At 71.8% G+C, this 115,295-nt stretch carries 76 protein-coding genes and 1 CRISPR repeat array; of the genes, 43 read left to right on the top strand and 33 right to left on the bottom strand.

The window, feature by feature from the left end; genetic code table 11:
* The first annotated feature begins 449 nt into the window (after positions 1–449).
* The 8 genes from rimP (at position 450) to pnp (ending at position 11,154) form a co-directional block, all read left to right on the top strand.
* A complete protein-coding gene (gene rimP, locus GGD88_RS09545; RefSeq protein ID WP_343056329.1) occupies positions 450–1,037 on the top strand; it encodes a ribosome maturation factor RimP in 588 nt (195 codons plus the stop codon).
* A 104-nt stretch (positions 1,038–1,141) separates the two neighbouring features.
* Positions 1,142–2,836 carry a transcription termination factor NusA gene (gene nusA, locus GGD88_RS09540; protein WP_184434732.1) on the top strand — a complete coding sequence of 565 codons (1,695 nt, stop codon included), beginning with the start codon at positions 1,142–1,144 and terminating at the stop codon, positions 2,834–2,836.
* An 11-nt stretch (positions 2,837–2,847) separates the two neighbouring features.
* Positions 2,848–3,621, top strand: coding sequence for an RNA-binding protein (locus GGD88_RS09535; protein WP_184434703.1), 774 nt, complete (start codon positions 2,848–2,850; stop codon positions 3,619–3,621).
* A gap of 270 nt (positions 3,622–3,891) precedes the next feature.
* Complete coding sequence (gene infB, locus GGD88_RS09530; protein ID WP_184434702.1) at positions 3,892–6,519, top strand: translation initiation factor IF-2; 2,628 nt, start codon at positions 3,892–3,894, stop codon at positions 6,517–6,519.
* 115 nt (positions 6,520–6,634) lie between these two features.
* Positions 6,635–7,180 carry a 30S ribosome-binding factor RbfA gene (gene rbfA, locus GGD88_RS09525; RefSeq protein WP_184434700.1) on the top strand — a complete coding sequence of 182 codons (546 nt, stop codon included), beginning with the start codon at positions 6,635–6,637 and terminating at the stop codon, positions 7,178–7,180.
* Positions 7,170–8,159 (top strand): tRNA pseudouridine(55) synthase TruB, encoded by a 990-nt coding sequence (gene truB, locus GGD88_RS09520; protein ID WP_184434698.1) that lies wholly within the window; start codon positions 7,170–7,172, stop codon positions 8,157–8,159. The genes rbfA and truB overlap by 11 nt, the downstream gene beginning before the upstream one ends.
* Before the next feature lie 180 nt (positions 8,160–8,339).
* Positions 8,340–8,609: a 30S ribosomal protein S15 gene (gene rpsO, locus GGD88_RS09515; protein WP_184434695.1), complete on the top strand. Its 270-nt coding sequence runs from the start codon at positions 8,340–8,342 to the stop codon at positions 8,607–8,609.
* 424 nt (positions 8,610–9,033) lie between these two features.
* Positions 9,034–11,154, top strand: a complete 2,121-nt coding sequence (pnp, locus tag GGD88_RS09510; RefSeq protein WP_184434692.1) for a polyribonucleotide nucleotidyltransferase — start codon at positions 9,034–9,036, stop codon at positions 11,152–11,154.
* 302 nt (positions 11,155–11,456) lie between these two features.
* On the opposite strand, the gene GGD88_RS09505 is transcribed toward pnp, so the two are convergent.
* Positions 11,457–14,087: a YbcC family protein gene (locus GGD88_RS09505; protein ID WP_184434689.1), complete on the bottom strand. Its 2,631-nt coding sequence runs from the start codon at positions 14,085–14,087 to the stop codon at positions 11,457–11,459.
* A complete protein-coding gene (locus tag GGD88_RS09500) occupies positions 14,084–15,745 on the bottom strand; it encodes an NADH-quinone oxidoreductase subunit L (RefSeq protein WP_184434686.1) in 1,662 nt (553 codons plus the stop codon). The genes GGD88_RS09505 and GGD88_RS09500 overlap by 4 nt, the downstream gene beginning before the upstream one ends.
* A 148-nt stretch (positions 15,746–15,893) precedes the next feature.
* Between GGD88_RS09500 and GGD88_RS09495 the strand changes: the two genes are divergently transcribed.
* The gene (locus tag GGD88_RS09495) at positions 15,894–16,772 is read left to right on the top strand and encodes a LysR family transcriptional regulator (RefSeq protein ID WP_184434683.1); all 879 of its coding nucleotides are present in this window, start codon (positions 15,894–15,896) and stop codon (positions 16,770–16,772) included.
* 135 nt (positions 16,773–16,907) lie between these two features.
* Here GGD88_RS09495 and GGD88_RS09490 read toward each other — a convergent pair whose 3' ends face one another.
* Positions 16,908–17,609, bottom strand: a complete 702-nt coding sequence (locus GGD88_RS09490) for a hypothetical protein (RefSeq protein ID WP_184434680.1) — start codon at positions 17,607–17,609, stop codon at positions 16,908–16,910.
* 225 nt (positions 17,610–17,834) lie between these two features.
* On the opposite strand from GGD88_RS09490, the gene leuB reads away from it, so the two are divergent.
* From leuB to GGD88_RS09455, 7 genes are all read left to right on the top strand, one after another.
* Positions 17,835–18,929, top strand: a complete 1,095-nt coding sequence (leuB, locus tag GGD88_RS09485) for a 3-isopropylmalate dehydrogenase (protein WP_184434677.1) — start codon at positions 17,835–17,837, stop codon at positions 18,927–18,929.
* 859 nt (positions 18,930–19,788) lie between these two features.
* Positions 19,789–20,427 carry a cell wall hydrolase gene (locus GGD88_RS09480; RefSeq protein WP_184434729.1) on the top strand — a complete coding sequence of 213 codons (639 nt, stop codon included), beginning with the start codon at positions 19,789–19,791 and terminating at the stop codon, positions 20,425–20,427.
* A gap of 151 nt (positions 20,428–20,578) precedes the next feature.
* Positions 20,579–21,619, top strand: coding sequence for an aspartate-semialdehyde dehydrogenase (locus GGD88_RS09475; protein WP_184434674.1), 1,041 nt, complete (start codon positions 20,579–20,581; stop codon positions 21,617–21,619).
* Between the two features lie 104 nt (positions 21,620–21,723).
* Entirely contained in the window at positions 21,724–24,402 is a 2,679-nt protein-coding gene (gene alaS, locus GGD88_RS09470; protein WP_184434671.1) for an alanine--tRNA ligase, read from the top strand.
* 276 nt (positions 24,403–24,678) lie between these two features.
* Positions 24,679–25,050, top strand: a complete 372-nt coding sequence (locus GGD88_RS09465) for a response regulator (protein WP_184434668.1) — start codon at positions 24,679–24,681, stop codon at positions 25,048–25,050.
* A 242-nt stretch (positions 25,051–25,292) separates the two neighbouring features.
* Entirely contained in the window at positions 25,293–26,447 is a 1,155-nt protein-coding gene (locus GGD88_RS09460; protein ID WP_184434726.1) for a protein-glutamate methylesterase/protein-glutamine glutaminase, read from the top strand.
* A 4-nt stretch (positions 26,448–26,451) separates the two neighbouring features.
* Entirely contained in the window at positions 26,452–27,294 is an 843-nt protein-coding gene (locus tag GGD88_RS09455; RefSeq protein ID WP_184434664.1) for a CheR family methyltransferase, read from the top strand.
* Between the two features lie 296 nt (positions 27,295–27,590).
* Here GGD88_RS09455 and GGD88_RS09450 read toward each other — a convergent pair whose 3' ends face one another.
* From GGD88_RS09450 to GGD88_RS09440, 3 genes are read right to left on the bottom strand one after another with little or no spacing between them, the layout of a single operon-like run.
* Entirely contained in the window at positions 27,591–28,982 is a 1,392-nt protein-coding gene (locus tag GGD88_RS09450; RefSeq protein ID WP_184434661.1) for an NAD(P)(+) transhydrogenase (Re/Si-specific) subunit beta, read from the bottom strand.
* 12 nt (positions 28,983–28,994) lie between these two features.
* A complete protein-coding gene (locus tag GGD88_RS09445; RefSeq protein ID WP_184434658.1) occupies positions 28,995–29,414 on the bottom strand; it encodes an NAD(P) transhydrogenase subunit alpha part 2 in 420 nt (139 codons plus the stop codon).
* A 16-nt stretch (positions 29,415–29,430) separates the two neighbouring features.
* The gene (locus GGD88_RS09440) at positions 29,431–30,585 is read right to left on the bottom strand and encodes a Re/Si-specific NAD(P)(+) transhydrogenase subunit alpha (RefSeq protein WP_184434655.1); all 1,155 of its coding nucleotides are present in this window, start codon (positions 30,583–30,585) and stop codon (positions 29,431–29,433) included.
* Between the two features lie 27 nt (positions 30,586–30,612).
* Between GGD88_RS09440 and GGD88_RS09435 the strand changes: the two genes are divergently transcribed.
* From GGD88_RS09435 to GGD88_RS09425, 3 genes are all read left to right on the top strand, one after another.
* The gene (locus GGD88_RS09435; protein ID WP_343056328.1) at positions 30,613–31,725 is read left to right on the top strand and encodes a DUF3108 domain-containing protein; all 1,113 of its coding nucleotides are present in this window, start codon (positions 30,613–30,615) and stop codon (positions 31,723–31,725) included.
* 161 nt (positions 31,726–31,886) lie between these two features.
* Complete coding sequence (locus GGD88_RS09430; RefSeq protein WP_184434649.1) at positions 31,887–37,229, top strand: alpha-2-macroglobulin family protein; 5,343 nt, start codon at positions 31,887–31,889, stop codon at positions 37,227–37,229.
* Between the two features lie 306 nt (positions 37,230–37,535).
* A complete protein-coding gene (locus GGD88_RS09425; RefSeq protein WP_184434646.1) occupies positions 37,536–38,462 on the top strand; it encodes a prephenate dehydratase in 927 nt (308 codons plus the stop codon).
* Here GGD88_RS09425 and GGD88_RS09420 read toward each other — a convergent pair whose 3' ends face one another.
* Positions 38,463–39,074 (bottom strand): CDP-alcohol phosphatidyltransferase family protein, encoded by a 612-nt coding sequence (locus GGD88_RS09420; RefSeq protein ID WP_184434643.1) that lies wholly within the window; start codon positions 39,072–39,074, stop codon positions 38,463–38,465.
* A 123-nt stretch (positions 39,075–39,197) separates the two neighbouring features.
* On the opposite strand from GGD88_RS09420, the gene GGD88_RS09415 reads away from it, so the two are divergent.
* From GGD88_RS09415 to GGD88_RS09400, 4 genes are all read left to right on the top strand, one after another.
* Positions 39,198–40,313: a PA0069 family radical SAM protein gene (locus tag GGD88_RS09415; protein WP_221237083.1), complete on the top strand. Its 1,116-nt coding sequence runs from the start codon at positions 39,198–39,200 to the stop codon at positions 40,311–40,313.
* Between the two features lie 52 nt (positions 40,314–40,365).
* Entirely contained in the window at positions 40,366–41,751 is a 1,386-nt protein-coding gene (locus GGD88_RS09410) for a cobyrinic acid a,c-diamide synthase CobB (RefSeq protein ID WP_184434636.1), read from the top strand.
* Positions 41,748–42,320, top strand: coding sequence for a YcgN family cysteine cluster protein (locus tag GGD88_RS09405; protein ID WP_425502586.1), 573 nt, complete (start codon positions 41,748–41,750; stop codon positions 42,318–42,320). The genes GGD88_RS09410 and GGD88_RS09405 overlap by 4 nt, the downstream gene beginning before the upstream one ends.
* 89 nt (positions 42,321–42,409) lie before the next feature.
* Positions 42,410–43,123, top strand: a complete 714-nt coding sequence (locus GGD88_RS09400; RefSeq protein WP_343056327.1) for a M48 family metallopeptidase — start codon at positions 42,410–42,412, stop codon at positions 43,121–43,123.
* 12 nt (positions 43,124–43,135) lie between these two features.
* Here the strand turns inward: GGD88_RS09400 and GGD88_RS09395 are convergent, their stop codons facing one another.
* The 10 genes from GGD88_RS09395 to GGD88_RS09350 all read right to left on the bottom strand — a co-directional run bounded on the left by GGD88_RS09395 (position 43,136) and on the right by GGD88_RS09350 (position 65,958).
* Positions 43,136–44,155: a dihydroorotate dehydrogenase-like protein gene (locus GGD88_RS09395; RefSeq protein WP_184434633.1), complete on the bottom strand. Its 1,020-nt coding sequence runs from the start codon at positions 44,153–44,155 to the stop codon at positions 43,136–43,138.
* Between the two features lie 230 nt (positions 44,156–44,385).
* On the bottom strand, positions 44,386–44,622 hold the full coding sequence (locus GGD88_RS09390; RefSeq protein ID WP_184434630.1) for a hypothetical protein: 237 nt from the start codon (positions 44,620–44,622) through the stop codon (positions 44,386–44,388).
* Between the two features lie 215 nt (positions 44,623–44,837).
* Entirely contained in the window at positions 44,838–48,467 is a 3,630-nt protein-coding gene (nifJ, locus tag GGD88_RS09385) for a pyruvate:ferredoxin (flavodoxin) oxidoreductase (protein ID WP_425502585.1), read from the bottom strand.
* 205 nt (positions 48,468–48,672) lie between these two features.
* A complete protein-coding gene (locus GGD88_RS09380; protein WP_221237082.1) occupies positions 48,673–50,316 on the bottom strand; it encodes an NAD(P)-binding protein in 1,644 nt (547 codons plus the stop codon).
* A 558-nt stretch (positions 50,317–50,874) separates the two neighbouring features.
* Positions 50,875–52,938, bottom strand: a complete 2,064-nt coding sequence (locus tag GGD88_RS09375) for a methyl-accepting chemotaxis protein (RefSeq protein WP_184434627.1) — start codon at positions 52,936–52,938, stop codon at positions 50,875–50,877.
* Between the two features lie 570 nt (positions 52,939–53,508).
* Entirely contained in the window at positions 53,509–55,230 is a 1,722-nt protein-coding gene (locus GGD88_RS09370) for a methyl-accepting chemotaxis protein (protein ID WP_184434623.1), read from the bottom strand.
* Positions 55,231–55,733: 503 nt separating this feature from the next.
* Positions 55,734–57,740 carry a HAMP domain-containing methyl-accepting chemotaxis protein gene (locus tag GGD88_RS09365; RefSeq protein ID WP_184434619.1) on the bottom strand — a complete coding sequence of 669 codons (2,007 nt, stop codon included), beginning with the start codon at positions 57,738–57,740 and terminating at the stop codon, positions 55,734–55,736.
* 558 nt (positions 57,741–58,298) lie between these two features.
* A complete protein-coding gene (locus GGD88_RS09360) occupies positions 58,299–60,305 on the bottom strand; it encodes a HAMP domain-containing methyl-accepting chemotaxis protein (RefSeq protein ID WP_184434616.1) in 2,007 nt (668 codons plus the stop codon).
* A gap of 396 nt (positions 60,306–60,701) precedes the next feature.
* Positions 60,702–62,861: a methyl-accepting chemotaxis protein gene (locus tag GGD88_RS18800; RefSeq protein WP_184434613.1), complete on the bottom strand. Its 2,160-nt coding sequence runs from the start codon at positions 62,859–62,861 to the stop codon at positions 60,702–60,704.
* 1,090 nt (positions 62,862–63,951) lie between these two features.
* Positions 63,952–65,958, bottom strand: coding sequence for a methyl-accepting chemotaxis protein (locus GGD88_RS09350; RefSeq protein ID WP_184434610.1), 2,007 nt, complete (start codon positions 65,956–65,958; stop codon positions 63,952–63,954).
* 695 nt (positions 65,959–66,653) lie between these two features.
* On the opposite strand from GGD88_RS09350, the gene GGD88_RS09345 reads away from it, so the two are divergent.
* From GGD88_RS09345 to GGD88_RS09335, 3 genes are read left to right on the top strand one after another with little or no spacing between them, the layout of a single operon-like run.
* Positions 66,654–67,748 (top strand): TRAP transporter substrate-binding protein, encoded by a 1,095-nt coding sequence (locus tag GGD88_RS09345; RefSeq protein WP_184434608.1) that lies wholly within the window; start codon positions 66,654–66,656, stop codon positions 67,746–67,748.
* Positions 67,745–68,344: a TRAP transporter small permease subunit gene (locus GGD88_RS09340; protein WP_184434605.1), complete on the top strand. Its 600-nt coding sequence runs from the start codon at positions 67,745–67,747 to the stop codon at positions 68,342–68,344. The genes GGD88_RS09345 and GGD88_RS09340 overlap by 4 nt, the downstream gene beginning before the upstream one ends.
* A complete protein-coding gene (locus tag GGD88_RS09335; protein WP_184434602.1) occupies positions 68,337–69,746 on the top strand; it encodes a TRAP transporter large permease in 1,410 nt (469 codons plus the stop codon). The genes GGD88_RS09340 and GGD88_RS09335 overlap by 8 nt, the downstream gene beginning before the upstream one ends.
* 86 nt (positions 69,747–69,832) lie before the next feature.
* Here the strand turns inward: GGD88_RS09335 and GGD88_RS09330 are convergent, their stop codons facing one another.
* The 9 genes from GGD88_RS09330 to GGD88_RS09290 all read right to left on the bottom strand — a co-directional run bounded on the left by GGD88_RS09330 (position 69,833) and on the right by GGD88_RS09290 (position 78,546).
* Entirely contained in the window at positions 69,833–70,615 is a 783-nt protein-coding gene (locus tag GGD88_RS09330) for a 3-hydroxybutyrate dehydrogenase (protein WP_184434600.1), read from the bottom strand.
* A gap of 120 nt (positions 70,616–70,735) precedes the next feature.
* Positions 70,736–72,136, bottom strand: coding sequence for a 3-isopropylmalate dehydratase large subunit (gene leuC, locus GGD88_RS09325; RefSeq protein ID WP_184434596.1), 1,401 nt, complete (start codon positions 72,134–72,136; stop codon positions 70,736–70,738).
* Positions 72,137–72,241: 105 nt separating this feature from the next.
* Positions 72,242–75,046: a PAS domain-containing hybrid sensor histidine kinase/response regulator gene (locus GGD88_RS09320; protein WP_246423674.1), complete on the bottom strand. Its 2,805-nt coding sequence runs from the start codon at positions 75,044–75,046 to the stop codon at positions 72,242–72,244.
* Positions 75,015–76,079 carry a flagellar biosynthesis protein FlhB gene (gene flhB, locus GGD88_RS09315; RefSeq protein ID WP_184434593.1) on the bottom strand — a complete coding sequence of 355 codons (1,065 nt, stop codon included), beginning with the start codon at positions 76,077–76,079 and terminating at the stop codon, positions 75,015–75,017. Before flhB ends, GGD88_RS09320 begins: the two co-directional genes overlap by 32 nt.
* A gap of 36 nt (positions 76,080–76,115) precedes the next feature.
* The gene (gene fliR / locus GGD88_RS09310) at positions 76,116–76,877 is read right to left on the bottom strand and encodes a flagellar biosynthetic protein FliR (protein ID WP_184434590.1); all 762 of its coding nucleotides are present in this window, start codon (positions 76,875–76,877) and stop codon (positions 76,116–76,118) included.
* Positions 76,878–76,923: 46 nt separating this feature from the next.
* Positions 76,924–77,190 (bottom strand): flagellar biosynthesis protein FliQ, encoded by a 267-nt coding sequence (gene fliQ / locus GGD88_RS09305; protein ID WP_184434587.1) that lies wholly within the window; start codon positions 77,188–77,190, stop codon positions 76,924–76,926.
* Positions 77,191–77,304: 114 nt separating this feature from the next.
* Positions 77,305–77,631 (bottom strand): flagellar hook-basal body complex protein FliE, encoded by a 327-nt coding sequence (gene fliE / locus GGD88_RS09300; protein WP_184434584.1) that lies wholly within the window; start codon positions 77,629–77,631, stop codon positions 77,305–77,307.
* Between the two features lie 69 nt (positions 77,632–77,700).
* Entirely contained in the window at positions 77,701–78,111 is a 411-nt protein-coding gene (gene flgC, locus GGD88_RS09295; RefSeq protein WP_184434581.1) for a flagellar basal body rod protein FlgC, read from the bottom strand.
* A 24-nt stretch (positions 78,112–78,135) separates the two neighbouring features.
* Entirely contained in the window at positions 78,136–78,546 is a 411-nt protein-coding gene (locus GGD88_RS09290; RefSeq protein ID WP_184434577.1) for a flagellar basal body rod protein FlgB, read from the bottom strand.
* Positions 78,547–78,808: 262 nt separating this feature from the next.
* On the opposite strand from GGD88_RS09290, the gene GGD88_RS09285 reads away from it, so the two are divergent.
* From GGD88_RS09285 to fliP, 4 genes are read left to right on the top strand one after another with little or no spacing between them, the layout of a single operon-like run.
* Positions 78,809–79,201 (top strand): EscU/YscU/HrcU family type III secretion system export apparatus switch protein, encoded by a 393-nt coding sequence (locus GGD88_RS09285; RefSeq protein WP_184434574.1) that lies wholly within the window; start codon positions 78,809–78,811, stop codon positions 79,199–79,201.
* A complete protein-coding gene (locus GGD88_RS09280) occupies positions 79,198–79,707 on the top strand; it encodes a hypothetical protein (protein ID WP_184434571.1) in 510 nt (169 codons plus the stop codon). The genes GGD88_RS09285 and GGD88_RS09280 overlap by 4 nt, the downstream gene beginning before the upstream one ends.
* A 19-nt stretch (positions 79,708–79,726) precedes the next feature.
* Entirely contained in the window at positions 79,727–80,158 is a 432-nt protein-coding gene (locus GGD88_RS09275) for a FliO/MopB family protein (RefSeq protein ID WP_184434568.1), read from the top strand.
* Entirely contained in the window at positions 80,155–81,009 is an 855-nt protein-coding gene (gene fliP / locus GGD88_RS09270; protein WP_184434565.1) for a flagellar type III secretion system pore protein FliP, read from the top strand. The genes GGD88_RS09275 and fliP overlap by 4 nt, the downstream gene beginning before the upstream one ends.
* A gap of 15 nt (positions 81,010–81,024) precedes the next feature.
* Here the strand turns inward: fliP and GGD88_RS09265 are convergent, their stop codons facing one another.
* The 4 genes from GGD88_RS09265 to GGD88_RS09250 all read right to left on the bottom strand — a co-directional run bounded on the left by GGD88_RS09265 (position 81,025) and on the right by GGD88_RS09250 (position 88,275).
* On the bottom strand, positions 81,025–85,965 hold the full coding sequence (locus GGD88_RS09265; RefSeq protein WP_184434561.1) for a PAS domain S-box protein: 4,941 nt from the start codon (positions 85,963–85,965) through the stop codon (positions 81,025–81,027).
* 17 nt (positions 85,966–85,982) lie between these two features.
* Positions 85,983–86,393: a PilZ domain-containing protein gene (locus tag GGD88_RS09260; protein WP_184434558.1), complete on the bottom strand. Its 411-nt coding sequence runs from the start codon at positions 86,391–86,393 to the stop codon at positions 85,983–85,985.
* A gap of 131 nt (positions 86,394–86,524) precedes the next feature.
* On the bottom strand, positions 86,525–87,445 hold the full coding sequence (locus tag GGD88_RS09255) for a radical SAM protein (protein ID WP_184434556.1): 921 nt from the start codon (positions 87,443–87,445) through the stop codon (positions 86,525–86,527).
* A gap of 77 nt (positions 87,446–87,522) precedes the next feature.
* Positions 87,523–88,275: an SDR family NAD(P)-dependent oxidoreductase gene (locus GGD88_RS09250; RefSeq protein ID WP_184434554.1), complete on the bottom strand. Its 753-nt coding sequence runs from the start codon at positions 88,273–88,275 to the stop codon at positions 87,523–87,525.
* Between the two features lie 211 nt (positions 88,276–88,486).
* Between GGD88_RS09250 and GGD88_RS09245 the strand changes: the two genes are divergently transcribed.
* The 11 genes from GGD88_RS09245 (at position 88,487) to cas2 (ending at position 102,258) form a co-directional block, all read left to right on the top strand.
* On the top strand, positions 88,487–89,047 hold the full coding sequence (locus GGD88_RS09245; protein ID WP_184434552.1) for a SiaB family protein kinase: 561 nt from the start codon (positions 88,487–88,489) through the stop codon (positions 89,045–89,047).
* Between the two features lie 55 nt (positions 89,048–89,102).
* Positions 89,103–89,495 (top strand): DUF1987 domain-containing protein, encoded by a 393-nt coding sequence (locus GGD88_RS09240; RefSeq protein WP_184434550.1) that lies wholly within the window; start codon positions 89,103–89,105, stop codon positions 89,493–89,495.
* Between the two features lie 53 nt (positions 89,496–89,548).
* On the top strand, positions 89,549–90,427 hold the full coding sequence (locus GGD88_RS18795) for a GGDEF domain-containing protein (protein ID WP_343056326.1): 879 nt from the start codon (positions 89,549–89,551) through the stop codon (positions 90,425–90,427).
* A gap of 91 nt (positions 90,428–90,518) precedes the next feature.
* Positions 90,519–91,352, top strand: a complete 834-nt coding sequence (locus tag GGD88_RS09230; protein WP_184434548.1) for a transporter substrate-binding domain-containing protein — start codon at positions 90,519–90,521, stop codon at positions 91,350–91,352.
* Positions 91,353–91,359: 7 nt separating this feature from the next.
* Positions 91,360–93,066, top strand: a complete 1,707-nt coding sequence (locus tag GGD88_RS09225) for a SpoIIE family protein phosphatase (RefSeq protein WP_184434546.1) — start codon at positions 91,360–91,362, stop codon at positions 93,064–93,066.
* A 225-nt stretch (positions 93,067–93,291) separates the two neighbouring features.
* Complete coding sequence (gene cas7g, locus GGD88_RS09220; RefSeq protein WP_184434544.1) at positions 93,292–94,530, top strand: type I-G CRISPR-associated RAMP protein Csb1/Cas7g; 1,239 nt, start codon at positions 93,292–93,294, stop codon at positions 94,528–94,530.
* A 3-nt stretch (positions 94,531–94,533) separates the two neighbouring features.
* Positions 94,534–96,018, top strand: coding sequence for a type I-G CRISPR-associated protein Csb2 (csb2, locus tag GGD88_RS09215; RefSeq protein WP_184434541.1), 1,485 nt, complete (start codon positions 94,534–94,536; stop codon positions 96,016–96,018).
* Positions 96,015–98,861: a type I-G CRISPR-associated helicase/endonuclease Cas3g gene (cas3g, locus tag GGD88_RS09210; RefSeq protein WP_184434538.1), complete on the top strand. Its 2,847-nt coding sequence runs from the start codon at positions 96,015–96,017 to the stop codon at positions 98,859–98,861. Before csb2 ends, cas3g begins: the two co-directional genes overlap by 4 nt.
* The gene (locus GGD88_RS09205) at positions 98,858–99,844 is read left to right on the top strand and encodes a type I-G CRISPR-associated protein, Cas3-extension family (RefSeq protein ID WP_184434535.1); all 987 of its coding nucleotides are present in this window, start codon (positions 98,858–98,860) and stop codon (positions 99,842–99,844) included. The genes cas3g and GGD88_RS09205 overlap by 4 nt, the downstream gene beginning before the upstream one ends.
* Positions 99,845–99,856: 12 nt before the next feature.
* Positions 99,857–101,590, top strand: coding sequence for a CRISPR-associated endonuclease Cas4g/Cas1g (gene cas4g/cas1g, locus GGD88_RS09200; protein WP_184434532.1), 1,734 nt, complete (start codon positions 99,857–99,859; stop codon positions 101,588–101,590).
* 365 nt (positions 101,591–101,955) lie between these two features.
* Positions 101,956–102,258, top strand: a complete 303-nt coding sequence (cas2, locus tag GGD88_RS09195; protein WP_184434529.1) for a CRISPR-associated endonuclease Cas2 — start codon at positions 101,956–101,958, stop codon at positions 102,256–102,258.
* A gap of 237 nt (positions 102,259–102,495) precedes the next feature.
* Positions 102,496–107,451: direct repeats of the CRISPR family, unit length 36 nt; unit sequence CTTCCCGGGGCAGTAATGCCCCGGCCTCATTGAAGC.
* An 85-nt stretch (positions 107,452–107,536) separates the two neighbouring features.
* On the opposite strand, the gene metH is transcribed toward cas2, so the two are convergent.
* From metH to GGD88_RS09180, 3 genes are all read right to left on the bottom strand, one after another.
* Positions 107,537–111,058 (bottom strand): methionine synthase, encoded by a 3,522-nt coding sequence (metH, locus tag GGD88_RS09190; protein ID WP_184434526.1) that lies wholly within the window; start codon positions 111,056–111,058, stop codon positions 107,537–107,539.
* Between the two features lie 190 nt (positions 111,059–111,248).
* On the bottom strand, positions 111,249–112,133 hold the full coding sequence (gene metF, locus GGD88_RS09185) for a methylenetetrahydrofolate reductase (protein ID WP_184434707.1): 885 nt from the start codon (positions 112,131–112,133) through the stop codon (positions 111,249–111,251).
* Between the two features lie 44 nt (positions 112,134–112,177).
* Positions 112,178–113,293, bottom strand: coding sequence for an ArsR/SmtB family transcription factor (locus GGD88_RS09180; RefSeq protein WP_246423672.1), 1,116 nt, complete (start codon positions 113,291–113,293; stop codon positions 112,178–112,180).
* A 622-nt stretch (positions 113,294–113,915) separates the two neighbouring features.
* Here GGD88_RS09180 and GGD88_RS09175 point away from each other — a divergent pair.
* Both GGD88_RS09175 and GGD88_RS09170 read left to right on the top strand, forming a co-directional pair.
* On the top strand, positions 113,916–114,566 hold the full coding sequence (locus tag GGD88_RS09175; RefSeq protein WP_184434523.1) for an MlaC/ttg2D family ABC transporter substrate-binding protein: 651 nt from the start codon (positions 113,916–113,918) through the stop codon (positions 114,564–114,566).
* Positions 114,567–114,801: 235 nt separating this feature from the next.
* The gene (locus GGD88_RS09170) at positions 114,802–115,128 is read left to right on the top strand and encodes a hypothetical protein (protein ID WP_184434520.1); all 327 of its coding nucleotides are present in this window, start codon (positions 114,802–114,804) and stop codon (positions 115,126–115,128) included.
* Positions 115,129–115,295 lie beyond the last annotated feature (167 nt).

Genomic DNA, 115,295 nt, shown 5'->3' with positions numbered 1-115,295 from the left:
GCCCGGCCCGGCATCTCCATCCGTCGCAAACGCAAGCGCTGTGGTTGGACCAACGACTTCGCCAGAACCATCATCGGCCAAATGCGATAGCCCTGGATTGGCGCCCGCCGCCGCTTGTCACCGTCGGCCGAAGCTGGTATCACAACCGTCATCAATCCTCATGACGTGGTCGGATCGCGTGCAAGGCCCGATCACAGGTGGCTGGGGTGGGCTACGGCCCCCCTTTTTTTGTTATGTGGTGTTTTTGTTATGTGGTGGGTGGCCGTTGCGTGCGGCACGGCCGCCGGTCCGTCGCCGGGCCTGGACCAGCGCTTGGTGAAAGCCTGGGTGAAAGCGACCGGGGGCGAGAGCGACCGGCGGATCGCGGCACAGGCCCGGGACGGACGCGCGGGGAGGGAGACCCCCGACGGACACCCCGGACGCACCACCCTCGACGAGCGGGAGTGATCGTGACCAGGCTGATGGGCGACCAGGGGCCGCTGGCGGCGCTGGTGATTCCGACGCTGGAGGCCATGGGCTACGAGCCCGTGCGGATCCTGCTGATGGGCAAGCAGCGCAAGATCCTACAGGTCATGGCCGACCGTGGCGACGGCGCGCCGATGACGGTGGAGGACTGCGAGGCCGTGAGCCGGGCCCTGTCGGCGGTGCTCGACGTGGACGATCCGATCCGCGGCGCCTACGACCTGGAGGTCAGTTCCCCGGGCGTGGATCGGCCGCTGACCCGGCGGCACGACTTCGAACGCTTCGCCGGCCTGGAGGCCCGCCTGGAGGCGGACGTGGCGGTCGACGGCCGACGCCGCGTCAAGGGGCGGCTCAGGGGCGTGAGCGCGGACGACGAGGTGATCGTGGAGACCGCGGAGCCGGGGCCGGAGGGCCAAGCCGAGTGGCGGGTTCCGCTGGCGGCCCTGACCAAGGCCAAGCTGGTGCTGACGGATGAGCTGATCCGGCACACCATGAAGGCCGACAAGGCGGCCCGAAAGGGCGCGGCCGGGGACGGCGCCGGGAGCGGAGACGAGGCCGGCGCGCCGGAGGGCTGAGCCCGCACCGCTGGCCGACTCGGCCAGCCGGGACTTCGGCAGACAAGGTTGTGGCGTAAGGACAAGTCGGGGCACGACGGATGGAAGCGGAACGCATGGCGGGCATGACCCGGCCGGAGCTGGTGCAGGTGGCCGACACGGTCTCGCGCGACAAGGGCATCGAGCGCGAGGAGGTGTTCATCGCCATGGAACAGGCGATCCAGAAGGCGGGTCGCTCGAAGTATGGCCATGAGCACGACATCCAGGCCCTGATCGACCGGCGCACGGGCGAGATCAAGCTGGAACGCCATCTGCACGTGGTGGACGCGGTCGAGGACGAGGCCACCCAGATCACGGTCGAGCGGGCCCGGCGCAAGAAGCCCGACGCCACGGTCGGCGACGTGCTGGTGGATCCGCTGCCGCCGATCGACTTCGGCCGCATCGCCGCCCAGACCGCCAAGCAGGTGATCGTCCAGCGGGTGCGCGACGCCGAGCGCGAGCGCCAGTACGACGAGTACAAGGACCGCGTCGGCGAGATCGTCAACGGCCTGGTCAAGCGGGTCGAGTTCGGCAACGTGGTGGTCGACCTGGGCCGGGCCGAGGCGCTGCTGCGGCGCGACGAGTTGATCCCGCGCGAGCACTTCAAGACCGGCGACCGGGTGCGGGCGTATATCCACGATGTGCGCCAGGAGCCGCGCGGCCCGCAGATCTTCCTGTCGCGCACCCGGCCGGAGTTCATGGCCAAGCTGTTCGCCCAGGAGGTGCCGGAGATCTATGACGGCATCATCGAGATCAAGGCGGTGGCGCGCGATCCCGGCTCGCGCGCCAAGATCGCGGTGCTGTCCAACGACTCGGGCATCGACCCCGTGGGCGCCTGCGTCGGCATGCGCGGCTCGCGCGTTCAGGCGGTGGTCGCGGAGTTGCAGGGCGAGAAGATCGACATCATTCAATGGTCCGAGGACCCGGCCAGCTTCGTCGTCAACGCCCTGGCCCCGGCCGAGGTCAGCAAGGTGGTGCTGGACGAGGACGCCAGCCGCATCGAGGTGGTGGTGCCCGACGAGCAGCTCTCGCTCGCCATCGGCCGGCGCGGGCAGAACGTGCGGCTGGCCTCGCAGCTGTCCGGCTGGGACATCGACATCCTGACCGAGGCCGAGGAGTCGGAGCGCCGCCAGGAAGAGTTCCGCACCCGCTCGCAGGCGTTCATCGACGCGCTCGACGTGGATGACGTGATCGCCCACCTGCTGGTGACCGAGGGCTTCACCACGGTCGAGGAGGTGGCCTACGTCGAGGACTCCGAGCTGGCTTCCATCGAGGGCTTCGACGAGGGAATCGCCGAAGAGCTGAAGGACCGCGCCCAGGGCTACCTCGACGAACGCGAGCGCGCCGCCGACGAGCGCCGGCGCGACCTGGGGGTCGAGGACGAGATGACCTTCGTGCACGGCCTGACCATGCCGATGCTGGTGGCGCTGGGCGAGAACGGCATCAAGACGCTCGATGACCTGGCGGATCTGGCCAGCGACGAGTTGCGCGAGATCGTCGGCGAGGCGGCGATGGACGAGGACACCGCCAACGCCATCATCATGGCCTCGCGGGCGCACTGGTTCGAGGACGCCGACTCCGACTCCACTGCTGACGCCGAGGCCGGCGCCGAGGCCGGCGCGGCTGCGACCGCCGACTCCGGGGCGGTCGGGGAACCGGACGGTGCCCCCGACGGTGCCCCCGACGGTGCCCCCGACGGTGCCGCCGATGGTCCCCCCGACGGTGCCGCCGATGGTCCCCGCGACGGTCCCGACCACGGTCCCGCCGGGGCGGCCGGCTGAGGGCGCGACCGATGGCGGCGCCCAGCCCGGAGCGGGCGACCGGCGGTGACGCCGAGGAGGACCCCATGCCGTCCGGCCATCGTCGCTGCATCGCGACGCGCGAGGTTCGGCCCATGGCGGGCCTGCTGCGCTTCGTCGTCGACCCGGACGGACAGGTCGTGCCCGATGTGGACCGGCGTCTGCCGGGGCGTGGTTTGTGGTTGAGCCCCAGCCGCGATATGATAGAGATGGCGGCGCGTAAGCGGCTGTTCGCGCGTGCCGCACGCCGTGCGGTGACGGTTCCGCCCGATCTGGCCGACCGCGTCGAGGCTCTTCTGGTGCGCCGCGGCCTGGATCTGATCGGGCTGGCACGCCGTGCCGGGCAGGTGGTGAGCGGGTTCGAGAAGGTACGGTCCCGCCTGCGCGAGGCCTCCTCTGCCGGTCTGCCCGCGGTTCTGTTGGCCGCCCGCGACGGCGGCGACGACGGACGCGGCAAGGTGGCCGCGCTGGCGGCGGCGGTGGGACGCGCGTCCGCGAGCGGCGGCGGGACCGGTGCGGCGATGCCGATGGTCGTCGGGTTCGATGCCGCGGAGCTGGGCCGGCCGCTGGGACGGGAGCGAGTGGTGCACGGTGCCCTTGAACCGGGCCGGTTGGCACGGACCTTCCTGGAGAGCTGTGACCTCCTGGCTGGGTTCCGGCCCGGCCCCATGACTCTCTCCGCCGCCGATGTGCTGGCGGAGACGCGCCGGGATCCGCCGGACCGCCGGGGCGAGGAGTCCCGCCTGACCGGCGGGGCACAGGACTAGGACCGCCCGACGACTGACCGGACGTCAGTCGTGCGGCGGGCGGTGCGAGCGCACCGGCGCCGCGAGGTGGCGTCCGGCCCTTGCCCTGACAGGTCAGGCCAGGGGCCGGTTGGCGAATGGTGGCGCCCGCCGACGGGCGGGTGCGCCGCATCCCGGCGCCGGGGGACCGGCGTCGGCGCACCGATGCACCGGCCCGGGACACCGGGATGCCGGGAGGGCGGGACGACGGGTTCCGCGACGATGCAAGGGTATGGAGCGAAGCTGAGTCGAATGGCGGACGAGAAAGAACGCAAGGCGCCCCTGTCGCTCTCCTCACGTGGCAAGCTGGAACTCAAGCGCCCGCTGGAGAGTGGCCAAGTGCGTCAGAACTTCCCGCACGGGCGCTCCAAGGTGGTGCAGGTCGAGGTGCGCAAGAAGCGCAATGTCCACACCGCCGAGGCCGAGGCCGCGCGCCGAGGACGCGGGGGCGCCGCCGATGGCCGCCTGCGCGAGGTGGCCGAGACCCTGTCGGGCGACCTGACCTCCGAGGAGAAGGCGCACCGCCTGCGCGCGCTGCAGAATGCGCAGCAGCGCGCGGAGGAAGAGGCGCGCCGCAAGGCCGAGGAAGAGGCGCGCCGCAAGGCCGAGGAAGAGGCGCGCCGCAAGGCCGAGGAAGAAGAGGCGCGGCGCAAGGCCGAGGAAGAGGAGGCCCGGCGCAAGGCCGAGGCGGAAGAGGCCCAGCGCCAGGCCGAGGCGGCCGCCGCCGCGCCGGAGGGCGCGGCCGAGGCGACCGCGGCGGACACGGCCGCGGCGCCCGCGCCGGCCCGCGAAGGCCCCGGCAAGGCCGCGCCCGGCGGCGCCGACACGGGCGGACGCGCGCCCGCCGCGCGGCCGGCGGCCCGGCCGGCCCGGCGCACCGGCGACGCTGCCGAGGAGGCCGCCGCGCCGCGACGCGGGGCTGCCGCCCCGACTCCGCCGGCGAAGGCGCCGCCCAAGACGCCCTCGACCAAGCGGTCGGAGCCCAAGCGGCGCGGCAAACTGACCATCACGGCGGCCCTGGACGGCGACGACCGCTCCGAGCGCGGCCGGTCGATGGCGGCCATGCGCCGCGCCCAGCAGAAGGAGCGGCGCAAGCAGCAGTCCTCCGGGCCGCAGGAGCGCGTGGTGCGCGAGGTGACCGTCCCCGAGACGATCACCGTGCAGGAGCTCGCCAACCGCATGGCCGAGCGCGGCGGCAACGTCATCAAGACGCTGATGAAACTGGGTGTGATGGCGACCATCAATCAGGTCATCGACGCCGACACCGCCGAACTGGTGGTCGAGGAGTTCGGCCATAAGGCCAAGCGTGTCTCCGACGCCGACGTCGAGATCGGCCTGGTCTCCGGCCCGGACACCGAGGCCGAGATGATGTCGCGGCCGCCGGTGGTCACGGTCATGGGCCACGTCGACCACGGCAAGACGTCGCTGCTCGACGCCATGCGGTCGACCGACGTGGTCTCCGGCGAAGCCGGCGGCATCACCCAGCACATCGGCGCCTATCAGGTGCAGGTGCCGAGCGGGGACCGCATCACCTTCATCGACACCCCGGGCCACGCGGCGTTCACCGCCATGCGGGCGCGTGGCGCCGAGGTCACCGATATCGTGGTGCTGGTGGTGGCCGCCAACGACGGCATCATGCCGCAGACCATCGAGGCGATCCGGCACGCCCAGGCCGCCAAGGTGCCGATGGTGGTGGCGATCAACAAGATCGACCTGCCTGAGGCCGACCCCAACCGGGTGCGCACCGAACTGCTCCAGCACGACGTGGTGGTCGAGGAGATGGGCGGCGACGTGCAGACCGTGGAGGTCTCGGCCAAGAAGCGGATGAACCTCGACAAGCTGGTCGAAGCCATCCTGCTGCAGTCCGAGATCCTGGACCTGAAGGCCAACCCCGACCGGACCGCCGAGGGCGCGGTGGTCGAGGCCAAGATGGAACGCGGCCGCGGCTCGGTGGCCACGGTGCTGATCCAGCGCGGCACCCTGCGTGTCGGCGACACGTTCGTCTGCGGCAAGGAGTGGGGCCGCGTGCGCGCCCTGGTCAACGAGCGCGGCGAGCGCGTGGAGGAGGCCGGGCCGTCCGTTCCGGTCGAGGTGCTGGGCTTCAACGGCACGCCCGAGGCCGGCGACGACTTCATCGCGGTCGAGGACGAGGCCAAGGCCCGCGAGGTGTCCGGCTACCGCCAGCGCAAGGATCGCGAGACCCAGTTCGTCAAGTCGGCGCGCGGCTCCATGGAGCAGATGTTCGAGCGCATCCAGGCCGGCGAGGCCAAGGAGCTGCCCGTGGTCATCAAGGGCGACGTGCAGGGCTCCGTGGAGGCCCTCATCGGCACCCTGGAAAAGATGGGGACCGACGCGGTCAAGGTCCGTGTGCTGCACTCGGCTGTCGGCGGCATCAACGAGAGCGACGTCACGCTGGCCAAGGCGTCGGACGCCCTCATCATCGGCTTCAACGTGCGCGCCAACCCGCAGGCCCGCGAGATGGCGCGGCGCGACGGTGTCGAGATCCGGTACTACAGCATCATCTACAACGTCGCCGACGACGTGAAGGCGCTGCTGACCGGCATGCTGGAGCCGACCTACAAGGAAAGCCTGCTGGGCTACGCCGAGATCCGCGACGTCTTCAACATCACCAAGGTCGGCAAGGTCGCCGGCTGCATGGTGACCGAGGGCCAGGTCAAGCGCGGCGCCAAGGTCCGCCTGCTGCGCGACGATGTGGTCATCCACGAGGGCAGCCTGGGCCAGCTCAAGCGCTTCAAGGACGATGTCCGCGAGGTGCGCGAGGGCTACGAGTGCGGCATGTCGTTCGAGCACTACAACGACATTCAGGTGGGCGACGTCATCGAGTGCTTCGAGCTGGAGGAGGTGGCGGCGGCGCTGTAGGCGCCGCCCCTCCCCGCCCCCTCCCCGCTCACGCCGCCACCCGGTCGCCGCGCGGGCCACACGGTCCGCACGGTCGCGGGTCCACGAGACATGACCGCCAAGGAGTCCCGTCGCCATGAGACGCGACCCCGCCCGCAGCGCCGCCCATCTCCAGGGGCGGCCGCAGAGCCAGCGCCAGTTGCGCGTTGGCGAGGAACTGCGCCACGCCCTCGCCTGGACGCTGGAGGAAGGCAACATCCGCGATCCGGCCCTGGCCGACACGCCGGTGACCATCACCGAGGTGCGGGTCAGCCCCGACCTGCGCAACGCCACCGTGTTTTGCCTGCCGCTGGGCGGCGGCACGGATGCCGAAGCCGCCGTCCTGGAGGGCCTGCGGCGGGTCAAGCCGTTCCTGCGCCACCGGATCGCCGATCGGGTGCGCCTGCGGCATGTGCCCGATCTCAGCTTCGCCACCGACACCAGCTTCGACACCGCCGACCGCATCGAGGCCATCCTGCACAGCCCCGAGGTGGCGCGCGATGTGGTGGGCGACGGCGATGGCCATGGCCATGGCGACGCCGCCGACCGTGACGCCGCCGACCGTGACGCCGCCGACCGTGACGCCGCCGACGGGGGCGACACTCCGGACGAGACGGCGGGCGGATCCCGCGATGGCGCGTAAGCGCAAGGGGCTGCCCATCCACGGCTGGTTGGTCATCGACAAGCCGCTGGGCCTGACCTCGACCCAGGTCGTGGGCGCGGTGCGCCGCCTGACCGGCGCGGCCAAGGTGGGCCACGGCGGCACCCTCGATCCGCTGGCGACCGGCATCCTGCCGGTGGCGCTGGGCGAGGCCACCAAGACCGTCGGCCACGTCATGGACGGCCGCAAGCTCTACCGCATGGGCCTGCGTTGGGGCGAGGCGCGCGACACCGACGACGGCGAGGGCCGGGTCATCGCCACCAGCGCCGTCCGCCCCACGCTGGCGCAGGTGCGGGCCGCCGTGCCGGCGTTCACCGGCGCGGTGGAGCAGGTGCCGCCGCGGTTCTCGGCGGTCAAGGTGGCGGGCCGGCGCGCCTACGACCTGGCGCGCGCCGATCAGGACGTGGACCTCGCCGCGCGCGTGGTGCACATCGAGTCGATCGAGATCCTGACGACCGAAGCCCAGGCCGCAGCCGCCCCGGACCGGCTCGATCTGCTGGTCGCGGCCGGCAAGGGCACCTACATGCGCGCGCTGGCGCGCGACCTGGCGCGGTCGCTGGGCACGGTGGCCTACATGGATGCGCTGCGGCGCCTGTCGTGCGGCCCGTTCGACGAGTCGCACGCGATTTCCCTGGAAAAGCTGGAGGCGCTCGGGCATAGTCTCGCGCACTCCGATGCCCTGCTGTCCGTCGAGACCGCGCTGGACGACATCCCGGCGCTGGCCCTGACGGAGGCGGAGGCGCGGCGTCTCGCCCTCGGGCAGCCGGTGGCTCTGCTGCCGGTGATCCGGCGGGGCCCGTCGGCCGTGTCCGCCGCGGGCGGGGACGCCCCAGGGGACGTGGAGACCGGCGCCCGGCTGTGCGAGGCACCGGTGCTCAAGGCCATGTCCGGGGCGCGCCTGGTGGCGATGGCCCGGGTCGTGGGCGGCGAGATCCGCCCGGTCCGCGTCCTCAACCTGTAGCCCGGCGGGGGCACGCCACGGTCGTGGCGAGCCACCGCTTTTCCGTTTTCCGTGCTGTCCGACCGGAGGGCCGCGCCCTTGCGGTGGGCCGCTCGGCCTCCGATCCACTCCACACCGCCGATGCGGGGGCCCACGGGCGCACGCCGCCGCCCCCGACCTGACAGGAGCTATTGTCCCACGATGTCGATCACGCCCGAACGCAAGCAGGAGCTTATCAAGGAGTTCGCCACCAAGGACGGCGACACCGGCTCCCCCGAGGTCCAGGTGGCGATCCTGACCGAGCGCATCTCCAACCTGACCGAGCACCTGAAGGTGCACAAGAAGGACACCCACTCCCGCCGCGGCCTGCTCATGATGGTCGGCCAGCGACGGCAGCTTCTCGACTACGTCAAGCGGCGCGAGCGCGCTCGCTACGAGACGCTCATTGGCCGTCTCGGCATCCGAAAGTAGGCCGATGCGGCCCGTCCGGAGCCATGCCATGGACCGTGCCATGGCCCCGGATGCGCCACGGCAACCAGGGCGCCGTGGTCGGGAGTCCGCCGCCCGCTCCCCCGGAGCGGCCCGGCGGCGTCTCGCCACGCTGACCGCGGGATCGCGCCCCCCCGCACGTCGCGGCATCCGGGCCCGGCCCGGATACCCGCCCGCGCCCTCCCGGTCCCGTCCGTCCGGCTCCGACCGGTCGGCCCGGAGGACCGGGGGGCCGTCCCCCCCGCTTCATCGTCCGCACGAACCGCATGCCCCGGCCGGTCGCGACCGCCGGCGCCGCGGCACAATGGACCCACGGACCCGGGACCGCAGCGGCCCGCGCCGACGACGGCGCGGAGCCGGCGGGTGCGCCTGGCGGCGACGTTCACGCAAGGGAAAGACAAGTCTCATGTCCATGTTCAAGGTAACCCGCAAAGAAATCGACTGGGGCGGCCGCAAGCTGGTCCTGGAAACCGGGCGCGTCGCCAGGCAGGCCGATGGCGCCGTCATGGCCTCGCTCGGCGAGACCACGGTGCTGTGCACGGCAGTCGGCGAGAGGTCCCCGCGCCCCGGCGTCGATTTCTTCCCGCTGACGGTGAACTACCAGGAAAAGACCTTCGCCGCCGGCAAGATCCCCGGTGGGTTCTTCAAGCGCGAAGGGCGCCCGAGCGAGAAGGAAACCCTGGTCTCGCGCCTGATCGACCGGCCCATCCGGCCGCTGTTCCACAAGGCCTACCGCAACGACACCCAGGTCATCTGCACCGTGCTGTGCCATGACATGGAGAACGACCCCGACGTCGTCGCCATGATCGGGGCCTCGGCCGCGCTGACCCTGTCGGGCCTGCCCTTCCTGGGGCCGATCGGCGCCGCCCGGGTCGGCGTCCTGAACGGCAGCCTGGTGCTGAACCCGACCCTGGAGCAGATGAAGGAGTCGGCGCTCGACCTCGTGGTCGCGGGTACCGGCGACGGCGTGCTGATGGTCGAGTCCGAGGCCCAGGAGCTGTCCGAGCAGCAGATGCTCGACGCCGTCATGTTCGGCCACGAGGGCTATCAGCCGGTCATCGACGCCATCATCGACCTGGCCGAGCAGGCCGCGCGCGAGCCGCGCGAGGTGCCCCCGCCCGCGCCCGAGGCCGAGACCGTCGCCGCCCGCCTGCGCGAGATCGCGGCCGAGGGCCTGACCGCGGCCTACGCCGAGCCCGACAAGCAGCAGCGCCAGGCCAAGGTGGCCGCCGTCAAGGAGCAGGCACTGGCCGCGTTCGCCGACGACGAAGCCGCGCTGGCCCTGGCCCCCGGCGCGTTCAAGGCGCTGGAAGCCGATATCGTGCGCGGCACCATCCTGAAGACCGGCCAGCGCATCGACGGCCGCGACACCAAGACGGTGCGCCCGATCGAGATCGACGTTGGCTTCCTGCCGCGCGCCCACGGCTCGGCGCTGTTCACCCGTGGCGAGACCCAGGCGATGGTCGTGGCCACCCTGGGCACCGGCCAGGACGAGCAGATCATCGACGCGCTCGAGGGTGAGTACCGCCAGAACTTCATGCTGCATTACAACTTCCCGCCGTTCTCGGTGGGCGAGACCGGCCGCGTCGGCGCCCCGGGGCGGCGCGAGGTCGGACACGGCAAGCTGGCCTGGCGGTCGGTGCGGCCGCTGCTGCCGCCGAAGGCCGACTTCCCCTACACCATCCGCGTGGTCTCGGAGATCACCGAGTCGAACGGCTCGTCCTCGATGGCCACGGTGTGCGGCTCGTCGCTGGCGATGATGGACGCCGGCGTGCCGATGCCGCGCTCGGTCGCCGGCATCGCCATGGGCCTGATCAAGGAGGGCGACGACTTCGCCGTCCTGTCCGACATCCTGGGCGACGAGGATCACCTGGGCGACATGGACTTCAAGGTGGCCGGCACCGAGGACGGCGTGACCGCCTTGCAGATGGACATCAAGATCACGTCCATCACCAAGGAGATCATGGAGGTCGCCCTCAACCAGGCCAAGGACGGCCGCCTGCACATCCTGGGCGAAATGGGCCAGGCCCTGTCGGGCGCCCGCGCCGAGGTCTCCGGCAACGCCCCGCGCATCACCACCATCAAGGTGAACCCGTCCAAGGTGCGCGAGGTTATCGGCACCGGCGGCAAGGTGATCCGCGAGATCACCGAGACCACGCAGACCAAGATCGACATCGAGGACGACGGCACCATCAAGATCGCCGCCACCGATGCCGCCAACGCCCAGCAGGCGGTGGACTGGATCCGCGGCATCGCCGCCGACCCCGAAATGGGCGTGATCTACACCGGCAAGGTGGTCAAGGTGGTCGAGTTCGGCGCCTTCGTGAACTTCCTGGGCAGCCGCGACGGCCTGGTGCACATCTCCGAGCTGTCCAAGCAGCGGCCGCAGAAGGTCACCGACGTTGTCGCCCAGGGCGATACGGTCAAGGTCAAGGTCGTCGGCTTCGATGATCGCGGCAAGGTTAAGCTGTCCATGAAGCAGGTGGACCAGGAGACCGGCGAGGATCTGGCCCAGCCGGCCGACTGATCCGGCTCCCGGCGGAGACTCCCGGCGGAGACTGCCGTCGGGGACTCCCAGGCGCGACAGGGGGGCGAGCGTCCGGCTCGTCCCCCTGTTTTGCGAGTCGCCCCCTGCGACGTCGCGGCCGACGTCACGGCGGTAAAATGGAGTCCGCTCATTCGCCGCCGGGGACGACTCACGCACCCGGCGCCGAGTCCCGCGTCCCCTCTGAGCCGTTTGGTGGGTCAGCGGGGACGCGATCCGCCCCAACTCTTTGAGTCAGGGCAGAGTCACGTCATCGCCCCGAACCACGGCGTGAGTCGGATGGATCACGATCTGCCCGGGTCTCCGACCGACCGGCCCCGGGCGGTACCGGTCGGCGCCGGGGCGGTCGATGCGCCCGCCGCCGGGCCCCAGGCCGTGTCCCAGGTCAGGCCGCCGGCGTAGCGCCGGACCCGCCGACCCCCGTCCCCGAGCGCGTAAAGCGTCACCCACCCGTTGTCGAGCAGCGCCCGCACCCCGTCGTGGCGCGCCAGGATGGCGGCGATGGCGTCGTCCGGGGCCTCGATCCAGGCGCTCAGGCGCAACGGCTCGTGCACCAGCCGGTGGCCGTCGTGCAGCGACTGCCACGGCAGCCCGACCCGCAGGTCGCCGCCGTTGCCCTCCAGCACGCCCAGGGTGCCCACCACGTTGTGCAGGACCTTGTTGCCGCTGCCGTAAGCGCGGTTGTCCACGGTCGAGCCGTAGTACTGGAGATTGATCCAGCTCGCGACCACCAGGGGCGCGGTGAGGATCAGCTCCAGCACACCGAAGCCCTCGTCCTGGCGCCAGTCGTAGCTGTGCAGGAAGGCCCGGCCGCCCAGGTCCAGGTCCCGGGTGCGGTCGCGCGGGGCGGCAATGAAGGCGGCGTTGCCGGCCAGCCCCCATTCCGGCCGCACCTGCGCCCAGTCGCGCGCCCGCGCCCGCACCGCCGCGTGGCGGTCGACGCCGGCCCCCACACGCAGCCCAGGGGCACGCTCCGTCCGCGCCCGCTGTCCGGCCGCGCGCAGCCAGGCGCGCAGGCGGTCGAGATCGTCGGCGTGGCTGTCCGGCAGGTCGGCGACGTCGTACAGGGTGACGTCGTCGGTGGTGGTGTCGTGCAGCCCCGCCACCGCCCAGGTGTCGTCCGGCAGCGCCAGCCCGCGCGCCGCCAGCCCGGCCCGCACCGCCGGATCGTTCAGCAGCCGGGCGGCGACGCGGGCGTTGGCCTCGCCGGTGTGCCCCCCGCAGGCGCCGCAGTCCAGGCCGGCGCGGTGCGGGTTGTTGACGGTGCTGGCGCCGTGCCCGACCAGCAGCAGCAGCCGGGCGAGACCGTCCGTGCGGGTCAGCGACATGCCGCGCAGCAGGCCCTCGGCCATCTCCACGCGGGCGGCGATGTCCAGTCCGATGGCCCGCCCGCCCAGAGACCTGGGCTCCAGGTCGGGGCGCAACCGCCGCGCCGCGGCGCCGTCGAGGCCGGCGGTGCGGTCGTCCGGCGCCGGCCGGGTGGCGCCGGTGGCGTCGCCCAGCACCTTGCCGGCGAACAGCAGGCCGGCGGTCTCGACATGCACGAAGCAGGACACCGCCGCGCCCTTGAACGTGGACCACACCTTGCGCACCTGCCCATGGTCGCGCCGGGTCCGCACGGCCTCGGCGTCCTGGCCGGCGCCGGTGGTCTCGCCCACCGTCGCGGCCGGGGCCAGCAGCACCGGGCATTGGGCCCCGCCCGTCTGAGCGCCCAGGGGCACCACCTCCAGCGGCACGCCGAAGAAGCCGGCGAAGCCGATGGTCTCGACCGCGGGGGCGGCGGCTTCGAGGGCGCGGCGATAGACCTCGGAGCGGACGTCGATGCAGAACGCCGCCTGCACCGCCGGGCGGGTCGCGGTCGCGGTCTCGGCCGCGGGCGCCGCCGCCGCGGCCGTGGTCAGGCGGGCGCCCAGGCGGCGCTGGGCGGCGCGGTCGAGGGCGTCCTGGACGATGGCCTCGGGCGCCAGCGCGGCCGCCGCCGCGCCGTCGTCCGGGGCCGCCATGGCGGTCAGGGCGTCGGCCCAGGCGCGGCCGGTGTCGGGATCGGTGAACACGGTCCACAGCGCCAGGTCCCAGGCCAGGCGCACGGCCAACAGATGGTCCAGGCTGTCGTCCGTGCCGCCGCTCAGCTCGGCCTGCCAGCCCTTTTGGCGGGCGTACGCGGCCCACCCGCCGATGCTCGCGAGGGCGCGGTGCAGGTAGGGGCCGAGCGCGGCGTCGGGCAGCGCCAGCCGCGACACGGCGAGGCCCTGCGCCGCCTGGGCGTCCTCGGGCAGCGCGGCGATGGCGGCGCGCAGGCCCGCGCGGCCCAGCATGATCTCCGGCGTGCGGTCGTGCGCCGCCACCAGGCGCCAGGCGGCGAACGGCGAGCGATCGCGCCCGGGCTGCGCCCATGCGGCCTGGCCGGCGTCCCAGTGGCCGGCGGCCCAGCGGCTGACGGCCTCGACCACCACGGTGGCGGCGTCGGTGCCGTGCACGCGGTCGACGACCTCGGCCAGGGTGGTCGCGGTGGGGGCGATCTCCGGCGCCGGCCGCGCCAGCGCCACCTTGAGCGCGTCCACCGACGGCGGCGTGCCGGGCCGACCGGTCGCGGCCGCCAGGGCGGCGGTCAGGTCGGCGTCCTCGGCGCGGCCCTCCGCCAGCGCCTGGCGGTACCAGGCCCGCGGCATCAGCAGGCGGGCGCCGGTGGTGCGGGCCAGCGTGGCGGCGGTGGCGGCGAACGGGTCCTCGGCGTGGCCCAGGAACGGGTTCACGGCGACGAAGGTGCGCAGCGGCCAGACCGGGGCGACGCGGGCGGCGGCGGCGCCCGCCGCGGCCTGGAGCACGGCCGGGTCGACGGGGCGGGACGGCCGGGACGCGGCCGAGCGGGTGGACGCGGCGCTCGGGGTCGCCTCAAGGGGGCTGAGATGGGTCATGACGACGGGGCCTCCTGGCCGACAGAGAGGGGAGCGACGGGGGCGGTATCGGCGCGCGCGGGCGCGGGCGCCGGCGGCAGCGGCCACAGCCGCTGCGCGATCCGGGACGCGTGGGCGTTCAGGTACAGGCCGTTGGCGAGGTGCACCTGCACCGCCTGCCAGCGCGGATCACGGGCCAGCGCCGGCAGGCGGGTCTGCAGCAGCACGACGGCGGCGAAGGCGGCGATCACGACGGCGGCCAGCCCGGCCTCGAAGGCGCCGGCGCTCTGCTCCGGCGGCGGCAGGGTGCCGGCCAGCAGCACGGCCGCGCCGGACTGCACCGCGGCATAGGCCGCCAGCACCGCGACCGCCAGCGCGCCGGCCCGCAGCCGAACCGCCGCCGGGACCCCGGGCGCCAGCAGCGGCACCAGCAGCAGGGTGACGCCCAGGGCCAGGACGGCGATCAGCGTGAACACACCGGGCGAGGCGGTAACGGCATGGCCGAACAGGGTGGCGACCACGGCACTGGCCGCCACCGCGAGCCCGAGCGCCAGGGCGACTCGTCCCGCCGGGGCCGGGGCGGTCGCCCCCGCGGCGGCCGGCGCGACCGCGGCGCGGGCGCGGTCCACCACGCTGCCGGCGGAGAGGAAGGCGTGCGCCTTGTAGAAGGAGTGCGCGACGATGTGCAGCAGCGCGGCCGAGAAGGCGCCCAGGCCGCATTGCAGCATCATGAAGCCCATCTGGGCGATGGTGGACCAGGCCAGCGCCACCTTGATGCTGGTCTGCGTCAGCATGACCACGGCCCCGATCAGCGCCGTGGCGGCCCCGATCACGGCCAGCACCGCCATGGCGGTCGCCGACAGCGTGACCAGATCGGCCAGGCGCAGGATCAGCACCCCGCCGGCGTTGATGACGCCGGCGTGCAGCAGCGCCGAGACCGGGGTGGGGGTTTCCATCACCTCGGTCAGCCAGCCGTGCACCGGCACCTGGGCCGACTTGACCACCGCGCCGACCACCAGCAGCCCCGCGATCCAGCCGGCGGCGGCGGGGATCGTGCCCTCGGCCCGCATGGTCTCGGCGGCGGCGAACAGGTCGGCGAACGCCAGGGTGCCGAAGGTCTGCCAGGTCAGCAGCAGCGCCAGCACCAACGCGACGTCGCCCAGGCGGCTGACGATGGCCTTCTTGCGCGCCGCCAGCCGGGCCAGCGGACGGTCGCGGTAGAACACCAGGAGCTGATGCAGGGCGAGACTGGTGGCGACCCAGGCCACGACGAACTGCAGCAGGCTGCCGGACACGATCAGGGTGAGGACGGCGGCCAGCGTCAGGGCCATCCAGCGCAGAAACGTGCCCTGGCGCGGGTCGCCGTCGAGGTAGGGACCGCTGTAGCGCACCACCACCAGGCCGAGGACGGCCACCAGCAGCATCAGCACGGCGGTCAGGGTGTCGTAGTACAGGCCGGGACCGAGGCCGGCGCCGCCAAGGGCGACGCTCCAGGGGCCGCCGTGCACGGCCAGCGCCAGGGCGGCGGTGCCGGCGACACCGACGGCGGTCAGCGCGGCGATGCCGAGGGCCGCGACCATGCGGCCAGGATGGCGGTTGGCGAGGCGGTCGGGGACCAGGCCGACGACGAGCAGCGCCGCCGGGGCCAGGGCCAGCAACCAGGGTGAGAGCACATCCATGGGACCCTCCTTTCGTTCGATCCCCGAAAGGTACGTACGGTCCCGTATTCTTGAAATTTCAAAGATTGCAGCGAACCATTCTATAAAATAGAACGTATGGGCGGGCCACGGCCCGCCCCATCCGGGGTCGACCGGGGAGCGCGCCACCATGGCCAGCCTGAACTACACGCATCTGCGCGCCTTCCACGCCGTGGCCCATGCCGGCGGCCTGACCCGGGCGGCGCAACGCCTTCATGTCGCGCCCTCGGCGCTGTCGGTGCAGATCCAGGCGCTGGAGGCCCATCTCGGCCAGCGCCTGTTCGACCGCGAGGGCCGGCGCCTGGTGCTGACGGAGGCCGGCCGTATCGCCCTCGACCATGCCGACACCGCCTTCGCCGCCGGCGACGAACTGGTCGCCACCCTGCGCGACGGCGCCGTCGCCGGCCGCCGGGTGCTGCGCGTGGGCGCCATCGCCACGCTGTCGCGCAACTTTCAGCGCGACCTGTTGCGGCCGCTGCTGAACCGGCGCGATGTCGAGGTGGTGGTGCGCACCGGCACCATGGCCGACCTGCTGGCCCGTCTGGGCGCGCACGAACTGGACCTGGTGCTGTGCAACCAGCCGGTCCGGCGCGACGCCGCCACGCCCTGGCACAGCCACCTGATCCAGGAACAGCCAGTCAGCCTGGTCGGGCGACCAGACCCGGACGGCGGCCCGTTCGTGTTCCCGGACGACCTGGCCCGGGTGCCGGTGCTGCTGCCCGGGCTGGACAGCGATATGCGGGCGGCCTTCGACCGCCTGCTGGCGCTCGCCGGGGTGCGGCCCCTGATCCAGGCCGAGGTGGACGACATGGCCATGCTGCGCCTGCTGGCGCGCGAAAGCGACGGGGTGACCCTGGTCCCCCCGGTGGTGGTGGAGGACGACCTCGCCGCCGGCGTTCTGGTGGAACGCTGCCCGGTGCCCGCGATCCGCGAACGCTTCCACGCCATCACGCTGGCACGGCGGTTCCCGAATCCGCTGGTGGCGGCGGTGCTGCCGGCGGCCGGCTGACAGCCGATTGCGACAAACCGGAATCGTGGCACGACTTCGGTTGGTCGCGATAATCGGCTGTAAAATCAATAATGTAGAGCCGATTCACGTTCGAAATCGGACCGCATCTGCGGTTCCGATTTCGACCAATCGGCTCTAGGTTCCGCCGCCGCCGCCGCTGCCGTCCCCGGCCGGGACGGGGAGGCTGACGCCGGCTGACGCCAGCAGGGCGACCAGCCCGGCCCAGGCGGCTTGGGCCAGGGCCATGACCTGCGGTCCGTTCAGGGCCACCACCAACCCGAGCGTGGCGAGTTGCACCAGCAGCAGCCCCCGCACCAGCCCGCGCAGGCGGGCGACCCGGCGCTCCAGCGCCACCGGCCGCAGCTCCGTCGCGGCCTCGCCGAGGGTGCCGCGCACCCGGTCAAAGAAGCCGATCGACAGATAGGTCTCCAGGGTCTGCACCGCGCGGGTCAGGGCCTCCAGCCGCTCGCCGACCGTGGCGTCGTCCGTGGCCGCGTTCGTCTCGGCGGGGGCGTCGGGTTTCGGCGCGGCGGCCGCCAGGGCCCCGCGCAACGCCTGCATCTCCTGACGCAGCGCCTTGATGGCGGCGGCATCACCGCCCCCTTGGCCGCCCCCTTGGCCGCCCCCTTTGCCGCCCCCTTGGCCGCCACCGCCGGTCCGGCCCGCGCCGCCGGCCGGCCGTGGGGCCGCGCCCTGCGCCGGCGGGACGCCGCCCAGGTTGACGGTGACGGGGCCGGGCGCCGGGGCCGGCTGCGTGCTCACCCGCATCGGGGCGTCGGCGGGGGCCGGCGTGGTGGGATCGGGAGGCGGCGCCGTCTCGCGCGAAGAATCGCTCATGGTCCAGGCTCGGGTGTGGATCGGCGGGCGGGCCGCCGCAGGGTGGTACGGTGGCGATCATGGGTCATCGGGGCCGGCGAGGGAAGAGGCAGCACGCGGCCCGGCGTCGAGTCTGGACAACCGGTCCGGGGCCAAGCATACCGTGAGGCCGCATCCACCCCCCGCGGCGCGGCCCGGCCGGCCCGGCCGGCGCCGCCCGCGACTCGACAGGGAGACAAGACCACCATGGCCAAGCGCGTGCTGATCCTGCCCGGCGACGGCATCGGCCCCGAGGTGATGGCGCAGGTGCGCCGGCTGCTCGACCGCATCGGCGGCTTCAGCATCGACGAGGGTCTGGTGGGCGGTGCCGCCTACGACGCCCACGGCACCCCGCTGCATGACGACACCCTGGCCGAGGCCCTGAAGGCCGACGCCGTGCTGCTGGGCGCGGTCGGCGGCCCCAAGTGGGACACGCTGCCGTTCGCCGACAAGCCGGAGCGCGGCCTGCTGCGCCTGCGCAAGGACATGGACCTGTTCGCCAACCTGCGCCCGGCGCTGGTGTTCGACGCCCTGGCCGGGGCCTCGACCCTGAAGACCGACCTGGTGCGCGGCCTCGACATCATGATCGTGCGCGAGCTGACCGGCGGTGTGTACTTCGGCGAGCCGCGCGGCATCGAGGCACTGCCGAACGGCGAGCGCCGGGGCGTCAACACCCAGGTCTACACCACCTCCGAGATCGTGCGCGTGGCCCGCGTGGCCTTCGAGCTGGCCCGCAAGCGCGACCGGCGGGTGTGCTCGGTCGAGAAGGCCAACGTGATGGAAAGCGGCCTGCTGTGGCGCGAGGAGGTGCAGACCCTGCACGACGCCGACTACGCCGATGTCGCCCTGTCGCACATGTACGCCGACAACTGCGCCATGCAGCTCGTGCGCCAGCCGAAACAGTTCGACGTCATCGTCACCGACAACCTGTTCGGCGACCTGCTGTCCGACTGCGCCGCCATGCTGACCGGCTCGCTCGGCATGCTGCCGTCGGCCAGCCTGGGCGCCGAGGACGCCGACGGCCGCCGCAAGGCGCTGTACGAGCCGGTGCACGGCTCCGCCCCCGACATCGCCGGCCGGGACAAGGCCAACCCGATGGCCTGCATCCTGTCGGCCTCGATGATGCTGCGCTACTCGTTCGACCGGACCGCCGAGGCCGACCTCATCGACCGCGCCTGCCAGGAGGTGCTCAACGCCGGCATCCGCACCGGCGACATCGTCGAGCCGGGCATGACGCCGGTCGGCACCGTTGCCATGGGCGACGCCGTGCTGGCCGCGATGGATCGGCTGTCGGGCGCCTGACGGCGGATCAGGAGGGGAAAAAGGGCGGTCCGGCGCGCGCGCTCCGAGGGGGAGAGGATGGGGACGGCGCACCGGGCCGGCAAGGCTGGACGAAGGAGGCGGTCGGCCGCGATGGGCGCGCGGCCCCCCTCCGGGTGGTTGCCTGAAGTGTGAAACGGCGCGTCGAGCCCGCGCATTGCGATGGCGCAAGGAGACGAGGCTTTCGCGCGTCGGGCGGGGCGGCCCGGCGAGTCGCGCCGACCGCTCCCGAAGACTCCCGGCCCAGGCGTGTCAAGAGAAATTTTCGCGTCATACGGTGTGTCGTCGCGGCCACGTCGGCCCGGTGATCGCCCCCTGCCCCGACCCGTTTCCGGGGGTTTTGCGGCGTATTCGAGCTAACGTGGCCAGATCGGTCGGTCGCGGAACCGGCTCTCACGGCATGACTTTTTCGCGGTCATGGTGACGCCCGGGGGTGACACGGCCGTCCGGCCCCCCATGTTGCGATGCACAGCGGTTTTTGGTAGCGGACCTTGGGTCAAGGTGTTCGGTGACCTGTGCGACGCGGTCGGCGACGGGAACGGTCGGGCCGCGCTCTTGATGTTTGTGCGACGACTGTCTGTGCGACGAAGTGTCCGTGCGACGCCCGCACCGCCCCGGTAGCCGGGCGAGTCGAGACAGGATCAGGCCCGGCCGGGCGAGCGCCCGGCCCCGTGACCGCGGATCGCCGCGCCGGCCCGCCATGACCGGCCAGACCGGATGCGCGTCGGCGGCGATGGTGAATATCCGTGCGACGGCGACAGGGTCCTCAGGATCGACGGACGGTCGCCGCGACCAGTGAGGACAGCCGGTGACCAGAGTGACAAGACTGTGTGGACGCGTGATGGCCGTGGCGGCGCTGGCCGTCGGCTTGGCCCTGCCGGGCAGCCCGCCGGCCCGGGCCGACGCGCCGCACGCCGCCTTGCCCGCCGATCTGCGCGTCGACTGGACGCGCCTCGTGGTGGCGCGCGACGAGTTGATCTGCCTGGCCCTCAACGACTACTGGGAGGCGCGCGGCGAGGACACACGCGGTCGCGTGGCGGTCGCTCAGGTGGTTCTGAACCGCGCCCGCGACCCGCGCTTTCCCGACAGTATCTGCGGTGTGGTGACCGAGAACCGGTCGACCGTGCCGGGCCTGTGCCAGTTCTCGTGGTACTGCGACGGCCGCGCCGACACGCCGCACGAGAGCGACGCCTGGCGCGCCTCCGTGCTGCTCGCCAAGTCGCTGCTGACGCGCAACAACGCCATCAGCGACCTGACCGGCGGCGCCCTGTGGTACCATAACCGCGACGTCGACCCGCGCTGGAGCGGCCGGCTGGAGTTCGCGACCCGGGTCGGCGACCATTACTTCTACCGCGAGGCCGGGCCGCGCGTGCTGGAGGCGGGCACGCCGCCGCAGACCTTCGCCGACTGGACCGAGGAACAGGCCCAGGCGCCGGCGGCCGGCGACGACGACCAGGTGGCGCGCACGACCGAGCGATGAGACGCGGCCCCACCCCGGCGGTGCGCCGGGCGGGCCGACAACGGCGACGGGCGGGCCTGCCACGGGTCCGCCCGTTTGCATGGAGTTTCCGATGGGGCCGGGGCGCACAGCCGCCGGCCAGCCACTTCAAGCGCAGGGGATACGGACGACCATGGCATATCGTGAGGGCGGCTATCGCGTGGCGGTGATCGGGGCCACCGGCAACGTGGGGCGGGAACTGCTCGCCATCCTGGCCGAGCGCGGATTCCCGGCATCGGAGGTCATCGCGCTCGCCTCCGACCGGTCGGCCGGGCAGGAGGTCTCGTTCGGCGAGGACCGGACCCTGAAGGTGCAGAACCTCGAGACCTTCGACTTCACCGGCGTTGACGTCGCGCTGTCCTCGCCGGGCGCCAAGGTCTCGGCCGTGCACAGCCCGCGCGCCGCCAAGGCCGGCTGCGTGGTGATCGACAACACCTCGCACTTCCGCATGGACCCGGACGTGCCGCTGGTGGTGCCGGAGGTCAACCCGGAGGCCCTCGCCGGCTTCCGCAAGAAGGGCATCATCGCCAACCCCAACTGCTCGACCATCCAGATGGTGGTGGCGCTCAAGCCGCTGCACGACGCCTTCGGCCTGCGCCGGGTCGTGGTCTCGACCTATCAGTCCACCTCGGGCTCCGGCAAGGCGGGCATGGACGAGCTGTTCAACCAGACCCGCGGCATCTTCATGAACCAGCCCTGGCGCGACCACCAGGACAAGTTCACCAAGCAGATCGCGTTCAACGCCATTCCCCACATCGACGTCTTCATGGACGACGGCGCGACCAAGGAGGAATGGAAGATGAACGTGGAGACCCGGAAGATCCTGGATCCGACGATCAAGGTGCACGCCAACTGCGCGCGCATCCCGTCGTTCATCGGCCACGCCGAGTACGTCAACATCGAGACCGAAAAGCCGATCGACGCCGAGGCGGCCCGGGCCGCGCTGCGCGACGCCCCCGGCGTGACGGTGGTCGACTTCCGCCAGGACGAAGGCTACGTCACCCCGGCGGAATGTGCGGGCGAGGATCCGGTCTATGTCTCGCGCATCCGCGACGACGCGACGGTGGAGAACGGCCTGTCGTTCTGGTGCGTGTCCGACAATCTGCGCAAGGGCGCGGCACTCAACACCGTGCAGATCGCCGAGGTGCTATGCTGCGACTACCTGGACGCTTGACCGGTCCGAACTCGCGCCTCACCTGGACTCCAGGGCGCGCCGCGCGGTAAAAGCGCGCCGCGCCCCGGGGCTTTTCCCGCTCGGTGAACGGAACCACGCAGGCCATGCAGACCACGACCCAGATCCGCCAGAGCTTCCTCGACTTCTTCAAGCGCGAGGGCCACGAGCATGTGGCCTCCAGCCCGCTGGTGCCGCTGAACGATCCGACGCTGATGTTCACCAACGCGGGCATGGTGCAGTTCAAGAACGTGTTCACGGGGAACGAAACGCGACCCTACACGCGTGCCGTGACCTCGCAGAAGTGCGTCCGGGCCGGCGGCAAGCACAACGACCTCGACAACGTGGGCCATACCGCGCGGCATCATACGTTCTTCGAGATGCTCGGTAACTTTTCCTTCGGAGACTACTTCAAGGAAGAGGCGATCGACTTTGCCTGGCGTCTGGTCACCCGCGAATTCGGCCTCGACCCCAAACGCCTGCTGGTCACCGTGCACACCAGCGACGAGGACGCCGCCACCCTGTGGCGCAAGGTGGCGGGGCTGCCGGACGAGAAGATCCTGCGCATCCCCACCTCCGACAATTTCTGGATGATGGGCGAGACCGGCCCCTGCGGCCCGTGCTCCGAAATCTTCTACGATCACGGCGAGGACATCCCGGGCGGGCCGCCCGGCAGCCCGAACGAGGATGGCGACCGCTTCATCGAGATCTGGAACCTCGTGTTCATGCAGTTCGAGCAGCTCTCGAAGGAGGAGCGGGTCGACCTGCCGCGGCCGTCCATCGACACCGGCATGGGCCTGGAGCGCATCGCCGCCGTGTTGCAGGGCAAGCACGACAACTACGACATCGACCTGATGCGCAACCTGATCGAAGCCATCGCCGCGGCGGCGGGCACCGATCCGGACGGCCCGCACCAGGTCAGCCACCGTGTGATCGCCGACCATCTGCGCGCCTGCGGGTTCCTGATCGCGGACGGCGTGCTGCCCTCCAACGAGGGGCGCGGCTATGTGCTGCGCCGGATCATGCGGCGCGCCATGCGGCACGCCCACATGATGGGGGTGCGCGACCCGCTGATGTACAAGCTGGTGCCGGCCCTGGTGCACGAGATGGGCCATCCGTTCACCGAGCTGGAGCGCGCCCAGGCGCTGATCACCGAGACCCTGCGGCTGGAGGAGACCCGGTTCCGCCAGATGCTGGACCGCGGCCTGCGCCTGCTGGCGGACGAGACGGCGGCGCTGCCGGCCGGCGGCACCCTACCCGGCGCGGTGGCGTTCAAGCTTTATGACACCTACGGTTTCCCGGTCGACCTGACCCAGGATGCGTTGCGCGGGCAGGGACTCGGGCTCGACATGGCCGGGTTCGAGGCCGCCATGGAGCGCCAGCGCGCCGAGGCCCGCAAGGCCTGGGCCGGCTCCGGCGACGCCGCCACCGAGAAGGTGTGGTTCGACCTGCGCGATCGTCTCGGCGGCTCCGACTTCCTGGGCTATGCCACCGAAAGCGCCGAGGGCCAGATCCAGGCCATCGTGGTGGACGGAACGCCGGTCGACGCCGCCACCCCCGGCACCGAGGTCGCCGTGATCGCCAACCAGTCGCCGTTCTATGGCGAATCCGGCGGCCAGATGGGCGACACCGGGGTCATCGTGGTGCCCGAGAAAGGGCGCGTGCGGGTGCGCGACACCCAGAAGAAGCTGGGCGATCTGATCGTGCACCGGGGCACGGTGGAGGACGGTCCCATCGCCGTGGGCGACGAAGCCCGCTTCGACGTCGACGGCTCGCGCCGCTCGGCGCTGCGGGCGCACCATTCCGCCACCCACCTGCTGCACGAGGCGTTGCGCCGGGTGCTGGGCGATCACGTCACGCAGAAGGGCTCGCTGGTGGCGCCGGACCGGCTGCGGTTCGACATCAGCCACCCCAAGCCGCTGACCGCCGAGGAGATCGCCCGCGTCGAGGCCATCGTGAACAGCCAGATCCGGGCCAACGAGGCCGTGACCACCCGTCTGATGGAGCCGGAGGCGGCGATCGAGGCCGGCGCGATGGCCCTGTTCGGCGAGAAGTACGGCGACGAGGTGCGCGTGGTCTCGATGGGCGCGGCCGAGTCCGCTGGCGGGGCGGGCGGCGGCCGGCCGGTGTTCTCGGTCGAGCTGTGCGGCGGCACCCACGTCGGCCGCACCGGCGACATCGGGCTGCTCAAGATCATCGGCGAGAGCGCGGTGTCGGCCGGCGTGCGCCGGATCGAGGCCATGGTGGGCGACGCCGCGCTCGCGTACCTGTCCGAGCGCGAGGCCCTGCTGATCCAGGCCGCCGAGTCCCTGCGCACCGCGCCCGCCGAGGTGCCGGGCCGCGTCGTCAGCCTGCTGGAGGAGCGCCGCCGGCTGGAGAAGGAGCTGGCGGACGCGCGCAAGAAGCTGGCCCTGGGCGGCGGCGCCGGCGGCGGCGAGGCCACGGCGGCGGCCAAGGCGGTCAACGGCGTTTCCTTCGCCGGGCGCCTGCTGGCGGACGTGCCGCCCAAGGACCTCAAGGGGATGGCGGACGAGATCAAGGCGCAGATCGGCTCCGGCGTGGTGGCCCTGGTCAACACCGCCGACGGCAAGGTCTCGCTGGTGGTCGGCGTCACCGACGACCTCAAGGGCACCCATGATGCCGTTGCCCTGGTGCGCGCCGGCGCCGCCGCCGTGGGCGGCAAGGGCGGCGGCGGGCGCCCCGACATGGCGCAGGCGGGCGGCCCCGATGCCGCCCGCGCCGGCGAGGCGCTGGCGGCCATCGAGGCGGCGCTGCGTGCCGGCTAGCGCGGATCCGCGACCGGCGGACCGTCCGGACCGCCTGTGACCCGCGATCGGGGTCACGGGTGGGGCGTGACTCCGTCCTGACTGTGGGAGGACCGGCCCGGCGACGGTCCGGCCGACCGCCATCCTTGACGGGCCTGTCGAATTGCCGTTTAAAACAGGTCGATGGTTCACCGGCGCGGCTCTGCACGCCAAGGTGGTGGCGCGACCGTGTCCGCCCCGGGAAGTGCCGACCGGGCGTGACGGCTGCACGCGGATCCTGGGAAACGAAGGTTCGTCATGAAATCTTGCCTGATCGTGGACGATTCCAAAGTCATCCGCATGGTGGCCAAGAAGATCCTCCAGGAGCTGAGCTTCGAGACCGAGGAGGCGGCCGACGGTCAACGCGCGCTCGACCTGTGCAAAGACCACCTGCCCACCGCCGTCCTGCTGGACTGGAACATGCCGGTCATGAACGGCATCGAATTCTTGCGCGCTCTGCGGGCTCTGCCCGGCGGCAATGCGCCCGTGGTTGTGTTCTGCACCACCGAGAACGACATTGAGCACATCCAGGAGGCCATCGAGGCCGGCGCGAACGAGTACATCATGAAGCCGTTCGACAGCGAGATCCTTCAGGCGAAGTTCGCGCAGGTCGGGCTGATCACCGGATAGCGGCGGCCGTCGCCGCGCCATGGCCCCGCGCGCGCCCGGCGGGGTCACCGTCCGCAGGGCCTGGAGCCAGGGACGCGCCCCCCGTGAGCCATCCCGGCCAGCCGATGCGGCGCGCCGGGTGCCGGGTCGCGGGGCTCCCGTCCCATCACGATGTCTGCCAGGGGTTACGCTTTTTGTCATCGCCAACGTTCAGGGGCACCGCACGCGGCACCGGAGAGACCGGCGAGGGTCCCGTGCGAGTCATGGTCGTCGACGATTCGGCGGTGGTGCGGGGCCTCGAGACGCGCATTCTGGATGGCGATCCGCAGATCACGGTGGTCGCCTCGGTCGGCAACGGGCAACTGGCCGTGCAGGCGTTGGACCGGCACGACATCGAGGTCGTTGTCCTGGACATCGAGATGCCGGTGCTGGACGGGTTGTCGGCGCTGCCGAAGCTGCTGGAGCGCGACCCGACCGTGAAGATCATCATGGCCTCGACCCTGACCCTGCGCAACGCGGAGATCAGCCTCCAGGCGCTGGAGGCCGGGGCGGCGGACTACGTGCCCAAGCCGACGGCCTCGCGCGAGATCTCCGGCGAGGGCGACTTCAAGCGCGACCTGCTGGCCAAGGTCAAGGTCCTCGGCCAGGCGCGGCGCCGCGAACTGCGCCAGCGCGGCGGGGCGCCGGCCCCGTCCACAGCCCCCTCTGCGGCCCCGTCTGCGGCCCCGTCTGCGGCCACGGGGCGACGCACGCGGCCCGGCCCGGCCGAACGTCCGGCGCCGGCGGCCCGGCCGCCGGTCCCGGTCACGCTGCGCCCGGCGCCGGCGGTGCAGGAGGGCGTCGATGTCATCGCCATCGGCAGTTCCACCGGCGGGCCGCAGGCCCTGTTCACGGTACTCGGCGGCCTGAAGGCCGCCGGCGGCGTGCGCCAACCCATCCTCATCACCCAGCACATGCCGGCCACCTTCACCACCATCCTCGCCGGGCACCTGACCCGCGCCGCCGGCCTGGAGGCGCGCGAGGCCGTCGACGGCGAGGTGATCCAGGAGGGGCGGGTCTATGTCGCGCCTGGCGATTACCACATGATCGTGGAGTCGCGCGGGGCGCAACGGGTGCTGCGCCTGACCAAGGATCCGCCGGAAAATTACTGCCGTCCGGCCGTGGATCCTCTGTTCCGCAGCGTGGCGCGGGTCTATGGTCGTCGGGCGTTGGCCGTGGTACTGACTGGCATGGGGTCGGATGGGGCCAAGGGGGGCGCCGTGATCGTCGCAGCGGGCGGCACCGTGATTGCGCAGGACGAAGCCACCAGCGTCGTCTGGGGCATGCCGGGGGCGACGGCCCAGGCGGGCCTGTGCACGGCGGTGCTGCCGATCGGGGACATCGGGCCCTACATCTCAAGACTGGCGAGCAAGCGCTGAGACGATGAAACCGGATGATTTCGACTATGTCTCCAAGCTCCTCAAGGAGCGGTCCGGTCTGGTCCTGACCAAGGACAAGGCCTACCTCCTCGAAAGCCGGTTGATGCCGCTGGCCCGCAAGCGGGGGCTGAAGGGCCTCGACGAGCTGATGGCCGTGCTGCGCAAGCGCGACGCCGCCGTCGAGAAGGCCATCGTCGAGGCGATGACCACCAACGAATCGTTCTTCTTTCGCGACAACAAGCCGTTCGACCAGTTCCGCAGCGTCGTGCTGCCGAACCTTCTGAAGGCGCGCGCCAACAAGCGCAGCTTCCGAATCTGGTGCGCCGCCTGTTCGTCGGGGCAGGAGCCCTATTCGCTCGCCATGATCCTGAAGGAAGAGGCGGCGCGCTTGAACGGCTGGCGGTTCGAGATCGTCGGCACCGACATCTCCTCGGAGGTGCTCAAGAAAGCGCGGGCGGGCGCCTACAGCCAGTTCGAGGTGCAGCGGGGCATGCCCATGACCCTGCTGGTCAAGTACTTCAAGAAGAAGGACGAGAACTGGGTGATCGACCCGGCCATTCAGGCCATGGTCCAGTTCAAGGAATGGAACCTGCTGGGTGATCTGCGTCCCCTCGGCCAGTTCGACGTCGTGTTCTGCCGCAACGTGCTGATCTATTTCGACCAGCCGACCAAGGGCAAGGTGCTGCACGGCATCTCCCAGGTCCTGTCCGACGACGGCGTGCTGTATCTCGGCGGCGCCGAGACCGTGCTGGGCATCTCCGAGCACTTCAAGCCGGTGCCGAGCCAACGCGGCATCTACGCCGTCACGCGCAACAGCGGCCTGTCCCTCGGGGCGCCGCCGGCCTGACCGCGGTCGGACGTGCCGGGCGCGTCGCGCGTGCCGGACGTGCCGGGCGAGCGCCGTGGTCCCCGCCGGCCGCGTGAGCCGGCCGACCCTTCCCCACCATCGGCTGTATTGATTTTGGAGCAGATTCACGCGCCAAAATGGGACCGCGGCGCGAGTCCATTTTGGCGCGATCTGCTCTCGACTCGCCTGTCGCGCGACACCGGGGCCACGCCGACCGACTCCCCCCGAAAAGGAAAGCGGGGCGGCCCCGCTCGGGACCGCCCCGCCGTCGCATCCGGCGATGTGTGCGGGCCGCCCTATTCCAGCGCCTGCACGATTTCCTCGGTCATCTTCTTGGCGTCGCCGAACAGCATCATGGTGTTGTCCTTGAAGAACAGCGGGTTCTCCACGCCGGCATAGCCGGAGGCCATGGAGCGCTTCACGAACAGCACCGTCTTGGCGTTCTCCACGTCCAGGATCGGCATGCCGTAGATCGGGCTCGACGGGTCGGTCTTGGCCGACGGGTTGGTGACGTCGTTGGCGCCGATCACGTAGGCCACGTCGGCCGTGGTGAAATCGTTGTTGATGTCCTCCAGCTCGAACACCTCGTCGTAGGGCACGTTGGCCTCGGCCAGCAGCACGTTCATGTGCCCGGGCATGCGGCCCGCCACCGGGTGGATGGCGTACTTCACATCAATACCCTCGGCCTTGAGCTTGTCGGCCATCTCGCGCAGCGCATGCTGGGCCTGGGCCACCGCCATGCCGTAGCCCGGCACGATAATGACCTTGGAGGCGTTCTTCATGATGAAGCCCGCGTCGTCCGCGCTGCCCGCCTTGACCGAGCGATCGCCGGCGGGGCCGCCGGCCGCGGCCGCCCCCTCGCCGCCGAAGCCGCCGAGGATGACGTTGATGATCGAGCGGTTCATGCCCTTGCACATGATGTAGGACAGGATCGCGCCCGAAGAGCCGACCAGCGCACCGGCCACGATCAGCAGCGGGTTGCCCAGGGTGAAGCCGATGCCGGCCGCCGCCCAGCCCGAGTAGCTGTTGAGCATGGAGATCACCACCGGCATGTCCGCGCCGCCGATCGGGATGATGATCAGGAAGCCCAGGATGAACGCCAGCGCCGTCAGCAGCGCGAACACCACATAGTTCTCGGTGGCGCAGAAGATGACGATCAGCACCAGCAGCGCGATGCCGAGACCGGCGTTGAGCTGGTGCTGGCCCTTGAACACCACCGGCGCGCCCGAGACCAGCCCCTGCAGCTTGGCAAAGGCCACCACCGAGCCGGAGAAGGTGATGGCGCCGATGGCCAGGCCCAGCGACATCTCGATCAGGCTGGCGACCGGGAGGTTGCCGACCGTACCGATGCCGTAGTTCCCCGGGGTCAGCAGCGCGGCCCAGGCCACCAGCACGGCGGCCATACCGACCAGCGAGTGGAAGGCCGCGACGAGCTGCGGCAGCGCCGTCATCTGCACCTTGCGCGCCACCACGGCGCCAACGCCGCCGCCGATGGCCACCGCCAGCGCCATCGGCAGGTAGTTGACGACGTTGGGCGCGATCAGCGTGGTGACGATGGCGATGGCCATGCCGATCATGCCGAGCAGGTTGCCCTGGCGGGCCCCCACCGGCGAGGACAGCCCCCGGAGCGCCAGGATGAAACACACCGCGGCGACCAGGTAGGCGAACATTGTCAAACCGGACGTCATGTCTCGCCCTCCCTATTTCTTCTTCTTGAACATGGCGAGCATGCGTTCGGTGACGATGAAACCACCGAAGATGTTGATCGACGCCAGCAGCACCGCCACCAGGCCGAGCCAGCTCGCACCGGTCATCTCGGCCGGGCCGGCGGCGATCAGGGCGCCGACGATGATCACGGACGAAATCGCGTTGGTCACGCCCATCAGCGGCGAGTGCAGGGCCGGGGTCACGCTCCAGACCACGTAGAAGCCGATGAAGCAGGCCAGCACGAACACGGTGAACAGCCACCAGAACTCGCCGGCATGACCGCCAGCGGCGGCGCCGTCGAGGGCCGAGGTGGCGACCTGTTCGGCCAGGCTCCGCGCGTTCTCGGCGAGCGTGCCGGCCTGCTCGGCCAGCGCGTCGGCCTGGGACGCGAGGGTCTCCGTTTGCGTTGCCATGGTGTCCCTCTATCCTCTAGTTCGAGCCGCCGGCCAGCGCCGGATGGACCACCTTGCCGTCGTGGGTGACGCAGGTGCCCTTGATCGTCTCGTCCTCCCAGTTGAACGAGAAGCCCTTGGACTCCTTGTCGAACATGGGGGTGAAGAAGTTCAGCAGGTTCTTGGCGAACAGGGGGCTGGCGTCGGCGGCCACCCGGCTCGGCAGGTTGGGGTAGCCGATGATCTTGACGCCCTCGACCTCGACCATCTTGCCCAGCTCGGACAGCGCGCAGTTGCCGCCGGCCTCGACCGCCATGTCGACGATCACCGCGCCCTTCTTCATGGTACGCACCTGCTCGGCGGAGACCAGCTTGGGCGCCGGGCGGCCGGGGATCAGGGCGGTGGTGATGACGATGTCGACCTTCTTCAGGACCTCGGAGATGACCTGCTTCTGCTTCTCGAAGTACTCGGGCGGCATCTCCTTGGCGTAGCCGCCCTCGGTCTCCGCCTGCTTCTCCATCTCCTCGTCGACGGTCACGAACTTGCCGCCCAGGCTCTCCACCTGCTCGCGGGTCGCCGGGCGCACGTCGGTGGCCTGCACCACCGCGCCCATGCGCTTGGCGGTGGCGACGGCCTGCAGGCCGGCCACGCCGGCGCCGAACACCAGCACGCGCGCGGGCGGCACGGTGCCGGCGGCGGTCATCATCATCGGGAAGGCGCGGGAGAAGGCGTTGGCGCCCTCGATCACCGCCTTATAACCGCCCAGGTTGGCCTGCGAGGATAGGATATCCATCGACTGGGCCCGGCTGATGCGCGGCATCAGCTCCATGGCGAAGGCGGACACGCCGGCCGACGCCAGAGCCTCGACCAGCGGCTTGTTCGTGAGCGCGTTCAGATGACACATCAGCGTCGCGCCCCGTTTCATGAGGGCGACCTCGTCCGTGCCCTCGTCGGCCGTCATCGGGCGTTGGATCTTCCAGACCAGGTCGGCGTCGCCCAGGGCCGACTTGGCGTCCGGGGCGATGGTGACGCCCACGTCCTTCAGCATGTCGTCGGTGACGTCGGCGCCCAGGCCGGCGCCGGTCTCGACCACCACCTCGACGCCGAGTCCGACCAGCTTCTTGGCGACCTCGGGCGAGATCGCCACGCGAGCCTCGTCGCTCCGGCGTTCCTTTGGTACGGCGAGTTTCATGGATTGGGACCCTCGATCGATCAACGAATGGCGGGGATCGGCTGGATGCGGATCGGCGCGCGGGGATCGGCCCGGGCCGCGGCTCCGGCCAGGCCCCCGGATTGGAACCGCTTCGGGGCATGGCGCCGCGCCGCCCGCTCTGCCGGACGCACGCACCACCCCGACGGGAGGGGGAACCCATCCCGAAGTCGGAGGACCCTAGCCGATCAGGCCGGCCAAGGCCACCGTTTAGCGCACCCGCGAAAAGAACGCACCGCTCCGGGACGGTGGCGCGCCGTTTCGCGGCGGCTGGTCCGCGTCACCGCCCTGCTCGCCACCCTGCTGACGGCCGCCGTCGGCATCGTCGCGGCGCCGGCTCTGGCGGCCGAGGATCGGCATCTGCTGTACGAGGCTCGGTTCCTGGGCCTGCCCGTGGGCGACGTCGCCGTGCGCCTGAACGCCACCGAGACACACTACCGCATCGCCGTAAACGGTCGCGCCACCGGGCTGCTCTGGACCCTGCGCGGCCTGCGCGTGCACCGCAGCGCACACGGACGCCGCGCCGCCGATGGCCGCCTGCGGCCCGACGGCTACCGCGACGCCTGGCAGGGCTGGGATGACGGTGGCGAGACCGTGGTGCGCTACCACCCCGCCGCCGGCCTCCCGGCACCCGTTCCGCGCGCGGTGAAGAACGGCCGCCCGGTGCGGCGCATGCCCGACGCCGCGCGGGCCGGCGCGCTCGACCCCCTGAGCGCGCTCCAGACCGTGCGCCAGCGGGTGGCCGAGGCGGCGGCCGCGGGCATCCCCGATCCGCAGCAGATGGTGGTACCGATCTACGATGGGAAGCTGCGCTACGACGCGCGGGTGGAATTGGCGCCGCCGCAGACCGTCGTCGTGGCCGGCCAGCCCTGGCGCGCCCGGGTCGCGACCGTCGGCCTGGTGCCCCGGGCCGGCTTCAGCGACCGACACGCGGCCGAGTGGCGCGGCGGCGGCCTGCGGCTGACGATCATGGATCACGTCAAGGCGATCCCGCTGCGGCTGGAGGTCGATCAGGGCTGGGGGGCGTTCGCGCTGGAGTACCTGGGTCCGTGCGCGGCGGGGGCGGCGACCTGCCCCGCCCCGCTCGGCGATAGCCCCACGCCCGCGGCGGCGGGGGACTGACGCGGCGCCCCGTCACCCACATTTGCCACATTCCCGCACTATGCCTTTGCCCGACTCTAAACGATGATCGCGGGCCGAAGATCGCGGGCCGAAGATCGCGGCAGAGACGGCCGTGGCGCGGCCGGCCCGCCGGGACCGGTCCATGGAGGGGAGACGCAGTCATGATCGCGACGGGACACCACCGCGCCACGGCGCGCGCGGCGCGGGCACAGGGCCGGACACGGGCCGTGCTCGGGCTCGGCCTGCTGCTTGTGCTGGCGGCGGCCCTGGCGGCCGTGCCCGGCGCGGCCCGGGCCAACGACCTGCCCGCCGCACGCTCGCCGCTGGTCACCCAGCTCGACGACCTGGACCGCTTGCGCCAGCTCTCGCGCGACGCCCGCGCCTATGCCCGCGACATCGCCGACCGCACCGACGCGGACGAGTCGTGGGAGCGCCGCGACGCGGCCCTGGACCGCTACCGCGACGCCGCCAGCGACGGCCGGCGCGGCGATGCCATCATGGCCCTGGAAGACTACATCGACGCCGGCGGCGACGACGACAGCGACCGCTGGCGCGCCCTGGCGCGGCTCCACCTTCAGGATGACCCGCGCTCCCGCCCCGCCGTGCTGGCGGGCTGGACCGCCTATGCCGTGGCCGGCGGCGACGGCGAGCGGGCCGCCGCCCTGACCCTGCTGGCGGCGGTGGCCCGCGCGGTCGGCGACGGCGACCTGGCGATCGCCTTCCTCCAGGCCGCGCTGGCGTACCGGGACGACGACGACACCCGCGCCGCCCTGCGCGCCACGGCCGGCGACCGCCCGGTGCTGGAGACCCTCACCGGCCGCATCGAACGCGACGTGCCGGAGGTCTGCCTGCGCTTCAGCGCCGAGCCGGTCTCCGACGGGTCGGTTCGCTACGGCGACTATGTGGCCCTCGACCCGGCCGACGAGGTGGTGGCCCGCCCCGACGCCGACGCGCTGTGCCTGTCCGGCTTCCCGCACGGAACGGCGGTGGACATCACCCTGCGCCGCGGGCTGCCGCTGGCCGGCGGCGTCGCGCTGCCCGAAACCCGGACCTGGACGCTGGACGTGCCGAACCGGGAAGCCCGCGTCGCCTTCGCCGGCGACGCCCATGTGCTGCCGGCGCGCGGGGGCCAGGGCCTGCCACTGGAGACCGTGAACGTGGCGCGGGTGGCGGTGGAGATCTACCGCCTGCCGGCGCGCGGCGTCGCCCAGGCCCTGCGCGATGGCGCGGCGTTCCGCGACCTGGCCGGCTGGTCCCTGAACGACCTGCGCTTCGACAGCGGCACCCTGGTGTGGTCGGGCGAGATGGACACGCCGGACGAGGCCAACCGCCAGCGCCGCAGCGCCATCCCCTTCGCCGAGGCGGTGCCGGATCCGGAGCCCGGGCTGTACGCCGTCACGGCGACCATCGCCGCGCGCGACCTGCCGCACTGGCAGGACCGGCCGACCCAGTGGGTGCTGGTGACCGACATCGGCCTGCAGGCCTACCACGGCGCCCGCGAGCTGGTGGTCGCCGCCCGCTCGCTGGAGACGGCGGCGCCGCGGGCCGGCGTCGAGATCGCCCTGATCGCCCGCAACAACGACGTGCTCGGCACCGCGACCACTGACGCCGACGGCCTCGCCCGGCTGCCGGCCGGGCTGCTCCAGGGCAACGGCGGCGCCAGCCCGAGTCATCTGGCCGCGACGGCGGCGGACGGCGGGGATCACGCCATCCTGGACCTGGGGCGGCCGGCCCTGGACCTGTCCGACCGCGGCATCGGCGGCCGCGACGCGCCCGGGCCGCTGGACGCCTTCCTCTATCTGGAGCGCGGCATCTACCGGCCCGGCGAGACCGTCGAGCTGATGGCGCTGCTGCGCGACGACCGCGCCCGGGCGGTCACCGGCCTGCCGCTGACCCTGAAGGTGATGCGGCCCGACGGGGTCGAGGTACGCCGCCAGGTGGTCACCCCGGATTCCGGCGGCGGCGCCCACGTGCGGATTGCCACCGCCGACGCCGACCGTACCGGCGCCTGGACCGTGACCGCCCATGCCGAGCCCGAGGGGCCGGCGATCGGCCGCGTGACCTGGCACCTGGAGGATTTCGCCCCGGCCCGCATGGAGGTGCTGCTGGACGCGCCGGACGACGCCATTCTGCGGCCGGAGACGACCGTGCCGCTGGGGGTCGAGGCGCGCTATCTCTATGGGGCCCCGGCGGCCGGGCTGGCGGCCGAGGCCGAGCTGGTCGTGCAGCCCGATCCGCAGCCGTTCGGGGAGGCCCGCGCGGGCTACCGCTTCGGCCTGACCACCGAGGATTTCGAGCCCTGGCGCGGCGACCTGACCGTCGCCGACACCGACGACGCCGGCCGCAGCCGGGTCGAGGCGGTGCTGGACCACACCCCGGACACCACGCTGCCGCTGGCCGCGCTGGTGCGGGTGACGGTGCTGGAGCCGGGCGGCCGGCCCACCAACCGCGCCGTGAAAATCCCGGTGCGGCTGCGCGACAGCCTGGTGGGCCTGGATCCGCTGTTCGAGGGCGGCGCCGTCGACGAGGGCGGCACCGCGCGCTACCGCGTGCTGGCGGTGGACGCGGCCGGCGCACCGCTGGCGGACCGGACGTTGCGGCTGATCCACTACGCCGAGGACTGGGACTATCAGTGGTACCGCGAGGGTGACGGCTGGCGCTACCGCGCCGTGGTGCGCGACCGCCGCCTCGACGCCCGCGACATCGTGACCGGCGCCGACGGCACGGTGGAGGTCGACCTGCCGGTGGACGGCTGGGGCCGCTTCCGGATCGAGGTCGCCGACACCGCGACCGGGGCCGTGTCCAGCGACCGCTTCCGCGCCGGCTGGCGGGTGGCCGCCCCCGGCGCCCAGGATACCCCGGACACGCTGCGCCTGACCGTCGAGCGCGACACCTACGGCGAGGGCGAGACGGCGCGCGTTGCGCTCGATCCGCCGTTCGCCGGCGAGGCCCTGGTGACCGTGCTGGCCGAGGACGTGCTGTGGTCGCGGAGTGTCCCGGTGCCGGCGGAGGGCGCGGTGGTCGAGGTGCCGGTCACCGAGGCCTGGGGCGCTGGTGCCTACGTCGCCGCCACCCTGTTCCGCCCCGGCACCGACACCGAACGCGGCCCCGGCCGCGCCGTCGGGGTCCAGTGGGTGGCGGTGGACAGCGCCGACCGCACCCTCGCGGTCACCCTGGACACCCCGGAGACGATGCGCCCGCGCGGGACGCTGGAGATCCCGCTTGAGGTCGCCAACGCCGGCCCCGACACCCGGGTCACGGTGGCCGTGGTCGACGAGGGCATTCTGCAACTCACCGGATTCGCCACGCCCCGGCCCGATGCCTACTACCTGGGCAAGCGCGGCCTGGGGGTGGACCTGCGCGACGCCTACGGCGCCCTCATCGACGGCCGCGACGCGACCACGGGCCGGCTGCGCAGCGGCGGCGACGCCGCCGGCCGTCATGCGCCCGGGCTGCCGGACAAGACCGTCAAACCCCTCGCGGTCTTCTCCGGCCCGGTGGACCTGGACGACGAGGGCCGCGCCACCGTGCGGGTCGACATCCCGGCTTTCAACGGCCGGGTGCGGGTGATGGCGGCGGCCTACGACGCCCGGGGCGTCGGCCACGGCGAGGCCGACGTGACCATCCGCGACCGCCTGGTGACCCTGGTCACGCTGCCCCGGTTCCTGGCGCCGGAGGACCGGGCCGCCCTGCATGTCACCCTCGACAACGTGGACGGTCCGGCCGGCGACTGGACCGTGGCGGTGGAGGCCGAGGGCGGAGTCGCGGTGGCCTCGACGGGCTCGGCGACCCTGACCCTCCCGGCCGGCGGGCGGGCAACCCATGTCGCCACCCTCAAGGGCGACCGCATCGGCGGCGGCCGCGTGCGCCTGACCGTCACGGCGCCCGACGGGGCCGTGACCACCCAGGACTGGGGCCTGTCGACCCGCCCGGCGGCGACCCGGGAGAGCCGTGCCGTGGCCCGGCGCCTGGCGCCGGGACAGAGCGCCCCGGTGTCGGCCGACGTGCTGGACGACTTCGCGCCCGAGACCGCCAGCCTGACGCTCGGCCTGTCGACGCTGCCGGACCTGGGGCTGGTGTCGCTGGTGCGTGCCCTCGACCGCTATCCCTACGGCTGTGTCGAGCAGACCGTCAGCCGCGCCCTGCCGCTGCTGGTGGTGGGCGACGTGGCGGCGGCGGCCGGGGTGGTCGACCGTGACGATCCCGCCGATCTGGCGCGGCGCGTGGACGACGCCATCGGCCGCGTCATCGCCATGCAGCGGGCCGACGGCGGGTTCAGCCTGTGGGGGCGCGGCGAGCGCCAGGACTGGCTGAGCGCCTACGCCACCGAGTTCCTGGTGCGTGCCCGCGACGCCGGCCACCGGGTGCCGCCGTTCGCGCTGGAGCGCGCGCTCGGCTTCCTGGAGGACAGCGTGGTCGGGCTGGACTATCCGGACGAGGCCCTGGCCGCGCGCGCCTATGCCTTTTACGTGCTGGCCAGCGCCGGGGTCGTGGACCCGGGGGCGTTGCGCTACGTGCACGACACCGCGCTGAACCGCCTGCCGGCCCCCCTGGCGCGCGCCCACCTGGGCGCGGCCCTGGCGATGATCGGCGACACCGCGCGGGCGCAGGCGGCCTTCGACGCCGCACTGAGCCCGGACGTGTGGCTGTCCTCGGACGCGCCGGAGGATCAGCGCCGGCGCGATCCCTACGGCTCGCCGCTGCGTGACGCCGCGGCCACCGTGGCGTTGATGGCGGAGGCCGGGCTGGACGATCCGCTCGGCCGCGTCGCGGCGCTGGCCGACGCCCGCCTGGGACGCGATCATCTGAGCACCCAGGAACAGGCCCGGCTGGTGATGGCGGCGGCGGCGGTGCAGGACCTGCAAGGACCGCTGTCGGTGACCGTGGACGGGGCGACGGCGACCCCGGTCGGCACCGGCCGGGCGCTGGCGACGCCGACCCTCGATCAGGTGGCGGCCGGGATCACGGTCGCCAACACCGGCGCCGGCACGGTGACGATGGTCGCCACCGGCGACGGCATCCCCACCACGGCGCCGCCGGCGCTGGAGAACGGCCTGTCGATCCGGCGCGCGTTCTACACCCTGGAGGGACGGCGGGTGGATCCGCAGCGGGTGGACCAGAGCGACCTGATGGTGGCCCTGGTCACCGGCGAGGCCGTCGACCCGGCCGCCCTCGGCGACGCCGAGACCCATCACGCCCTGGTGGTCGACCTGCTGCCGGCCGGTCTGGTGCTGGAGACCGCCGCGGTGGGTGATGGCCGTTCGACCGCCGGCCTGACCTGGCTGCCGGAACTGGACGTGCCGGAGTACGTGGACCTGCGCGACGACCGCTTCGTGGCCTCGATCCCGCTGAGCCGCCAGGATCCGGGGTTCACGGTGGCCTACCTGGCACGGGCGGTCACCCCAGGCGTGTTCACCCTGCCGGGGGTGTTCGTCGAGTCCATGTACCAGCCCACCCTGCGGGCGCGCGGCGAGACCGGTCAGATGATCATCGCGCCGCGGTGAGGGGGCGCCCACGCGGGAGCGTGGGCGCGAGATGACCGTTCTCGGTCCCACGCTCCGGCGTGGGACCGCGGGGCGAGCGGCGCCCCCGCAGGAGCGGGGGCGCGAGAGTCCGAATCCTTCTCACTCCCACGCTCCGGCGTGGGACCGCGGGGCGAACGGCGCCCCCGCAGGAGCGGGGGCGCGAAAGTCCGAATCCCTCTCGCTCCCACGCTCCGGCGTGGGAGCGCGGGTGTCTCATCCGCTTGACGCCCGGCCGGGGGCGGTCTAACGAGGCGGCTTGCCTGTCCGACCGCGAGTGCCGCCGCCATGCCCGCCCCGTCCGCCGACCTCCAGACCGACGTCTCCGCGCCCGCGCCGCCGCGCCCCGCGATCGCCTTCCAGGGCCTGCCCGGCGCCTATTCGCACGCCTGCTGCCTCGCCGCCTATCCGGACATGGCCCCCCTGCCGCAGGCGGCGTTCGAGGACGTGCTGGCCGCCGTGCGCGACGGCAAGGCGCTGTACGCCATGATCCCCATCGACAACTCGGTGGCCGGCCGGGTGGCGGACATCCACCATCTGCTGCCGGGTTCGGGGTTGCACATCGTGGCCGAGCACTTCCTGCGCGTGAACCACCACCTTCTGGTCGTGCCGGGCGCCACCCAGGCCGATCTGCGCACGGTGGAGAGCCACGTCCACGCGCTGTCGCAATGCCGCCGGCTGATCCGCGACCTGGGCCTGACCCCGGTGGTCACCGCCGACACCGCCGGCGCCGCGCGCGACGTGGCGGCCCGCGGCGATACCACGGTGGCGGCCATCGGCTCGGCCCTGTCGGCGGAGATCTACGGCCTGGAGTCGTTGCGCGCCAACATCGAGGACGAGGAGCACAACACCACCCGCTTCGTCGTCATGGCCCGCGAGCCGGTCTCGCCCCGGGCCGACGTGGAGTCCGTCACCTCGTTCGTGTTCCGGGTGCGCAACGTGCCGGCGGCGCTGTACAAGGCGCTGGGGGGCTTCGCCACCAACGGCGTCAACATGACCAAGCTGGAGAGCTACCAGGTCGGCGGCACCTTCGTCGCCGCCCAGTTCTACGCCGAGGTCGAGGGCCGCCCGGACGACCGCCCGATGGCCTACGCGCTGGACGAACTGCGCTTCTTCTCGCACGAGGTGTCCATCCTCGGGGTCTATCCGGCGCATCCCTACCGCTTCGAGGCCCGCCGCCGCGCCCTGGAGGCCGAGACCCGCATCTGGCCGTGACTACCACCGCCCGAAGGTGCGCGCCGTCAGCAGCACCCGGCCCAGAGCCGAGACCGCGCACAGCCCGGCCATGATCCAGGCCAGCACCGGAAACCCCGCCGGCCACAGGCAGAAGGCGATGAAGAAGGCGATGGTCTCGGTTCCTTCCATCAGCCCGCTCATGTAGTACAGCGACTTCTCGCCCTGCGCACGGGTGGTCAGCCGGTGACGCTCGGCCAGGAGGGCGTGGGCCAGGAAGGTCGAGCCGGTGCCGACGAAGCTGGCGATCAGGACGGCGGCGGGCAAGGCGTTGGCGGCCGGGTCGGCCAGCGCGAAGCCGACCGGCACGGCGGCGTAGAAGACGAAGTCGCAGACGATGTCCAGGTAGCCGCCCAGGTCCGTGGGCCGGGTGGCGCGCGCCACCGCGCCGTCCAGGCCGTCCAGCAGGCGGTTGGCGGCGATCAGCACCAGGGCCACGCCGAACCAGCCCAACGCCAGCGCCGGCACCGCCAGCAGGCCGAGCGCGAACGCCGCCAGCGTCAGGCGATTCGCGGTCACCCCCAGCGCCGCCAGGGTGCGGCCGAGGCGGGTCAGGGGGCCGTCGATCAGCGGGCGCAGGCGGGCGTCGAGCATGGGGCGGAATCCGGGCGGGGACGCGCCCGGAAGGGTGGGGGCCGGCGGCGGCGGACGCAAGGCGCGCGGAGACCCCAATCCGTTTGTTCTTGATATGTTCGTATGATGCGGCATCCTTGGGCCATGACCGTTCCGCCTGTCTCCGCCGGCGCCGCCCGCCGCGGCGCCCTGTCCAACTCCGACGGCCGCTTCGAGCCCGTGTCCCACGCGCCGGCGGACGACGGCTGGGGCACGCTGGCGCCGGTCGCGCCCGGGGACGACGACCGCGACGGCTGGGGGCCGCCGCCGTCCCCCGCCACTCGGGTGGAGGTCGACCGCAGCCGCACGGTGATCAGCCGCAACACCTCGCCCGACATCCCGTTCGACCGCTCGATCAACCTCTACCGGGGCTGCGAGCACGGCTGCGTCTACTGCTACGCCCGGCCCACCCACGCCTGGCTGGGCCTGTCGCCGGGCCTGGATTTCGAGACCCGGCTGTTCCTGAAGCCGGACGCGGCCGCCCAGCTCGACGCCGAACTGCGCCAACCGGGCTACCGACCGGCGCCGATCGCCATCGGCACCAACACCGACCCCTATCAGCCGGTGGAGCGCACCCACGGCCTGATGCGGCAGGTTCTCGGGGTGCTGTCGGCCTTTCACCACCCGGTCACCATCACCACCAAGTCGGCGATGGTGGAGCGCGACCTGGATCTGCTGGCCGATCTGGCGCGGCGCCGCCTGGTGCGGGTCGCGCTGTCGATCACCACCCTGGACCGCGATCTGGCCCGCACCCTGGAGCCACGCGCCAGCCCGCCGGCGGCGCGCCTGCGGGCGGTGCGCCGGCTGGCCGACGCCGACGTGCCGGTGGCGGTGATGGCGGCGCCGATGATCCCGGCCTTGAACGACCACGAGCTGGAGCGCATCCTCGCGGCGGCCGCCGACGCCGGGGCGCGCCAGGCGGACTACATCCTGGTGCGGTTGCCGCGCGAGGTGGACGGGCTGTTCCGGGACTGGCTGGCGGCCCATGTGCCCGACCGGGCGGACCGCGTGATGAACCGGATCGCGGCGATGCGGGACGGTCGCCCCTCCTCCGGCCGGTTCCACGCCCGCATGCGCGGGACCGGGCCGGAGGCCGAGCTGCTGGCGCGGCGCTTCGCCGTGGCGGCCCGGCGCCTGGGCCTGACGCGGCGGGGAGACGACCTGGACACGACCCGCTTCGCGCCGCCGCCGCGCCCGGGCGACCAGCTTGCGTTGTTGTGACGGGCCGCCGCAGGCCCGCGACCCGCGACCCGTGACCCGCGAAAGGACTCCGATGATCGCTCCGTCAGGCCCCGCCGCCCCTGGCCTCGTCCTGGCCGCGCCCGCCAGCGGGTCCGGCAAGACCACGGTCACGCTGGCGCTGCTGCGGGCGCTGAGCCGGCGCGGGGTGCGGGTCGCCTCGGCCAAGGTGGGGCCGGACTACATCGACCCCGCCTTTCACGCCGCCGCCGGCGGCCGGGCCTGCGTCAACCTGGACGGCTGGGCCATGCCGGCGCCGCTGCTGACGGCCCTGGCCGGCCGGCTGTCGCGGGACGCCGAGCTGATCCTGTGCGAGGGCGTCATGGGCCTGCTGGACGGCGCCGTGGCGCCGGGCGAGCCGGGCCATGAGCCGTTGCGCGACGGCTCGACCGCCGCGCTGGCGGCGCGCCTGGGCTGGCCGGTGGTGCTGGTGGTGGACGCCCGCGGCATGGCGGCCTCCGCCGCCGCCGTGGTGCGCGGGTTCCGCGACGTGCGGCCCGACGTGACGGTGGCCGGCGTCATCTTCACCCGCTGCGGCCCGGGGAGGCACATCGACACCCTGCGCGCCGCCACCGCCGCGCTGGCGCCCGACGTGGCGGTGCTGGGCGCGCTGCCGCGCGACGTGCGGCTGACGCTGCCGTCGCGCCATCTGGGGCTGGTGCAGGCGGCCGAGCACGCCGACCTCGAGGGGTTCCTGGAGGCCGCCGCCACCCTGGCCGCCGCCCACGTCGACCTCGACGCGCTGGCGGCCCTGGCCCGGCCGGCGAGGGGGACGGCGGGACCTGAGACCGCCACCGCCCCCGTGCCGCTGCCGCCGCCGGGCCAGCGCATCGCGATCGCCCGCGACGTCGCCTTCGCCTTCACCTACCCCGCCACCCTGGACGGCTGGCGCGCCGCCGGGGCCGAGGTGGTGCCGTTCTCGCCGCTGGCCGACGAGGGGCCGGCGCCCGACGCCGATGCGGTGATCCTGCCCGGCGGCTATCCCGAACTGCACGCCGGCCGCCTCGCCGCCAACACGCGGTTCCTGGACGGCCTGCGCGCCGCCGCCGATCGGGGCGCCGTTGTGTTCGGGGAATGCGGGGGCTACATGGTGTTGGGGCGGGGCCTGGTGGACGCCGACGGCCACCGCCACGCCCTGGCCGGGCTGCTGCCGGTGGAGACCAGCTTCGCGGACCGCCGGCTGCACCTGGGGTATCGTGCCGTCACGGTGCTGGGCGACGGCCCCGCCGGCCCGGCCGGGCGGCGCCTGCGCGGCCACGAGTTCCATTTCGCCCGGGTGCTGGACGAGGGACCGGGGGACGCCCTGTTCGCCGCCCGCGACGCCCGCGGGCGCGATCTGGGGCCGGTGGGCCGCCGCCGCGGCGCCGTCGCCGGGTCGTTCGTGCATCTGATCGCCGCCGACGGGGAGGCGCCGCCATGACGCTGCTGTGCCCGCCGGCCTGTCCCCTGCTCCTGCGCCGGACCGCGCCGATGAAACCGATCCCGACCCGCCTGCGCCGCCTGCTCGGCACGCCCGCGCCCGCCGATCCGACCCCGCCGGCCGAGGACGACGACCCGCGCCCGTTCTGGGAGCGCAAGACGCTGCGTCAGATGACCGAGGCGGAGTGGGAGAGCCTGTGCGACGGCTGCGGCAAGTGCTGCCTCAACAAGCTGCAGGACGAGGACACCGGCGCGCTGGCGTTCACCAACGCGGCCTGCAAGCTTCTCGATCCCGAGTCGTGCCGATGCCGGGATTATGACAACCGGTGGGACCATGTGCCGGATTGTGTCAAACTGGTGCCCGCCATGATTCATCGCCTGCAGTGGTTGCCCTCAACCTGTGCCTACCGCCTGCTGGCCGAGGGCCACCCCCTTCCGGGCTGGCATCCGCTGCTGAGCGGCGATCCCGAGAGCGTCCATCGCGCCGGTATCTCGGTGCGCGGCCGTGTGGTGAGCGAGACCGCGGTGCACGACCTGGAGGATCACGTGGTGGACTGGGAGGATCTCTAGCGGTGGCGGCCCGACCGCTCGAAGGCCCCGCATCGGGCCGGACGCAGGATGCCGCGGGGCGTCGGACCGGCCCGTCCGCGCGGACCCCGGTGCTCCGGGAGGCCCCCGCCGGCGACCGGCTGCTGACCGTGGGCGACCGCGCTGTCCCCGTCATCACCCGCATCAACCCGCGCGCCCGGCGCATCTCGCTCAAGGTCGATGCCGTCGCCGACCGGGTGGTGGTGGTCATTCCCCACCGCCGCCACGAGGCCGCGGCGCGCCGCTTCCTGGACAGCAAGGTCGCGTGGCTGGCCGAACATCTGGGCCGCCTGCCGCCGCCGGTGGTGCTGGCGGACGGGGCCGAGGTTCCGGTGTTGGGACACCCGGTGCGGCTGTGCCATCGCCCCGAGGCCCGCCGCGGCGTCTGGCAAGAGGGGGCCAGTCTGTGCGTGTCCGGTCGGGCCGAGCACCTGCCCCGGCGGGTGCGCGACTGGCTGCGCGCCCGCGCCCGCGACGAGATCGGGGCCCGGGTCGCGGCCCATGCCGCCCGTCTCGACGTCGCCCCGGGCCGCATTGTGCTGCGCGATACCCGGTCGCGGTGGGGCAGTTGCGCGCCGTCGCGTGATCTCAGCTTCTCGTGGCGGCTGATGATGGCGCCGGGGTGGGTGCTGGACTACGTCACCGCCCACGAGGTGGCACACCTGCGCGAGATGAACCACTCCGCGGCCTTCTGGCGTCACGTGGAGACGCTGGCGCCCGGCCTGCGCGGCCCGGCGCGGGCCTGGCTGCGCGAGCACGGCCCGGCCCTGCACCGGGTGGGATAGGGGCCGCCGCCCTCAGGGGTGGAAATCGGCGGTGCGGAACGAGTCGAGAACCTGAAGGTAGTTGGCGCGTTCGTAGGCGGCGGTGTCGCCGATGGCCTTGTGGCTGAGCGCACCGCGGGCCTGATCCACGGTCTCGTAGCCGCCCACCTCCAGGAACGCACGCAGGCCGGTGACCAGCGTCTTCATGTGGGCCGGGCCATAGCGCAGCAGCGCCGAGGCGGTCATGACCACGTCCGCCCCGGCCAGGATGAACTTCATGACGTCCTCGGCGCCCTGCACGCCGGTGGTGGCGGCGATGGCGGCGCCGTCGACATGACCGTGCAGGATGCCGACCCAGCGCAGCGGCAGCCGGGCCTCGGCCGAGGTCGACAGGTCCAGCGTCGGCAGCGCCCGCATGGCCTGGAGGTCGATCTCCGGCTGATAGAAGCGGTTGAACAGCACCAGCCCGCCGGCGCCGGTCTCCACCAGGCGGCGGACCATGTGGCCGGGGGCACTGAAGAACGGTCCCAGCTTGACCGCCACCGGCACCGAGACCTCGCTTTGGACCATCTCCAGGATGCCGACCACCCGGTCCTCCACCTGCTGGCCGGATTCGTCCAGGTCGGCGGCGACATAGTAGATGTTGAGTTCGATGGCCGGGGCGCCGGCCTGCTGCATCAGCTTGGCGTAGTGGGTCCAGCCGCGCGCGGTGGTGCCGTTGAGGCTGGGGATGACGGGAATGTCGCAGCTCTCGCGGGCGCGCCGGATCAGTTCCAGGGTCTCCTCGCCGCCGATGCCAATGGTCTCCAGGGAGGCCGACGGGAAATACCCGCCCGGCACCTCGGCGTGGCTTTCCGCGCCCACCTCGGACAGGCCCTGCATGGCCTCGCGTTCGCGCTGGATGCGCTCCTCGAACAGCGAGGGCAGGACCACCGCCGCCGCGCCGGCGTCCTCCAGCCGGCGGATCCCGTCCAGGGTGCCGGACAGCGGTGAGGCGGAGGCCACCACCGGGTGCTCCAGGGTCAGGCCGAGATACCGGGTGGTCATGTCCATGGATGCTCTCCCCCTCGCGTCCTGTGTGTCCCGTTCAGGGTCCTGCCCCGTTTATCGCCAGACCGACCGGCCGGGGTCAAATGGTTGCCGTTGATGGGGTCGCGGCCGAGGCGCCGGGGCGTGAACCACTGGCACGCGCGTGCCCGCATGTACCCGTCCTTGCGTGGCCGGGGACGGAGTCGGGGGAGGAGGGAACTCGGCAGAGCGGACGCCGGTGCCGTCGGCACGCGCTAAAAAGATCCCTGCACGTATTGAAGCGTTGCGATCGTTGCGGCGACAACGCCCGCGCTCAGGCCGAAAATAGCGATGACGGTGCCGATGACGAACCCCTTGCCCGGCTTTTCGGCGAGGTCGGCGGAGACCCGGTCCATGGTCTCCCGGATGCCCTTCACGTCCTGCCGGATCTCGTCCAGATCGCGGCGGACATACGTGAATTCCGTTTCCAGGCGCGTGACACGGGACTCCATGGTCTCTCCGCTGCCGCCTCCCCCCTCGCCGCCCGCACCGGGCGTGGTCTCGCCGGCGTCGGGGCGCAATGGTGCGCGATCCTCTGGTCTCCGTGCTGGTTCGGCCACGGCGGCTCTCCGGACGAGATGGGGTTTGCGCCGTCAGGATACAATTCAATCGCGGGCAAACCTCGCCCGGGTCGCGCGCGCGGCACCATCCGTCACGCGCCGCACCCTCACATCTGACCGCGCGGGCCTTCGCGGGCCATCTCTTCGTACAGGTGGTACTTCTCCAGCACCTGGGCCTGGGCCTGGGCCATGAGCTGGCGCGCCGTTTCCGGGTCGCTGGCGGCCAGGGCGCGGTAGCGCAGCTCGTTCTGGGTATAGGCCGACAGCGGGATGCGGGGGCGCGGGCTATCCAGGATGAAGGGGTTCTCCTCCGCCTCGCGCACCGCCGGATTGTAGCGCAGCAGCGGCCAGTAGCCGCTTTTCACCGCCAGATCCTGCTGTTCCATGCCCTTGTCCATGGCGATGCCGTGGGCGATGCAGTGGCTGTAGGCCAGGATGATCGACGTCCCCGGATAGGCCTCGGCCTCGCGGAAGGCGGTCAGCACGTGCTGGGGGTTGGCGCCCATGGCGACGCGGGCGACGTAGACGTTGCCGTAGCTGATGGCCTGCAACGCCAGATCCTTCTTGCCCACGCGCTTGCCGGCGGCGGCGAACTTGGCGACTGCGCCGACCGGGGTGGCCTTGGACATCTGGCCGCCGGTGTTGGAGTAGACCTCGGTGTCCATGACCAGAATGTTGACATCGCGGCCGCTCGCCAGCACGTGGTCGAGGCCGGCCGAACCGATATCGTAGGCCCAGCCGTCGCCGCCGACGATCCACACCGAGCGGCGCACCAGGTGGTCGACCACCGACAGCAGGTGGCGGGCGTCGTCGTCCGGCATCGACTCCAGCAGCGCGCGCAGGGTTTCGACCCGGGCGCGCTGCGCCACCAGTTCCGACTCGCTGCGCTGGCGCGCCTCCAGGATGGAGGCCGCGAGCGTCTTGCCGACCACGGGCGCAAGGCGCGCCAGCAGGTCGCGGGCCAGGCGCACGTGGTTGTCGGCCGACATGCGGAAGCCGAGGCCGAACTCGGCGTTGTCCTCGAACAGGCTGTTGGACCAGGCCGGGCCGCGCCCGGTGTCGTCCACAGCCCACGGTGTGGTGGGCAGGTTGCCGCCGTAGATCGACGAGCAGCCGGTGGCATTGGCGACCTGGAGGCGGTCGCCGAAGAGCTGCGACAGCAGCCGCACGTACGGGGTCTCGCCGCAGCCGGCGCAGGCGCCGGAGAACTCGAACAACGGGCGCAGGAACTGCGCGCCCTTGACCGTGGAGAAGTCCACCCGCGACCGGTCATTGGTGGGCAGGGTGTCGAAGAACGTCTGGTTGGCCTCCACCACCTCGCGGGCGGCGAGCTTGTCCTGCATGTTGATGGCGCGCCGGCTGGCGTTCTGGGGGTCCTGCACCGGGCAGGCGCTGACGCACAGGCCGCAGCCGGTGCAGTCGGCCACCATCACCTGGAGCGTGAACCGCGTATCCGGGAAGCCGCGCGCCTCCACAGGGGCGGAGGGGAAGGTGTCCGGCGCGCCCTCCAGGCGGGTCTCGTTGTAGAACTTGGTGCGGATCACGGCGTGCGGGCAGACCATGGAGCAGTTGCCGCACTGGATGCACAGGTCGGGCTCCCACCGCGGGATCTGGGTGGCGATGTCGCGCTTCTCATAGGCGGTGGTGCCGCTGGGGAAGGTGCCGTCCGCCGGCAGGGCGCTGACCGGCAACGTATCGCCGCGCCCGGCCAGCATGACCCCGGTCACGTCGCGCACGAACGGCGGCGCCGTGGGCGGCACCAGGGCGCGCACCGGCTGGGCCGGGGGCTCCTCCGCCTGCGGCGGCAGGTCGACTTCCTTCAGGTGGGCCAGGGCCATGTCCACGCCCGCGTGGTTGCGCTTGACCACGTCCTCGCCCTGGCGAGCGTAAGACTTGCTGATGGCGGTCTTGATGCGCTCGATCGCGACGTGCGGCGGCAGCACGTTGGACAGGGCGAAGAAACAGGTCTGCATGATGGTGTTGACGCGCCGGCCCAGGCCGGCCTCGCGCGCCACCCGCACGGCGTCGATGACGTGCAGCTTCAGGCCCTTCTCGCGGATCGTTCGGCGCATCGGCGCCGGCAGCCGGGCCCAGGTCTCGGCCGGCGGGTAGGGGCTGTTGAGCAGGATGTCGGCACCGTCGGCGGCACGGTCGACGATGTCGATGGCGTAGACGAACTGGAACTGGTGGCAGGCGATGAAATTGGCGTGCTCGACCAGGTAGGGCGCGTCGATCGGGTCGGGGCCGAAGCGCAGGTGCGAAACCGTGCGCGAGCCCGACTTCTTGCTGTCGTAGACGAAGTAGGCCTGGGCGTGGCGATCCGGCTCGGCGCCGATGATCTTGATGCTGTTCTTGTTGGCGCCCACGGTGCCGTCGGAGCCGAGGCCATGGAAGATGGCGCGGACCATGGTGTCCGGCTCGATGGAGAAGTCCGGGTCGACGGTCAGGCTCAAGTGGGTGACGTCGTCGGTGATGCCGACGGTGAAGCGCGGCTTGGGGTCGGGCTTGGCCAACTCGTCGTAGACCGCCTTGACCATGCCGGGGGTGAACTCCTTCGACGACAGCCCGAAGCGGCCGCCAATCAGGCGTGGCATCGCCGGCATCGGCAGCCGGTCGTAGGTCTGCGCTTCGGCCAGGGAGGCCAGCACGTTGAGGTACATGGGCTCGGCCTGGGCGCCGGCCTCCTTGGTGCGGTCGAGCACGGCGATGGCGCGGGTGGTGGCCGGCATCACCGCCAGCAGCTTCTTCGCCGACCAGGGCCGGAACAGGCTGACCTTGACCACGCCGACCTTGGCGTCCTCGGTCGCGTTCAGGTAGTCGGCGGTGGTGCGGGCGGTCTCGGCCCCCGATCCCATGACGATGATGATGCGTTCGGCGTCCTCGGGGCCATGGTAGGTGAACGGCGCCAGCGGCCGGCCGGTCATGGCGGCCAGGCGGTCCATTTCCTCCTCCACGATGTCGGGCATGCGCTCGTAGAAGAGGTTGTTGGCCTCCTGGGCCTGAAAGTAGACGTCCGGGTTCATGGCGGTGCCGCGCACGAACGGCCGCTCCGGGCTGAGGGCGCGCAGGCGGTGGGCGCGCACCAGGTCGTCGTCGATCATGGCGCGGATCACGCCGTCGGGGATCAGCGTGATCTTGTTGACCTCGTGCGAGGTGCGGAAGCCGTCGAAGAAGTGCAGCATGGGCACCCGGCCGCGCAGGGTGGCGGCCTGGGCGACCAGGGCGTGGTCGTGGGCCTCCTGCACCGTGGCCGAGGCCAGCAGGGCGAAGCCGGTGGTGCGCGCGGCCATCACGTCCTGATGGTCGCCGAAGATGGACAGCGCGTTGCGGGCCAGGGCGCGGGCCGCGACATGGATCACGCAGGCGGTCAGCTCGCCGGCGATCTTGTACATGTTCGGCAGCATGAGCATCAGGCCCTGCGAGGCCGTGAAGGTGGTCGCCAGCGACCCGGCCTGCAAGGCGCCGTGCAGGGCGCCGGCGGCGCCGCCCTCGCTCTGCATCTCCATGACGTCGGGGATGGTGCCCCAGATGTTGGTCTTGCGCTCGCTGGCCCACTGGTCGGCCAGTTCGGCCATCGGTGAGGACGGCGTGATCGGATAGATCGCGCACACCTCGTTGACCCGATAGGCGATGTGCGCGCAGGCCTCGTTGCCGTCGATCATCACGCGCCGGGCGTCGGCGTGCGCGTCCTGCGGCGGGCGGGCGGTCGTCGGGCTTGGCGCGGTGGTGTCGGGCATGGTGCGGCGTCCTCTCGCTCGCGGCGTCCTCGGGCTCCCTGGCGCATTCCGGATCCGGCCGGCGGTCCGGGGGCGGTCCGGGAGCGCGCCCCGTCCGGCACACGTGGGATCCAAATGGGGATCCACGTGGGGCACACATGGGGGCGCGGCGCGGCGGCCGGTCAGATGTGGTCCCGGTGCGGCGGTCCGGGGGCTGGGTCCAGGGTCAGTGGTGCGGTTCGGGAATCATCTCGATGGCGTGCACCGGGCACTGGTCGTGACAGACGCCGCATCCCGTGCAGCGTTCCAGGTCGACGCGATAGCCTTTGCCCGGCCCCAGCTTCTGGATGGCGTCCTCGGGACAGGCACCGTGGCAGCCGTCGCATTCGTAGCAGTTGCCGCACGACAGGCAGCGCGCCGCTTCGTAGTGGGCCTCGGGCGCGGACAGGCCACCCACGACCTCCTCGAAGCCGCTGGTCGCCTCGGCCGCCGACCGGTGCGGCTGCTCGCGGGGGTCGGCTTCCACGTAGTACGGCACCTTCAGGTCGGCGAAGGACACACCCGGGTTGCGCGGCGGGCGCTGGAACAGGCCGCCCCGCAGCCACGTGTCGATGCAGCGCGCGGCCTGTTTGCCGTGGCCAACGGCGATGGTCACCGAGCGGTCCGAGGGCACCATGTCGCCGCCGGCGAACACGCCGGGGGCACCCGTCATCATGCGCTCGTCGACCCGCACCGTGCCGTCGCGGTCGAAGCTCAGCCCCGGCACCGAGCGCAGGAAGCTGGTGTCGGTGTCCTGACCCAGCGCGAGGATCAGGTCGTCGGCCTCGATGGTCTCGGTCTCGCCGGTGGGGCGCGGCCGGCCACGGTCGTCGAGTTCCATGATCTCGACCGTCATCGCGGTCTGATCCAGGCTCTTGATGGCCCGCAGCCAGTGGATCTGCACGCCCTCGTCGAGCGCCTCCTGGGCCTCGAAGTCGTGGGCGGGCATGTGGTCGCGGTCGCGGCGGTAGACGATCAGGGGCTCGTGGCCCAGGCGCTTGACCACGCGGGCGGCGTCCATGGCCGTGTTGCCGCCGCCGTACACGGCGACCCGCCGGCCCAGGCGCGGGCGCTCCCCGGCCTCGATGCTCTTCAGGAACGAGACCGCGTCCAGCATCGGCGCGGCGTCGCGGGCCGGGATGTCGACCCGCTTGGAGATGTGGGCGCCGACGGCGACGAACACGGCGTCGAAGCCGCCATCCTGGCGCTCGGCCTCGAGGTCCACGACCTTGTGGTTCACCTTGAGGTCGATGCCGAGCGCGAGAATGCGGTTGATCTCGCCGTCGAGGACATCGCGCGGCATGCGGTACGCCGGGATACCGAAATGCATCATGCCGCCGGGCAGCGGCCCGGCCTCGTGGATGGTGATGGTGTGGCCGCGCCGGGCCAGGTGGTAGGCGGCGGACAGGCCGCTGGGGCCGGCGCCGACCACCAGGACGCGTTTGCCGGTGTTCTCCGTCGGCGGGTCGAAGCGCCAGCCCTGCCGCAGCGCCAGGTCGCCCAGGTAGCGCTCGACCGCGTGGATGCTCACGCTGGCGTCCAGCTCCTGGCGGTTACAGGAGTCCTCGCAGGGGTGGTAGCACACGCGGCCGTGCACGGCCGGCATCGGGTTGTCGATCACGAGTTGTCGCCACGCGCCCTCGTCGTCCCCGGCCTGGGCCAGGGCCAGCCAGGCCTGGATGTTCTCGCCCGCCGGACAGGCCTGGTTGCAGGGCGGAAGGTGGTCGACGTAGACCGGCCGCCGGACCCGTTCCGGCCCGGTGCGGCGCTCGTGGCGCAGATCCAGCGGACGGGTCATGTCCGTGGGGCGGTGCAGGGGGGCCTGACCCATGACGTATCCCTAATCCCGTGGTGTGACGCTCTTGGTGGCGCCTCGTCATGGTCTTCGATCGGGGACGCGCTCCGGCGCTGGCGCCCCGGGGCGGCCGACCGGGCCACCGCGGGTCGAGACCGCGGGCGCGTCACGGTGCGCGCCTGCGAGGGTTCGGGGCGCGCACGTCCGCGCCATGGTACCCGAAATGGGCGCCCGAACCAGAGGGGATTTCGGCCCTGAAGCAAATACTTTACGGATGTGGTGCGGGATGCCGTCGGCGGCCGGGACCGGCGCCGCGTGAGCGCGACCGCGGGCCGATGGGATCCCGCCGCCCGGCGCTGCGTCATCGGGCCCGGCAGGCGGCGGGCGGCGTCCCGGTCCGGCCGTCGGGAGCCGTCGGGGGTCGTCGGCGGCGCAGACTCGGGGCCGTGTCGGCCGCTCACTCCGCCCGGTCCGGCGCGGGGCGCGAGCCGGTTCGGATCGGGCGGCGCGGCGCGGCGGGGGAAACGGCGCAGGGCCGCCCCGCAACGGGGCGGCCCTGGCACGGTCTGGTGCGGCCTGGTCCGGCGCGCCGGCTCAGCTCTGGCGGACGTCGACCAGGAAGCGTTCGACCATCTGCTTGAGCATCGCCGACTGCTCGTTCAGCGAGTTCGTGGCGACGACCACGCTTTCGGCGGCCGAGCCGGATTCCCGCGCCGCCTCGGTCACCCCGACGATGGTCTGCGAGACCTCGGTGGTGCCCTGGCTGGCCTGCTGGACGTTGCGGGCGATTTCCTCGGTGGCGGCGTTCTGTTCCTCCATCGCCGCGGCGATGGCGGAGGCCACCTCGTTGATCTGCTGGATGATGCCGGAGATGGACTCGATGGCCGTTACGGCGGTGCGGGTCTCGCTCTGCACCGAGCCGATCTGCTGGCCGATGTCCTCGGTGGCCTTGGCGGTCTGGTTGGCCAGGCTCTTGACCTCGTTGGCGACCACCGCGAAGCCCTTGCCGGCATCGCCGGCGCGGGCGGCTTCGATGGTGGCGTTGAGCGCCAGCAGGTTGGTCTGGTCGGCAATGTCGGAGATCAGGTTGACCACGTCGCCGATCTTCTGGGCGGCGTCCGCCAGCCCGGAGACGACGGCGTTGGTGCGCTCGGCCTCGTCGGACGCCTTGCGGGCAACATCGCTGGCCTGCTGGACCTGACGGCCGATCTCGCTGATCGACGACGACAGCTCCTCCGCCGCCGAGGCCACGGTCTGCACGTTGGTCGACGCCTGTTCGGAGGCCGCCGCCACCGTCGTGGCCTGACTGTTGGTCTCCTCGGCGATGGACGCCATGCTCTCGGCGGTCGACTGCAACTCGGTGGCCGCCGCCGCCACGGCCTCGACCACGCCGCCGACGCTGCTTTCGAAGGTGTCCGCCAGGGTGTGCATGGCCTGCTTCTTTTCCTCGGCGGTGCGCGCGGCCTGGGCGGCCTGCTCGGCCTCCATCTCCTTCACGCGCTGGGCGTTCTCCTTGAACACCTGCACGGCATGGGCCATGCGGCCGATCTCGTCCTTGCGCTCCCGGGCCGGGATCGCGGTCTCCAGGTCGCCCTCGGCCAGGCGCTCCATGGCGCCGGTCATGCCCACGATCGGGCTGCTGACCTGACGCGCCGACAGCCACGCCAACACCAGGGCGACCAGGGCCACCACCACGGTCAGGATCACCAGGGTCCAGGTGATCTCTTGGGCCGTCGCCAACGCGGTGGCCAGCGGGATGCTGGTCGCCACGGCCCAGGTGGACTCGGTCTGGCCGATGGTGAACGGCACCACCACCCGCAGCACGGGCGTACCGTCGGCGGCCGTGGCCCGCTCGTCGACGTACGGGTCACCGGCGGCGACGGCGGCCAGGGCCTCCGGACTGAAGCCGGCCTCGCCGCCGGGTTGCCCCAGGGCCTCCGTATGGCGGTCCGCCACCACCATGCCGCCCCCGGTCAGAACGGAGATCCAGCCGTCCTCCATCGGCCGGATGGCGGCCAGGTAGCGCTGCATGGCGCCCAATCCGATATCGACGCCGGCAACCCCAATGACCGCGCCGTCATGGCGCACCGGCACGACCAGGCTGGTCAGGAGGGTCTCCTTGCCGCCAACCTCGTAGGGGTAGGGCTCCAGGATGGTCTCGCGGCCGCTGTTGAACGCATCCAGATAGTAGTCGCCAGCGCCCGGGACGTCGTAGTCCAGCAAGGGCTCCATGGCGATGCGGTCCCCATCGCGGTAGGTGTAGGGCACGAAGCGGCCGGTGGAGTCGTGCCCTTCGGTGCCGGCGAAGGCGGCGTCCTGACCGTCCAGGGCATCGGGTTCGAACCCGGACCAGACCCCCAGAAGGCGCCGGTTGCCCTGCAGCAGCTTGCTTTGCAGGTCCAGTAGCAGCGAGCGATCCGCCAGGTCTTGCGCCCGCGCCGTTTCCAGCAGGATGGCGTAGTCGCGCGCGGTGGTGAACGCCTGTTCCAGGCCCTGCTTGACCTCGGCCGCGCCGGTCTCCGCGGCCTGCTGCGACAGGGCGCGGGCGTTCTCGGTCAGGGCGGTTCGCGTGAAGTACACCGAGGCCACGGCGGCGAGCACCAGCGCGGCCAGTACGAGTCCCGCCGTCACGGCGCTGAGGCGCCCTTTCAATCCCATGCGAAGCATCATTGTTTTCCCCTTCTGGTCGGCGCCGGCGTCGAGCGAGTCCAGCACGATGGTCGGTGTATTCTGTAAATTATTGGTGAAGAGAAATAGTATTGGGTGTTGCAGCCTAAATATCACGCTAATACGGCGCAGCGCCGTTTCCTGGCAGAACTCTCGATTTATAAAGCGCTGGGCGTTATCGCCGTGACAGACGTCATGGCGGACCGGTCTTGCGACCGCAGCCGCGGCCGCAGGGCGTCCGCACCGTAACGGTGTGCATGGCTCATGCCAGATCGCCTCCCCTCGCCCACCCCGGAGTCGACCGGATCGGGTGGGGGGCGACAGCCCAGACCAGCGGGCAGAACAGGGGGCGGCCGCGGCGATGGCCGCCCCCTGTCGCGGCGGTCGGTTCGAGGGGCGCGGTGGGGGCACGGTGGGTCCGTGTCGATTTGCGCGCCAATCTGGATCGCGCTGGGCACGGTCCCCCTGTTCGGGCCGATGTGGTCCGCCGCACAGCCAATCGCCCGAAGTCGGAGTCGCGGCGTGACCCGACTTCGGGCGTGACTCCGCCCTGACTCTGCCCTAGCCGGCGCGGACGTCGGCCAGGAAGCGGTCGACCATGCTGGTCAACGTGCTCGACTGCTCGGTGAGATCGCGGGTGGCCTGCAGCACATGGTCGGCCGCCGAGCCCGACTCGCGCGCCGCCTCGGTCACCCCGACGATGGTCTGCGAGACCTCCGTGGTGCCCTGGCTGGCCTGTTGGACGTTGCGGGCGATCTCCTCGGTGGCGGCGTTCTGTTCTTCCATCGCCGCGGCGATGGCGGACGTGACCTCGTTGATCTGATGGATGATGCCGGAGATCGACTCGATGGCCGCCACGGCGGTGCGGGTCTCGCTCTGCACGGAGCCGATCTGCTGGCCGATGTCCTGGGTGGCCTTGGCGGTCTGGGTGGCCAGGCTCTTAACCTCGTTGGCCACGACCGCGAAGCCCTTGCCGGCGTCGCCGGCGCGCGCCGCCTCGATGGTGGCGTTGAGCGCGAGCAGGTTGGTCTGGTCGGCGATGTCGGAGATCAGGTTGACCACGTCGCCGATCTTCTGCGCGGCGTCCGCAAGGCCCGAGACGACGGCGTTGGTGCGCTCGGCCTCGGTGGCGGCCCGGCCGGCGGTATCGCTGGACTGCTGCACCTGGCGGCCGACCTCGCGGATTGAGGTGGCCAGTTCCTCCGCCGCCGAGGCGACGGTCTGCACGTTGGTCGACGCCTGTTCGGAGGCGGCGGCGACCGTGGTGGCCTGGCTGTTGGTCTCCTCGGCGATGGACGCCATGCTCTCGGCGGTCGACTGCAACTGCCGGGCCGCCGCCGCCACGGCCTCGACCACGCCGCCGACCTCGCGCTCGAAGGCATCGGCCAGGGTGTGCATGGCCTGCCGCTTCTCCTCGGCGGCGCGCGCCGCCTGGGCGGCCTGCTCGGCCTCCATCTCCTTGACGCGCTGGGCGTTCTCCTTGAACACCTGCACCGCCGCCGCCATCCGCCCCAGTTCGTCGCCGCGCTCGCGGGCGGGGACCTCGGTCTCCAGGTTGCCCTCGGCCAGATCGCCCATGGCGCCGCACATGCCGGCGACCGGGCGGGTGATGCTGCGGCCGATCAGCAGGCTGCCGGCGAACACGATCAGCGCAGCGAAGAGGCCGCCAATGGCGATGGTCCACAGGGCCAGCGCATAGCGGGCCTGGGCCTCGGCCACCAACCGATCGGCGATCTCGTTGTGCGCGGCCAGCATCGCGGCCGCGGCCGCCTTGGCGGCGCGGAACCTGGGGAGGGTGACCGTGGTCAGGTGGACGCCGAGCTGTTCGAAAGCCATGTGCCGGTCCTGGTCGGCCAGGGCCAGGGCGTCACGCAGGCCGTCATCAAGGTAGTCGGCCCAGGCCGCCTCGAAGGCGGCCAACTGGGCCGGGAACATGTCCCCGGCCGCGCTGGCCCGATAGGTCGCGAGGACGTCGGCGATGCGGGCGACGGCGGCGCGGGTGGCGTCGGTATGCATGCCGACCGGGTGGTCGTGGTGGGCGGCGGCGTCCAGGTCGGGGTTGTGGAGCGAAGCGGCATAGGGTTGCTGGAAGCTTTCGCTCAGCAGTTCATTGATGGTGGCGAACTGTGTAACCGGCGTCTGCGCGGTGTCCCGGACCTGGTCCAGCATCGACTGGACGGTGGATGTCGACGAAACGCCGACGGCGCCGATCCCGGCAAGCGCGAGGATGGTGACTCCGGTCAGAATCAGCAGACGAAGGCCGATACGGATGTTCGACAGCATGTCCGTCTCCAGTGCTTCTCTCGTTCGTGGAGAGGCGCGACGGGATCGGGCTGGGGGCGCACGCCGAGATCCCCGTGGCTGCCCTCTCATGTCGTTGTGTGCGCGTCGTTGTGGGCCTACGCGCGGGGGCGGTGGGGCCGGCGACGGGCACGACGTGTCGGGCGCCGTCCCGGTGTGGTGACGGAGCCCCCCTCACTGTTCCTTGAGTACAAACCGAGTAAACGGGAAGTACAGAGGCAAGAAAATTATGCCCATAATGGCAATGAAAAAAGCGTTAATTCTATGAATCCAAAATTCGTGGATCTGGACTCCCATTTGATATCGCCGCCATCGCACTATAGAGGATGTAAATATACAAACTTCAACCAGAAGGCGTTGTTCTTCTGGCGTTTTCTCCAAGCCGGTCCGGATTGGCACCGACGATGCCGTCTTCGGCGGCCGCCACGGCCGGCCGGGCGCCCCCGGTCCGGACCGCGGCGGACCGCCGCGACGGGCGTCCCGCCTCAGCCGGCGCGGACGTCGGCCAGGAAGCGGTCGACCATGCTGGTCAACGTGCTCGACTGCTCGGTGAGATCGCGGGTGGCCTGCAGCACATGGTCGGCCGCCGAGCCCGACTCGCGCGCCGCCTCGGTCACCCCGACGATGGTCTGCGAGACCTCCGTGGTGCCCTGGCTGGCCTGTTGGACGTTGCGGGCGATTTCCTCGGTGGCGGCGTTCTGTTCTTCCATCGCTGCCGAGATGGCGGCCGCCACCTCGTTCAGGCGTCCGATGGTGTTGGCGATCGATTCAATGGCCGTCACGGCGGTGCCGGTTTCCGTCTGCACGGAGCCGATCTGGCGGCCGATGTCCTCGGTGGCCTTGGCGGTCTGGGTGGCCAGGCTCTTGACCTCGTTGGCCACGACCGCGAAGCCCTTGCCGGCATCGCCGGCGCGCGCCGCCTCGATGGTGGCGTTGAGCGCGAGCAGGTTGGTCTGGTCGGCGATGTCGGAGATCAGGTTGACCACGTCGCCGATCTTCTGCGCGGCGTCCGCAAGGCCCGAGACGACGCCATTGGTCCGGTCCGCCTCCGCCGACGCCTCGGTGACCACGTCGCCGGCCTGCTGCACCTGACGGCCGACCTCGCGGATGGACGAGGCCAGTTCCTCCGCCGCCGAGGCGACGGTCTGCACGTTGGTCGACGCCTGTTCGGAGGCGGCGGCGACCGTGGTGGCCTGGCTGTTGGTCTCCTCGGCGATGGCGGCCATGCTCTCGGCGGTCGACTGCAACTGCTGGGCCGCCGCCGCCACGGCCTCGACCACGCCGCCGACCTCGCGCTCGAAGGCATCGGCCAGGGTGTTCATGGCGTGCCGCTTCTCCTCGGCGGCGCGCGCCGCCTGGGCGGCCTGCTCGGCCTCCATCTCCTTGACGCGCTGGGCGTTCTCCTTGAACACCTGCACCGCGGTCGCCATCCGCCCCAGTTCGTCGCCGCGCTCGCGGGCGGGGACCTCGGTCTCCAGGTTGCCCTCGGCCAGATCGCCCATGGCCTCGGTCATGCGGTTCATCGGCCGGGTGATGCCGGAGGCGATGATCCAGGCCGCCAGTATCCCGAGCACGACGGCGATCACGCCGATTACCATGGTCGCGGTGATGGTCTCGCGGATGGCCGCCTCGGCCCGCGGTCCGAGCGTGTCCTGCTCCGTCTTCACCTCCAGCTTGAAGTCCTCGATCTCGGCGGCCAGCCGGGGGCCGATGACGTCGAGGGTGCCGGTGATGATCTCGTCTCGCGCGAGCAGGGCGGTGCGCAGGTCGACGAGCCCGGCGCTGTAACGTGCGCCGAGGGCGCGCACCTCGTCAGCCAACCGGCGCCGCTGCGGGTTCTGGAGGTCGTCCAGCAGGACCCCCATCCGGTCGTCGAAGTCGGCCATGGCGGCGGTGGCACGCTCATAGTCGGCCTCGGTTCCGAACTGGAGGAAGCGGGTGCTGTAGAGCCGGCCCAGCAGCAGGTCGCGCAGCGCCAGGCCGCCCTGGAACGCCGCCGCGGTGTCGTCGTCGCGCTCGGCGCTGTGGATGATGTCGGTCAGCCGGGTCTCGGCCGCGCGGCCGCTTTCCGTCAGCACCGCCACCACGCCGTCGCGCGCCGTCTGGCGGGCCGTCACCCGGCTGAAGGCCTCGCGGTAGGTTTCGATGCGCTCGCGCATGGTCTCCAGCAGGGCGGCCGCCTCCGGGTCCGCGATCACGGCCTCGGCCGTGTCGATGGCCTCAAGGGCGGCCGCGGCACGCTCCTTGACCTGATCCACCGCGGCGGTGTCGCCGCTGATGATGAAGGCCGTGACGCCCATGCGGGCCATCAACATGTGGGCCTGCATGCGCCCGACCTCGTTGGTGGCTCGGGCCAGACCGCGATACTCCGAGAACGTCGCGCCAATGGAGGTGAGTTGGATCACGGCCACCAGGCCGAGGATGATCAGAAGAGTGAGGACGAGTCCGAACCCCCCGTAGAGTTTGGATCCGATCCGGATGGACTTGAGCATGGGTTTGCCTTTCGGTCTACGCCGGGACCGGCCGCGTCGGGTCGGGACGGGTCCGGTCGACGCTGCGTTTCTTGGCACCGGCACGCACCCCGGGGCGCGCGCTCCCTCCTGCTGTTCCGCCGCCGCAGCATAGATTGCTCGGCAAATACAGAAGCAATCCCAAGTTTGCCGAGTCCAGTGTAAACCGAAGGTTAAATAATCAATTCAACATATTAGTCTGAAGTTTTTTAAATATTCTAATCTCTATAGTTGTATCACCATTGCGGGCTGTTCATTAATGTCCAAAATTCTTCCTGACTGTTGCGCCGCAGGTTGGTTCAGGGCAGAGCGGCCGGACGGCGCGGTCCGGCCTCGGTGGCAGGCTCTGCGACCGATTAGAGCGGCCGCCGGAAAGGGTGACCTTTTTGGAGGCCGGCCAGCGCCACCCTGGCATGGCTCTGCGATGCCAGCTTGACCAGTTGAGGGGCCGGCGCGGCGACGCCGCGTCGGGCCTTGATCCTGACGAGTCAGGATCAAGGCCGGTCCGGATGACCCACGGGTTTGATGCCGCCGGTTCGGTCAGCCGGCGCGGACGTCGGCCAGGAAGCGGTCGACCATGGTGGTCAGCATCGTCGACTGCTCGGTGAGGTCGCGGGTGGCCTGAAGCACATGGTCGGCCGCCGAGCCCGACTCGCCGGCCGCCTCGGTGACGCCGACGATGGTCTGCGACACCTCGGTGGTGCCCTGGCTGGCCTGCTGGACGTTGCGGGCGATCTCCTCGGTGGCGGCGTTCTGCTCTTCCATCGCCGCCGCGATGGCCGATGTGACCTCGTTGATCTGGTGGATGATGCCGGAGATGGACTCGATGGCCGTCACGGCGGTGCGGGTTTCCTCCTGCACGGTGCCGATCTGCTGGCCGATGTCCTGGGTGGCCTTGGCGGTCTGGGTGGCCAGGCTCTTGACCTCGTTGGCCACGACCGCGAAGCCCTTGCCGGCGTCGCCGGCGCGCGCGGCTTCGATGGTGGCGTTGAGCGCCAGCAGGTTGGTCTGGTCGGCGATGTCGGAGATCAGGTTGACGACGTCGCCGATGCGCTGCGCGGCGTCCGCCAGGCCCGAGACGACGCCGTTGGTGCGCTCGGCCTCGGTGGCCGCCCGCCCGGCGATGTCGCTGGACTGCTGCACCTGGCGGCCGACCTCGCGGATGGACGAGGCCAGTTCCTCCGCCGCCGAGGCGACGGTCTGCACGTTGGTCGAGGCCTGCTCGGAGGCGGCGGCGACCGTGGTGGCCTGGCTGTTGGTCTCCTCGGCGATCGAGGCCATGTTCTCAGCCGTCGACTGCAACTGCTGGGCCGCCGCCGCCACGGCCTCGACCACGCCGCCGACCTCGCGCTCGAAGGCGTCGGCCAGGGCGTTCATGGCCTGCTGCTTCTCCTCCAGGGCGCGTTCCTCGTGGGCCTTCTGCTCGGCCTCCATCTCCTTGACGCGCTGGGCGTTCTCCTTGAACACCTGCACCGCGGCGGCCATCCGCCCCAGCTCGTCGCCGCGCTCGCGCGCCGGGATGGCGGTATCCAGGTTGCCCTCGGCCAGGTGTCCCATGGCGTCGGTCATGCCGTTCATCGGCCGGGTGATGCCGGAGGCGATGATCCAGGCCGCCAGCGTCCCGAGCACGACGGCAATCGCGCCGATCACCAGGGTGACGGTGATGGTCTGGCGGATGGCCGCTTCGGCCCGCGGCCCCAGTGTGTCCTGTTGCGCCTTCATCTCCAGCTTGAAGTCCTCGATCTGGCGGGCGACCTGCGGCCCGATGACGTCGAGGGTGCCGGTGATGATCTCGTTGCGGGCAAGCAGGGCTGTGCGCAGGTCGGCGAGCCCGGCGGCGTAGCGCCGCTCGAAGTCCCGGGCCTCGTTGGCGAGCTGGCGCCGCTGCGGGTCCTGAAGCTCGCCCAGCAGGGTGTCCATGCGCGCGTCGAGATCGGTCATCGCGGCGGCGGCGCGCGCATAATCGGAGTCCTCCCCGAACTGGAGGAAGCGGGCGGTGTACAGCCGGCCCAGCAGCAGGTCGCGCAGGGTCAGGCCGCCCTGGAACGCCGCCGCGGTGTCGTCGTCGCGCTCGGCGCTGTGGATGATGTCGGTCAGCCGGGTCTCGGCCGCGCTGCCGCTTTCCGTCAACACCGCCACGGCGCTGTCGCGGGCCGCTTGGCGGGCCATCACCCGGCTGAAGGCCTCGCGGTAGGTTTCGATGCGCTCGCGCATGGTCTCCAGCAGGGCGGTCGCCTCCGGGTCCGCGATCACGGCCTCGGCGGTGTCGATGGCCTCAAGGGCGGCCGCGCCGCGCTCCTCGACCTGATCCACCGCGGCGGCGTCGCCGCGGATGATGAAGTCCTTCACGCCCATGCGGGCCATCAGCATGTGGGCCTGCACGCGCCCGACTTCGTTGGTGGCACGGGCCAGGCCGCGATACTCGGAGAACGTCGCACCAATGGAGGTGAGTTGGATCACGGCCACCAGGCCCAGGATGACGAGAAGGGCGAGAACGATCCCGAACCCCCCGTAGAGTTTGGATCCGATCCGGATGGACTTGAGCATGGGCTTGCCTTTCGGTGTGCGCCGGGACCGACCGCGTCGGGTCGGGTCCGCTCGGCGCTGCGTTTCTTGGCACCGGCACGCACCCCGGGGCGCGTGCTCCCTCCTGCTGTTCCGCCGCCGCGCTGCCGAGTCCTCGGCCAATACAGGGGCAGTAGTGCGGAGTGTGCCGGGCGTGGTGTAAATCAACGGTTAAATGAACAGCTTGGCGATTTAAACGAATCTATTCCTATGAGGTGACGACCGTGCCTGCATAACCATTACGGGATACTCATCAGTTTCGCGAATTCGCCTTACACAAGGGAACTCCAAGTTGGATTGGGGGGAGGGGTCGCGGCGGCGCCTCCCGGACGGGACGCGCCGCCGCCCGCTGCGCGGACTCGCCTCGGCAGCCGCGGGTCAGGCCGCGCGCACGTCGGCCAGGAAGCGTTCGACCAGCATCTTGAGGTCGGCGGACTGCTGGTTGAGGGCGTTGGTGGCGGCCAGCACGTTGTCGGCCGCCGCGCCCGATTCGCGCGCCGCCTCGGTCACCCCGACGATGGTCTGCGACACCTCCGTGGTGCCCTGGCTGGCCTGCTGGACGTTGCGGGCGATCTCCTCGGTGGCGGCGTTCTGTTCCTCCATCGCCGCCGCGATCGCCGACGTCGCCTCGTTGATGCGCTGGATGATGCCGGAGATGGCCTCGATGGCCGTCACGGCGGTCCGGGTCTCGCTCTGCACCGAACCGATCTGGCGGCCGATATCCTCGGTAGCCTTGGCGGTCTGGGTCGCCAGGCTCTTGACCTCGTTGGCGACGACCGCGAAGCCCTTGCCGGCGTCGCCGGCGCGCGCGGCCTCGATGGTGGCGTTGAGGGCCAGCAGGTTGGTCTGATCCGCGATGTCGGTGATCAGGTCGACCACGTCGCCGATCTTCTGGGCGGCGTCCGCCAGCCCGGAGACGACGGCGTTGGTGCGCTGGGCCTCGTCCGCCGCCTGCCGGGCGATGTCGCTGGACTGCTGCACCTGACGGCCGATCTCGCGGATCGAGGACGACAACTCTTCCGCCGCCGAGGCCACGGTCTGCACGTTGGTCGACGCCTGTTCGGAGGCCGCCGCCACCGTGGTGGCCTGGGTGCTCGTCTCCTCGGCGATCGAGGACATGCTTTCGGCGGTCGACTGCAGTTCTGTCGTCGCCGACGCCACCGCCCCCAGCACCTCGCCGACGGCATGATCGAAGTCTGTGTTCAGGTCCGCGATGCGCTGGGCGCGCGCCTCGCGCTGGCGCGTTGCCTCGGCCTGCTCGGCGGCAAGCTGCTCCGCGCGCACCAGGCCCTCCTTGAAGACGTTCAGGGCCTTCGCCATCTCGCCCACCTCGTCCTTGCGGTCGGTGGCCGGGATTTGGACGGTCAGGTCGCCATCGGCCATGTGGCCCATGGTGTCGGTGATGGCGCCGATCGGGCGGGTTACGGATCGCGCGAACAGGAGCCCCATGACGGCGACCAGGACGAGAATGACGAGGCCCGCGACGACCATGAACCAGCGCATCTGGTAGACCGGGGCCATCACCTCCGCGCGGTCGACCTCGGCCAGGATAGCGAAGTTGAGGCCCTCGAACGCGATCGGGCCGTAGGCCTGGACCACGGGCTGCCCGCGATAGTCGCGGCCGACCGTCACCCCGGCCTCGCCGGCCAGCGCGGCCCGGGCCGCGGGCGTGTCGACCTCGCGCGACAGGATCGTGCTCTCGGCGCTGAAGCGCGAGTCGCTGCGCATCAGCAGGTCCGGCCCGACCAGGTAGGTTTCCCCCGTCTCGCCCATGCCGGCGCTCACCTGCATGATGGCGTTGACCTCGGCCACTGGCATCTGGAACGCCAGCACACCCGCGAAAGCCCCGGTGTCGTCGAAAACCGCGTGGGCGATGAAGCTGGCCGGGTCGCCGTCGGACGGTGCGTAGGGGGCGAAGTCGGCGAAGGCGATGGGGCGGGCCTGCGGGTCGGCGGCGACGCGGTTGTAGACGTCTGCCAGGCTGCTGTCGGCCCAGCGTCCGGTGCGCAGATCGGTGGCGAAGTCCGGCTCCTTGAAGACCGTGTAGACCACGATACCGGCGGCGTTGATAAGGAAGATGTCGTAGTATCCCCGCTCCTCCTGCAGGTCGCGGAACCAGGGATGATAGGTGGCGTGGGTGCGGTCGTAGGGCGTGTTCCCGGGCGCCGCGTCGAGTTTGTGCTTCGCGTCCTGGGGGTGCGGGTTGTTGGCGATGTAGGCCCGCTGGAGCGCCGCGGTCGCGTCCCCGCCCGGGGCCACGCTGCGCACGCCGGTGTAGGCGCGGTCGAACCGCTGCAGGGCCTCCAGGGTGGCGTGACTGCCGGCGCTCACCGCCAGGTCGCCAACGATGCTTGCCAGGTAGCTTTCCAGGGCCGTGGCACGGCTTTCGCGCAGGGCCACGAGCTTGGCCTCGGCCTCGGCGGTCAGGGTGGTGGCGGCGCGCCAGTAGGCCAATCCGCCCGTGACGAGCACGGCGATCAGCGCCACAAGGCAGATGAGCAGCGGCAAGACGACCGCGATACGCAGCGATCTCAACATGGGTCCCCCTTCGGACAAGATGTACCGGCCGACGGAAGGGCGGACCTCTCCGTCGGCCGGCCGGCGCGACCGCGCCGGCGCGGCGAAGCCGCGTGGGGCCTTGATCCCGACGGGTCAGGAGCAAGGCCGGCCAGGATGAGGCGGCCGCCGCGCCGGATCGCCGGCGGCCCCCTGTGGCGGGCACGGCGCTGCGCGCGCATCGCACCCCCGCCCCGCCCGCGAATGCCCGCCGGCGTGGCCCCAGGGCGGATCGCACGGCATTGGACCCACTGTTGGAATCCAAGGCCGTGCGTGACTCCGCCCTAACCATCTGGTTTAGGGCAGAGTCACGTGATCAATCAGAACCACGCTGGGAGTCAGATTGATCACGACCTGCCCTAGAACGATCCAAACAAATATATGAGAAAATAATTAACGAGTGGCGCGGCAGTACATTTTGGGGAAGCCAATATTCCCAAATATAACCGGATAGATAGCGTCGTTCGCGACAATATCCGATCGCGGGTCGATCTGACGCCCTCTGCTCACGCGCGGACCGTGGGCCGCCGCCAGAGACTGTGCAGCCCGGTCTCGATGAGCCTCCGGAAAGCAATAGGCATGCCGGGGTCGGCGATCGTTCCGGACGATCGTCCCGGACTCAGGCCAACCGGCCTTGCGCCTGACCCGTCAGGATCAAGGCCCGATGCCGTGTCGGGGCCGTGCCGGGGCCGTGCCGGGGCCGTGCCGGGGCAGACTGGCCGGCCCAGGCAAGACATTGGGCCGTCTGTCCGGCGGGATCCGACAGGTCGGGCGGCGACCGGGGGCGTGGGGCCCGCATCACGCCCCCGCACCCGGGTCTCGGTCAGAGTGACGCGGGACGCCCGGCGCCCGGTCGCAAAATGCGTCTCGTACTGGCCGGTCTTGATCCTGACTCATCAGGATCAAGGCTCGCCGGTGTCATCAGGCAGGACGGGACCCGCCACCACGGCGGCCCGGGCCGCGCCCGGCACGGCGCTCCGCGCCAGGCTTGACGCACAACCAAAAAAAGCCGGCCCCCAGAAGGGACCGGCTACCTCTGGCCGGGTGATCGCCCCGAACCGCGGGCGCGCGGTCAGGCCGTGCTGCGCACCTCGTGCAGGAAGTGCTCGACCAGGTTCTTCAGCTTGGAGGACTGCTCGTTCAGCAGGTTGGTGGCCTGGAGCACGTTGTCGGCGGCGGCGCCGGTCTCGTGGGCGGTATCGGTCACGCCGGCGATGGTCTGCGAGACCTCGGTGGTGCCCTGGCTGGCCTGCTGGACGTTGCGGGCGATCTCCTCGGTGGCGGCGTTCTGCTCTTCCACCGCGGAGGCGATGGCCGACGCCGACTCGTTGACCCGCCGGATGATCTCGGAGATGGACTCGATGGCCGTCACCGCCGTTTTGGTCTCGGTCTGCACGGAGCCGATCTGGCGGCCGATATCCTCGGTGGCCTTGGCGGTCTGGGTGGCGAGGCTCTTGACCTCGTTGGCGACCACCGCGAAGCCCTTGCCGGCGTCGCCGGCGCGCGCCGCCTCGATGGTGGCATTGAGCGCCAGCAGGTTGGTCTGATCCGCGATGTCGGTGATGAGGTCGACCACCTCGCCGATCTTGTGGGCCGCGTCCGCCAGCCCGGAGACGACGGCGTTGGTGCGCTCGGCCTCGTCCGCCGCCTGACCGGCGACGGTGCTGGCGTGCTGCACCTGGCGACCGATCTCGCGGATCGAGGACGACAGCTCCTCCGCCGCCGAAGCGACGGTCTGCACGTTGTTGGAGGCCTGTTCGGAGGCGGCGGCGACCGTGGTCGCCTGGGTGTTGGTCTCCTCGGCGATGGAGGCCATGCTTTCGGCGGTCGACTGCAACTCGGTGGACGCCGACGAGAGTTGCTCCAGCACGCCGCTGACACCCTGGTCGAACTGATCGTTGAGGGTCTCCAGCCGCTTCGCCCGCAGCTCGCTGCGGTGGCCCTCCTCCAACTGCTCGGCGGTCAGGGCGTCGGCCGTCTGCATGCTCTCCTTGAACACCTGCACGGCCTTGGCCATCTCCCCGATCTCGTCCTTGCGGTCGAGGGCCGGGATCTCCGCGGCATAGTCCTTCTCGATCAGGCGGGTCATCACGCCGGTCATGGCCTGGACCGGGCGCGTGATGCCGGAGGCGATGATCCAGGCCGCGATCCCGCCCAGCAGGAGCGCGCCCACGGCGATGACCACGGTGATGATGACGGTCGTGCGGATCAGGGCCGAGGCCCGCGGCCCCAGGATGTCCTGTTCGCCCTTGATCTCCAGCTTGTAGTCCTCGATGTGTTGCGCCACCGTCGGGCCGATGTGGTCCAGCTGGTCGTGCACCAGATCGTTATAGCGAACGATATGCTGGTGCATGGCGTCGAAGCCCTCGCGGTACGCTTGCGCCTGGTCCCGCGCGGTCTCCGCCAGAGCCAGTTGCTGCGGATCATCAAGGTCGGCCACCAGCCGCTCCAGGCGGGAGTCGAACCGATCGAGTCGCTGGATCACTTCCTCGTAGTCCGCCGGCTGGCTGCGCACCAGATAGCGGTAGGCCGCGAGGCGCCCCAACAGCAGGTGGCGCAGGGTCAGGCCGGCGTTGTAGGCCGCGCGCGTGTCGCCGTCGCTGTCGGCCGTGCGCATGATCTCGGTCAGCGATTCCTCGACCACCGGTCCGGCGGCCTGCAACGCCCGAACCTGGGCGTCCCGCTGCCGCTGTGTCTCGACCGCGGCGGCGAACGTGGTCGCGTAGGTGTCGACCTGGGCGCGGATCTCGTCCAGCAGGGCCTGGGCCTCGGCGTCGGAGGTCAGCGCATCGGTGGAGTCGATGAAGCGCCGGGTCGCCTCCAGCCGCTGGGTGACCTGATCGACGGCGGCGTCGTCCCCGTCAATGATGAAGTCCTTCACGCCCATGCGGCCGACAAGGAGGTTGGCCTGGACGCGTCCGATCTCATTGGTCGAGCGGGCCAGCGTCCGATAGTCGGTGAAGACGTTCGAAATGGCGCTGAGTTCATAGATCGTGATCGCGCCGAGCACAACAAGGAGAAAAAGGACGAGCCCAAACCCACCATAAAGCTTGGGTCCTATCCTGAGCGACTTAAGCATGACTGCCTCTCTTCTGAAGGCGATGCAGGCCGTTCAAGCCCCGCATCCTGGGGCGGATCGCACGTCATGGGACCCGAGTCCGGGCGCCAATGCCCTGCGAGACTCCGCCCTAACTCTTTGATTCAGGGCCGAGCCACGGGATCAATCCGAAGCACGAAGTCTTTCGGATTGATCGCGATCTCCCCGAGCCCCCCCGTGCGGTCGCGAGTCCCGCCATGTGTCTTCCCCACATCGCTCCACCTTTCTCCCATATCCGCATACTGCTTGAGGATTCCTTCGGGCTTCGTCCGTTATCCTTGGAGTACATCCTGAAAGCGTGGACAAACCGTTAAGGCCTGTGACGTCGACTTTCGACCATGAGGCGATCTCGCCGGTCGACCTTCCCGCTGCACGATTTTCGGGTCTGCCTGCATGCCCATGTATCATGAATGGACTATGCCTTTGGGGGCGCGCGCTGCGCCATGCGGCGCGGGTTGGACCCCTTGCCCACGGTCCTGCGCCGGATGCGCCGGCGGTTGAAGGCCGGGGGCATTGCTGTACGATGCCGGCGAGCGTTGCCCCCGCGCGCGACCGTGCCCCCTCGAGTCCCCGGCGCGTCCGACCTGTTCGATCTCGGGCCCGATCACGGGGTCCAACCGAAACACGCCCGGATTCGGAGGGACCGCGTTCCGCCCCTCGCCTCGACCGGAGGACCTATGACCCCATCCAGGCAGGCCGCCGCCGCGGCCGTGATCCGGACGGCCGCCATCGCCGTGGCGGCCCTGAGCCTCGTCGCCCTCGCCCCTCTCGGCCGCGCCGGATCGGCGGCGGCCCAGGAGGTAACGCTGACGGTGCATCACTTCCTCAGCGCCAAGGCGGTGACCCAGGCCGAGTTCCTGGAGCCCTGGGCGGCGCGCCTCGAAGAGGCCTCCGAGGGGCGCCTCGCGTTCGAGTTCTTTCCGTCCATGGCCATGGGCGGCGCACCGCCGGAGCTGTACCAGCAGGCGCGCGACGGCGTGGCCGACATCATCTGGACCGTGCTCGGCTATACCCCGGGCGTGTTCCCGCGTGCCTCGGTGTTCAACCTGCCCAGCGTGCACGGCGGCAGCGCGACGGTGACCAACCTGGCGATCCGGGACCTGATGGACAGCGGCGCGCTGGCGGCCGACTTCGCCGACGTGCATCCGCTCCTGGTGCACGTGCATTCCGGTCAGGCGCTGCACACCACCGCCGTGCCGGTGCGCACCATCGACGACGTCCGGGGTCTCAAGCTGCGGGTCCCGTCGCGCTCGGGGACCTGGATGATCGAGGCGATGGGGGCCGAGCCGGTCAGCATGCCGGTGCCCGAGTTGCCGCAGGCGCTGTCCCGCGGCGTACTGGACGGCGCCTTCATCCCGTTCGAGGTGGCGCGGCCGCTGCGGGTGATCGACATCGCCTGCTGTCACACAGAGTTGGCGGGCGGCCAGCGCTTCGGCACCACCACCTTCCTGCTGGCCATGAACAAGGACCGCTACGAGAGCCTGCCCGACGATTTGCGGGCGATCCTGGATGCCCATACCGGCCCCGACTTCGCGCGCGAGGCCGGCCGGATCTGGGACACGGTGGAACCCCAGGTGATGGACATGGCGCGACAGAGGGGCAACGAGATCATCCGGCTGTCGCCGGCGGCGTCGGCGCCATTCCTGGAGGCCTTCCAGGTGGCCGAGGACCGCTGGCTCGCGGAGGCCGCCGAGCGCGGCCTGGATGGGGCCGCGGTCCTGGCCGCGGCCAAGGCGGCGGTGGCGCGGCACGCTGACGAGGCGCCGGAGTGACAGGCGCCACCCGGCTGGCACACCGCGCGCGCGACCGGGTGCTGACGCCGCTGGCGGCGGCCCTGGCGTTGTACGGGGGGGGCGTGCTGCTGGTCATCACCGCGCTGACGGTGGTGAACGTGGCCGGCTTCGCGCTCGATGCGCTGGTGCGGCCGTGGGGCGGCGCCGTGCCCGGGCTGGCGGGCTACGAGGAGGTGGTGGCGCTGCTGATCGGCGGGGCGGCGCTGGCGTTCCTGCCCTGGTGCCAGCTCCGCTACGGCCATGTCGCGGTCGACCTGTTCACCCAGCGCGCGCCGGCGGCCTTCAACGCCGCCGTCGACCGGCTGGCCCTGGCCCTGACGGCCGCGCTGGCCCTGTTCCTCGCGCGCGGCATGCTGGACGGCCTGGTGCAGGCGCGCGCCGACGGCGTGGTCACCGGGGTGCGGGACTGGCCGGAATGGCCGTTCTGGATCCCGGGGCTGATCGCGCTGGGGCTGTGGGCCGCCTGCGCCGGGGTCATGGCGCTGGCGCCGGCCGGCCCGGGCGCCGCCGGCAGCCACTATCCGCACGCCGCCAACGGCCCCGGCCCCGGCTCGGGGACCGCGCGCGATGGGTGAGCGCGAGCTGATCGGACTCCTTGGTCTGCTGGTGCTGTTCGGGCTGATCGCGCTGCGCCTGCCGGTGGCGCTGGCGATGGTGGCGGTGGGCATCGGCGGCAACTACGCGCTGTCGATCGTGGCCCCGTTCCTGCGGTTCGAGCCCTACCTGGCCCAGTTCAAGACCCTCACCTGGTCGGTGGTGTCCAGCTACACCCTCTCGGTGGTGCCGCTGTTCGTGCTGATGGGCTATCTGGCGGCGCATGCGGGCCTGAGCCGGGATCTGTTCCAGGGCCTCAACGCGCTGGTGGGGCGGTTGCGCGGCGGCGTCGCCATGGCGGCGGTGCTGGCCTGCGCCGGCTTCGGCGCCGTCTGCGGCTCCTCGCTGGCGACCGCCAGCACCATGGGCCGGGTCGCGCTGCCGGAGCTGAAGCGGCTGCGCTACGACGACGGGCTGGCGACGGGCAGCCTGGCGGCGGGCGGCACCCTGGGCATCCTGATCCCGCCGTCGGTGGCCCTGGTCATCTACGCCATCGTGGTCGAGGCGTCGGTGGTGGAGATGTTCCAGGCCGCAGTCCTGCCGGGCGTGCTCGCGGTGGCGCTGTTCGTCGCCGTGATCGCGGTGCGGCTGTGGTGGGATCCGGGTCTGGCGCCGCCGGCCCCGGCCTTCAGGTCCGTGCCCGATGCCGCCGCCCGCCGGGCCGCGCTGCGCCGGCTGGTGCCGGTGCTGGTCATCTTCGGAGCCATCATCCTGGGGTTGGGTCTGGGGCTGTTCACACCCACGCCGGCGGCGGCGGTGGGGGTGTTCGCGGTGCTGACCTACGGGGTCGCGCTCAAGGCGCTGACCGGCGACGGGCTGGGCCGGCGCGAGATCGGGCACGCCATGCGCGACACCGCGGTCACCGCCGGCATGATCTACTTCATCCTGTTCGGGGCCGAGGTGCTGAAGGGCTTCTTCGCCCGCAGCGGCCTGCCGGCGGCGCTGGCCGACTGGGCCGCCGCCGGGTCGACAGTCGGGGCGGCCGATCCCTGGACCATCCTGCTGCTGTGCCTGCTGGCGCTGATCCTGCTGGGCTGCTTCATGGACTCGCTGTCCATGATCCTGGTGGTGGTGCCGTTCCTGTTCCCGGTGCTGGTGGCGCTGAACGGCGGCGACTACGTGCCGGCCGCCCAGGCCGCCTACGGCATGACCAGCGAGGACCTGAAGATCTGGTTCGGGGTTCTGGCCCTGATCGTGGTGGAGCTGGGCCTCATCACGCCGCCGGTGGGGCTCAACGTGTTCATCATCCGCGCCGTCAGCCCGGGGGTGCCGATGGGCACCATCTTCCGCGGCGTGCTGCCGTTCTTCGGCATCGAACTGGGGCGGGTGGCGCTGATCCTCGTGCTGCCGTGGCTGGCCCTGTGGCTGCCCCGGCTGGTGTGACGGCGGTGTGGCGGGGGCGGGGGCGGACGCGGCGCCGCGCCCAGCCCCGCCGCAGGCCCCCCGCCCGCCCCCCGCCCGCCTGTGGGTCAATGGGTGGTGAAGGCGCCGTCCATGGGGAAGGCCGCGCCGGTGGTGACATCGGCGGCCTCGCTGCACAGGAACACCGCCAGGGCGCCGAGCTGTTCGGGGGTGACGAAGCGTTCGGTGGGCTGGCGCTCGCCCAGCAGGCGCCGCGCGGCCTCCTCGACCGACATCCCCTCCTTTTCCGCCCGGGCCTCGATCTGGCGTTCCACCAGCGGGGTGCGCACCCAGCCCGGGCAGATGGCGTTGGCGGTGATGTGCTGCTTGGCGTTTTCCAGCGCGGTGACCTTGGTCAGGCCGACCAGACCGTGCTTGGCGGCGATGTAGGCGGCCTTGAAGGGGCTGGCGACCAGCCCGTGGGCCGAGGCGATGTTGATGATGCGGCCCCAGTCGCGCGCCTGCATGCCGGGCAGCACCGCGCGGGTGGTGTGGAACGCGGCCGACAGGTTGATGGCGATGATCGCGTCCCACGTCTGGGGCGGAAAGTCCTCGATGCGGTCGGTGTGCTGGATGCCGGCGTTGTTGACCAGGATGTCGACCGGGGCCAGCTCGGTCTCCGCCTTGCGCACCAGCGCGAACGCCTCGTCCGGGTTGGCGAGGTCGGCGTGCACGAACACCGCCTTCACGCCGTGGTCGCGTTCCAGCCCGGCGCGGATGGCCTCGATCTCGTCCGGCTCGCCGAAGCCGTTGAGCACGATGTCCGCCCCCTCGGCGGCCAGGGCCTGGGCGATGCCCAGCCCGATGCCGCTGGTGGAGCCGGTGACCAGGGCGGTCTTGCCTTTGAGCATGGGAATCCCTCCTGTCGCTGAACGGTCGGCGGTGGGTCTCGGGCGGCCCGCGCCGGTGCGGGCCGCGCGCCCCCGAGTTGACCCGTCCGCGATCCGTTCCGCAAGAGGGGAGATGGGATCTCAGCCCAGCGCGCGCGCGTCCGTCAGGCGACCGGTCACGGCGGCGGCCACCGCCATTTCCGGGCTCATCAGGTGGGTGCGGCCGCCGCGGCCCTGGCGACCCTCGAAGTTGCGGTTCGAGGTCGACGCGCAGCGCTCGCCCGGGGCCAGGCGGTCGGCGTTCATGGCCAGGCACATGGAACAGCCGGGCTCACGCCATTCGAAGCCGGCCTCGATGAACACCGTGTCCAGGCCCTCCTGTTCAGCCTGTTCCTTCACCAGCCCGGAGCCGGGCACCACCATGGCGCCGACACCCGCCGCGACCTTACGGCCCTTGGCGAGGGCGGCGGCGGCGCGCAGGTCCTCGATGCGGCCGTTGGTGCACGAGCCGATGAACACCCGGTCCACGGTCACGTCAGTCAGTTTCATGCCCGCGGTCAGGCCCATGTAGGCCAGCGACCGTTCCAGGGCGGCGCGCCGGTTGGGATCGGTCTCGGCCGCCGGGTCGGGCACGGTGGCGGTGATCGGGGCCACGTTCTCCGGGCTGGTGCCCCAGGTGACCTGGGGGGCGATGGTGGCGGCGTCGATCTCCACTTCGGTGTCGAACACGGCGTCGGGGTCGGAGTGCAGGGTCTTCCACCAGGTGACCGCCGCCTCCCAGGCCGCGCCCTTGGGGGCCATGGGCCGGCCCTTCAGGTACTCGAACGTGGTGTCGTCCGGCGCGATCAGGCCGGCGCGGGCGCCCGCCTCGATGCTCATGTTGCACACCGTCATGCGGCCTTCCATGGACAGCGCCCGGATGGCCTCGCCGCTGTACTCGATGACGTGGCCGGTGCCGCCGGCGGTGCCGATGCGGCCGATGATCGCCAGCGCGATGTCCTTGGCGGTGACCCCGGCGCCGACGTGGCCCTTGACGGTCACCCGCATGTTCTTCGCCGGGCTCTGGCGCAGCGTCTGGGTGGCCAGCACGTGTTCGACCTCGCTGGTGCCGATGCCGAAGGCCAGCGCGCCGAAGGCGCCGTGGGTCGAGGTGTGCGAATCGCCGCAGACGATGGTCGCCCCGGGCAGCGTGAAGCCCTGCTCCGGGCCGACGATGTGGACGATGCCCTGGCGGATGTCGGCCATCGACAGGTACTGCACATCGAAGTCGCGGCAGTTGTCCTCCAGGGTCTGCACCTGGAGCGCGCTTTCCGGGTCGTCGATGCCCTTCGAGCGGTCGGTGGTCGGCACGTTGTGGTCGGCCACGGCCAGCGTCGCCTGGGGGGCGCGGACGCGGCGCCCGGCCAGGCGCAGGCCCTCGAACGCCTGCGGGCTGGTGACCTCGTGGACCAGGTGGCGGTCGATGTAGATCAGGCAGGTGCCGTCGTCCTGACGCTCCACCAGATGGGCCTGCCAGATCTTGTCGAACAGCGTGCGGGCCATGGTCCCGGGTCTCCCTCTGCCTGTCTTGTCTCTCACGGTACCTGAACGGGCGCTACAGATGGCACGAGCCCGGGCCCGGGGCAAGCCGGATGCTGGACGCCGGCCTCACTCCTCGGCCAGCACGCCCTTCACGGTCTCGGCCAGCAGCTTGAGGCTGAACGGCTTGGGCAGGAAATGGATGTACGGCTGTTCCAGGATGTCGCCGCGGGCCGCGTCCTCGGAGTAGCCCGAGATGATGATGACCCGCAGGTCGGCGCGTTTCTCGCGCGCGCAGCGGGCCAGGGCGGCGCCGTCGATGCCGGGCATGACCATGTCGGTGATCAGCAGCGCCAGGGCCGGCGCCTCGTCCAGCATCTCCAGCGCCCGCTCGCCGGAGCGCGCCTCCAGCACCGTGTAGCCCTTGTTGCGCAGGGCGCGGGCGGCGAAGGTTCGCACGGGGTCCTCGTCCTCGACCAGCAGGATGGTGCCGGCGCCCGACAGGTCCTCGATCTCGCTGCGCACCGGGGCCGGCGGCACCGGGGCCGCGTCCGCCTCCGCCTCCGACACCGTGTCCGCCGCCGGTGCCGCCGCCGGGCCGTCGTCGCGGGTCGCCGCCGTGGGGGCGCCGCGCGGCAGGTGGATGGTGAACACCGTGCCCTGGCCGGGGGTCGAGTCCACGTCGATGAACCCGCCGGTCTGGCGCAGGATGCCGTAGACGGTCGACAGCCCCAGACCGGTGCCGGCCCCCACCGCCGAGCCGCCCTTGGTGGTGAAGAACGGTTCGAAGATGCGGGTCAGGGTCTCGCGGTCGATGCCCTTGCCGGTATCGCGCACCTCGATGACCACGTATTCGCCGGTGGGCAGAGTGTCCACCCCGCGCTCGACCGGGGTCTCCAGCAATGTCCGCCGGGTGGCGATGGTCAGGGTGCCGCCGTCGGGCATGGCGTCGCGGGCGTTGACCGCCAGGTTGATAATCACCTGATCGAACTGGCCCGGGTCGGCCCGCACCCAGTCCACGTCCCGGCCGTGCACCAGGTCGAGCCGGATGGTCTCGCCCAGCAGCCGGCGCAGCAGATGCGACAGTTCCGACAGCGCCGCGCCCACGTCCAGCGGCCGCGGCTGCAACGGCTGCCGGCGCGAGAACGCCAGAAGCTGCCGCACCAGGTTGGCGGCGCGGTTGGCGTTCTGGCGGATCTGCATGATGTCGGCGAACGACGGGTCGCCGGTGCCGTGGCGCTGCAACAGCAGGTCGGAATAGCCGATCATGGCGGTGAGGAGGTTGTTGAAGTCGTGCGCCACGCCGCCAGCGAGCTGGCCCATGGCCTGCATCTTCTGGGCCTGGGCGAACTGGCGCTCCAGGCTGCGCTGTTCCGAGGTGTCGATGACATGGGCGATCACGCCCTCGACCGGGGGGACGGCGCCGTCGTCCATCGCCCGGCCGTCCTTGCCCCCCATGGGTCCGAGGAACAGGGCCGCCGTGACCGGCCCCCCAGCACCATCCCCGGGACGATCCCCGGCACCATCCCCAGCACCATCCCCGGCACCATCCCCGGTCCGATGACGGGCGCGAGGGCCGGGCGGCGGGGCGGCGGGGGCCAGGGTGATGTCCAGATGCACCCCTTCGTTGACGCGACCGGACAGCACCCGGTCCAGCGCCGCGGTTACGGAGGCCCGGTCCGGTTCGGTCACCAGGTCGACCAGCGGCCGGTCGAGCAGGTCGTCGCGGCGCTGGCGCAGCAGCACCTCCAGCGCGCGGTTGCAGTCGGTCAGCCGGCCTTCGGGGTCGGTCAGCGCGATGCCGACCGGGGCGCCGTCGAACAGCCACCGGAACATGCGGTCCCAGCGCCAGGCGGCGTCGGGACCGGTGGGCAGGGTGTCGGTGGCCTCGCGCATCACCACGGTGCGGGTCAGCAGCTCGCCGGCGTCGTCGTAGACGGCCTGACTGACCAGGGCCGGGAAGCGGCGCCCGCCGGCGCTGACGAAGCGCACTTCGCCGCGCCAGTCGCCGTCCTCCAGCGGCGGCACGCCGCCGTCGACCAGGTCGGTCAGGGGGGCGGCGCGCAGCGACTCCGGGGTGCGGCCCAGCCACCGCGCCATGCGCTGGTTGACGAAGCGCAGGCGGCCCTCGGTATCGGCCGAGTACAGGCCCACGGGTAGGAAGTACAGGAAGTCGGACAGCACCTCACGCTCGCGGGTCAGGACCTCGTCGATGGCGCGCCGGGCGGTGATGTCCCGGCCCAGCCACAGCCGGGGCCAGCGGCGCCCGGCTGCGGTGTCGTCGCGGTCGCTCGCCAGCCCGCGGCCGTCCAGGGGGCGTCCCAGGGCGCGGCCGCGACCGCCGGCGGGCACCAGGGTGAGGCTGATCTCCCACCATTCCGGCTCGTTGAGCACGCCGGCGGCGCTGGGACCGTCCACGTCGGCCGCCTGGGGTTTCAGCGCCAGCGTCAGATGCTCGCCGTAGCCGCCCTCGGCGGCCGCGACCAGCCGGTCGAGCCGGTCGGCGCCGTCCTCAAGACCGGGCAGCCCGCGCGGATAGAACAGCCGGGCGCGCATGTCGGCCGGCGGATCGAGCGCGGGCCACAGCCGTCGGGCCGCGGCGTTGGCCAGCAGCACCGTGCCGTCGACGTCAAGCAGCAGGCGCGCCTCCGGCTCGTCGGCGAGCATGTCGGCCAGGACGGCACCGATGGCGCCGGCCCGGTGCTGGCGGGCGGACCGCCGCAGCAGGGCGACCAGCGAGCCCAGCAGCAGGACGCCGCCGCCGCCGGCCAAGGCCGGCGCGATCCAGGCCGCGCCCCAGGCGTCGGCCTCCGGCCAGGTGGCGCGTACGGCCGGGAGCCCCGCGGCGACGGCGGCCGCGAGGGCGAACGCGCCGGCCAGCAGGCCCCAGACCGCCGGCTCGCTACTGAAACTTTTTCTTGAGGCGCATGACATACCCGATCACCTCGGCCACGGCCTGATAATGCTCGGGCGGGATCTCCTGGTCCAGGTCGACGGCGGCATAGAGGGCACGGGCAAGGGGCGGGTTCTCCACGAGCGGGACGTCGTGTTCCTCGGCGAGGTCACGGATGCGCAGCGCCAGATGGTCCTGGCCCTTGGCCACCAGGCGCGGGGCCGCCATGCTCTGCATATCGTACTTCAGGGCGACGGCAAAATGGGTCGGGTTGGTGACGACCACGTCGGCGTCGGGCACCGCCTGCATCATGCGCTGGCGCGAGCGCTCCGCCCGCAGGCTGCGGATGCGCGCCTTGACCTGCGGATCGCCCTCGGTGGACTTGTGCTCGTCCTTGATCTCCTGCTTGGTCATGCGCAGGTCCTTGCGGTGCTTGAACTGGGTGTAGATCCAGTCGAAGACCGCGATCGCCACCATGAACAGCAGCGTGCCCACGAGCAGCGTGATGAGCGCCTCGTGCAGATCTTGCAGGCTGGCGAGAACGGGCTGGTCGATGACGGACTCGGCCCGCCTCAGGATCGGCAGCAGCACGAAGTAGGCGATCAGCCCGACCAGGCCGATCTTGGGCAGCCCCTTGGCCACCTCCAGAAGCTGCTTGACCGAGAAGACCCGCGTGAACCCCTTGATGGGCGAGATCTTGTCCAGCTTCGGTTGCATCGGCTTGGCGGTGAACAGCAGGCCCACCTGCCCGATCTGGGCCAGCAGCGCCAAAACCACGAACAGCGACAGGGTGAGAACCATGTAGGGCGCCAGGGTCCACAGCAGCTCGGTGATGCCGATGCCCAGGCTATCGGGCCGGACCGGGAACACATGCAGGCGGCTGAGAAAGATCGCCATGTGCTCGGTGATGCGGCCGGCGGCCCACGGCAGCAGGGCGACCACGAAGATCAGCGCGCCGAGCAGGGCCGCGACGTGCGAGACCTCGCGGGAGTTCGGGACCTGGCCCTCCTTGCGCGCTTCGTCCAGTCGCTTGGAGGTCGGTTCCTCTGTCTTGGAGTCCTTGTCGTCGGACATGGCCTCGGCTCCGGGAGCGGGGGCGCGGCCGGCCGGTCACAGGCCCGAGAGCCGCACCAGACCGTCCTCGAAGTAGCGCAGGAACACCAGCATCACCGCCGGCAGAATGACGAACAGGATCCCCAGACCGGTCAGGATCTTCAGCGGCAGGCTGACGAAGAACACGTTGAGCTGCGGCATCAGGCGCGCCATCAGGCCCATGCCGACATAGAATACGATGGTGAAGATCACCATGGGCGCCGACAACTGCCAGCCGATATGGAACGAGCGCGTCAGCACCTGCGCCCCGTAGGCCACGAAGTCGCCCAGTGGCGGCAGCACCCCGGGCGGGAACAGGCTGTAGCTCTCCACCAGGGCCCGGATCATCAGGTGGTGCAGGTTCAGGATGAAGATCAGAACCAGCGCCATCATGGTCAGCAGTTGCAGTATCAGGGCGCTGGTCTGGGTGGTGTTGGGGTCGAACGCCTGGGCGTTCATCAGGCCGCTGGCGAATCCGATCGAGGTGCCGGCCAGGTGCAGGGCGGCGAACAGCAGGTTGACCACCAGGGCGATGAAGGTGCCGATCAGCACCTCGGAGACCAGCAGCAGCACCAGCACGGTCGCGCTCTCCGGCTCCGGCGGCAGCACCGGTTCCACCAGCGGCGCCACCACCAGCGCCAGCATGAAGGCCACCACCAGCCGCACCCGCGGCGTCACGTAGGCGGCGCCGAACCCCGGCAGCAGCATGACCGCGAAGCCCAGGCGGGTGAACACCAGCAGCACGTTGAAGACGGACGTGGCGATCAGGGTGTCCAGCACGAGCGGCCCCCGGGCGGCAGGCGATGGCGGCGGCGCCGGGGCGCCGTCACGGCAGGCTGACGACCAGATCCATGAGCCGCTCGGTGATCTCGGTGAGCTGCTGGATCATGTAGGGCAGGAAGAACAGCATCGCGATGAAGACCACCAGGATCTTCGGCACGAACACCAGCGTCATTTCCTGGATCTGGGTCAGCGTCTGGAACAGCGAGATGATCAGGCCCACCACCAGCCCCGCCAGCATGATCGGCGCCGCCACCAGGATCATGGTGTAGATGCCGTCGCGGGCGACGTCGAGGATCTGGGTCTCCTCCATGAAAGCCGGTCCTTGGGTTGCGGAACGGGCGCGGCGGCTCGCGCGGCGCGCCGGCATGCGGGCGGGGCGCCGGAGGGCGGCCGGACGCGGGGCCGGCAGGCCGGCGCCGGGCGCTCAGAGCGGCATGCGCATGATGGTGTCGTAGGCGCTGACCACCTTGTCGCGCACCGCCACCACGGTCTGCAACGTCAGTTCGGCGTTGTTGACGGCCATGACGACGTCGCGGGTGTCGGCGGTGCCGGCGATGCCCTTCAGGCTCATGCGCTCGCCCTGCTCCAGGGTCTGCATGGAGGTCTGAACGACATCCTTGACCATGGAGGCGAAGCTGGAGGTCTCGCCGGTCTGCGTGGCCTGGCCCTGGGCGTGCGGGACCACGTCCCCTGCGGTGCGGGCAGCCGCCTTGTAGGCGGCGACGGCGCTGTTGAAACTGACGTCCGGCATCCCTCGGTGTCCTGTCTGCTCTGGCGGTGCGGGTCTGGCGGTGCCGGTCCGGTGGACCGGTGGCTCGGCCTATCGCAGCAACTCCAGCGTGCGTTTCGACATCTCGCGCGCCACTGAAATGGCGCTCATGTTGGCTTCGTAGGAGCGCTGGGCCTCGCGCATGTCCATCATCTCGATCAGCGGGTTGACGTTGGGGGTCTGCACGTAGCCCTCGGCGTCGGCGGCCGGGTGGCTGGGATCATGACGCTTCGGGAACGGCGTCATGTCCTCGAACACCTGCTTGACCTTGACGCTGTCGGCACCCAGTTCGCGGTCCAGCGCGCTCTCGAAGCTGATCAGCTTGCGCCGGTAGGGCTGCTCGCCCGGGGCCTGCGCCAGGCTGTCGGCGTTGGCCATGTTCTGGGCGATGACCCGCAGGCGTTCGGCCTGGGCCTTCATGCCGGCCACTGCGATCCGCTGGGCCTTGCTCAGTTCGTCCATCGCCGGTGCCTCCCCTGCGGACCGCTAGCGCTGCCGCCCGATCGCGGTCTTGAGCATGGCGATGTTGCGCTCGAACAACGACGCCGCCATCATGAACCGGCTGCGGGTCTGGCCCATCTTCTGCATCTGCTCTTCCAGCACCACGGTGTTGCCGTCCAGCTTGGTCTCGAAGGTCCGGCTGTCGCGCCGCACGTCGAAGGGGTCGGCCTCGGGCAGCGTGCCCGGCTGGTGGGCCGGATTGGTCATGGCGACCTGCACCGGCTGTTGTGCCGCCTCGGTGGCGAGGCGCTTGAAGTCGGGCTGGGCCACGTCGCGCGGCCGATAGCCCGGGGTGTCGATCTGGCCGACGTTCTGGGCCAGCACACGCTGGCGCTGGGCGGCCCAGTCCATGCGGGCCTGCGCCATCCGGAACAGCGGCATCTTGGTCAGGTCCATCGCTCTGGTCCGCTCCCGTTGGTGGGGCCGCGTGGTGCGCCCCGGTGGGCCGGGACGCGCGGCGGAGCGGAGCCGAGCCGGCGGCCGCTCTCCGCGCCTCCCACTATCGGCGGGTGCCTTTAACATTCGGTAAAACCGTGGCCCGGCGAGGCGTGCCGCCCGCGCGGCCACGCTCCGTTGCCGCGCGGGCCGGCCATTTACCGATTGTTCATGGCCCCCGGGAGATAACGGGAGACGTCCCCGCCGTACGGGAGCGGTTCCCATGTCCGACAGGCCCCGGCCCGATCCCGACAGCGCCAGCCCGCGCGCCGACGCCATCGCCGTCGCCCTGGGCTACGACCCCGCCGGGGGGCGGGCGCCGACGGTGCTGGCCAGCGGGCGCGGGGCGTTGGCCGAGCAGATCCTCGCGCTGGCCTTCGCCCACGGCATCAAGGTGCGCGAGGACGCCGACCTGGCGGCCCTGCTGGCGGCGGTCGACGTCGACAGCGAGATCCCGGTGGAGGCGATGGCCGCGGTGGCCGAGATCCTGAGCTACGTCTATCGCGCCAACGGACGGCTGGCGGCGTTGGTGGCGCCCCACGACACGGCGGCGGTGGTCATGGGAACGCCGGGCGACCAGACGGACGACGCCGCCGACGCGGGAGAACGGCCATGACGGATGCGGCGCCGAACCCCGGCATGACCCCGGCCGAGATCGACAAGGCGCTGGCCCAGGTGCTGAGCATGATCGACACCGCCGAGCGCCTGTCGCGCGACCACCAGGTGGTGAATCTGACCAGCCTGGACCGGCGCGTCGGCCAGCTCTGCGCCGCGGTGGCCGCGCTGCCGCCGTCCGATGCGCGCCGCTTCGCGGAGGGCCTGGGCCGCCTGGTGACCGGGCTGGACCGCCTGGAGGCCGCCACCCAGGAGGCCTTCGAGGCGATCACCGCCACCCGGGGTGGACTGGATGAGACGCTGAGCGAGTTACCTTCCAGCACCCGGGCCAACGCCGCCTATGCGCGGGCGCTGGCGGTGGCGCCGCTGCCCGAGCCGGAACCGGCGGCCGACGGACGGGACCGGCGGCGCGCGGACCGGCGGCGTGTGGACCGGCGCCAGGACGGCGACCGGCGCCAGGGCGACCGGCGCGGCAGCGGACCGGTGGAGATGGACGAGGACGGCTGAGGTCGGGGCCGCCCCGCCCATGATGGACGCCGCGATGGACGCCGCGATGGACGCCGCGATGGATCTGGACAGCTATACCCGCTTCGGACTGGCGCTGCTGGCCGTGATCGGCCTGATTCTGCTGACCGCGGCGCTGGCCCGGCGCTTCGGACCGATGGGCGTCGGCGGTGGCGGATCCGGCCGCGGCCGGCCCGGACGGCCGCGTCGGCGTCTGGGTGTGATCGAGTCCGCCATGGTCGACACGCGCCGGCGCCTGGTGCTGGTGCGCTGCGACGACCGCGAACACCTGCTGCTGATCGGCGGCACCCATGACCTGGTGATCGACCGCGACAGTGCCCGACCCGCGGGTCCCGCCGAGGTGGACGCGGCAGATCCGGACGACCCGGTCCCCGCGCCGGCGAGCCCCTCGTTCCGGACGATCCTGCGGCGCGGTCAAGAGGGAGACCCATGATCCAGACCCGTGCGTGGTTCCGTGCGCGGCGTCGCGCGCCGGCGCCGATCCCATCGTCGCGCCGCTGCACCGACGCGGCCCTGTCGCCCCTGCGGCCCCTGCTGTGTCTGACGGCGCTGGCCGCCGCGCTGGCGCTGCTTCTGCCCGGCGCGGCGGTGGCGCAGGAATTCACGCTCGACCTGGGCAACGGCGATGGCACCATGACTGCGCGCGTGGTCCAGCTCGTCGCCCTCATCACGGTGCTGTCGGTGGCGCCGGGCATCCTGCTGATGGCCACGTCGTTCACCCGCATCGTGGTGGTGTTCTCCATCCTGCGCCACGCCATGGGCACCCAGACCACGCCGCCCAACATGGTGCTGATGGGGCTGGCGCTGTTCATGACCGTGTTCATCATGGCGCCGACCTTCCAGGAGTCCTGGGACGCCGGCATCGCACCGCTGGTCAACGAGCAGATCGACGAGATGGAGGCGTTCGACCGCGCGGTGGTGCCGTTCCGGGCGTTCATGTTGCGGCACACCCGCGGCAAGGACCTGGAGCTGATGCTCGACCTGTCCGGCGCGCCGCCCGAGACCACGGCCGAGGACGCCTCGCTGGCGGCCATCGTCCCGGCCTTCGTCATCAGCGAGTTGCGGCGCGCCTTCGAGATCGGATTCCTGATCTACGTGCCGTTCATCATCATCGACATGGTCATTGCGTCGGTGCTGATGTCGATGGGCATGATGATGCTGCCGCCGATGATGCTGGCGCTGCCGTTCAAGCTGGTGTTCTTCGTGCTGGTCGACGGCTGGTATCTGGTGGTCGGCAGCCTGGTGCAGAGCTTCGGCGAAACCGTGCCCGCCGGCGCCGGATAGCGCGGCGGTCGGCCCTCACCCGGCCGCACCGCGGGCCAGGGCGTCGTCGAAGGCGGCGATGGCCGCATCCCAGGCCCGCACGAATCCGGCCCGCGCGTGCGCCGCGCCCGCCTGCGGCGCGGCCGGCGTGGTCCCGGGGGTCTCGGGGGTCTCCAGGGCGGTTTCCAGCGCCGCGGCGGCCGCCGCCAGGGCGGGGGCGCCGAGGATGCCGGCCGCGCCGCGGATGCGGTGGGCGTGCGCCGCCGCCTCCGCCGGGGTCAGGTCCGTGGCCTCCGGGGAGCCGTGCGCGGCCCAGGCGCGCAGCGCGTCGCCGATGACGCGCAGGTCCGCGAGGCGACGCGCCACCCGGCGGTGCCCCAGCGTCGCCAGGCGGCGCGCCCACACGGACGGGTCCAGCACGGTCTCGGCCTCGGCGTCGACGTCGGCGTCGCGATCGCCGCCGGCGCAGGCCGCCGCCGGCGGATCCGCGCCGAGATCGGCCGCTATCCATCGGGCAAGAAGGCGGTGCAGCACGGCCGGGTCCACCGGCTTGCGCAGACAGGCGCGCATGCCGGGCGGGGCGGCGCTCGCGCCGCCGTCGCACGATCCCGCCCCCGCCGTCACGCCCAGCACGGGGACCCGCGCCCACGCCCGGCCCAGCGTGCCCAGTTGCCGCGTCGTCTCCGCCCCGTCGGGCGCCGGCATGTTGAGGTCCATGAGGATCAGATCGGGCACCGCCAGCCCGCCGTCGCCGGCCGCGCGCAGCAGGGTGGCGCCGTCGGCGAAGCCGACGGCCGCGCAGCCAAGCGCGTCCAGGGTGGACTCCAGCACCTCCCGGTTGACGTCGTCGTCGTCCACCACCAGAACCCGGGGCCTGCCCGCCGGTGCCTCCGTCGGTCGGACCATCGTCGGTCGGGCCTCCGTCGGTCGGGCCGTCGCGGGCGCCCCGGCTTCCGGCTCGGCGTCGGCGGGACGCGTGGCCGCGTCGCGCTCGATCTCCGCGTCCTGGGTTCCGTCCGGGGTTCCGTCCGGGGATGCGGTCGCGTCGTCGAGGGGGACCGCGGCGCGCACCGGCACGGTGAACCAGAAGCGGCTGCCTTCTTCCGGTGTGCTGGTCACCCCGATGTCGCCGCCCATCGCCGCAACCATGCGCCGGCAGATCGCCAGCCCCAGCCCGACGCCGCGGCCCGTCGCCCGGCGCACGGCGGGCCGGTCGCCGCCAGGCCCTTGCGAGAACGGCTCGAAAATGGCCGTGCGCTGCCCGGGCGCGACCCCGATCCCGGTGTCATCGACCGCGACCGTCAGCCACGCCGGGTCCGCGCCGTCGGTGGGAGCGGGGGGCTGGACGGCGCGGCGGGCCGCCTCCCCGCCGGTGACGACGGTTGGGGCATCGTCGGGATCCGGACCGCCGGCCTGGGCCCGCACCACGATTTGCCCAGCCTCGGTGAACTTGACCGCGTTGCCGACCAGGTTGAACAGGACCTGACGGATCGCCGCCGCCGGTCCGTGCAGGCGCGCCGGCACCGCCGGGTCCAGGGCCATGCTCAGGCGCAGACCCTTGTCCTCGGCGGTGACCGAGAGCAGCCCCAGCACCTCGGCCAGCAGGCTGGCCGGCGCGAACGGCTCGTGGGTCACGGCAACGCCGCCCGCCTCGGCCTTGGACAGCGTCAGGATGTCGTCGATCATGCCCAGCAGCAGCCGGCCCGCCGCCTCGATGCGGCCGGCCCGGCGGGCCTGGGGGGCGGTCAGCCCTTCGCGCTGGAGGAGCTGGGCGAGGCCGATCATGCCGGCCAGGGGGGTGCGGATCTCGTGGCTCATCAGGGCCAGGAACTCGCTCTTGGCCCGCGCCGTGGCCTCGGCCTGGTCGCGCGCCCGCACCAGCAGCGCCTGGGTGGCACGCTGCGCCGAGACGTCCTGGACGTGCGCCACCAGATGCAGCAGGCGGCCGTCGGCGTCCAGCACCGGCGCCGCCTTGCCCCGGACCCAGAACGCCGCGCCGTCGGGCCGGCGCAGCCGCACCTCGATCTCGGTCACCGCGGCCGGGTCGCGCACCAGGGCGCGGCGCAGGCGGCGCAGGGCCGCCCGGTCGGCGCGCCCCACCCAGGCCGTCACGGGGGTGCCGATGACGGCGTCCGGGGCGGCGCCCAGCAGGGCCGCCAGCGACTGGTTGACGCGCAGCCAGCGCCCTTCCGGCCCGATCAGGGCCATGCCCTCGGCGGCCTCGTTGAAGGCGGTGCGGAACCGGGTCTCGCTCTCCCGCAGGGCCTGCTCCGAGCGCTTGCGGGCGCTGATGTCGAGGGTGATGCCGTCCCAGGCGACCGAGCCGTCGGGCAGCCGCTCCACCTTGCCGGAGGCGTGCACCCACAACAGGCGGCCCTCGCGGTCGACGATGCGGAACTCGCGCACCCAGTCGCGCAGGGTCCGGGCCGAGTGCTGCACACTGGCCATCATGCCCGCCCGGTCCTCGGGATGGATGACGGCCAGCAGCGGGGCCGGGTCGTGCAGCGCCTCCGCCGGGTCGACCGACAGCAGGCGTTGCAGGCCGCCGCTGATATAGGTGTAGCGCAGCCGCCCGTCGGGCAGCAGCACCCGCCGCCAGACCGCCCCGGGCAGGTTGCTGGCGAACGCCTCCAGGCGGTGTTCGCTGTCGGCGCGGGCGTTGCGCTCATGCAGCCGCGACACCGCGATGGCGTACATCTCGCACAGGAACGCCAGTAGGCGGCGGTCCTCGTCGCGCCAGTCGTGCGCCGGCTGGGTGCGGACGGCCAGGATCACCTGGGCCACGACCCGGTGCTCGACCCGCACCGGCGCCGCCAGCAGCGCCAAGTCCCCGAGCGCGGGGTCGGCGTCGCCGTCGCCCTCGCCGTCGCTCTCGCCCTTGCCGTCTCTGGCCGGCGCCCCCCGCCACTGCCACGGCCGCCCCACCTCCAGCCCCAGGCGGGCCTTGGGCAGGGCCGCGACGGCGGCGTGCAGGTCGTCGCGCGCCGGGTCGCGCTGCCAGGCGAAGCGGGTCACGGGGGGGGCGTCCGGCGTCTGCGGCTCCTGCACCAGCACCAGGTCCAGCGACAGGAACAGGCCGACATCGGCCAGGGCGGAGGCGGTCGCCGTCTCCAGCGACTCGCGCACGAACCGCTTGGCCACCGCCAGCATCAGCTCGTCGCGCGCCATGCGCCGAATCCGGGCCGCCTCCGCCGCCTTGCGCGCCGAAATGTCCAGGGCCGACAGCAGATACAGCGGGCGCCCCGAGTGCTCGAACCGGCGCGCGGTCAGTTCGAGCGGAACGGCGGTGCCGTCGTCGCGGTGCTGCACCACCTCCATCGCGCCCAGCCGGCCCGGTTCGAGCGCCGCCAGCCGCTCCCGCAACTCGGCGCGCCGCAACGGGCGTCCGTTCATGCTGACGGTGTCCTCGATCTCGCGTTCCATCATGGTGCGCCGACTGGACCCGACCACCGCTTCGGCGGCCGGGTTGGCGTCCAGCAGGCGGGCGTTCTGGTCGAGCAGGAACAGCGGCTCGCGGCTCTGGTGGAACAGGGCGCGGAAACGGTCCTCGCTGGCCGCGCGGGCATGCTCCAGGCGCTCGCGCAGCATGGCCTGCCCCAGAATCTCGGCGGCCAGGCCGGCGAAGCGCACGTCCCAGTCGCTCCACGGCCGGGTCTGGCACAGGGTCACGAAGGCCACGGCGCCGGCCAAGGCGCCCCGGTGCAAGAGCGGCAGCGCCAGCACCGAGCGCACGCCCCGCGCGGCCAGATGGTCGGCCAGCGCGCGCAGATCCGGCGGCGCCGCCTCCGGTCGCGACAGCCGCACCACGGTGTCGCGCGCCAGCGCGGGGCCGACCCACGGCAGGCCGGCGCAGTCCGGGGCCAGCACGGTCTCGGCGCGCCGGCTCTGGCCCGGGCGGGTCCACACCGCGGCCGGCGTCCAGGCGTCCGGGCACGCCCCGGGGACGGTCGCGGGGCCGGCGGCGCCGTCGTCGCAGACACCGAGCAGCGCCATGTCGGCGCCCAGGGCCTCGCCCACGGTGCCGAGAGCCTCGATCATGGCGCCGGTGCAGCCGGGCGGGTTCGCCAGCACGGAGCGGGAAATGCTGGTCAGCAGGCGGCCCAGCAGCCCGCGCCGGCGGATCGAGACCAGGGCCATGCGCTCGCGCAGGAAGCGGTGCAGGCGGACCAGGACGCGCCGCTCGGCCGGCGCGAACCCGCGGGCCGGCGCGGTCGGCGCCGGCCGGCGCCGCACCAGCGCCACGCCGTCGCTGTCGTCCTCCCCCACCGGCAGCACGGCCACCGCGGCGACGGTGCCGGCAGGCAGGCCGGGCAGCGCGGCCGGCGTCTCCAGCCGGCGCGGCCCGCGCTCGGTCGGGGCGTGGAGCGCGTCCAGGAGCGCCTGTTCCTCCGGGGCCGTGCAGCCCAGGCAGAGCCGGTCACCGAAGGTCGTGACCACCAGGCCGTCGGCCCGCGCCAGGGCCATGACCGCGGCGGCCTCGCCGTGCAGGGCCTCGGGCAGGGTCATGCCGGCATCGAGGCGCGCGCCCAGGGCCTCGCACAGCAGGCTCAGCGCCGCGTCCGCCCCCCCGCCGGCCCGCGCCTCGGCGGCGCGCACCGCCAGCGCCACCTGGCCCGCGGCCAGCCGCACCGCGTCGGCCACGCCGTCCGGAAGGGCCGCGCCGGCATGCGCGGCCGTGACCTCCAGTTCGCCCCAGGGCTGATCGTCGAGCGCCACCGCGGCCCGCGCGCGCGCCCCCTGCACCGCGGCGCCATCGGCTGCGGCGGCCGGGGCGACACCGGCCCGGCTGACCTCCAGGCCGCCGGGATGACGCACCAGGCGGGCCTCGCCCACGCCCGGCAACGCCACCAGCGCGGCCGTCACCAGGCGACCGATGGCGGCGACCGTGATGTCGGGGGCCTGGAGCGCGGCCGTCAGTTCGGACAGCCGGCGCAGGCCGACCAGGGCGGCGTTTGCGTCTCCGGTCTGACGCCCCACGGCGCGCCCTCCCGTGGTCAGGGGAGCCCGGCGGCGTCCGGCAGCAGGGCGGTGGGCAGCCCGCCCTTGCCGGCATGGCGCGCGAGATGGCGGCGCAGGCGGTCGGCGTCACCCGCGCCCAGGTCGAAGGCGACACCCGCGCGCCCGTCGCCCGTCCAGCGCACCTCGCACGGAATCGGCGGGCCGAACTCGTCGAGGCTCAGCGTCCCGCGGGTCCCGTCTCCCAGCGCCACCCGCAGCGACAGGCCGGCACCCCGGTGGGAGATGGACTCGACCAGCACGTGCACCCAGCGTCCATCCGCCGCCCACCGACCGGACAGGGGCAGATCCAGGCGCGGCACCGCGCGCCGCTCGGGCCGCTTGGGCCGTTCGGACCGCCGGGCGGTGCCGCCACGGTCCATCATGTCATGCGGATGGGGCGAGACCATCGCGCTGCTCCCCGGCGACCGCGTGCGCCCCCCGCGGGAGGCGCCCGGTTGATATAACGCGGATCACTGTAGCCGGAACGGCGTCGCGACGAAAGCGCCCGCACGGCACCAGGCCGGACCATCGGGCGCGGTCAGCCGTCGAGCAGGCACAGGCCGAGCGTCTCGGCATGGGCGCGGGCCCGGGCGATGGCCTCGGCCGGGACCGGCGCCTGCAACTCCGGCAGGCGGTGGGCCTGATGCGCGGGTTCGTAGGTGTCCAGCAGCCGCACCGTCATGCCCGGACCGGCGGCCGCCGCGACGCCGTCCAGGGCCCGGGTCACGGTGCCCAGGTCGCGCGGCAGCACGAGATGCCGGACCAGCATGCCGCGCCGCGCCAGTCCGTCGGCGTCGATGGTCAGCGGTCCCACCTGGCGGGCCATCTCGGCCAGGGCGGCGGCGTTGATGCTGGCGTAGTCCCGCACCTTGGAACAGCGCCGCCCCGCCATGTCGTCGGCATACTTGGCGTCGGGGGTGTAGATGTCGACCACCCCGTCCAGCAGCCGCAGCGTCTCCACCGAGTCGTAGCCCCCGGTGTTGTAGACCAGGGGCAGGGTCAGGCCGCGCGCGGCGGCGATCGGCAGCGCCTCCAGGATCTGGGCGGCGACGTGGCTCGGGCCGATGAGGTGGATGTTGTGGCAGCCGCGGCCCTGCAATTCCAGCATGGCCTCGGCCAGGGCCTGCGCGTCGAGGTCCTCGCCCGCACCCTCCATCGAGCTGTCGGCGTTCAGGCAATAGACGCAGCGCAGGTTGCACCAGGAGAACAGGATGTCGCCGGTGCCGCCGGTGCCGACCAGGGCCGGCTCGTCGTCGAAGCCGGGTCGCACCGCGGCGACGCGGGCGTGTCGGCCGGTGCGGCAGACGGCCCCGGCGGCGATCGCGCCGGGGGCGGCGGTGAGGCGGTCGACGTGGCAGGCCTGCGGGCACAGGGTGCAGTCGGCGAGGCGGGCGAGGGCAGCGTCGGCGCGGCGGGCGAGGTCCCCGCTGCGGTGAAGGGCGAGATAGGCGGCCGGCATGGACGGACTCTCCGGACCAGGGCGCAAACAGACCCCACCCACCTTGCCGCCGCCGACGGATCCGATCAAGCCGGGCCTCACCCCTTCCCGACCAGCGCCCCGCGGCCCCCGTCGACGCCGATCACCTGGCCGGTCACCCAGCCGTGGGCGGGGTCCAGCAGAACCGCGGCCATTGCGGCCTGGTCCTCGGCCGCGCCCAGGCGCGGCAGGGGATGGGCCTTGGCGAGGCCCTTGACCATGGCCTCGCTGGCGGTCAGCGGCGCCGCCATGGCGGTGCGGGTCAGGCTGGGGGCGATGGCGTTGACCCGGACCTTGGGTGCCAACTCGGCGGCCAGGCTGCGGGTCAGGCCCTCGACGCCGGCCTTGGCCGCGCCGATGACGGCGTGATTGGGGAAACCCCGCCCGGCGGCGACGGAGGAGAACAGCACCACGGCGCCCCCGCCCGCCGCCGCGCCCAGGGCCGGGGCCGCCGCCTGCACGGCGATCAGCGCGCCGGTGACGTTGAGCGCGTAGGTCTCGGCCATCGCGCCGGCGGTCACACGCTTCAGAGGCATCAGCGGGATGGAGCCGATGCAGTAGGCCAGGCCGGACAGGCGACCGCCGGCCGCCTCGGCCAGGGCGGCAACGGCGGCGGTCAGGTCTTCGGGGTCCAGGGCGTCGGCGCTCCGGGTGGCCAGCACGGCGTCGGACAGGTCCTCGGCGACGCCGGCCAGCCGGTCGGCATCGCGGCCGTGCAGCACCAGGGGCGTTCCGAGCGCCGCCAGGCGGCGGGCCAGGGCGGCGCCGACACCACCGCTGGCGCCGAGAATGAGGACAGGGGCGGGGGCCATGCGGGCGACTCCTTCGAGCGTGGGACACCCGCCGGGTACGGACCCGGCCTGCTGTGTGGATCATGGACCGGGCGCCGGCGGCCGGCGGCCGCAGTACGCGTATATTGCGTCCGTGCGCGACATGACGCATGGTCCCGATCGGACTCGCCCGCGCGCTCCGGCGCGCCCAGCGACCCGCGCGCCCCGGCGCGCCCAGCGAACGGACCGCACCATGACCACCTGGGCCACCGACTACAACGCCTATCGCCGCTGGCTCACCGAACGGGGCATCATCTTCTCCTTCGCCGGCTACCTGTCGGAGGATATGCTCACGACCCTCGGCAAGGCCCTGAAGACCCGTATGGCGCTGGCGGAGACCGACGCCAACGTCGCCAAGCGCGTCTTTTCGGTGTTCGTCGAGCAGGTGCAGAACATCATCCGCTATTCGTCGGAGCGGGTCTCGGCGGCGCAGCCGCCGGTCGAGATGAGTTCGGGGATCGTCTCGGTCGGCTTCGAGGATGACGCCTTCTTCGTCGTCTGCGGCAACATCATCGAGGCGGCGCGGGTCCCGGGCCTGCGCGAGCGCCTGGAGCACCTGGCCGGCCTGACCCCGGAGCAGCTCAAGGCCCACTATCGCGAAAAGCTGCGCGAGCCACCGGACGACGAGAGCCAGGGCGCCTCCATCGGCCTCATCGAGATCGCCCGCCGCTCGAGTGCCCCGATCGCCTTCGATATTGTCTGGACAGATGCGGACCGACATCGGGCGTTCTTCGTCATCAAGGCCTACATCTGACCCCCGCATTCTGGACACACGGCACACGAGGCAGACGAGCGACGTGAGCGCATCCATGGAAAACATCAGGATCGACCCGACCGACCGCTCGCCGCTGGTGGACTTCGACTTCGAGACCGGGCGGCTGCGGATGGAGGGCGAATCCTACCCCGAGGACTCGGCGGCGTTCTTCGGGCCCCTCCTGACGGCGGTGCGCGCATGGCTGACGGAGCATCCGGCGCAGCCCGCGACAGTCGACGTCGCCATGAGCTACTTCAACAGTAGCAGCGCAAAGGCTCTGATGAACCTCTTTAAGGTGCTGGAGGAGGCGGCCGCGCAGGGCCGCCCGGTGATCGTTAATTGGCATTACGTGACCGATGACGATACAATGGAGGAATTCGGCGAAGACTTCGCGCTCGATTTCAACGCCGCCACCTTTCGCATGTGCCCGGCCGATCCCGCCCCGTGAGGCGGGGGGCGGCCGCACCGGTTCGTTCCCCAAACCGCCGTGACCCCAGCACCGTGACCAAGCCCGCTCCCAAGGTTTCCTCCGGCTCCGGCCCCTACACCCTCTTCGATGTCGAGGAGCGGGTGATGCGCGACGCCGAGGAGATGGTCCGCAAGCTGGATGAGATCGGCCAGGGCGTGCGCGGCCTGGCCGAGGCCTACGGCCGCGGGTATCGCGAACAGCAGCGGCTGGTGCGCCTCAGCGACCGCATGCAGGAGGAGTTGCAGGCCGCCAACCGCCACCTGACCGACCAGGCGCACGAACTGCGGGCGCTCAACGCGGCGCTGGAAGCCGAGATCGAGGAACGCGAGCGGCTGGCCCGCGAGCTGGAGCGCCTCGCCACCATCGACGAACTGACCGGCCTGTTCGGGCGCCGCCACTTCATGGCGTTGGCCGATCGCGAGTTGGCGCGCCAGCGCCGCACCGGCATGCCGATGGTCGCGCTGATGCTGGACCTGGACCGCTTCAAGCGGGTCAACGACCGGCACGGCCATGCTGTCGGAGACCTGGTGCTGCGCGAGTTGGGCGCGGTCCTGAGCGGCGCATTGCGCGAACTGGATATCGCCGGCCGCCTGGGTGGCGAGGAGTTCGCGGTTCTGCTGCCGGACACCACGCTGACGCAGGGTCTGGAGGTGGCGGAGCGCCTGCGCGCCGCCATGGCCGCGCGCCGGGTTCAACTGGCGGACGGTGGCGCGGTCGGCTGCACGGTCAGCATCGGGGCGGCCGCGCAACGGGCGGACGAGGGCATCGAAGGCATGCTGAACCGGGCCGACCGGGCGCTGTATGCCGCCAAGCGCGCCGGCCGCGACAGGGTCGCCGCCGACCAGGATGACGTTGCCGCCCCGGGTGCCGATGAACCGGAAACCAATGACGATGCGCCCGACTCCCCGTGATCCAGCCCGTGCGCCCGTCCCGGCCCCGGTCCTGGCCCCAGGGTCGCCAGGGATCAGCCGCCGCCCCGGTCCGACCGCACCGATGGGAGCCGTGCCCCGTATCCGCCTCAGCATCACGTCCGCGCTCCGGACCGTGACCGGGCGCGCCGGGCGCATCCTGGCCGTCGCGCTGGCGCTGACCGCCGCCGCTCCGGCCGGGGCCGCCGCCGCGCAGGCGAGCGCGGACACCGAGGTCCTGGTCATCGGCGTGGAGAACATTCTCTACCTGCCGGCCTACGGCGTGCAGGACGGCGCCTACGCCGGCTACGCCCGCGATCTGTTCGATGCCTTCGCCGCCGATGCCGGGTACACCGTGGAGTATCGCGCGTTGCCGGTGGCGCGCCTGTACGCCAGCCTGGCGGCCGGCGCGGTGGACCTGAAGTTCCCCGACAACCCGCGCTGGCGGCCCGACTTCCGCGAGGGGCGCACGATCCACTACAGCGCGCCGGTGCTGGCCTACCTGGACGCTACGCTGGTCTGGGCCGAACGGGCCGACGCCGTGACCCCGGACGACATACGGCGGCTCGGGACCGTCACCGGCTTCACGCCGTGGCCGTGGCTCGACCGCATCGAATCGGGGGCGGTGACGGTGACCGAGAACAGCAGCTTCGAGAGCCTGGTGCTACAGGCGCTGGCCGGACGCGTCGATGGCGCCTATGCCAACATCGCTGGCGTCAACCGGGTGCTGACGGAGGTCCTGGACCGCCCCGGCGTCCTGGCATTCGCCCCGGCGCTGCCGCACGACCGCGGGTCCTACCGCGCCTCGACCATCGACCACCCCGAGATCATCGCCGCCCTCGATGCCTGGATGGCGGTCAACGCCGACCGCCTGGCCGCCTTGAAGGCGCGCCACGGCGCCGAGCGCGGCGTTGGGTCGCAGGAGTAGGGCGCCGATGGCCGACGGATCCGCCGGTCGTCTGGGCGACCCCGCCGCCACGGCGCCCGCCGTGCCACTGCGGCGCGGGCTGACCCTGCGGCTGGGCCTGATCGCCCTGGCCGTGGCCCTCCTGGTGAGCCTGCTGGGCGGCGCGCTGGAGCTGTCCATGACCCTGCGCGCCGAGCGCGCCGCCGCCGTCACGACCCTCGACCGCACCGTCGCGCTGGTGCGCGATTCCGCCGCCGAGGCGGCGTTCCAGCTCAACCCGGGCGTGGCGCGGCGGGTGATCGAGGGCCTGTCGGCAATCGACACCGTGATTCACGCCGAGGTGCGCGACAATTTCGGCGGTGTTCTGGGACGCCTGGAGCGGCCCGATCCTCCGGCGCCGGGGCCTGATGCCTGGTTCGCGTCCCTGTTCGCGGACGTCACCCGCCGTCAGGTGGCGCTGGAGTACACGGGCGGTGGTGATCCCGAGGTGGTGGGCCGGCTGACCGTGGTCCTGTCGGACGCGGCGCTGGGGGCGCGCTACCGCGACCATGCGCTCGCCAGTCTCGCCGGCGGGGCGCTACGCGCGCTGGTCATCGCCGCCCTGCTGGCGGCGGCGCTGGCGGTGCTGGTGATCCAGCCGATGCGGCGGCTGAGCGTCGGGATCGGCCGGGTCGATCCGGCCCGCCCCGGCGCCCGGCCGGTGCCGGTGCCGCGCGGCCACCGCCGCGACGAACTGGGCCACGTGGCCGTGGCGCTGAACGGGCTTCTCGGGGCGTTCCAGGACAGCCTGGACGGCCGCGACCGGGCCGAGGCCGAGTTGCGGGCGCTGACCGCCGAACTGGAGGAGCGGGTGGCGCAGCGGACCCGGGCGCTGGCCGATGCCATGGACGAACTGGCCGCCGAGAAGGAGGAGACCGACTCCGCCTTCGCCCGCCTGGACGAGGCCCACCGCGACCTGGAGCGCGCCAACCGTCTGGTGCTGGAGAGTATCCAGTACGCCCGGCGCATCCAGACGTCGCTGCTGCCGGACAAGCGGGCGCTGGACGGCCGGGTCCGGGACCTGCACGTGTGCTGGGAGCCGCTGGACGTGGTCGGCGGCGACTATTTCTGGCTGGAGCGCTGCGCCGACGGCAGCGCGTTGCTGGTGGTGGTGGACTGCACCGGGCACGGGGTGCCGGGCGCTTTCATGACCCTCGTGGTGGCCTCGGAGCTGGACCGCATCCTGCACGATCAGGGCCTGCGCCGGCCGTCGGACATCCTGCGCGCCCTGGACCGCCAGGTGCGGGCGCGGCTGCGCCAGGACCGCCCCGACTCCGACAGCGACGACGGCCTGGAGGCGGCGGTCTGCCTGTGGGAGCCGGGGCCGGCGACCCTCACGTTCTCCGGTGCCGGGCTGCCGCTGCTGTACGTCGAGGACGGCGCCCTGCACGAGGTGCGCGGGGATCGCGCCTGGCTGGGTTATCGCACACTGCCGGCGGCCGAGTCGTTCACCGATCACGTCGTGACGGTGCGCCCGGGCATGGCCTTCTACATGATCACCGATGGCGTGCCGGACCACATGGGGGGCGAGCCGCGCCGCCTGCTGGGCCGGCGCCGGCTGGGCCGCATCATGCTGGGCAACCAGGGCCGGCCCATGGCCGAGCAACTCGCCGCCCTGCGCCGCGACCTCGAGTCCTGGCGCGGCGCGGAACCCCGGCGCGACGACATGACCATGATCGGGTTCGTGCCACTGTAGAGCGGCTCGCGCCGAAACCGAACCGCGCCGCGAGGGCCGCGCACGTGCCCCCTGTGCCGGCCGAACCGTCCCCCCCCCCACACACCGCGGCGTCGCTTCCCGCATCGGCCCTGCGGCGACTCGGCCCAATACGACCCAAGGGGCAGCGCTCGTACAGATTGCACTTTTGGTAAGGACCGCCACCGTGTACGCTCGAGCCGGGAAACCGCCACGGGAGGCTGTGCCATGCCGCTGAGATACGCAACGCTCGTCGAGGCCGTGACCGAGGATGCCGCGTTCCGCCGGCGCCGGCGTCTGCAACCATCGGGCGGGGCCGGTGACATGTTGTTCCCGCCCACCTACCCGGGCGAAAACCAGGGTGACCCGCCCCGCCATGTGTTCGAACGCCGCCGCATCGCCGGCGAGGACATCTGGTGCGTGCTGCTGGACAGCGTGCAGTCGCAGGCCAACCGTCTCGAGGAGGCCCTGCTGGAGGCGGCCCGCGCCGGCCGCCTGGCGCTGCCCCGGCTGAGCGTGGACTTCGCCGGCGCCGGCCTGGAGACGCTGGGGGAGATCACCTCGCTCGACGCCCCGCACCGGGTGTTCGATGCCATTCTGCGCGACAGCCTGCTGGACGGAACCCCGTTCCAGAAGAGCGCCCTCGGCACCGCCCTGAAAACCGCCACCGCCCGCGACGCCAGCGCCATCCTGGAGGCGTCGCCGTCGTCGCTGCTGTTCGGGGTGTGGAACTCCACCGGCGAGGGCGGCGGCCTCGGCGCCAAGTTCGCCCGCGCCCTGGTCTCCGAGATCATCGGCATCGGCGTGCCGGTGGAAAACGCGCCGCGCCACCGCCGCGACGAGGCCCCCGACATCCAGACAAGCGCGCGCCGCACCGGCAGCCGCATCGACCCCCTCGGCGTGCTGCGCGCGGTGCCGGTGTTCAAGGGGCCGAACGGCTGGGCCGTCACCGCCGACGCTGCCGGCAAGGGCGCGAAAGCCGTCCGGCCCTCCGAAATCAACCACGGCAACATCGCGCCCTCCGTTGCCGCCCTGGGCGTCACCTGCGACCACGCCGAACAGACCGTCGTCCTCACCCTGGCCGGCCTGCGGCGGCTGCGCTTCGGCGGGTCGCCCGAGCGCGATACCGCCGCCCGTGCCCTGATCGCCGCCCTCGGGCTGGTGGCGCTGCTGGAGCAGGACGCCCAGGGCTATGCCCTGCGCTCGCGCTGCGACCTGGTGGGCGACCCCGACAATCCGGCGCCGCTGCAACGGGTGCGGGCCGACGGCACCACCGAGGACCTCACGCTGACACGGGACGAGGCGCTGGCGCTCTACGCCGAGGCGCTGGCGGCAGCGCGCCGGGCGGGCTTCACCCTGGCCGAAACCCCCGTCGTCCTTACTCCGCAGGACAAGCTGGTGCACATCGTGCGCGAAAGCATGGCGCGCGCCCTGGCCGACGACGCCCCCCCCGATGAGGCGGGGTGAGCCATGCTGCACATCGAGGTCGAGTACCTGACCGGGGTCGCGCGCGCCGCCGACGACCGCGGCGACGGCGCCGACTGGCCGCCGCAGCCGGACCGCCTGTTCTCCGCGCTCACCGCGTCCTGGGCGGCGCGGGGCGAGACCGCCGCCGAACGGGCGGCACTGGAGTGGCTGGAGCGCCAGGACCCGCCGGCCATCGCCTGCACCGAGGCGACGGCGCGGGACGGGGTGCCGGTCTTCGTGCCGCCCAACGACGACAGCGGCACCGCCCTGACCGTCCTGCCCACGCGCCGACGCCGCCAGGACCGCCGCTTCCCGGCCAGCGTGCCCGACAGCCCGGTGGTCCGCTTCGTCTGGGCGACGGAGCCCGAGACGGCCGTGCTGGCGGCGCTGGACGGGCTGGCGCGGGCGACCAGCTCTCTCGGCCATTCGGCCTCGCTGGTGCGTTGCCGCGCCCTGCAGGCGGACGAGCCGGACGGCCCGGTGCGGCGGCCGCGACGCACGGTCTACCCCGGCCGGCTGGCCGAGCTGGAGCACCGCCACCGGGTCGGTGACCGTCCCGCCCCCGGGGTCGCCGTCCCGCCCATCCCCGCGATCGACGGGGCGACCGCCCCGGCCAGCGTGTTCGGCCCGGACTGGATCGTGTTCGGCCACGCCGGCGAACCGCGCCCGGACGCGGTGGCGGGCGCCATCGCCTGCAAGGCCCTGTTGCGGACCGTGCTGGCCGGCTACGGCGAGCGCCCGGTGCCGGCGTGGGTCTCGGGCCATGCCCCGGACGGCGCGCCGCTGTCGACGCCGCATCTGGCGGCCGTGCCGCTGCTGGACGCCGGGGGACGCTGGTCGCAGGGCCGGCTGATGGGTCTCGCGCTGGTGCCGCCGCGCGACGTGACCCAGGCGGTGGCCCGCGCCCGCGACCCCGCGGCGCATACCGTGGCGCGCGCCGATGTGGACCTGATGGAGCAGGAGACGGGCCTCCTGCATGCCCTGCGGGAGGTCCGGGACCGCGATCAGGACGGCTTCGGCCTGGTCCTGCGGCTGCCCGGGGGCCTGGAATGGCGACTCGCCCGCGATCCGGCGGAGACCCGGCGGTCCCTGCGACCGGAGACCTACGCCGGTCCGGCCACCACGTGGGGCACCGTCACACCGATTGCGCTCGACCGCCACCCGAAGAAGGACGGCGATGTGGCGGACATCATCGGCGACGCCTGCGCGCGGATCGGGCTGCCGCGCCCGGCGGCGGTGGCGCCCGCGAAACACGCCGCGCTCCAGGGGGCGCCCTCCGCCCGGGCCAGCGGCCACGCCCCGCCCTGGACCGGCTGGCGGCGCCCGGACTCGGTGGCGACCCGGCGCCTGACCCACGCCGTTCTGCGCTTCCCGGAGCCCGTGGCCGGCCCGGTGATCCTCGGCGCCGGGCGCTTCGTGGGGCTCGGGCTGTGCCGGCCCCTGGACCGACCGTCGGACCGTCCGCCGCGCGGGGAGGAGACGGCATGACCGACGTCCCGATCCTGACGGCGGACGACTTCCCCGACGTCTTCCAGGCCCTTCACGGGCTTCCGCCATTTCCCTGGCAGGCCCGCCTCGCGCGACAGGTGGTCGAGACCGGCCGCTGGCCGGCGGCGCTGGCCCTGCCCACCGGCAGCGGCAAGACCGCGGCCCTGGACATCGCCCTGTTTCACCTGGCGGCCGAGGCCGGCCGGGGCGCCGAGCGGCGCGCCCCGGTGCGCATCGCCTTCGTCGTCGACCGGCGCCTGATCGTCGATGCCGCGTTCGAGCGCGCCGAGACGATCCGCGCCGCGCTGGCCCGGGCGGACGAGAGCGGCTGTGACGCCCTGACCCGCATGGCGGCGGCCCTGCGCCGGCTGGCGGGCGAGAACGGGCCGGCCCTGGTGGTGCAGGCGTTGCGCGGCGGCCTGCCCCGCGAGGGCGACTGGGCGCGCACCCCGGCGCAGCCGACCATCCTGTGCTCCACCGTCGATCAGGTGGGCTCGCGGCTGCTGTTCCGGGGCTATGGCGTCTCCGACAGCATGAAGCCGGTACACGCCGGCCTGCTCGGATCGGACTGCCTGCTGCTGCTGGACGAGGCCCATCTGGCGGCGCCGTTCGCGCAAACGCTCGATTGGGTGGCGCGCTACCGGTCCCCGCCCTGGTGTGACCGCGACCCGGCGCCCTGGCAGGTGGTCACCCTGACGGCAACGCCGCGCGGGTCGGCGGACAGCGCCCCACCCTTCGGCCTGACCGACGACGACCGCACCACCGAGACCCTGGCCCGCCGTCTGGACGCCCCCAAGCCGGCGGCGCTGCGTCTGCTGACCACCCCGGCGCACGGCCCGGACCACGCGGCGGCGCTGGCGACAGCGGCCACCAAGGTCCTCGACCGGCATCGACCGCGCACCCTGGCCGTGGTGGTCAACCGGGTGGCCCTGGCCCGCGCCGTGTTTGAACGGGTGCGCGCCGCCCATGGAGACAGCGGCGAGACGGACGGGGAGCCACCCCGCGCCACGGTGATCCTGCTCACCGGCCGGGTCCGGGAGCGGGACCGCGAAGCGCTGTTGTCGCGGCACCGGGACCGTCTGCTGTCGGGAGCGACGGACGACCCCGACGCGCCGCCGCTGATCGTCGTCGCCACCCAGACCATCGAGGCCGGCGCCGACTTCGACCTCGACGCCCTGGTCACCCAGATCGCCCCGCTGGACGCGCTGCGCCAGCGCTTCGGGCGCCTGAACCGCACCGGCCGGCCGATCCCTGCGCCGGCGGTCATCGTGGCGGCCAAGGCGGAGGTGGGAAAGAGGGCCGACGATCCGGTCTACGGCGACCGGCTGCGGGCGACGTGGGACTGGCTCGCCGCCGTCGCCGCCAAGCCGGCGCGCAGGAAGGACGAGCCGGTCGTTGACGTCGGGCTGAGCGCGATGGCGTCCCTGCTGGACGGCGTGGACACCGCGCCGCTGTGCAGCATCGCCCCCGACGCCCCGATCCTGCGCCCGGCGGACGTCACCCTGCTGACCTGGACCGCGCCGGTCCCGGCGGTGGACCCGGCGATCCCGCTGTTCCTGCACGGGCCGGACAGCGGCCCCGCCGACGTCCAGATCGTCTGGCGCGCCGACCTCACGCCCGACTCTCTGTCAGAGGCCCGCGCGATCCTGTCCCTGGTCCCGCCCCATGCCGGCGAGACCCTGGCCGTGCCCCTGTGGGCGGCGCGGCGCTGGCTGCGGCGGCAGGCGGACGCGGCCGAGGCTGCCGACGTCGAGGGCATCCGGACGCCGGACGAGGATCGGGATCGCGGCGGCGGCCGCCCGGCCTTCCGCTGGGCCGGCGCGGAGTCCGACCGCACAGGTCTGATCCACCCCAACCAGATCCGCCCCGGCGACATCCTGGTGGTGCCGGCGGCCTATGGCGGCGGCGATGCCTTCGGCTGGGCCCCGGACAGCGATGCGCCGGTTGAAGATGTGGGGGATGCGCAGCCGCCCCACCGCCGCGCGGTCCGGCGGTTGCATCCGGCGCTGTTCGCTGAGGAGCCGGAGCGGTGGGCGGGCCTCGCTCCCCTGGTCCGGGAGAGCGACGATCTGGACCCGGCCGACCGCCTGGCTGGGCTGGCCGCGCACGACATCGACCTGGGTCCCGACGCCGACCTGGTTCTCCGCATCGAGGGCTACGACGGCGCCGTGCTGCGCGCCCGCCGTCGCCCCCGGACCGCGGCCGCCGCCGTCACCGAGGACGACGCCAGCGGCTCGCTGACCGGGGACGGTATTCCCCTCGACCGGCACGGCGCCGACGTGGCCGCGATGGCCCGCGCCTTCGCGGCGGCCGCCGGCCTGGCGCCGGACCGGGCCGCCGACGTCGCCCTGGCCGCCCGGCTGCACGACGAGGGCAAGCGCGACGATCGCTTCCAGTGCTGGTTGCGCGGCGGCGATCGGCTCGCCGCTCTTCTGGACGACGGACGACCACTCGCCAAGTCGTCGCGCCCGATGGCTCCCGCCGTCGCCCGGCGGGCACACGCCGCCGCCGGCCTGCCCCCGGGCTGGCGCCACGAGGCCCAGTCCGTCGTCCGGGCGCTGGACGACCCGCGCCTCGCGGGCGCCCGGGATCCGGCCCTGGTGCTGTGGCTGATCGGCACCCACCATGGCCACGGCCGGCCTCTGTTCCCGCACGCCGACCCGCGCGAGGACGCCCACCGGCGCGGCCCCCACTGCCTCGACTTCGCCTACGACGGCCGCGACTGGCCGCAGCTCTTCGAGGCCCTGAAGCAACGCTATGGCCCGTGGGAGCTGGCCCGGATGGAGGCCATCGTCCGGCTCGCCGACCACCGGGCCTCCGAGGCCGAGGAGACGCCACCGTGACCGATCCTCAACCCGACATCCCCGGGGCCGCCACGGCCCACCGCCTAGAGGGCCTGGAGCCGGACAACCTGCTGGCCTTCCTCGCCCTGCTGGGCCTGCTGCGGGCCCTGGAGACCGCCGCCCCCGAGTGGCGCCCACGCGTCCACTGGGCCGGCGCGCCGCTGCGCCCGGTGCTGACCCTGGCGCAGCCGCAGACGCCCGCCGCCGTGGCCGCGGCGGCAGCGCGGGGCGGCGCGGTGCTGGCGGCCGATCACAGCTTTGGCGACCACGCCGACGTGACGTTTGACCGGGCCACGGCGCGGGCCTGGCAGACGGACGCCCTCAACACTCAGACGGCTGGCCGAACGGCGCTGCTGGCCGCGCTGTTCAGCGACGGCGCCGTCAAGGATGACGGCAAGGTCAGCGCGGCGCCCTTCGTCGCCATGTTCGGACAGGGGCATCAGCATTTCCTTGCCCGGCTGTCGGCAGTGCCAAAGGGTGTGCTGCCCAAAAGCCTGCGGGGCCGAAAGGACGTCCCCGACCTGAACGCGCCGGCGCGGATCGCCGCGGCCCTGTTCGCCCCCTGGACCCGCGCCGACGACACCGACGCCTTTCGCTGGGATCCGGCCGAGGACCGCCGCTATGCCCTGCGCTATCGCGATCCCTCCAAGGACGCCGGCCGTACCGAACACGGGGCCAACCGCCTCGCCGCGCTCGGGCTGGCGGCCTTGCCGGGCGCGGCGGTGACCCGGCGCGGCCGGGTCCAGTTCCTCAACATCGGCACCGAGATGGCCCCGGGGCGCGGCGGCCGCGCCGTCACCTGGCCGATCTGGGAGCGGCCGGCCTCGCTGGCGACCCTCCAGGCGCTGCTGGGCCACCCGGCGCTGGCCGCCACCGACCCCGACGCCGACACCCTGCGCCGGCTGGGCGTAACAGGGCTGCGGCGGTGCCGCCGGATCGCGGTGGGCAAGTACTTCAATTTCACCCGCGCCGAAGCCCTATGACGGAGCGCCCCCATGACCGACCGCCGCCCGCCCGACCCGGACACCGAGCCCGAGCTTCCGTTACCCCCGCCACCGGTCCCGGAGGGCGCGGCGCTGGTGCCGGTGCGCATGGTCAACGAGTACGTCTACTGCCCCCGTCTGGCCTGGCTGATGTGGGTGGACAGCGCCTGGACCGACACGGCCGACACCGTGGAGGGCCGTCAGGTCCACAAGCGGGTGGACGCCGGCGGCGGGCATCTGCCCGAAACCCCGCCCTCGGAGGACGACACCGAGAACATCCACGCCCGCTCGGTCGCCCTGACCTCGCCCCGCCTGGGCCTCACCGCCGTCATCGATCTGGTGGAAGGCGACGGCGACCGGGTCAGCCCGGTCGACACCAAGCGCGGCAAGCGGCCCCATGTGGCCGCCGGGGCCTATGACCCGGAGCGTGTCCAGGTCTGCCTCCAGGGCCTGTTGCTGGAGGAGCACGGCTACCGCTGCGACGAGGGCGTCCTGTACTACCGCGCCAGCCGCGAGCGGGTGCGGGTGCCCTTCGACAGCGCCCTGCGCCAAACGGCCCTGAGCGCCGTGCACGGCCTGCGCCTGGCCGCCGCCCAGGCGCGCCCGCCGCCGCCCCTGGTCGACAGCCCGAAATGCCCGCGCTGTGCCCTGGTGGGGATCTGTCTGCCGGACGAGATCGGCCACACTCACGGCGCCATGCCGGCGCCGCGCCCGCTGGCCGCGGCCCGCCCCGAGGCGCTGCCGCTGGTGGTGCAGGCCGGCCACGGCAAGGTCGGCAAGTCGGGCGAGCAACTGGTGGTCAGCGTCGACGACGCCCCGCCGGTCAAGGCCCGCCTGACCGAGGTCTCCCAGCTCGTGCTGTTCGGCAACGTCTCGGTCACCGCGCCGGCCCTGCACGAGATGATGCGCCGCGAGATCCCCGTCTCCTGGCACAGCCACGGCGGCTGGTTCCTGGGCCACACGGTCGGCCTGGGCCACCGCACCATCACCGCGCGCGAGGCCCAGTACCGGGCCGCGTTCGACGCCGGTTGGTCGCTGCGCTTCGCGCGCGGCCTGGTGGCGGCGAAGATCCGCAACGCCCGCACCCTGCTGCGCCGCAACCGCCGCGACCACCACCCGGCCGAGGCCGTCGTCGAGCCCCTGCGCACCCTGCGGCGCCTGGCGGGCGAGGCCGAGCGGGCGCCGGACACGGCCGCCCTGCTGGGCCTGGAAGGGGCCGCGGCGGCCGCCTACTTCGGCGCCTTCGCGCTGATGCTGCGGGAGGACGGGCCGGGCGGCTTCGATTTCGCCCACCGCAACCGCCGCCCGCCCGCCGATCCGGTCAACGCCCTGCTGTCGTTCGCCTACGCCCTGCTGGTGCGCACCTGGCACGTGGCCCTGTCGGCGGTGGGGCTGGACCCGTATCGGGGCTTCTACCATACCGTCCGCCACGGCCGGCCCGCCCTGGCGCTGGACATGATGGAGCCCGACCGCCCCCTGATCGCCGACTCCGCCGTGCTGATGGTGATCAACAACGGCGAGGTCTCCACGGGCGATTTCGTCCACGCGGCCGGCGGCTGCGCCATGACGCCGGCGGCCCGCAAGGCGCTGATCGCCGCGTTCGAGCGCCGCCTGGAGCAGGAGCTGGCCCACCCCGTGTTCGGCTACCAGATCAGCTACCGCCGCCTGATCGAGGTCCAGGCACGGCTGTTATGCCGTCACCTGCAGGGGGAGGTCGACGTCTTCCCCTGGGTGACGCCGCGTTAGCGCCGATCGCTCGAAATCGGAACCACCGGGGTGGGGCCGATTTCGAGCGTGACTCGACGCGATCTATTGGTTTCAGAGCGGATCGCGCTCGATCGGAACCCCGAGGTGGTTCGGGTTGATCGCGTGACTCGGCGCCAAATGTACGAGTCTCAGCCGATGTCCGCGACGAACCGGACTCGCGGTGCGGGTCCGGTCTATTGCAATCGGCTGTAGCGCCAGAGCGCCGGCTGGCCTGCGAACGGATGGCGGCGGAACCGGACCGCGCAGCGGACCCGGCGATCAGAAAGAGCCGCGCAGCGGCTCGGGCGATCAGAAAGAGCCGCGCAGCGGCTCCGGCGATCAGCAAGAAAGAGGAAAACCCCGCGATGCCCGCACCGACCGACGAGCACCTGTACATCGTGGCTTACGACATCGCCGACCCGAAGCGCTGGCGCCGGGTGTGGAAGGTGATGAACGGCTACGGCGCGTGGCTGCAGCTTTCGGTGTTCCAGTGTCGCCTGTCGCGCAAGCGCCTGGTGCAGATGCGCGGCGCATTGAGCGAGGTGATCGAGGCCGGCGCCGACCACGTGCTGATCCTCGACCTGGGGCCGGCGGACACGGTGAAGCCCCGCCTGGAAAGCCTGGGCAAGACCGTGGCGGTGGTGGAGCGCAAGCCCATCATCGTGTAACCTGTGGTCCCGTCGGGGATGGTCGCCGGGCACGCGCGAGCGCTCCGGCGGTGCCCCCGACTCCGGGAGCGCTCGAAAAAAGCTGTTTGACACTGTGAATCAAAGGGTTAGCATGGTCGCAGCAGGCGTCTCCGCGTCCCGCTGAAGGGTCTGAACGGGGAACACGACGAAGGACCCTGGGCAGCGCTCGAAAAAGGCGGTAAACTGCGAGGCGGGTCAAGCGGTTGGACGCGGCCGCTTCCCGGGGCAGTAATGCCCCGGCCTCATTGAAGCTTGCGGGTCAGAATTACGAGGCCGTCTATGAATGCGCTTCCCGGGGCAGTAATGCCCCGGCCTCATTGAAGCATGAGTTGGCAGAAACTGCGTTAATCTCACTCCCATGCTTCCCGGGGCAGTAATGCCCCGGCCTCATTGAAGCATGAACACCCAATTCGCTAGCGAAGGCGGCCTGAGACCTTCCCGGGGCAGTAATGCCCCGGCCTCATTGAAGCCAGCTAAGTGATTGGCATAAAATGCGTTACCTGAACTCCTTCCCGGGGCAGTAATGCCCCGGCCTCATTGAAGCAGGTGATGTCCATCGACGAGGTGGAGCGCGTGCGCGCGCTTCCCGGGGCAGTAATGCCCCGGCCTCATTGAAGCCTATGTTGGGCGGGGCCGCGTCCATGATGACGGGCACTTCCCGGGGCAGTAATGCCCCGGCCTCATTGAAGCTGCGCGGATTCCGTCCAAGCATGGCCATGCCCGGAGTCTTCCCGGGGCAGTAATGCCCCGGCCTCATTGAAGCTTGCGCAATTTGGGCGCTTGTCATGGGCGCGTCGGCCTCTTCCCGGGGCAGTAATGCCCCGGCCTCATTGAAGCGAGCCATGCCTCGTCCTCGGGCAGGCCCTGGATCTGCACTTCCCGGGGCAGTAATGCCCCGGCCTCATTGAAGCGTATCGTGCGCGCACATAAAGACCCCCGCCGGCCGGCCTTCCCGGGGCAGTAATGCCCCGGCCTCATTGAAGCCTCTCGGCTCTGGCGCGCCCGGCCGTCCAGCCACACCTTCCCGGGGCAGTAATGCCCCGGCCTCATTGAAGCGTCCGGCTGCGCCGCCGCCAGCCCCAGTCCGGCGGCTTCCCGGGGCAGTAATGCCCCGGCCTCATTGAAGCAAGGCCCACTTGCCGCGCAGGTAGCGGTCGCCCCGGAACTTCCCGGGGCAGTAATGCCCCGGCCTCATTGAAGCAATACCCTTCTGGTCTCTGGCCTCTGGCTTCTGGGTTTCTTCCCGGGGCAGTAATGCCCCGGCCTCATTGAAGCGACTCCAGTACCTCGCCGGTGTCGGGGTCGTGGGCGGGCCTTCCCGGGGCAGTAATGCCCCGGCCTCATTGAAGCATCGTCTCCGGATCGGGCGGCGCCTCCTTCTCCGCCCCTTCCCGGGGCAGTAATGCCCCGGCCTCATTGAAGCAACATCGTCGATATTCACCTGACACCAGGGCAGGAGCCTTCCCGGGGCAGTAATGCCCCGGCCTCATTGAAGCCTCCGCCATGATGATCGACCAGACCATAGCGCGCGTGCCTTCCCGGGGCAGTAATGCCCCGGCCTCATTGAAGCCCGCCGCCGCCGCGCCTGTGTCACGCAGGGCCGCCGGGCTTCCCGGGGCAGTAATGCCCCGGCCTCATTGAAGCCGCGCCCTGACACTCTGGGGCGGGGTCCTGGAACACCCGCTTCCCGGGGCAGTAATGCCCCGGCCTCATTGAAGCGCGGTCTGGCACAGCGCGGCCAGGGCGGCGTTGAACGGCCTTCCCGGGGCAGTAATGCCCCGGCCTCATTGAAGCCACGACAAGAGCCGGCGAGGGGGATGATCCGGGCGGCGCCTTCCCGGGGCAGTAATGCCCCGGCCTCATTGAAGCTTTCAAGTCCGGCGCCCGCCGGGCGCCGGGGGCGGCCTTCCCGGGGCAGTAATGCCCCGGCCTCATTGAAGCTGTTCCAGGTGCCCGGCCTGGATCTTGTCCTGATAGGCCCTTCCCGGGGCAGTAATGCCCCGGCCTCATTGAAGCCGCAGACCCTGGGGATCATCGCCGCCTGCGCCTGGACGGCTTCCCGGGGCAGTAATGCCCCGGCCTCATTGAAGCCTCAGGCGCTGGCAAGCGCCTGTGCGGACGGCGCGGCGCTTCCCGGGGCAGTAATGCCCCGGCCTCATTGAAGCTTCGGGCTGTACATGTTCACCTTCACCGGCGGCGGGACTTCCCGGGGCAGTAATGCCCCGGCCTCATTGAAGCTTCGCCTTCGCGGGCGGCTCGCTCCAGCACTCGGGCACCTTCCCGGGGCAGTAATGCCCCGGCCTCATTGAAGCAGGTTCATCGCTGCGCGCTCCATTGTTGGCGCCAGCTTCCCGGGGCAGTAATGCCCCGGCCTCATTGAAGCCCGGCCGAGACCCATGACTGGCGCGGCCGGCCGTACTTCTTCCCGGGGCAGTAATGCCCCGGCCTCATTGAAGCCTGGATTCAAGCGTTACCACATTCGCGTGGCTGCCGGCTTCCCGGGGCAGTAATGCCCCGGCCTCATTGAAGCGCGGGTCAGCACGTCCAGGCAGCGCAGGAACACGTCCTCCTTCCCGGGGCAGTAATGCCCCGGCCTCATTGAAGCAGAAACAGCAAAATCTGATGCGCTTCTTCGTCGTTCAGCTTCCCGGGGCAGTAATGCCCCGGCCTCATTGAAGCGACGACGACACCTCAGCCATCGGGACCGCCTCCCGGCCCTTCCCGGGGCAGTAATGCCCCGGCCTCATTGAAGCGCCGACGACGTGGCGCCCGCACCCGCCCCGGCCCCGGCGGCTTCCCGGGGCAGTAATGCCCCGGCCTCATTGAAGCGCATGGCCCAGGCGCTGAACGCGGCGGCCGATCAGGCTTCCCGGGGCAGTAATGCCCCGGCCTCATTGAAGCGCCCTCACGGTCGAGGGGTCGAGCATGAACCGCGTCGCTTCCCGGGGCAGTAATGCCCCGGCCTCATTGAAGCGCTTGCCCTTCGACATGACGGAGATGACGTCCCGCTCCCTTCCCGGGGCAGTAATGCCCCGGCCTCATTGAAGCTTCTCGCGCGCGCCCCCACCCCGAGGAGAGGGGAGCGCCTTCCCGGGGCAGTAATGCCCCGGCCTCATTGAAGCGGGCTGGCCGTGCCGGCGGCCGTGTCCCTGGAGCTGCTTCCCGGGGCAGTAATGCCCCGGCCTCATTGAAGCTAGACCCACCGATGCTGGGAAAGCCACGCGAACAGGTCTTCCCGGGGCAGTAATGCCCCGGCCTCATTGAAGCGCGATCCCACCCCACCCCCGGCGCCCGCCTCCCGGGCCTTCCCGGGGCAGTAATGCCCCGGCCTCATTGAAGCGCGTCGTGGAACGCGATCTTCTCCCCGGGGTACAACTCTTCCCGGGGCAGTAATGCCCCGGCCTCATTGAAGCACGCTCGGCGGCACCATCATCCTGCCGGCCGACCCGGCTTCCCGGGGCAGTAATGCCCCGGCCTCATTGAAGCCCTCCAGTGGGTCGACAAGCCTTTCGTTCGCACGATTTCCCGGGGCAGTAATGCCCCGGCCTCATTGAAGCAGCGACCGCGAGGACATCAAGGGCGACATGCAGGTGGCTTCCCGGGGCAGTAATGCCCCGGCCTCATTGAAGCCATTACTTCTGATCTTCTGTACGATTACCTGCACATCCTTCCCGGGGCAGTAATGCCCCGGCCTCATTGAAGCTACGTCTCCGGCAGGTTGGCGACGGCGATCAGGGTGCTTCCCGGGGCAGTAATGCCCCGGCCTCATTGAAGCGCGCCGGCCGGACCTGACACCACCACAACCCAATCCGCGCTTCCCGGGGCAGTAATGCCCCGGCCTCATTGAAGCTCCAGCGTCTGCTCCACCGTCGGCTCGACGCTGAAGGTCTTCCCGGGGCAGTAATGCCCCGGCCTCATTGAAGCTACGGATTGTCCGTGCCGCTGTGCGTGCTCAAGACCCTTCCCGGGGCAGTAATGCCCCGGCCTCATTGAAGCTCGTCCCAGGGGTCAGGGCACCCCCGCTGTTGGCCCGCTTCCCGGGGCAGTAATGCCCCGGCCTCATTGAAGCTGGCGATGTCCAGGGCCAGGAGGATCATGCCGCCACCCTTCCCGGGGCAGTAATGCCCCGGCCTCATTGAAGCGTCTGGCTGGACCTTCTTGCGAGCGTAGTCGATCAGCTTCCCGGGGCAGTAATGCCCCGGCCTCATTGAAGCCGTTGGATGTCGGCACAGACGATCCGACCGGGCGTGCTTCCCGGGGCAGTAATGCCCCGGCCTCATTGAAGCCTGTCCTGCATGTAGCCCGGCGGGGTCTCCGGCGCCGGCTTCCCGGGGCAGTAATGCCCCGGCCTCATTGAAGCGCTTCGCGCTTGGCGCGCTTCCATGCGGCCTCCTCGCTTCCCGGGGCAGTAATGCCCCGGCCTCATTGAAGCTGGGCCCCCGCCGAGATCAGCGTGGCCGACACCCCTCGCTTCCCGGGGCAGTAATGCCCCGGCCTCATTGAAGCGGCACCCTTGGCGACGATTTCCTGCACCACGGTGCGGTTGCTTCCCGGGGCAGTAATGCCCCGGCCTCATTGAAGCGCCTCGACGAGGCGGGCCTGCAATGTGGCGATGTCGGCTTCCCGGGGCAGTAATGCCCCGGCCTCATTGAAGCTCCAGCTTGCGGTTGCCGGCCGGATCGGTGACCGCGACCTTCCCGGGGCAGTAATGCCCCGGCCTCATTGAAGCGTGACCGCCTCGCCCAGGTATTCGGTCATGGCGGCGGCTTCCCGGGGCAGTAATGCCCCGGCCTCATTGAAGCCGTACCTTCGTTCGGATCGTACTCTCCGCCTCGCTCATCTTCCCGGGGCAGTAATGCCCCGGCCTCATTGAAGCCATCAAAGACGTCGCGGCATGTCGCGAACCGCTTATCCTTCCCGGGGCAGTAATGCCCCGGCCTCATTGAAGCCCGCGAGTGATGCGGATTTTGTCGGGTGACTTTACGGCGCCTTCCCGGGGCAGTAATGCCCCGGCCTCATTGAAGCCATTCCTCGCGGCGACTTCCGGATCTCCTGTCGCATCCTTCCCGGGGCAGTAATGCCCCGGCCTCATTGAAGCCAGTCGGTCAGATCCTCGGGCGACACACCGCGCAGGCCCTTCCCGGGGCCGTCCTGCCCCGGCCTCATCGACGCCCCTGCCGGCGGCCGGGGTGGGTGTCGCCGGCCCGCGCCGGCCCGCCCCCGACCCGCGCCGGCCCGCCCCCGACCGGCGCCGGCGTCACACCCGGAAGTACTTGGCCTGCGGATGCAGCACGACGATGGCGGTGGTCGACTGCTCCGGCACCAGTTCATCCTCGTCGGTCAGCGACAGGCCGATGCGGTCCGCCCCCAGCAGCTCCAACAGGGCGTGTTGGTCGGCCAGGTTGGGGCAGGCCGGATAGCCGAAGGAGTAGCGCGAGCCCCGGTACGCCTGCTTGAACAGGCCCTCGATGTCGCGGCTGTCCTCGCTGGCGTAGCCCAGTTCGCCGCGGATGCGCTTGTGCACTACCTCGGCCAGGGCCTCGGCCATTTCCACCCCGATGCCGTGCAGGTAGAGGTAGTCCTTGTAGCGGTTGTCGCCGAACCACTGCCGCGCCACCTCGGAGACCTGCGACCCCATGGTCACGGCCTGCAGGGCGATGACGTCGCGGGTGTCGTCGCGGACGTCGCGGAAGAAGTCGGCCAGGCAGATCCCGTCCGCCCGGTCCTGGCGCGGGAAGGCGAAGCGGGCCACCTCGGTGGTGCCGTCGGGCTCGAACAGCACCACGGAATCGCCGTCCGACGCCGCCTTCCAGTAGCCGTAGACCGCCTGCGGCTTGAGGATGTCGTCCTCGGCGCACTGGCGCACCATGTCGTGGAAGATCGGGCGCAGTTCCTTTGCCGCCCACGCCTTCCAGTCCGCCAGGGTGCGCCCGGCCTTCTTGATGCCCCATTGGAACTGGTAGAGCGTGTTCTCATTGACGTAGGGCACCAGGGTCTTGGGCGCGATCGAGGTTTCCAGCAGGCGCGGCCCCCAGAACGGCGGCTGCGGCGGGGTGATGCCGGCGTGCAGCTCCTGGCGGCGCAGCCGGATCGCCTCGGCCTCGACCGGGCGGTTGGTGCGGGTGCGGGCCTCCTCGGGCAGCTCCAGGGCCTCCGGCGTCGCCTTCTTCTTGCGCGACGGCCGGCCGGCGCGCTTCTCCTGCACCTCGGCCAGATAGCCGTCGAAGCCGCCCTCCATGACGTGGCTCATGAGCGTCAGGCCGTCGAAGGCGTCGCGGGCATAGGCCACCCGGCCCTGCCCGCCCTCATAGGCCGCGACGCAGTCCTGCTCGACGAACTGGCGGGTCAGCGCCGCCCCGCCCAGGATCACGGGGACGTCCCAGCCCTCGCGGGTCATCTCGACCAGGTTGTCCTTCATGATGACGGTGGACTTCACCAGCAGGCCGGACATGCCGATGGCGTCGGCCTTGTGCTCGCGCGCCGCCGAGAGAATGTTCGCGATGGGCTGCTTGATGCCGATGTTGACGACCTTGTAGCCGTTGTTGCTGAGGATGATGTCCACCAGGTTCTTGCCGATGTCGTGGACGTCGCCCTTCACCGTGGCCAGGACCATGGTGCCCTTCTCCTGGCCCTCCACCTTCTCCATATGCGGCTCCAGGTGGGCGACGGCGGTCTTCATCGTTTCGGCGGACTGGAGCACGAACGGCAGCTGCATCTTGCCGGCACCGAACAGCTCGCCCACCACCTTCATGCCGTCCAGCAGCAGCTCGTTGATGATCTTGAGCGGCGGATGGGTCTTCATCGCCTCGTCGAGGTCCTCGTCCAGGCCGAGGCGGTCGCCGTCGATGATGCGCTGCTTCAGGCGCTCCTCGACGCTGGCGGGGCGCGCCTTCTTCTTCTCGGTCTCGGCCGAGCGGTCCTGATAGAGCGCGATGAAGGCCTGCAGCGGGTCGGTCTTGCCTTCGGCGCGGCGGTCGAAGATCAGGTCCTCGGCCGCCTGCACCTCGGCCTCCGGGATGGCGTGCAGCGGCTTGATCTTGGAGATGTGCACGATCGCCGAGGTCATGCCGTTGCGCTGGGCGTGGTCCAGGAACACCGAGTTCAGCACATGGCGCGCCACCGCCTTGAGGCCGAAGGAGACGTTGGACAGCCCGAGCACGATCTGACACTCCGGCATGGCCTCGCGGATCAGGCGGATGCCCTCCAGGGTCTCGATGCCGAGGCGGCGGTCGTCTTCGTTGCCGGTGCAGATGGTGAAGGTCAGCGGGTCGAACATCAGGTCGGCCGGATCCAGGCCGTGCTGGTGCACCGCGAAGTCGTAGAGCCGCTGGGCGATCTCCAGCTTCTTGGCGGCCGTCTTCGCCATGCCGTCCTCGTCGATGGTCAGCGCGATCACCGCCGCGCCGTGCGTGCGCGCCAACGCCAGGCGCTGCGCCGCCGGCTCCTCGCCGTCCTCGAAGTTGATCGAGTTGAGGATTGGCTTGCCGCCGTACAGCTTCAGGGCCGCTTCCAGCACCGGTGTTTCGGTGCTGTCGATGACCAGCGGCACGCTGACCTGGCCGCGCATGCGGGTGATCACCTCGGTCATGTCCGACAACTCGTCGCGGCCGACGAAGGCGGTGCAGATGTCGAGGGCGTGGCTGCCCTCCTTCACCTGGTCGCGTGCCATGGCGACCGTGCCGTCCCAGTCCTCGGCGTCCTGCAACTCGCGGAACTTCTTGGAGCCGTTGGCGTTGCAGCGCTCGCCGATGGACAGGATGGCGTTCTCCTGGCGCAGCTCGGTGCGGGTGTAGAGCGACGCCACCGACGGCACCCAGTGCACCGCGCGCGCCTGGGCCGCCGGGCGGTAGCCGCCGCCGGTCTCGCGCAGCATGGCGTCGACGGCCGAGACGTGATCGGGCGTGGTGCCGCAGCAGCCGCCGACCATGTTGACCTTGTCCTCGGCGATGAAACGGCGGTGCCAGTCCGCCAGCTCGCGCGGGGTGAGGGGGTAGAAGGTGGCGCCGTCGCGCAGCTCCGGCAGGCCGGCGTTGGGCTGCAGGGTGATGAAGCCGCCCCAGTTCTCGCCCAGCCACTGCACATGTTCGGCCATTTCGGCCGGGCCGGTGGCGCAGTTCAGGCCCATGGAGTCGACGCCGAGGGCGCGCGCCACCGTGGTCGCGGCCCCGATGTCGGCGCCCACCAGCATGGTTCCGGTGGTCTCCACCGTCACCTGAAGGAGAATGGGCACGTCCGGGCGGTTCTGTTTGGGGCGCGCGCGCTTGACGCCGTTGATGGCGGCCTTGAACTGCAACGGGTCCTGGCAGGTCTCGATCAGCACGGCGTCGCAGCCGCCGGCGATCAGGCCCTCGGCCTGGACCGCGAAGGCGTCCTCCAGGGTGTCGTAGGCGATGTGGCCCAGGCTGGGCAGCTTGGTCCCCGGCCCGATGGCGCCCAGGACGTAGCGCCGGCGGTCGTCGGCGAAGGATTCGGCGGCCTCGCGCGCCAGTTCGACCGCGCCCTTGTTGATCGCGAAGGCGTGGTCCTGGAGGTCGAACTCGGCCAGCGTCACCGGCGAGCCGCCGAAGGTGTTGGTCTCCACCACGTCGGCGCCGGCGGCGTAGTAGCGGCGGTGGATCTCGCGCACCACGTCGGGGCGCGACTGCACCAGAACCTCGGTGCAGTTCTCCTTGCCGCGGAAGTCCTCCTCGATCGACAGGTCCATGGCCTGCACCAGGGAGCCCATGCCACCGTCGCACAACAGGACCTGACGGGAGAGATGATCCAGAAAGTCGCTCATGGGGGATGCCTGCGGGTCAGAGGAGGGAAGGACGAACGGGCGGGGGCGGCGTAGACGGACGGGGGCGTCCCCGGAACGCGCCGGCGTGGCGAGACCACCGTGTCAGGCGCGCGAAATGCCATCCAGAGGCGGGAGGCGGTGCCGTCCGCCCTGGATGGCTCGGCGCCGGGCGCCGCGCACGGACAGCCTCCTACGCCGGTGCCGGTTCTTCCACCGGCGGGCGCACACCCAGCGTGTGGCAGATGGCCACCGTCAGGTCGGCCCGGTTCAGGGTGTAGAAGTGGAAGGTGTCCGCGCCGGCGGCGGCCAGCGCCCGGCACTGCTCGGCGGCCACCATGCCGGCCACCAGCTTGCGCGTCTCCGGGTCGTCGTCCAGGCCCTCGAAGGTCTCGTGCATCCAGCGCGGCACGTGCGCCCCGCACATCCCGGCGAACCGGGTGACGGTGGCGAAGTTGGCCACCGGCAGGATGCCGGGCACGATCGGCACCGTGATGCCGGCGGCGGCGGCGCGGTCGCGGAAGCGGTTGAAGACGTCGACGTCGAAAAAGAACTGGGTGATGGCCCGGGTCGCCCCGGCGTCGATCTTGCGCTTCAGGGCGTCCAGGTCGGCGTCCGGGCTGGCGGCCTCGGGGTGCACCTCCGGATAGGCGGCGACACTGATCTCGAAGTCCGCCACCCGCTTCAGGCCTTCGACCAGATCGGCGGCGAAGGCGTAGCCGCCCGGGGTGGGGCGATAGACGCCGTCGCTGTCCGGGGCATCGCCGCGCAGGGCGACGACGTGGCGGATGCCGGCGTCCCAGTAGCGCCGGGCCACGGCGTCCACCTCCTCGCGGGTGGCGTTGACGCAGGTCAGATGCGCGGCCGCCGTCAGGCTGGTCTCGCGGGCGATGCGGGCCACGGTTTCGTGGGTGCGGTCACGCGTCGAGCCGCCGGCCCCGTAGGTGACGGAGACGAACTGCGGGCCCAGCGGCTCCAGCCGTTTGACGGCGGCCCACAGGCTTTCCGCCATCTTCTCCGTCTTGGGCGGGAAGAACTCGAACGAAACCTTGACGTTGTCGGGCAGCCGGCCGCACAGCGGCAGGGCGGTCTTGCCCTCGGCGACGGTTCGGGGGTCGATCTTCACGCGACGTGGTCCTTGTTCCGGTGGGGCCAAAGGGCGTCGAGGGGGGCGTCGGGGGAGGCGCCGGGCAGGGCGACCGCCGGTGCCGGCGGCGGCGGCGATGGCGCCGGCGGCGGCGCGGTCCGGTGGTCGGCGGCGGCGCCGTCCGTCTCGGGCACGGCGTCGGGGTCGGCGTCGGGCCGGCGCGCCAGCCACAGGGTGACGGTCAGCGCGCCGCCGGGCAGGTCGACGATGTCGACGACCTCCAGGCCGGCACCCTCGCACCAGGCGGCGACCTCGCCGTGGGCGAAGCCGAGACGGCGGTGCTGATGGCGTTCGCGCAGCTCCTCCAGCTCGTGCGGGGCGAAATCGACGATCGCCAGCCGGCCGCCGGGGCGTAGCACGCGGGCGCACTCCCGCACCGCGCCCGCCGGGCGCTCCACGTAATGAAGCACCTGGTGCATGGTGACGGCGTCGCGCGAGCGGTCGTCGCACGGCATGTGGTACAGGTCGCCCAGGCGGGCCTGGCAGTGCGCCGCGCCGGCGCCGTCCAGATTGGCGCGGGCCACCGCCAGCATCTCCCGCGACTGGTCGATGCCCAGGCCGTCGCGGATGTGCGGCGCGTACAGGCTCAGCATGCGCCCGGTGCCGGTGCCCACGTCCAGCAGGTCGCCGACCGAGTCGGGCGGCAACAGCGCGAGCAGCGCCTGCTCCACCCGCGCCTCGTCGATGTGCAGCCGGCGCAGGTCGTCCCATTGGGCGGCGTTGGCCCGGAAATAGGCTTGAGCCGCTTCGGCGCGGGCGCGCAGGATCTCGTTGTGGCGCTCGCGGTCGCGCGCCACCACCGGGTCGTCGCCCGGCAGCAGCGCGTCGATGGCCCGCGCCACCGCGGCGCCGGCGCCGCGGTGGGCCAGGCGGTAGAACACCCAGGCGCCCTCGCGCACCCGCTCCAGCAGGCCGGACTCGCACATGACCTTCAGATGGCGTGAGACGCGCGGCTGGCTCAGGCCCAGGATCGCGACCATGTCGGTGACGGTCAGCTCGCCGCGCGCGCACAGCGCCAGCAGCCGCAGGCGGGTTTCCTCGCCCGCGGCGCGCAGTCCGGCCAGCACCTGATCCATGGAAGCCTCGGTCATGCGTCGGTTCCGTTCATGCCCGACAGGCGGGAAGCGCCCGTCTGCATCCACATATAAACATATCTTTATATCATGACAAGCCGAGCGTCGCGGCGCCCCGCCCTGGCCCCGCATGACGTCTTCGGGGGACCGGGCGTCGGTCTCTGCCGCCTCGCCCCGGCGCGTTGCCACACGATGGCCCTGTGGGACCCCGCACCACCCGTGGATTTGCCCCGCCCACTGTGCTAGCCATGGCGTCCGGGTGCGGCCGGCGCGGCCGGCGCGGCCGGCGCGGCCGGCGCGGCGGCGCTCCGGCGGCGATCTGGCGGCGACGACCAGGTGCTACGGCCAATCCAAGGCCCAGGTCGGCCCTGGACTGGCCGTGGGTCGGCAGCGAAGACACAGAATCGCCACCGTCTGCACGCGGGGGAGCCGCATCATCGCGCCATGCTGGGGCCGGTCGCGTCCGGTGGGCGGACCCTGGGGACTCGCCCCAGGACCCAGACCCTTGCCTCGGACCGCCGATGCCCAAGACCCTGGACCCACCCCCTGATGCACACGACCTGATGCACACGACCTGAAGCACATGACGGGCGCCCGCCGCCCACGGCCCCGAAGACGGCCCTCAACGGATGAGATCGCCATGACACCGACCCTACTTCCGTCTCGCCTCCTGGGCCGGCTGCGCCCCCTGCTGCTGGTGGTGGCGCTGGCCGTGGCCCTGCCCCTCGGCGCCCGCGCCGCCGACCTGCCCACCGAACCCGACGCCTTCATCAAGGCGGTCGCCGACCGGGCGATCGACGAGATTCTGCAGCCGGACATCTCGACCGACGACCGCATCTCGAAGTTCGAGACCCTGCTGGAAGACGCCTTCGACCTGGAGACCGTGGGCCGCTTCGTGGTCGGCCGCGCCTGGCGCTCCGCCTCGGACGCGGAGCGCGAACGGTTCCTCGACCTGTTCAAGGACTTCAACGTCTTCAACTGGGGCAGCCGGTTCGATGAGTACGGCGGCCAGGCGCTCCAGGTCACCAATGTGGTCCCGGACGACGACAAGGGCTATTTCATCGAGACCCGGATCGGCAACCAGGACGGCAAGCCGTTCCTGGTCACGTGGCGGGTGCGCAAACGCGAGGGCGGCCTGCGCATCGTCGACATCTCGGTCGAGGGCATCTGGATGTCGCAGACCTGGCGCTCGGAGTACGCCTCGGTGCTGAAGGAAAAGGGCAGCCTGACCGGCCTCAACGAGACCCTGGAGCAGCGCGTCGCCGAACTGCGCGAGAAGACCGAGCTGTAGCGCGGATCGCGCGCGACCGCCCCCTCCGGCGTCCCCTCCGGCGTCCCGAACGGGCCACCGGAGACCCGGCACGGCTTCGGTTGATTCGCCCTGTCGACCGGCCCATCTTGAGGGAGGACGGCGGGCGGCATGCCCGGCCGCGCCCGCCGGACACCACACCCGGACGCCACACCCGGACACCACACCCGGGGCGTCGTGCCTGTCCGTGCCGGGCGCGCACCGGAGGGAAGGGGCCATGGCTGGAAACGCGAGTGGACACCCCGACAGCGACCGCACCGATATGAACAAGACCAGCCTCCTGCGCCTGGGTCTGTTCGGCTCCATCGCGCTTCTGATCGCCTCCACCTTGCCGCCGGATCTGATGGTGGCATCGCTCAGCTCTCTGCTCTGGATCGGGGCGCTGGTCTCGGCGCTGGTGGCCGGATTCCTGGGCGAGCCGGTGCGGGTGCCGCATCTGACCCGCTGGGACGAGGCCGCGATCCTGATGGCCATCAGCCTGTTCCTGGGCTTCTTCATCGACCAACAGGCCATGCTGGAACAGGTCGAGCGCATGCGGGGTTAGCGCGGATCGCGATCAATCGGAAACACGGCGTGGTTCGGATTGATCGCGTGAATCCGCGCGACCTATATGATTGGTTCATCACGGAATTCCGGGGAAGGCGGCGCGGATCTTGAGGAAGAAGTAGGCGTCATCGCGGAAGCCGTAGGCCATCCGCTTGATGACCTTGA

The organism is Roseospira goensis, assembly GCF_014197795.1.
GTDB classification, from domain to species: domain Bacteria; phylum Pseudomonadota; class Alphaproteobacteria; order Rhodospirillales; family Rhodospirillaceae; genus Rhodospira; species Rhodospira goensis.
Note: the sequence above shows the minus strand (reverse complement) of the source record. Positions and strands in the feature narration are given on the sequence as shown.

What these genes read in the sequence shown, in the direction of transcription:
- nusA (WP_184434732.1), top strand. Translation starts at nt 1,142, where the DNA reads ATGACCCGGCCGGAGCTGGTGCAGGTGGCCGACACGGTCTCGCGCGAC.
- GGD88_RS09535 (WP_184434703.1), top strand. Translation starts at nt 2,848, where the DNA reads ATGGCGGCGCCCAGCCCGGAGCGGGCGACCGGCGGTGACGCCGAGGAG.
- infB (WP_184434702.1), top strand. Translation starts at nt 3,892, where the DNA reads ATGGCGGACGAGAAAGAACGCAAGGCGCCCCTGTCGCTCTCCTCACGT.
- rbfA (WP_184434700.1), top strand. Translation starts at nt 6,635, where the DNA reads ATGAGACGCGACCCCGCCCGCAGCGCCGCCCATCTCCAGGGGCGGCCG.
- truB (WP_184434698.1), top strand. Translation starts at nt 7,170, where the DNA reads ATGGCGCGTAAGCGCAAGGGGCTGCCCATCCACGGCTGGTTGGTCATC.
- rpsO (WP_184434695.1), top strand. Translation starts at nt 8,340, where the DNA reads ATGTCGATCACGCCCGAACGCAAGCAGGAGCTTATCAAGGAGTTCGCC.
- pnp (WP_184434692.1), top strand. Translation starts at nt 9,034, where the DNA reads ATGTCCATGTTCAAGGTAACCCGCAAAGAAATCGACTGGGGCGGCCGC.
- GGD88_RS09505 (WP_184434689.1), bottom strand. Translation starts at nt 14,087, where the DNA reads ATGACCCATCTCAGCCCCCTTGAGGCGACCCCGAGCGCCGCGTCCACC.
- GGD88_RS09500 (WP_184434686.1), bottom strand. Translation starts at nt 15,745, where the DNA reads ATGGATGTGCTCTCACCCTGGTTGCTGGCCCTGGCCCCGGCGGCGCTG.
- GGD88_RS09495 (WP_184434683.1), top strand. Translation starts at nt 15,894, where the DNA reads ATGGCCAGCCTGAACTACACGCATCTGCGCGCCTTCCACGCCGTGGCC.
- GGD88_RS09490 (WP_184434680.1), bottom strand. Translation starts at nt 17,609, where the DNA reads ATGAGCGATTCTTCGCGCGAGACGGCGCCGCCTCCCGATCCCACCACG.
- leuB (WP_184434677.1), top strand. Translation starts at nt 17,835, where the DNA reads ATGGCCAAGCGCGTGCTGATCCTGCCCGGCGACGGCATCGGCCCCGAG.
- GGD88_RS09480 (WP_184434729.1), top strand. Translation starts at nt 19,789, where the DNA reads ATGGCCGTGGCGGCGCTGGCCGTCGGCTTGGCCCTGCCGGGCAGCCCG.
- GGD88_RS09475 (WP_184434674.1), top strand. Translation starts at nt 20,579, where the DNA reads ATGGCATATCGTGAGGGCGGCTATCGCGTGGCGGTGATCGGGGCCACC.
- alaS (WP_184434671.1), top strand. Translation starts at nt 21,724, where the DNA reads ATGCAGACCACGACCCAGATCCGCCAGAGCTTCCTCGACTTCTTCAAG.
- GGD88_RS09465 (WP_184434668.1), top strand. Translation starts at nt 24,679, where the DNA reads ATGAAATCTTGCCTGATCGTGGACGATTCCAAAGTCATCCGCATGGTG.
- GGD88_RS09460 (WP_184434726.1), top strand. Translation starts at nt 25,293, where the DNA reads ATGGTCGTCGACGATTCGGCGGTGGTGCGGGGCCTCGAGACGCGCATT.
- GGD88_RS09455 (WP_184434664.1), top strand. Translation starts at nt 26,452, where the DNA reads ATGAAACCGGATGATTTCGACTATGTCTCCAAGCTCCTCAAGGAGCGG.
- GGD88_RS09450 (WP_184434661.1), bottom strand. Translation starts at nt 28,982, where the DNA reads ATGACGTCCGGTTTGACAATGTTCGCCTACCTGGTCGCCGCGGTGTGT.
- GGD88_RS09445 (WP_184434658.1), bottom strand. Translation starts at nt 29,414, where the DNA reads ATGGCAACGCAAACGGAGACCCTCGCGTCCCAGGCCGACGCGCTGGCC.
- GGD88_RS09440 (WP_184434655.1), bottom strand. Translation starts at nt 30,585, where the DNA reads ATGAAACTCGCCGTACCAAAGGAACGCCGGAGCGACGAGGCTCGCGTG.
- GGD88_RS09435 (WP_343056328.1), top strand. Translation starts at nt 30,613, where the DNA reads ATGGCGGGGATCGGCTGGATGCGGATCGGCGCGCGGGGATCGGCCCGG.
- GGD88_RS09430 (WP_184434649.1), top strand. Translation starts at nt 31,887, where the DNA reads ATGATCGCGACGGGACACCACCGCGCCACGGCGCGCGCGGCGCGGGCA.
- GGD88_RS09425 (WP_184434646.1), top strand. Translation starts at nt 37,536, where the DNA reads ATGCCCGCCCCGTCCGCCGACCTCCAGACCGACGTCTCCGCGCCCGCG.
- GGD88_RS09420 (WP_184434643.1), bottom strand. Translation starts at nt 39,074, where the DNA reads ATGCTCGACGCCCGCCTGCGCCCGCTGATCGACGGCCCCCTGACCCGC.
- GGD88_RS09415 (WP_221237083.1), top strand. Translation starts at nt 39,198, where the DNA reads ATGACCGTTCCGCCTGTCTCCGCCGGCGCCGCCCGCCGCGGCGCCCTG.
- GGD88_RS09410 (WP_184434636.1), top strand. Translation starts at nt 40,366, where the DNA reads ATGATCGCTCCGTCAGGCCCCGCCGCCCCTGGCCTCGTCCTGGCCGCG.
- GGD88_RS09405 (WP_425502586.1), top strand. Translation starts at nt 41,748, where the DNA reads ATGACGCTGCTGTGCCCGCCGGCCTGTCCCCTGCTCCTGCGCCGGACC.
- GGD88_RS09395 (WP_184434633.1), bottom strand. Translation starts at nt 44,155, where the DNA reads ATGGACATGACCACCCGGTATCTCGGCCTGACCCTGGAGCACCCGGTG.
- GGD88_RS09390 (WP_184434630.1), bottom strand. Translation starts at nt 44,622, where the DNA reads ATGGAGTCCCGTGTCACGCGCCTGGAAACGGAATTCACGTATGTCCGC.
- nifJ (WP_425502585.1), bottom strand. Translation starts at nt 48,467, where the DNA reads ATGCCCGACACCACCGCGCCAAGCCCGACGACCGCCCGCCCGCCGCAG.
- GGD88_RS09380 (WP_221237082.1), bottom strand. Translation starts at nt 50,316, where the DNA reads ATGGGTCAGGCCCCCCTGCACCGCCCCACGGACATGACCCGTCCGCTG.
- GGD88_RS09375 (WP_184434627.1), bottom strand. Translation starts at nt 52,938, where the DNA reads ATGGGATTGAAAGGGCGCCTCAGCGCCGTGACGGCGGGACTCGTACTG.
- GGD88_RS09370 (WP_184434623.1), bottom strand. Translation starts at nt 55,230, where the DNA reads ATGCTGTCGAACATCCGTATCGGCCTTCGTCTGCTGATTCTGACCGGA.
- GGD88_RS09365 (WP_184434619.1), bottom strand. Translation starts at nt 57,740, where the DNA reads ATGCTCAAGTCCATCCGGATCGGATCCAAACTCTACGGGGGGTTCGGA.
- GGD88_RS09360 (WP_184434616.1), bottom strand. Translation starts at nt 60,305, where the DNA reads ATGCTCAAGTCCATCCGGATCGGATCCAAACTCTACGGGGGGTTCGGG.
- GGD88_RS18800 (WP_184434613.1), bottom strand. Translation starts at nt 62,861, where the DNA reads ATGTTGAGATCGCTGCGTATCGCGGTCGTCTTGCCGCTGCTCATCTGC.
- GGD88_RS09350 (WP_184434610.1), bottom strand. Translation starts at nt 65,958, where the DNA reads ATGCTTAAGTCGCTCAGGATAGGACCCAAGCTTTATGGTGGGTTTGGG.
- GGD88_RS09345 (WP_184434608.1), top strand. Translation starts at nt 66,654, where the DNA reads ATGACCCCATCCAGGCAGGCCGCCGCCGCGGCCGTGATCCGGACGGCC.
- GGD88_RS09335 (WP_184434602.1), top strand. Translation starts at nt 68,337, where the DNA reads ATGGGTGAGCGCGAGCTGATCGGACTCCTTGGTCTGCTGGTGCTGTTC.
- GGD88_RS09330 (WP_184434600.1), bottom strand. Translation starts at nt 70,615, where the DNA reads ATGCTCAAAGGCAAGACCGCCCTGGTCACCGGCTCCACCAGCGGCATC.
- leuC (WP_184434596.1), bottom strand. Translation starts at nt 72,136, where the DNA reads ATGGCCCGCACGCTGTTCGACAAGATCTGGCAGGCCCATCTGGTGGAG.
- GGD88_RS09320 (WP_246423674.1), bottom strand. Translation starts at nt 75,046, where the DNA reads ATGTCATGCGCCTCAAGAAAAAGTTTCAGTAGCGAGCCGGCGGTCTGG.
- flhB (WP_184434593.1), bottom strand. Translation starts at nt 76,079, where the DNA reads ATGTCCGACGACAAGGACTCCAAGACAGAGGAACCGACCTCCAAGCGA.
- fliQ (WP_184434587.1), bottom strand. Translation starts at nt 77,190, where the DNA reads ATGGAGGAGACCCAGATCCTCGACGTCGCCCGCGACGGCATCTACACC.
- fliE (WP_184434584.1), bottom strand. Translation starts at nt 77,631, where the DNA reads ATGCCGGACGTCAGTTTCAACAGCGCCGTCGCCGCCTACAAGGCGGCT.
- flgC (WP_184434581.1), bottom strand. Translation starts at nt 78,111, where the DNA reads ATGGACGAACTGAGCAAGGCCCAGCGGATCGCAGTGGCCGGCATGAAG.
- GGD88_RS09290 (WP_184434577.1), bottom strand. Translation starts at nt 78,546, where the DNA reads ATGGACCTGACCAAGATGCCGCTGTTCCGGATGGCGCAGGCCCGCATG.
- GGD88_RS09285 (WP_184434574.1), top strand. Translation starts at nt 78,809, where the DNA reads ATGTCCGACAGGCCCCGGCCCGATCCCGACAGCGCCAGCCCGCGCGCC.
- GGD88_RS09280 (WP_184434571.1), top strand. Translation starts at nt 79,198, where the DNA reads ATGACGGATGCGGCGCCGAACCCCGGCATGACCCCGGCCGAGATCGAC.
- GGD88_RS09275 (WP_184434568.1), top strand. Translation starts at nt 79,727, where the DNA reads ATGATGGACGCCGCGATGGACGCCGCGATGGACGCCGCGATGGATCTG.
- fliP (WP_184434565.1), top strand. Translation starts at nt 80,155, where the DNA reads ATGATCCAGACCCGTGCGTGGTTCCGTGCGCGGCGTCGCGCGCCGGCG.
- GGD88_RS09260 (WP_184434558.1), bottom strand. Translation starts at nt 86,393, where the DNA reads ATGGTCTCGCCCCATCCGCATGACATGATGGACCGTGGCGGCACCGCC.
- GGD88_RS09255 (WP_184434556.1), bottom strand. Translation starts at nt 87,445, where the DNA reads ATGCCGGCCGCCTATCTCGCCCTTCACCGCAGCGGGGACCTCGCCCGC.
- GGD88_RS09250 (WP_184434554.1), bottom strand. Translation starts at nt 88,275, where the DNA reads ATGGCCCCCGCCCCTGTCCTCATTCTCGGCGCCAGCGGTGGTGTCGGC.
- GGD88_RS09245 (WP_184434552.1), top strand. Translation starts at nt 88,487, where the DNA reads ATGACCACCTGGGCCACCGACTACAACGCCTATCGCCGCTGGCTCACC.
- GGD88_RS09240 (WP_184434550.1), top strand. Translation starts at nt 89,103, where the DNA reads ATGGAAAACATCAGGATCGACCCGACCGACCGCTCGCCGCTGGTGGAC.
- GGD88_RS09225 (WP_184434546.1), top strand. Translation starts at nt 91,360, where the DNA reads ATGGCCGACGGATCCGCCGGTCGTCTGGGCGACCCCGCCGCCACGGCG.
- cas7g (WP_184434544.1), top strand. Translation starts at nt 93,292, where the DNA reads ATGCCGCTGAGATACGCAACGCTCGTCGAGGCCGTGACCGAGGATGCC.
- csb2 (WP_184434541.1), top strand. Translation starts at nt 94,534, where the DNA reads ATGCTGCACATCGAGGTCGAGTACCTGACCGGGGTCGCGCGCGCCGCC.
- cas3g (WP_184434538.1), top strand. Translation starts at nt 96,015, where the DNA reads ATGACCGACGTCCCGATCCTGACGGCGGACGACTTCCCCGACGTCTTC.
- cas4g/cas1g (WP_184434532.1), top strand. Translation starts at nt 99,857, where the DNA reads ATGACCGACCGCCGCCCGCCCGACCCGGACACCGAGCCCGAGCTTCCG.
- cas2 (WP_184434529.1), top strand. Translation starts at nt 101,956, where the DNA reads ATGCCCGCACCGACCGACGAGCACCTGTACATCGTGGCTTACGACATC.
- metH (WP_184434526.1), bottom strand. Translation starts at nt 111,058, where the DNA reads ATGAGCGACTTTCTGGATCATCTCTCCCGTCAGGTCCTGTTGTGCGAC.
- GGD88_RS09180 (WP_246423672.1), bottom strand. Translation starts at nt 113,293, where the DNA reads ATGACCGAGGCTTCCATGGATCAGGTGCTGGCCGGACTGCGCGCCGCG.
- GGD88_RS09175 (WP_184434523.1), top strand. Translation starts at nt 113,916, where the DNA reads ATGACACCGACCCTACTTCCGTCTCGCCTCCTGGGCCGGCTGCGCCCC.
- GGD88_RS09170 (WP_184434520.1), top strand. Translation starts at nt 114,802, where the DNA reads ATGGCTGGAAACGCGAGTGGACACCCCGACAGCGACCGCACCGATATG.